The organism is Alteromonas sp. K632G (assembly GCF_017653625.1).
Classification (GTDB): domain Bacteria; phylum Pseudomonadota; class Gammaproteobacteria; order Enterobacterales; family Alteromonadaceae; genus Alteromonas; species Alteromonas naphthalenivorans.
In genome coordinates this window covers 482,946-591,249 of sequence record NZ_JAGGDM010000001.1, presented here as the reverse complement: position 1 = coordinate 591,249, position 108,304 = coordinate 482,946, and the positions used below count along the sequence as shown (strand labels likewise).

Genomic DNA, 108,304 nt, shown 5'->3' with positions numbered 1-108,304 from the left:
TTTAGCAACTGGCTGATATGCTATTTACGACAAAATCGCTCGGTAATTAGACCGACACAATCCCTTGGTAATCACACTACTACAATTTATCAGTCTGAAAGATAATAAAACTTCACTCCCTTCTTGGTATCTTTACTTCATAGCCAGATATTCACTAAGTACCTAATAACTTAGCCTTAGAATTATTAAGGTACTCATTCAGTGATAATTCACTATTGGATGAAGGTTAAGTTGTAGAGGCAACGTAGAAAGTTACAATCAGTCCCCCCTTACATTGCCTTAAACCTTCCTGATGGAGCAACAACGGTTCAGCCCCGAGAGTACACGGAACACTGGTTGATTCGCTACACAACGACTAACGTTGAAAACGTGTATCTTCGCATCATTGCATAATCTATCGCGAATGATTAGACCTACTAACACCGATCTATTCGGGTATTACCACCGCGTGGGCCCCGGTCTACACTTCTGACTTCCCAAAAAGTATGGACTCAGCTCTACACTTTTTTGGCGAGTTATTAATGAGCCCGCCTGTTACTAAGAACTTTCTCCCTAGTCATGATGATGGCGACATCTGAATTAGATTGATTAGGGATAGGGTTACTGTTCCAATATCCTATAGGGCTAGCTGAAGACCCCATATGATTCACAACCCAATGACTAACGTTGAAAACGTGTATCTTCACATTGTTGCATAATCTATCGCGAACGGTTGAACCTATTAACACCGATCTATTCTGGCGTTACCACTAAATGTGCTTCCGGTCTACACTTCCGACGTACCAAAAAGTGTAGACTCAGCTCTACACTTTTTGGCGACCTACTAACGATCCCGACGTTTACTAAGAGCTTTTGTCCCCCATCATGAGGCTTGCAACATCTGAATTGGATTGGTTAGGGATAGGGTTACTGTTCCAATATCCTATAGGGGCACCTGAAGACCCATATGATTCACAGCCCAACGACCAACTTTGAAAACGTGTATCTTCACATCGTTGCATTATCTATCGCGAACGATTGAACCTACTAGCACCGATCTATTCTGGTGTACCACCGCGAGTGCCCTCAGGCTGCACTTCCGATTACCCCAAAGTGTAGACTCAGGTCTACAGTCTCTTTTGGTAACCTAATAACGAGCCCGCCTTTTACTAAGAACTTTTTCCTTAGTCATGATGTGGCGACATCTAATTTTTTTTGGTAATCACCTTTAAAGATCAACTTCCTTTGACCACAAGCAAGAGAGAGTTTAATCTAATGCAAGCTGAACGTAAGTTAGGCTTAATGAACTTGGCAATTGAATAGCCCCTTCTCTCATTATCTAAAGTTTTAATATCACTAGACAAAGTAAACATACTCTTTAGATCTTTGAGTGTACGAATTTATCCGTTCGCTAGGTTAATTGACTCGATAGCTTTTTTATCTGAAGCAAACAGAAGCTGGACGTTACATAACGTTTCTACATCTTGCATGATGCCAATGAATGCTTTTGGTCCACTTAAAATTACTGAGCCCAATATTCTCTAAATATTATGCTAGAGCAAGTTAGGTTATTCGTGCTGGAGAGTTAGACGAACTATAGTAAAAAGCGCCTTGAAATCGGTTCTAGGAACCTCAATCGCTCGACTTAAAAAAAAGCGTTACTGGAAGTTTTTAGTTTTGGGATTTTTGGTACCCTACCATACGTTACTGGAAAAAAAATTTTTTTCCAGTAACGCTTTCGTCAAAACTTCCAGTAACGCTTTTAAAAGCTTTCCAGTAACGCTTTTGATGAGGTAGTCCTTAGCGGTAAAATTTGCAGCTGATTCAGTTTCTTTACGATGAAATGTTAATTCATCCACACCAAATATTTAGACCAATAAAACCAACAATTTTGCTTTTTTAAAACTGGTTAATCTGCTTCAAACTACATTATTAACGTCGGCTTAATGCAATGATTGCTTGTTCTTAACCTGATATACATAGGTACAAAAGACGTGTTTAGACGCCATATTATTGAGTCTTTATCATCAAACTTCGTTGCTTTTCAGGTGATATCTAAGAAGATTAAACGGTAGAAGCGTTACTCAAACTACGATAGCCAGCAACGTATCTAGAGGAAGTTATATTACTTTAGTAAGTATTTATTGTGACGTAAATGATTGCATTAAGTAAGCTGTTTTACTCATTTTGACTACAGTTGTCAGGTGTATTTACTATAGATAATCTTATATTACTACCGATGCCCCAGCCTTTAAAATACGCGAAACATTGGAAGTTAAACTGCATCGGTAACCTTCTAAATCCATCGCGATAAGCTGTCTCCAAACAGCACTTTCCAGATCGAACTTGGGCTAGAGTTCATAATAAAAGTTCTCCGCTAAAAGCGTTTCGCGGTAGAAATTTGAACGGTTACCTTCCGAATTAAACTCGGCGCCCGTAATAAACTGTCGTAACATTTCACCTAGAAAAGGTTCTATCTTGGGGAGCTCACCTAACCTACTTTTGATGAATCGTAAGATGCCGTGATCGAAACTAGTAACGTCATTCCCTTCGCTTCTTACGGCAAGGAATGGGCACTACATGCAAAATAAATAGGCTCCAGCGATGGCAATCTCTTTATCGCATCGGCTGTTGAATTGGATACTGCTACGTCGTTTAAAATCCCGTTAGAGTCACAAAAGAACAATGATTTTGCAAGGTAGAACCGTTACCCGTAAGAAGTTTATTGCTATAGTTTTGCTATTATTAGCGCTGAATACTATAAATATTTATGCTCAAGTAACCGTCTTAGCCAGCGAAACTTTATGCCCTAATAACCTAAATTTTAACCATCAGAATGATTGATTATCGCCAAGCTGTTCTTGTAATACATAACAACTTGGCAATTTTATAAGGCTATCGCACTCTATTTTTATTGCGAACGTTTCCTCAGTTTATTGGACACCCAATGTACTGCTTTGATAACAACCAGCATCGACAATACATAAAAAGCGATATGATAGTACTCATGTACCGTGGTATTTAGAAAATGATCTTCATGCGCAAATGTAGCCGAAGAGAATAGCGATGCAATAAGTAGTAACTGTTTTTTCATTGTCTTTCCTTAATTAAGATTTAGCCAACATGCCTTCAACTTCAATAAAGTTGATGATTTCAGCCAAACCTTCACCTGCTTTTAAATTAGTGAATACAAAAGGTTTATCGCCACGCATACGCTTAGTGTCCGTATCCATCACGTCTAGTGAGGCTCCCACCATGTCAGCAATGTCTATCTTATTGATGATAAGTAAATCAGACTTGGTAATACCCGGCCCACCTTTGCGGGGAATTTTATCCCCTGCTGAAACGTCAATCACATAAAGAGTTAAGTCGGAGAGTTCTGGGCTAAAGGTGGCACTGAGATTGTCACCACCACTTTCTACTAAGACAAAGTCTAAATTCTCATGCCGAGATTGCAGTTCGTCAATGGCAGCAAGGTTCATTGAGGCGTCTTCTCGAATAGCCGTATGGGGGCAACCACCGGTTTCTACACCGATAATACGATCGGCTTCTAGTGCGTCATGTTTGGTTAGAAACTGTGCATCTTCGTGAGTATAAATATCGTTGGTAACTACGGCCATGTTGTACTTTTCACGCATAGCGAGGCATAACGAACGCAGTAGCGCTGTCTTTCCAGACCCCACTGGGCCACCCACACCAACACGCAGTGTTTGTTTTTGCATAAGGTTTCCTCTAAGAACGGAATAATCTTGAATATTGTTGTTCATGCCATGCACTTGCCATGGCCAACGACGGCATAGATTGACCAATATGGTCTTGCTGCACGTGTTTGGCGCTCTCAATACATGGTGTAATTTTTGTGGTTAAGCGAAACAATAAATTTTGGCCATCGGTTTGTCCTAACGGGATGAGTTTTGTGCCCGCGGCCACCTGATTATCAATAAGGGTCCACACATAGCCGCTTAAACAGGCATCAAGTAGTAAGCCGAAAACATGGGAGGCCAAGGCAAATTGACTAATAAAACAATGGGCATTTAGCTGATTAACCCATTGAGCGGCCGTACTGTCTTCCTTATTAACTAAATTGCGCAACAGCCTGCGTAGTGCTTTTCCCATGGCTTGCTCGGCCAGTAAAATTTCTTCACTTTCTCGGGTAGCCGCAATCCAATCGTCGGTGTCTAAAAATAGTGTTTGGTCACCTTCTTCTATTGCGCTAAATTGCTGCATCAACAAAGGGACATCGGCATTGGCGACGCTGCCTTCTAGCAACACAGCTACCCAATTCTCTAGTGCATCAGATGTAGTTACCCACCCACGCTCCACCGCTTGCTCTAAACCTTGCGAAAAGGAGAATCCTCCCACCGGCAAATTCGCACTGCATAATTGCAGCAACCTTGCGCACTGAAGCATCGAAAGATCAGTCATGATGGTGGTGATGTTCGCCACTTTGATAGGCGCCACTTTCAGGGTCAAATACCGCAGGTGCGTGACTCACACTTAGATGGTAACGCTGCACTAATTCGCTAAGCACATGATCGGGTTTAAATCTTAGCCAACGTTCACCTACTTGTAAGCGAGTATGGCGGTTACCCAAGTGATAGCACACTTTTGAAAAGGTGTGCCAGTCGTCTGTACTTGCTGTGGTAACTGGTTCAAGGGCTCCTATCACCTTAATTACTTTGCCGCATTCGCTTCGCAAGTGCTCACCCACGCGTAAGGGCTTCCCTCGCTCTATAAAAATGCCGACCTGCTCGCCCTTGTCGGTTGTCACTTTGATTCGCGCCTTTTGACGCGTATCAAAATCTAGGGTTATGGTATCGTCGGCATCACCATGATAATGACCCAACCTTTCTGAAATCGTTAACATACAATTCTCTTAAAACAAACTATAGCGCTGTGCTAAAGGCAGTACTTCCATAGGTTCACAGGTAAGTAACTCACCATTAGCGCGTACTTCATAGGTTTGTGCATCCACCTCAATGTATGGCTGCCAATCGTTGAGTTTCATATCCCCTTTACCAATATTCCTTGTATTTTTACATGCCACGAGTGGCCGGCGTATCCCGTATTTTTCAGCAATGTTGTTATCGATCGATGCCTGTGAAACAAAAGTAACAGACAATGAGGCTGCGGCGCCGCCAAGGCTACCGAACATTGGCCGATAATAGACGGGTTGTGGTGTAGGAATAGAGGCGTTGGGATCGCCCATAGGCGCGGCAGCAATAAAGCCTGACTTAAGAATCAAACTTGGCTTAATTCCAAAGAAGGCGGGCTTCCACAGCACAACGTCGGCCAATTTACCTACTTCAATAGAACCCACTTCACTATCGATACCATGACTTATAGCCGGATTAATGGTGTATTTAGCCACGTAACGACGCGCACGATAATTGTCATTTCTGTCAGAGTCTTGTGGCAGCGGACCCCGTTGCACTTTCATTTTGTGGGCGGTTTGCCATGTTCGGCAAATCATTTCACCTATGCGTCCCATGGCCTGACTGTCAGAAGCAATCATACTTATTGCGCCTAGGTCTTGTAGAATATCTTCGGCCGCGATACTTTCCTTGCGAATTCGTGAGTCAGCAAACGCCACATCTTCAGGGATAGAAGGGTCGAGGTGGTGACAGACCATTAGCATGTCTAAGTGCTCGTCAACGGTATTGACAGTGTAAGGCCGTGTTGGATTTGTGGATGACGGCAAAACATTGGCTTCACCACAAGCACGAATAATATCTGGGGAATGCCCGCCACCCGCACCCTCGGTGTGATAAGTATGAATAGTTCTGCCTTTAAATGCCGCCAAGGTATCTTCCATAAATCCTGCTTCATTCAAAGTATCGGTGTGAATGGCAATTTGCACATCGTAACGGTCGGCTACGGTCAAGCAGTTATCTATCGATGCAGGGGTCGTTCCCCAATCCTCATGCAATTTAAGGCCACAGACACCCGCTTCAATTTGCTCTTCCAACGCCATCGGTAAACTCGCGTTTCCTTTACCCAAGAAGCCAAAGTTCATTGGCATGTCCTGAGTTGAAAGCATCATTTTTTCAATATTCCATGGCCCCGGGGTGCATGTGGTAGCTTTCGTCCCGGTGGCCGGGCCTGTGCCACCGCCTATCATGGTGGTTACCCCTGACATTAAGGCTTCATCTACCTGCTGAGGGCAAATGAAGTGTACGTGTGCATCGATGCCACCTGCCGTCAGTATTTGCCCTTCTCCTGCTATAATCTCCGTGCCCGCGCCAATAGGAATAGTTACGTAGTCTTGTACGTCGGGATTACCGGCTTTGCCAATGGCTTGAATACGGCCATCGTTAATCGCCACATCGGCTTTCACAATGCCCCAATAATCTAAAATGAGCGCATTGGTAATGACTAAATCTGGGGTTTCTGCGCAGCTGAGCTGCCCCTGCCCCATGCCATCGCGAATAACTTTACCTCCACCAAACTTCACTTCATCGCCATAGCAGGTACAGTCCTTTTCTACCTCGATAATAATGTCGGTGTCCGCTAAGCGAACCCTATCGCCTGTGGTTGGGCCAAACATGTGTGCATAGGCGTTACGGTCTATTTTAGTCATGCTCTTGCTCCAATTTTCCCATCACATCACCACGAAACCCATAAATGGATTTTGAGCCACCAAAAGGCACTAAACTTACCGTACGTTTCTGACCAGGTTCAAAACGCACAGCAGTGCCAGCGGTAATATTTAATCTCAAACCTTTGGTGGATGGGCGGTCAAAATGCAGCGCCGGATTCACTTCATAGAAATGATAATGGGATCCCACTTGTATTGGCCTATCGCCATGATTAACGACAACAACACTGGTTTCAGGTAAACCTTGATTGAGTTCTATATCACTTTCGTCTGTGAATATCTCGCCAGGAATCATCGCATTCTCCTAAACTATGGGGTCGTGAACTGTCACCAATTTGGTGCCATCTGCAAATGTGGCTTCTACCTGAACATCGTGGATCATCTCAGGTACACCTTCCATCACTTGCTCGGCGCTTAATACTGTACGCCCATAATCCATCAGTTCAGCGACAGACCTTCCATCTCGTGCACCTTCTAAAATGGCCATTGAAATAAATGCAATCGCTTCGGGGTAATTCAGTTTTAACCCTCTATTTAAGCGCCGCTCGGCAAGTAGTCCGGCGGTAAATAACAATAGCTTGTCTTTCTCTCTGGGTAATAGTTCCAAAAGCTGCTCCCACTTTATTTAATCAGTTATGTGTACCAAATTCGTGGTTGTACTGCTAAATGACCAGACACCTGTGGCCTTGTCTGCTTCCAAACATGCACAAAACCCTCACGACAAACTTCGCTGTCCTCGCCTAAATAACGCACCACAACAACGCCTTGCAACTGCGTGACTGACATAAAACTACACAGGTTAAGTTCATCAATACAGGTTCGAATTAAGCTACACACACTTTTTGCCCATTCGTTTGATGACGCTTCATTGCCATTGAATAACACCATGGTGCCCACCACATGGTGCCCCGCTAACCCAATGCGAGATTGATGAAGATTGTCTTTAGCGTGCAAGGCAAGACGTTCGTGAAAACGAATACCTTGGTTGTGATAAAGACTGAAGGTTTGTGTGAACTGCCCTTTGGAAAAGGGTTGGTCGATATGGGGTAAGCCCAAACACGCAACATCCCAGCCTACGTAGCTTGCGCCTTTATCTAAATACACCTGAGTATGACTAAACGCATTGGCGTTGGTATAAACCAGTGTCTCATGGGGTAGATATTCGAGGTGAGCGTTGTCTGCAACAGTAAAACGGTTGAACTGACACTGCTTACTGGCCATTTGTTTTGCCTCTCGGGCACGGTAAAACCGATTGGCCCCCGGGGTGGTTAGCAGTACTTGGCAATCTTCTTCTAAGGTGGCCGCAACATGCAATTCATCACCAGACACAATACCGGCTGGTGGATGCAATAAATATAAATGCGCCGCGCCAGTGGTTTCTGGGTAAAAAGCCCGCTGTACACTGAGCGGGCCTTCCCGCAGTGTATTCACCAGCTTTGTTTTTTGTTGCCGGTAAGCAAATGTCATTTCTAGTCGCGCCAGCCACTGTTCGTAAGCTACTGCGGGCCTTGCCGTCATTATCACTCCTTGCTAAACCGACAAATACTGCTTAACCAAATCATCGTTAAGCTCTGGCATCGCGCCATGAGACACCACTTTTCCTCGTTCCATTAAGTAGAATTGTTCGCCTACCGCGCGAGCAAAGGGCAGTTTTTGCTCAACCAGAACAATCGTCATGCTCTTTTCTTTATTTAAGCGCAATAGTACATCGCGAATCAGCTGAACAATGTTGGGCTGAATGCCTTCATTCGGCTCATCTAAAATAAGCATATTAGGATTAAGCACTAAGGCACGGGCAATAGCAAGTTGCTGCTGCTGACCACCTGATAAATCTCCGCCTCTGCGTTGCAACATTTCTTTTAACACAGGGAAGTATTCGAAAATGTCTTCTGGCAGGCTGCGTGACGTTTGGCGCTTACAATTAAGCGACACTTTTAAATTCTCTTCAACGGTAAGCTGACCGAAAATATGACGGCCTTGTGGTACATAGCCCACGCCTATATTGGCACGGCTTTCTATACTTGCGCGCGTTACGTCTTGTTGATTGATAGTAATACTGCCAGAGGCTGCGGGTAACATGCCCATGAGGCATTTTAGTAGCGTGGTTTTCCCCACTCCATTACGCCCCATAATACATGTGCGGGAACCGGCCGCTATGTCCATATTCAAATCCCACAATATTTGGCTACCACCGTAACGCTGGTTCAGTTGGGATACGTTAATCATGACCCTCCTCCCCCAAATATACCTTTTTCACTTCCGGATTACTTTGAATGGCGTCCATGGTGCCTTCTGCTAATACGCTACCTTGATGCAACACCGTGACCGTGCGTGCAATTGAACGCACAAATCCCATGTCATGTTCTACGACCACCACTGAGTGCTCTCCGGCCAACGAAGTTAAAAGCTCAGCGGTGCGCTCCGCTTCCGACACTGTCATGCCTGCGACGGGTTCATCCACCAGCAACAACTGAGGTTTGGCCGCCAGCAACATACCAATTTCCAGCCACTGTTTTTGCCCGTGGGATAACTCACTGGCCTGACGATGCTGCATGGCAAGAAGGCCGATGGTATGCAGAATTTGGTCTATATCATCTCGTTCTTCTGCACTTAATGCGTGCCATAACGATGTCCAAATGCCCTTGTCCATTTTTAGGCTGAGATATAAGTTTTCTTTTACGCTTAAGGCCTCAAATACCGTCGGTTTTTGGAATTTTCTACCTATCCCTAAACGGGCAATTTGCTCTTCGTTATGCTGTAGCAGATTAATTTGCTGCCCATAACTTACCGTCCCAGTATCGGGGCGGGTTTTACCGGTAATGACATCCATAAGGGTAGTTTTACCCGCACCATTTGCACCAATAAGACAACGCAACTCACCTTTTTTGATATACAAATTCAAATCGTTAAGTGCTTTGAAACCATCAAAACTAACACCCACATTTTCCATGTATAAAATCATACCGTGGCGCGTATCTGGCGCGGGGCTTTTCTCTGTCAGTAACGCACTTTTCATGAGGCTGCCTCCTGCTTATTCACCTTACGCTTGACAGGAAAACGATGATCAATCAGTCCAACCAAGCCCTTGGGCAACAACAAGGTGACTAAGACAAATAGACCGCCAAGTGCAAATAACCAGGCCTCAGGCATAATCCCTGTCAGCCTTGTTTTTGCAAAGCTCACCACTATGGCACCAATAATGGCTCCGTATAAGGTGCCTCTGCCCCCAATAGCCACCCAAATAACGATTTCGATGGAATTTATGGGCGAGAATTCTCCAGGATTAATGATGCCCACTTGAGGTACGTAGAGTGCGCCTGCGATGCCGGCAAGCACGGCAGAAAAGGTGAACAGAAACACCTTATAACTGGCACTGTTGTACCCCACAAAACGCACCCTATTTTCTGCATCTCGAATGGCGGTGATCACTTTACCGGCTTTCGAAGAAACAATGCGATCACTCACATAATAAGCGGCCGCCAATACGCATACAGTGATAATAAACAACACCAACCGGGTAGTATCTGATTGCAATGAAAACCCTAAAATGTCTTTGAAATCAGTCATACCGTTGTTGCCACCAAATCCCATCTCATTGCGGAAAAAGGCCAGCATGAGTGCGTACGTCATCGCTTGCGTCATAATAGAAAGGTACACGCCGCTAACTCTAGAACGAAACGCCATGGCACCAAAGACATACGCCAGTACTCCTGGGGCAAGTACCACCATTGCAATCACCCAAAAAAAGCTATCTGATCCCACCCAAAACCAAGGTAAACTTTCCCAGTTTAAGAACACCATGAAATCAGGTAAATCCGGGTTGCCATATACGCCTCTATCCCCAATTTGACGCATCAGGTACATACCCATGGCATACCCACCAAGGGCAAAGAATGCACCGTGGCCTAGGCTTAAAATGCCGCAATAGCCCCACACCAGATCTAGTGCCAACGCTAGCAAGGCGTAACACAGATATTTGCCCAATAGGTTCACTGAATAGCTGCTGACGTAAAAAAATGACTCTGGGGAAAATAACTGGTTCGCCAACACTACGTACACAGCCATGACTAACAATACGGAGACGACGCGCTGCACGCTACTTAGTTGAAAGAAAAAGTTCATCATTATTCAGCCCTCCCCTTTTGCGGGAACAGCCCCATTGGGCGCTTTTGAATAAATAAAACCAAACCGACTAATACGATAATAGTGGCCAATACCGGGCCTGTAACAGGTTCTAGGAATTTATTTAAGACGCCTAGGGTCATGGCTGACACCAGGGTGCCCCACAAATTTGCTACGCCACCAAATACCACAACCAAAAATGAATCGATAATGTACGCCTGGCCTAAATTGGGCCCCACATTGGTTAATTGACTTAACACCACCCCTGCCACGCCGGCTATTCCAGAACCTAGCCCAAAGGTAGCGGCGTCAACCCAATTGCTCTTTACACTGAGCGCCCGTGCCATCTCGCGATTTTGTGCCACGGCGCGAACATGTAAACCAAGGGAGGACTTTTTCAAAAATAGCAGCAAGGAAAAGAACACCGCCAAAGAAAATATAATGATATACAATCTGTTAAACGTGACAGAAAACACCGGATTAATTTGCCATGAACCACTCATCCATTCTGGGCTTGCTACCTGACGATTTAGTGGTGAAAACACAGTACGTACCAACTGCTGTAAAATCAGAGAAATACCAAAGGTGGCGAGTAATGTTTCAAGAGGTCGCCCTTTTAAAAACTGAATAACACTGCGCTCAATGAGTACACCCATCAAGCCAGAGACTAAGAAGGCCGCAGGCACTGCCATAAGCAACGAATACTCAATAAGATTGGGGAAAGTTTGTTGAATAACATAAGTGGTATATGCCCCCAACATAATCATTTCACCATGGGCCATGTTGATAACACCCATCACCCCAAAAGTGATGGATAGGCCAATAGCGGCTAATAAAAGCACCGACCCCATGCTGATACCGAAAAAGGCCGTTTCAGCCCAACCAAACCACTTGCGCTTCACCTCTATTCCCGCCAAGACAGCATCAACATTAGCCTTTACTGTGTCAGCAACTTCACTGTCACGTTGCAAAGATAAAAGCGCAACTCTAACTTCTGGGTATAAGTTTCCTCTCAAGGTTTCAAGCGCACCCAACTGTTCAGTCACGTCGTCATTTTGAAGTCGCTTAAGCGCCGTAATGGCGGTTAACACTTCAATAATATCGGCGTTTTCTTCCTGCTCTAACCTAGACAAAATAACCTTAGTCGATATTGAATCAACATCAGCCAAAAGGCTTTCCGACGCTTGTAAACGTACCGTGTCATCACGATGGCTCAAGTTACGTTGGGCTAAAAGTTGTCGAATATGGCTTCGTACACGGTTGTTTACACGTACCTTTCTTAGCCTAACGCCGCTAGACTCCGCAATATTCTTCTCTGTGAGTGTATCTATCCACGCCCGCTCACCTTGGGTCTTGGTTGCATACATCACTTGCTGAGTTTTCGGATGAAAGTACACATCGCCCTCCAGTAACCGTGCGAGTAGCGTAGCAACTCGTTCATCGTCAAGTGTAGCGGCTTTATCGAGAGTGGCGGGTAGTGTGCGGAAAGACGCCTCTGGCAAAGCTTTCACAATATCGTCGAAAGCGACGTCTTGGGCTCGAGCCGACTGAAAAATACTGAGATGAATAATGACAAAAAATAATGCCAACACAGATTTGAACATGACTTTATTCCCTAGTGTGTCGCAAAAAAACGTGGCGCTGCAACGATTTCGCAAACAGCGCCACTCACTGGATGGACGGCAATACCGCCCACAACACACTACTTACTGCTGGTACAAGAGCCTGTTTTAACATCGTAACTGCCGCATAGCATGGGTGCCGTCCAGTCAGACATCAAATTTTTAGAACTTGGCAGGAAATCAGACCATGCATCACCTCGCACTGTCCCTGGGGTTTCCCACACCACTTCTACTTGTCCGTCATCTTGGATTTCGCCAATAAATACTGGCTTCGACAAGTGATGATTAGGATTCATTACCGCGATTCCGCCAGTTAAATTTGGTACCGACATACCAATTAAAGCGTCTGACACTGTGTTAACATCAGTGCTTCCCGTTTGTTCCACGGCGGCAGCCCACATAGTAAAGCCGATATAAGTGGCTTCCATTGGATCGTTGGTTACTCGAGTTTCATCACCGATGAAGGACTTCCACTTATCGATAAATTCAATGTTGGCATCGGTGTAAATACTCTGAAAATAATTCCACGCGGCCAAGTGACCTACTAGAGGACCGGTATCAAACCCTGATAGCTCTTCTTCTCCCACAGAAAACGCTACAACGGGAATGTCTTCTGCTGATATACCTTGGTTACCTAACTCTTTGTAGAAAGGTACATTTGCATCGCCATTGATTGTTGAAATCACGGCGGTTTTCTTACCACTGGAACCAAACTTCTTCACATCAGATACAATGTTTTGCCAATCTGAGTGACCAAACGGTGTGTATTGAATCATGATGTCATCATCACTCACGCCATTGGCTTTTAAGTAAGCTTCTAAAATTTTATTGGTAGTACGAGGGTAAACATAATCGGTACCTAACAATACCCATCGCTCCGCACCAATGTCATTCATAAGATAATCTACAGCAGGAATGGCTTGTTGATTGGGCGCAGCTCCTGTGTAAAATACATTCTTAGACGACTCTTCACCTTCATACTGTACTGGATAAAACAGCAATCCGTTTAGCTCTTCAACTACAGGCAACACAGATTTACGGGAGACCGACGTCCAGCCACCGAAGATAACGTCTACATTCTCTTGCACAATTAATTCACGTGCTTTTTCGGCAAATAACGGCCAGTTTGAGGCGGGGTCCACCACCACTGCTTCGAGTTTCTTTCCAAGCAAACCACCTTGCTTGTTTTGCTCTTCCACCATCATTAATACGGTGTCTTTTAACGTGGTTTCACTAATGGCCATGGTACCGGTAAGCGAGTGCAACACCCCAACCTTAATCGTATCTTCCTCGGCTATTGATAAACTTGAAATCATCGACCCTGCGATCATCGAGCTAGCGACTATTAATTTACGTAACTTCATCAAACATCCTCTAGATTGTTGATTAGCCCACATTAACCTACTTGAAAAGGTTCACTGTTGACCCTGGCTAATTGGCCGTTTTCCATAATGGGGTTACAAAACTGTATGCCAGTGACACCATGCTGTAACGAATGCTTGTATAGTATTTCTATAAGCAAAATAAAAAAATGAGTTAAATTACGTAGTTTAGACTCGTCTTATTCCTATACAGGTATTGGCGAGTTAACGGTATGCTGACATTATATAAGACAGAGTAATCTGCGCTTGTTCCGTACTCATCTTTTAATAACATTCCCAGTAGGATCATCACCACCTCATGGCAGACAATTCAAAAGTCTCTTCAAGCCGCCGCTCATACAACAAGCTGGTTGCGAACGAAATGATGGAAGATTTCGCCCTTCGCTTTACCGCCAAGCGCGCTCGAAAGTGGTCATATTCACGTATTGCACATACAGCGCTTGGCATAGTGTCTTTCATGGTATTGGAGGCTATAGGCGGCGCTATTACATTGAATTATGGGTTCGTAAATTCAGCTTGGGCCATTCTTGCGTTGGTGGTGGTTATCTTTATCAGTGGTACCCCTATAAGTTTTTATGCTGCTCGGTATGGCGTTGACATTGATCTTTTAAGTAGAGGGGCTGGCTTTGGTTACTTAGGCTCCACAGTAGCCTCTCTTATCTATGCCTCTTTTACATTTATTTTCTTTGCACTTGAAGCGGCAATTATGAGTATGGCGCTTGAGCTATTGCTCGGTATTCCCCTCTATATTGGATATGCTATTAGTGCACTTATTGTCATGCCCCTAGTAACCCACGGCATTACTTATATTAGCCGCTTTCAAGTGTGGACCCAGCCAGTTTGGATTGTTTTACAGCTAATGCCACTCCTGTACGTGTTCAATCATCCCGATTCAAGTTTAAGGGAATGGACAGAGTTTACCGGTGATGCCAGTGACATGGGCAGCGGCTTTAACATTCTCTTATTTGGTTCAGCATCAGCTGTTTTGCTTTCCTTAGTCGCGCAAATTGGTGAACAAGTCGATTTTCTCCGATTTCTGCCCCCAAAACCCACTGCTTCTAGCCCGTTAAAATGGTGGGTCGCTATGATAATGGCTGGGCCAGGATGGATAATTTTTGGTGCGGGTAAATTATTTCTGGGGTCGTTTCTAGCTTACTTAGCCCTCAAACAAGGGGTATCCCGAGAGCTAGCCAGTGACCCTGCACATATGTACCAAGTGGCTTTCGGATTTCTCTTTAACAACACTACACTGACCATTGTGATTGCCACTGTGTTTGTGATTATTTCACAACTAAAAATTAATGTAGCGAACGCTTATGCCGGGTCCTTGGCGTGGTCTAACTTTTTTAGCCGTATTACCCATAACCACCCAGGTAGAGTAGTTTGGATGATCTTCAATATCCTAATTGCTATTTTGTTGATGGAGTTGGGTATCTATCAAACCATCGAAAGTATGCTTCAGATCTATTCAGTTCTGGTACTTTCATGGTTAAGTTCTGTATCGGCTGATTTGCTTATTAATAAGCCCCTCAAACTAAGCCCGCCTATAATCGAATTTAAGCGTTCCAAACTGTACGATATTAATCCTGTTGGCACAGTGTCTATGTTTGTCTCTTCAGTTGTTGGTTTTGCTGCGCATATGGGCGCGTTTGGCGACATTGGCGTCGCACTTGGTTCCTATTTAGCCTTTTTCTTACCCTTTATTGTGGTGCCTGCAATGGGTTGGGCAACCAAAGGAAAATTTTACTTGGTACCCAATACCACTGATGATCTAGATGGGGCTGAACACCAATGCTGCTTATGTGAAAATACATTTGATAACGAAGATATGAGTTTTTGTCCGGCCTACAATCATCCCATATGTTCTTTGTGCTGCAGCTTAGACGTTCGCTGTGGTGACCAATGCAGGGAAGACGCCACCTTATCGTCACAAGCATTCGCATTGTTCAACCGCTATTTTAGTTTAAAAACCTTGCGTGTACTTAGTACGCCTATTGCACAATGTTTATGGCTAACTCTGCTACTCACAGGTATTTCCGCCACCATATTGCTGCTGATTTATTGGCAAATTCCCATGGCGACCGAAGCGCTTAAAGACGTCTTTGCCGCCACGCTACTCAAAATATTTTTCTTTTTACTGATTATTATTGGTGTGGTGAGTTGGCTATTTACCCTTGCGAGGCTAAGTAATCGTTCAGCATTAGAAGAGCTTCGTGAACAAACTAAAGCTTTGGCCACCGAGGTCAATGCTCATGAAAAAACGTCACAGGCGTATCAATTAGCAAAGGAAGAGGCGGAGTCAGCCAATAAAGCAAAGAGTCGATACTTGGCAGGCTTGAGTCACGAACTTCGAACACCTTTAAATGTGCTACTTGGTTATGCGCAGTTACTTTCCAGTGATAGCAAAATTCCCAAACACGCGAAAGAACCTTTGCAAACCATGAAGCGCAATGGGGAATACCTAAGTGATTTAATTGAAGGGGTGTTAGAAGTTTCTAAAATTGAGGCGGGACGATTATCAGTTCACCGTGAAGATATCCAATTACGTCCGTTACTAGAACAACTTATTGATATGTTTCAGCAGCAAGCACTATCTAAAGGGTTAAAGTTTACCGCTGATTTCCCCCAGCACTTACCCCAATTTGTGTCTGGTGACAAACAGCGCCTACGGCAAATTCTAATAAACTTGATTTCTAATGCTCTTAAATTTACTGAACACGGCAGTGTGACATTTACCGTGCGATACCGTAATGAAGTAGGACAGTTTATTGTTGAAGACACCGGCCCGGGGATAAGCGAGCAGGATCAAGAAACCGTGTTCCATCCGTTCGAGCGTGTATCTGACAGTAACACGGCGGTTTCTGGTACGGGTTTAGGCCTCACCATCTCCCGTGCGCTTGCGGAGTTAATGGGCGGGGATATTAGTTTAGTTAGCGGCCTCGGCGAAGGCAGTAGGTTTAGCCTAAGCTTAATGCTACCCAGACTTAATCATATTCACAGAGAACCTGTAGATGAAGACAAACAGGTTGTGGGCTATGAAGGTGAATCTAAAACTCTTTTAACCATAGATGATGAAGCTAGCCAGCGGCAGTTATTGAGCGACATTCTCACTCCCCTAGGATTCACCGTGATTACCGCCAGTTCTGCTAAAGAAGGCTTAGGTAAGTTGAAAAGCCACGCTATCGACCTCATGTTTCTCGACTTAAAAATGCCTGAAATAAGCGGCTGGAAAGCGGCTGAGCTGTTTAGGCAAGAAGGATTTAAGCTACCCATTGTAGTAGTGTCAGCCAACGTGCGGGAACTAGACATGGAAGATAATGCCCGACAAAATCATAACGACTACCTTACCAAGCCTTTTGATATTTCTAACCTCATTGATAAATTGGGCCACTGGTTGAACATTCGTTGGATAAATCAAAACGATGATACCGCCCTTGAGCCAGCGGGCAAAAACGAAGGGAATAGGCCTCTCGTAGGGCGCAACCAATATCAAGCCCTTAAATCGCTGGCTGAAATTGGTTATCTGTCGGGCTTTACTGCCAAACTTGAAGACATCTCAGAGCACTATGATATTCCCCCTGAAACCAAAAAGGAGCTCAAGCAGCTTTCATCTCAAATTCAGTTTGTGAAGGTAGTTGAGAAGCTCGACAGCCTAATGCGCTGCTTTTAACCGCCCGCCATAAAAAACCGGCTGAAGAAGCCGGTCTTTTATTGCTGTAATGGCAGTAATCACTATTGGTGGCTAAGAGCCATTGGGTCGATGTAGTTGGTGTTACTAATGCCCGATTTACGCATAGCAATGCCAGTTAAACAGGCATGCATGATTTGGTTGGCACTCAATGCCGTGTTGTAGCTCAAATCTAAAAACGGTGCTACACCAAGCATCTCAAATCCCGCCACGTCAGTTTCTGCACACGCTCGACGTACTAATGTCATGGCTTGGCGAACCGAAATCCCTCCGGCCACTGGCTGTCCAGACCCACTGACAAACGCGGGATCAATAACACTCATGTCGAAAGACACAAAAGTTTTTCCTCCGCTAGCACCAAGCTCCGTCAATGCTTGCTCCATGACCACCGGCCACGAATCCCGTTCCACTTGCGCCATAGTGTGATACTTCACACTGTTCTCTCGCAGCCAAATCAAGGCATTTTTATTTTGAGACGCACCTCTAAGCCCTATTTGAACGAGTTTGTCCCCCTCAATGACGCTTTCCGCTAATAAGTTAGCAACACTTTGCTCATCAGAATAAAAGTGATCTTTGTCGCGCTCACCGCGATAATGGGCATCTAAGTGCAGTACAGACACAGGTGTATCTGAAAAATGCCCAGCCACCGCACTCACACTTGAAAACATAATGGAATGATCACCGCCCACAATGAAGGGGATTGTGCCCGCCTCCAACATGTCGGTTAGTTGCTGAGTAATATGTTCAATATTTAGCTCTGGACTCATATTATCCACGGCAATATTGCCATAATCAGCTACTTGCATAGCCAACGTTGGATCGACCCCACCTTCAACACTGTACCCACTTAAACCGTACATACCACGTAATATAGTAGGAGCGTGTTTGTCGTCTCGCCATCCTGCCCCTAGGGCCAGCGGCACACCAACAAATGCTACATCCACGGCGCCAGCGACTAAATCGGCTTTTCGTATTGCCACGGGCGCATTGGCAAATGTAGGAATCCCGCCCTCTTCATTGAGGTAACGCTTTAAACTAAAAGGGCCTGGCTCGCGTTTATAACGGTCGAACAAAGCAGGTTGCAATACACGTTGTTTGTTGTATCCACCCGCATCAGGATTAAGAGGAATAATATCGCTGTCTGCCAAATACGCTAGCGGCTCCTCAATTCCTTCTGATGGCTTCGCTTGGGAGGCGGTTTTGCTTGCCTGATAACGCCTTTGCGCACTGGTTTGCATCAGGGCTTGTACTAGCTGTTTCGCCTCTTGAGGCGATTTTTCCGCTAACTTCACCGAAAGCTTATCGGGGGTTAAGTTATACAAAACCAGTTCATCTGGCGCGTTGATGAAGGCCAACTCTTGTTCATTCAACATTTGTGTATTGGCTGATATCGACACTTCTGGCATGGGTGTGCTCTCAACCTTTGTGGTAGAAGCACAACCCGATAGCATTAGTGCTGCACCTACTGCCGCACTCAATATATTTAATTTTCTGTCAGTATAAAGGCGTTTCATTATTTCTTATCTCCATAGTAGTCGGTTTGTCCGTGCTCAGAAGATAATTCGCTAATAAAGCCTTTCTGGGTAATACCTTTTTTATGCATCGCCACACCGGTTAAGCACGCAAACATCAAGCTATTGGCGTTTAATGTACTCACGTACGTGGCATCTAGCGCAGGGGCTAATTCCACAATATCAAACCCGACTAGGTTTGTTTCGGCACACAATCGACGAACAATTGGAATGGCTTCTCGCATTGTTAAGCCTCCTGATACAGGCGTTCCCGTACCCGGTTGAAATGCTGGGTCGAGTACATCAACATCGAAGGACACATACAAAAATTCCGTATTTTCAGAGGCTTCTTGTAAAACTCGCTCCATAACTGCATCCCATCCACGCCGTTCTACTTCAGCCATGGTGTGGTAGTGCATGCCAATTTCACGCTCCCACTCGTAGTAACTTTTGCTGTAATGCGCCCGTAAGCCCACCTGAATATAGTCCTCAGGTCGCACATGCGCTTCTTTCATGAGGCGGTAAATAGGCTGGCCATGATCCAATAAATGCACCCGTCCGCGACCTGTGTCCAAATGCGCGTCAAAGTGCACTACGCCCACCTTGCCTTTTCCATAAACGTCGGCAATAGCCGCAACATTGGGATATTCGAGCGAATGGTCACCGCCTATGATAAAGGGTATCGCTCCGGCCTCGGCTATTTCGCGCACCCGATCTCGTACTTCTTGAACACTTCGCTCAGTGCTAAGTTGATCTATGGCTGCGTCGCCATAATCCACAATGTTCAATACTTTCCCCGGGTCAATCATGGTGGACACGTCTGCGCCCCCGGTTCCCCTACCTAACATACGCATTGCACGAGGGCCATGGATGGCATCTCGCCAGCCTGACCCCATGTCTAAAGGCGCACCTAAAATGGCAACATCCACTTCACCGGCAACCAAATCCTCAGGAGAAAGGGCCACTGGAGAGCGCGCAAAAGTGGGTATGCCAGAGCGGCCACCACCTAAATAGCGGCCTAGGGAAATAGGACCGGCTTCCCGCTCGGGATCAAGCTCTTTTGGCCGCTTCACTCGCCACGTATTGTAGTTTTCTGAATCGGTATTTAGGGTGATTTGGTCAGTGTCTCGGCCTTGCTTATATTGCACTTGGTCATACACAGTGAGCATAGTGTCAACGTATTGCTCAATTTCCTGCGTACTGGCTTTTCGCATTAACTCGTACATAAGGTCGGGTTTAAGTACGCTCGCGCCTTTTCCACTTAGCACAAACTCTCGCTTGGCTTCGGGCAATGCATCAAGTAACGCAAGAATATCCTCGGGTACGTCTTTTAATGGCTTAACAGGCATAAGGCCTGGCGTGGCGGAATCTATTTTTGAATGAACCTCACCGGGCAGCGAAGGAGGTGGTTGCACCTCCTCTTTCTCGGCGGTTTCTTGAAGCGCTTGCACCGAGAAAGAAGATAACGCTGCCCAACTGGTAGCGAGTAGAAGAGTTTTTAATTTCATTATTAAGGACGTTAAAAGTGAACGTAGTACCACTATAAAAGTCGCTTAAATACCAAACAATAAGTCATATCCCCCAGTTAAATACCCCATCTCTCCCTTTCTATATCAGGCTGATTAATAGTGCTTTAACCGTCTCTTGAAGACAGGTTAAATAATCCCCCCACCAAAACCATTAATGCGTTCAATAACCCAAAACATGCCCAGGGTACCTACTCCCATTAACACGCTGTAACGCATCTGGTCGGCATACGGGGTTTTGGTGAACAAAGCGCCAACCGCGTAGATAACACCAATAAACACCACCTGGCCGACTTCCACCCCAATATTAAAGAACAAGAGTGCCAATGTAATTTCATTTTGCGGCACCCCTAACTCGCCTAACGCACTGGCAAAACCCAACCCGTGGATTAAACCGAATAGGGCGACAACGCCCAAACTGGCTGTCATTGCTACCTTTCTTGCGTTTCGATTGCATAGGATTGCTTCGCGCGCCATTAAGCAAATTGACAAGGCAATTAATACTTCAACGGGCGCAATAGGAAGGGTGACAAGTTCAAAATAAGACAGAGCAAGGGTAAGAGAGTGGGCAAGCGTAAATGTACTCACTAGCCCCAATAGTTTATAACCACGGGCCAATAAACATAGGCAAAGCACAAAAGCGAGGTGGTCCCATCCAAACCAAATATGCAGCATACCTTGCCACAAATACCGTTTAATGGTTTGCCCCTTCGATAACGTCAGTGCGCCGGGCTGTACCATGGGCACCACCATGGTATTCAATGAACGCTTAAGAGTAAGACTAAAGTTGCTCGATTGCGTATTCACTCTTAAATTGGCGCCGTCTAAAAACCAAGGCGTAATAATTTCAGCGCCGTCACCGAGTTCGTCCGTACAGGCAAATTCATAACTCAGTATCGTGTTGCTGCCTAACCGTTGCTGATTTACCGTTTCTATCTGGCAGTAGCTGGGCAACTGAAGGGTTTTACTGCTGGCAAGCGAGGTAGGAAGCTGCGCAGTAAATTGGTAGGTATTTTCCATTTCACCATCGGATAATCTTAATTCTGCCGCCGAAAATACATCCGCACTTAACGGAAACACGCAAAACAATAAGCACATAAAAATGGCTGAATTTCTTAGCATGTGGCTACTCCTTAACGTTCTTAATAATGCGGTATTTGTCGCCTAAATCATCAATGTAGTCTTTCACTGCACTATCGAGCCGGTCTACCACGTAGTCGTTCGTCACCTGCATTTTTGCTTCGTCAAAAGTGAGTGGCGATCGAGGCGTTGAATGCGTAACCTTGACAAAATGCCACCCTAAAAGCGATTCCTGAGGGCCATACCATTCACTAAAGGTATGCTTATCCATGGTGTCTAAAAAAACTTTGCCGAACATGCCTCTTATCATGCTTACACCATAGGCAGGCATTAATCTGCCACGCCAAAACTCATCCCCTTTCACTTCCACACCACGGGTGAGTTTTACTAAAATTTCCTCACTGTTATCGGGAAGCTGTTCAAAAAATACATGCTGAAAGCTGTAGGTGGGTTCTACGTAGTAACGGTCTATATGCTTAAGATAATATGCCACTAATTTAGCTTCGTCTGGGTCAGGTAAATAGCCGGTTATCTGGTAACGCATTTCCTGAACCAGTTTTTCGCGAACTTCGGGGTCGATCAGGTGCATACCTGCATCAATAGCTTCACGAAAAAGTACTTCTTCGCGAATATAGTCGTCTTCAATTTTTGCTAAGTCGGCTTGCGTGGCTTGGCGACCGGTCAGTAATTCAAATTGCTCAGCAAATACGTTTCTATTCGATTCACTCAGTTCAACGGCATCACTATCATCCTCTTCGAGGCCGTAATAAAGGCCAAAAACAATGACCCCTAAGCCAAGAAACATCACTAGTGGGTCTCGAATTAATACCTTCAACATTTGTACTACACCTTCATTCTTATTCTGATAAGCAAAAAAAGCCGGTAATAAATGCATTACCGGCTTCCCATTCTCTGATTTTTACTTTTTTGGCTTGGCGTAGTTAGTGTCTATTTCTTCCCTAAGCCCTTCTTTACGCGCTTTTTCACCTGCTTGCGGTTGCATATGTTCAGTAGTCAATTCAGAAAGGAAATACGGGTCTTCAATGCCCTCCCTTCTCATTGCCACACCTGTCAAACACGCATGGAGAATAAAGTTAGAATTCAGCGCAGAGCGATACGTAGGATCTAGTAGGGGATCAAGCTCGACAATTTCAAACCCAATAATATCGTTTTGTGCGCATAAGCCTCTTACGATAGGAATTGCTTCACGCATGGTTAAACCGCCAGGTACTGGCGTACCTGTACCCGGTATAAATGCAGGGTCTATAACGTCAACGTCAAAAGAGATATAGAGTTTATCTACATTTTCACGGGCTTCTTTAAGCGCCGTATCCATCACCTGCTTCCAACCTTTTTTCTCTACTTCAGCCATGGTGTGATAACGCATACCGTTATTACGCATCCATTCGAAGCCTTCTGGACCAGGCCAAGGCCCACGCAAACCTATTTGAATGAAGTTTTCTGGTTTTACATGCCCTTCTTTTACTGCTCGATAAACAGGTTGGCCATGTGTTAACCAATGCGCTTGGTTTTTACCCGCATCATAGTGCGAGTCGAAATGAACTACGCCGAAGCTTCCCTTACCATGAACATCAGCTAACGCCGCAATATCTGGGTATTCTAAGCTGTGATCACCGCCCACAATAAAAGGCATGGTGCCAGTTTCAGCAATTTCTCTTACTCGCTCGCGCACATGCTGTACCGAAAGTTCGGTACTCATGTTATCAATGGCAATATCACCATAATCTACGATACTCAGCACCTTACTAGGATTCACCATAGTGCTCATATCAATACCACCTGCACCATACTCATTACGCATGGCTTGCGGGCCAAATTTTTGCCCGCGATAGTAAGAGCCCATATCCAAAGGAGCCCCCACTATAGCGATATCTACATTTCCTGCAATTAGGTCATCTGGATAGATAGCGAGAGGAGCGTTCGCGAAAGTTTTTACCCCCCCAGAACGGCCACTCATATAGCGGCTTAAATGAATTGGGCCAGGCTCTCTTTCAGGGGTGAGGCTTTTAGGACGCTTCGCTTTCCACGCATTAAACCCTTTTGCTTCGGTATTTAAGGGAATAGACGCCATGTCTGTTTCCGGGTTAAATTTGCCCGCTTCCGCGACTTCAATCATTCCGTCGAGGTACGCTTCAATTTCTTCAGCCGACTTTCCTTCCATCGACTTATAAAAACGCTCCATAGTACCTAGCAACATGGTAGGGAGTGGTGACTCAAGAATCTCTAGCTTTTCCTCGGGTATACCCTTAGTTTTTTCTTTAAAGCTATCGGGCATGGGCATGTCAGAATCTTCCGCATATACAGATGCACCAAGCGAACAAATAAGTAAACCGCTTAGCACTGCGCCAAGAATACAAGAACGTGTAATCACTTTATTTTCCTTACATTTATTATGTGGGCTCAGCTAAACGCTGAGCCCTATTGTTACATTCCAAAATCACTACATTCCAAACTGGTAACTAAATTTAAGACCTACTGTACGAGGCGTTAAAATATAGTGCGCATAGCTTCGCTGTAAGTCACTACCTCTGTTACCATATTCAATGTCGCCCCAATTGCGAGAGGTAGATGTGAAGGCGTATTTATTGAAAAGGTTGTTTACATAAAACGTGACACTCCACGCTTCATCAGATAACTTAGCGCTGATATTACTTAACCCGTAACCCGGCAACGCTTCACCATAGTTGCGTAAGCCCAAAGTCGAATACACATCACTTTGCGCAGTGAAGCCATAACTAAGATCTAATAAACGATTCCATAATTCAGTCGAGTAATTTAGCCCTATGGATATTTGGTGCTCTGGAGAACCAGGAAGCCTATCTCCCTCATAAACTGTGTCACCAGTGCTACCATAAATGCCCAGTGCATCATCCGTCATTTTAGTTTTCGCATAAGAGTACGCCGCGTACATAGTAAGCTCGTCACTGAGAGTCGCCCGAGAGCTAATTTCTATACCTTTTGCATTCGCGCCTTCAGCATTAGTAAGAATTCCAACCGCACCATTTTCAGTGATGCCTGATACTTGAGGATCTTCCCAATCCACATTGAAGGCAGCAACATTGAACGTAAAGCGACTCTTAAACCATGATGTTTTTACACCAGCTTCATAGTTTGTTGTTGTATCTGCGTCGTACATCGCCTCGTCAGGTAATGCACAGATAAGCTGATTGGTAATGTCATCAACGTTAGGCGGACAAGCTGCCACAGTATTTACACCGCCAATTCTAAAACCTTCGCTGACAGTGACATATCCCATAATATCTGACGAAAATGCATAGCTGGCGTTAAACTTAAATAAGTTACCATCATCATCCCCTTCCGCTGTATTAGGCTCAAAAACGATAGAATCGGGATCCCGTCCTGTAAAAACCGTGTAATAGAGAGGAAGATCAGTATCTGATTCGGTTTCGACCTCATAACTGTATTGGCGTAAGCCTATGGTGATATCAAGCTTGTCGTTAAACGCATAGCTAATTTCACCAAACAATGCCTGTTCTTTTATTTGGTCAATACCATAGGAAATGTATTCAATACTATCTGGACGAAGTGAACCTGAAGCACCCCAGGTATCAATGGCGAACTCATCAAAACCTTCAACCTCTTCCCTGTAGTTGCGGTTGAAGTCATTTTTGTTGTAATAAGCGCCCACTATCCAACTTAGAGGGCCTTCACTATTGCTAACTAAACGAATTTCTTGGGTTAAATTTTCATCTTCACTAGTACTGGTTGTTAACCCTGAAAATGCAGGGAACTCTTCATAACCATAGCTTAATCGAATCAATAAATCGGTAACGTCAGAGTTAGAATCACGGGTAGTTTTCGATGACCCTGTAGCAGAAACCAAGGTAGCAAAGCCCAAGTCGGCTTCAACTTCTAAGCTCAAAAGTTCGTTTTCACGCTCCATGGGCTCCAGGAAACGATAAGCCGCGTCGTATTTTCCAACAAGATCGCCAATTGGATTTTCATCACCTAAAGACTGATAGTGAACGGTAGAACGAGCACCGATATCATCTTTTTGGTAAAAGTATGAAAGTGTAGTATCTAGCCAGTCTGTGGGCACCCAGCGCAATTGTACTTTTGCTGCCGTTTGTTCGAATGTGTTTCCATCTTCGACACTATAAAGGTTCGCATCAACTTCTGATTGATCGGTAAAGTCTGGGTCCGGCAATGATGTGCCAGACTCACGAACTAAATAATCGTAGTCGATAAAACCGGGGTCATCTGAATAGTTAAATGCAGCACGAAAACCAAGGGTGCCTTCCATAATAGGCGCATTAAATACAAAACCTGCCTCTCCCCCCATGCTTTCGCTTTCACTAGTTTGATACAGGTCGCCATTTACCGACCCAGAAACAAAGTCTAAATCTACTTTTTTAGGAATATAACGTATTGCGCCACCGAGTGTTCCAGCTCCATACAAGGTGCCTTGTGGCCCAATCAATACCTCTACTCTGTCAATATCAAGTAAACGTAAATTCATGAACAAAGGAATTTCGCCAACGTAGGTAGCTACCGTTCCACCATTTGAACCTGGGCCAGATGAATTGGTGTTAAGGCCTCGAACGATAATAGGCGACTCTGAACGACCACCTTGATCGTTTACCGTTAAACCAGGCACCCATCGCGCAATATCTTCGAGCTCTTCTAAATCTTGTTGCTCCATTAGGTCGTTTGTAACGGCAGAAATGTTAATAGGGACTTCTTGCAATGATCCTGCGCGTCGCGTTGCCGTGACTTCTATGGTTTCTAGTGCAACAGCTTTTTCCGCCTCTTTCACTTCTTGTGCCGCTACACTAGGCACTACAATAGCAGATGCCATTGGCACTAATGCGGCGGTGATTGCTGCAGCTATGCGATTCTTTTTATTTCGTTCAATGCTTTTCATAGTGGTGTACTCGTAATTGCCTGTGAACTTTACCCTCGTTTGACATGCAGAAAACTGCTGGACGCTGCATTGGATGATCAATTTGCGATGGGTTCTTATTTTATTTGCAGGATTATTATGTGCTGGCTAGGTTGCAACGAGTACTGGCATTATTCCTATTTCGACTACGTCATTTGACGCACTTTCTCTGCCAAATCAAATAGTTAAATTATTGTTAAACAAATGTCGCAGAATTTAACTTATTGATTGAAGATAGCCTCTAAGTCATTGGTGTGGGGCTTGTAATGTTGCCAACGTCCTATCGAGTGCTGGTTGATGGGCATTTTCACCTGCATTTTACTCGCCGTTGACACAGGTGCGGTGTTCCCTTGCATGTGTAAACAACTTTCGTCCCACGATAATTCACAAAACGCGAGTAAATCGGCGATGTGTCGTGTTGGATTACATACCAAGGCCTCGTAGTTCAACAGCATAAAGTTATCATCATCTATGACGTGCCAGTGTTCTACCCAGTCCATGCATTGGCGGTAGAAAGACGCACAGGAAACTAGGCTGTGGGTGTAATAATAATGAGGGTTGTGAATACTAAATAACTGCCGAAAATTCCCCACACAGGTATCCATTGGATTTCTCTGCAAGCAAATAATCTTTGCATTGGGAAAAGCTCGACGAATGTAGGGAAGATAGAAGAAATTAAACGGGAGCTTATCGACGAAGTGAGCACTATTACCTATGTGCTGTGTTCGCGCAAGGTATGCCTGCGCAAGTTTATTGTAGTCGATACTTTCAGCTTTTTTTAACGTGTTAACGTCTAAAACGTTAACGCTTTCGCTACCCGACATCTGCTTTAAAAGGGTACTAAAATCCTGCAATTCACCACCGGAACTGACCTTCTGATGGCTACTTAAGATTCGTTCCACCAAGGTCGTGCCAGACCGCGGCATGCCTACTACAAAAATTGGTCGAGTGCTGCTTTGTGAAGAGGGTGACGAGGGCGAAATATGCGCGTTTGACGCAAAGGCCGCTTTTAAATAATCAAAGAGCAGCCTGTCGGCAAACTCGTTATAAGGTAGGTGTTTCTGCTTCTCTTGCTTCGCCTGAGTTAATACGTCAAACGATTGGGTATAATTGCGTTGTTTTTCTAATTCCCGCGCTAGGCTGTGGCTTAAATGCAGCCGCGCTTCAAGGGATTGAGTATCATTGTCTAGCTTTTGCTTTAATTGCGTTAAATGACGGCGTATTTCATCGCCCTTGGTCAATTCAGACAGCGCAAAATGCGCTTTATAATAGGTCGGATCGTAATCTAGCACTCGCCAAAGGGCTTTCTTTGCTTGTTCAAGCTCACCACAGAACTTACTTGAAACCGCATAGTTGTAAAGAAAACTTGGCGTAGGATTTAGGGCGTTAACCGCCTCGGAAAAATACACCAGCGCCCGAGCATGTTCGTTACACGTAGATAGGGCTACGCCTAGGGTATCAGCCTGAATAGGAGTTTGAATATCATCGACTTGCACTGTATTGGCTATAGCAATAACACCGTCGGTTTGCCCCAGTAGAGCATAAATCCGGCACAACAAAACACGAAATTCGACTACGTTCTTATATGCAATGGCGTGCTTACAGAGCTCTGCCGCTTTATGTAGCTGCCCTACACTGACATTGATTTGCGCCAGTAACTGATACGCTTCACCGACCCTTTCGCCCGCTTGAATTAAAGACACACACTGTTTATGTGCTTGTTTAACGTCACCCTTTTCAAAATGAGAGTACGCCTGTTGTAACGGGCTACTGGTATAAGGCTTTGACATAGTCATTTGCTAGTTCACTGACAGCGCACGGATCGCTATCCCTGCGGCTGTGGTTCTATTTTCTACCCCTAACTTAGCGAATACTTGCTCTAAATGTTTATTCACCGTTCGCGGACCAATATCGAGAATTTGTGCTATTTCTTTATTCGTCTTACCGTTGGACAACCAGTAAAGTACTTCTGATTCTCGACCGGTTAAGTTAAGTGTCGCTTTCAGCTTTTCTTCGCCCGACATGGCTTTTACAGCATGATTAACACGAAATATACTGTCTCCGTTTTCCCGTTGAGACACCAATGCCAGTTCACATTCGCCACCCTCATAGGATACCTGGTACACAACGTCATTCTGCCCAGGTGTTAGCAAAACGTGCTTCACCGCAGGAATTAAACTGTCATTAAACCAGTCATCAGCGAAGGGGATATTGGATAAAAAGTCGTGAGTTTGAGGCGTAGCCCAAAGAAGTTCTCCCGCGTGATTAACAGCGAATAAGTTTTGGCCCATAGAATCTAACGCTTGCTGTGCGCTAGATGTGATTTGCGCATTATTCGCGTGGATTTTTATACGCGCCACCAGTTCATCGGGGTTTACCGGCTTGACAATGTAGTCCACACCACCAGCATTTAACCCCTTCAACGTGCTTTCAGAGTCAGTCAAGCCTGTCATAAAGATAACGGGAATATGCTGTAACTCTCTGTTTTGCTTCAGCCTTGTACATGTTTCGAACCCATTTAATTTGGGCATCATGGCATCAAGTAAAATGATGTCTGGTTTGATTTGTTCAGCAATGGTGATAGCTTGGCTACCCTCTAATGCCACAAGTGTACTTATCCCTTCCTTTTCAAGAATATCGTTAATTAAGCTTAAGGAATCGGGTGAATCATCAACAACTAACACCGTGTACATAAACGCCATCCAACTAACTTAAACGTGCTGATTATACTAAAGGTTAATATCTCAGTATAAACATATATAGCGGTAATAAGAATGGGGTATTTTGCGTATTTTGAACCTTAAAAGTAGCGTTAGTTTAGCTTTTCCTCTGTCTTTCCTCACACCAATTAAAACAACATGAAATTACTGCAATAGAAATTCCATAAGCGGATGACCCACGGCGACAGCAATCAACGTGAGTAACATGCCAAAGACTAACAAAGAGATATAACTTACCGCATACTGTATCAACGTACTTTGGGGCTGGGTTAATAGCTGATTCAACCGCTCGCGCCTTTCACCGCTTGCGCCCTGCTCTCCTGTTTGTTGGCAAGCACATAGGGGTAAATCGGCAAGGGTAGTGTCGTGCCCCGCATTGTCTAAAGCGAACATATCACATCTAAGTTCTAGCCCATTAATTAAGGCATGACGATAGGCCGTGCGCCAGCGTTTTGGCCACAGGATCATAAAATAACGTACGCACATTAGCTTAATATTGTCTAAATGGCGTACGTGATTAAACTCATGCAACAGCACCAAGTTAAGCTGATTGTTCGTCAAATTTTCCACTAACCCCTGGGACACGTAAATTTGTGGGCGCAACAACCCCGCGCACCAAGCAGAAGGAACCTGACTGTTTACTCGCTGATAAATTTGATTCATATCAGCCTGTGGGCCTCTGGCACTGGCAAGCTGTAATAACTGGTGAAAGCGTTTATTCAGGTACAATTGGCGCGCTATCATTGCGATAGTGACACACAGCAAACCAACGGCAAAGGCTAATACTCCAGCACCTAAAGTAGATGATGTAGGTATGTATAAGTCATGAGGCCCACAATGGCTTTCATGGCAATGTTCACCCACAAAATAGCGGCTTATAGGGGGAAGTTCGTTAATAATGAGGCTAAATGCCGCACAAACAAAGGGAAGCCACACCAAAGTAAAAAGCAATTTTACTTGTACATCTGGTGAAAACGGCACACGTTGTGTGTTTGCTACCCGCCAACATCCGGCCACGCACCAAGATAAGAGTAATGACAGCAATAACCAGGAGGCAAGAAGCGCTAGAAAACTCGTATCAGTCATCCTTCTCCTCATGGGGAGGAAGGTAATCTGAGAGCTTTTCTGCCTCGTTGTCTGACGTATTCCCTTCAATATAGGACATAAAACCACTGACTATAACTTGGGATTCACCGTCACCCAACTGGTCGGCAATTTCCCCCATTAAACGACTGACCACCGTGCTTTGAGATAATGCTGGAGCATATTGGTACGAGCGCCCCTGCTTATAACGGGTAAGCATGTTTTTACGGAATAAGCGTTCAAGCGTACTTTGCATTGTACTCAGCGAGAGTTGCTCATTAGCAAAAAAGGAAAGCACCTCTTGAGCACTTAACTCTCCGTGTTGCCACAACACCTTAAGTACTTCTATTTCACGCCCACCTAATGCAGGGAGATTTTGTTGCGAAGGCTTTCCGCCTAGCCACTGACTTAATCCCCGATAAAGCTCTTTCACGAACACCGACCTCTTATAGGTTTTAGTAAAGGCATTAATAATACAAAAATGCACGTTACCAGAAAGTGCCCATTTAACGTATAGCTATTAAGGAACTATTGTGAAAAAAACGCTCATAGCACTGCTTGTTCTAGCCGCTTTACAAGCTAACGCTCAAGAAGACGACAGCCATGATATTGAAAAAGTCACAGTGTCTGGTAGACAAGTCAGCTTAATAGGAGAAGCTATTTCAGCATCACAAGGGATAGTAGGCCAGGAAGAAATTCGACTACGCCCTATTTTACGTACAGGTGAAATACTGGAATTCATTCCGGGCATGGTCGTCACGCAACACAGTGGGACGGGCAAAGCGAACCAATACTTTTTACGTGGTTTCAATTTGGATCACGGTACTGACTTTGCCACTTTTGTTGATGGCATGCCGGTGAATATGCGCACCCATGGTCATGGGCAAGGCTACACCGATCTTAACTTTGTTATCCCAGAATCGGTGCAGTCTCTGAACTATAAAAAAGGTGTGTACTACGCTGATATAAGCGATTTCAGTGGCGCGGGTAGTGCAATGTTAAATACTACCAACAGTGCCTCGACTCCATTAGTTAGCGCTACTGTTGGAAAAAATAACTTTCTAAGAATAGTAGGTTTAGGTGGTGTCACAATTAATGACACAAACCGAGTAGTTTTGGCAGGTGAACACAATACCTACGATGGCCCTTGGAGCGACATTAGCGAAGACCTAGATAAAACCAATGTGTTAGCTAAATGGGTGAATAAGCAAGATAAGGCCGAATTCAGCCTAACATTTATGGGTTATGACAATAGTTGGAACAGCGCAGATCAAATCCCCAAGCGCGCGATAGAAAGCGGGTTAATTGATGAATTAGGGTCATTAGATACCACAGTTGGCGGTCAGTCTGATCGTTATAGTCTTAGCGCGAACTGGCGATCCGAAAACCTGGTCGCAAGCGCTTATGTGATGTCGTACAGTATGAACTTGTGGTCCAATTTTACTTATTTTCTTGATGATCCTGAGAATGGCGACCAATTTGAACAAGTCGACGACCGCACAGTATATGGCGGTGAAGCCAGTTATAGGTACGAACACTCATTGTTAGGTAAGCTATCTACCACCACGTTTGGCACGCAATTTCGTATAGACGATATCGATGAAGTGGGTTTATATCACACTCAAGCCCGTCAGCGTTTGGGCGTAATTCGTAGTGACGAGGTAACAGAGTCGAGTGTGGGTGCCTATGTGAACAACGAAACCTATTGGACGCAACGCTTACGCACAGTGCTTGGCCTGCGCTACGATTATTTTGATTTTGACGTCCGAAACTTAGCCGGTGTTAATGCAAATAGCATCGATTTATCGCCAAATAGCGGTGCGTCTAGTGATGACATCACGTCGTTAAAAGCGAGTGTGGTATACACAATTTCCCCTGAATGGGAATTGTATGGAGCCGCTGGGCAAGGGCTACATTCTAATGATGCTAGAGGTACCACCATTCAAATAGATCCCAGTTCCGGCGACGCTGTTGACGCGGTAGACCCGCTGGTTCGTTCAACGGGTATTGAAGCCGGTTTGCGGGGCTTTATTGATGAAAAGCTGAATGCCTCGTTGTCAGTGTGGCAGTTGTCCTTAGACAGTGAATTGCTATTTGTAGGTGATGCAGGCAATACTGAAGCCAGCCGCGCATCTAAACGTAAGGGGGCGGAAATCGCACTTTACTATCAGCTCGACCAAAATTGGTCTATCGACCTTGAATATGCCTACACAGATGCGGCCTTTACCGATGCATCTTCTGAAGGCGCTCACATTCCAGGTGCGATCAAAAACGTGGTACAAGCTGGGGTGTCTGCTCAATTCGACAACGGCCTATTTGGTAGCCTAAGGGCCCGACATTTTGGTGAACGCCCACTTATTGAGGATAACAGTATCACTTCAGACGCAAGTACCGTATTTAATTTACGCGCAGGCTACAAAATGAATAAATGGGTTTTACAGTTAGATGTACTTAATCTCACTGACAGCGATGCTCACGACATTGATTACTATTATGCGTCTCGCCTTTCAACCGACGCCCAAGACACTGAAACCGACGATATTCACTATCACGTGATAGAACCTCGTACCCTTCGTGCTACAGTGATGTATCAGTTTTAGAATCTTACGCATTACGGCACCTTTAGCCGTAATGCGTCTCTTTTAATAATATATTACACCACCGATGCCTCAGCATCTAAAATACGAGAGACATATGAAGTTAAAAAACATTAATAATCTTCTAAGCCCATCGCGATACGCTGCCTCCAAATATGTCTTTCTTTATCAAGCGTGGGTTGAAGTACGTCGTAAAAATCCTTCACAAGTAGCGCTTCGCTGCAGAATTCAGAGAGTTTATCTTCTGGATTTAGCTCGGCGATCTTAGTGAACTGTCTTAACTTTTCACCTAGAACAGTATCCAACTTTGATAACTTATTCAACCTACCGTTGATGAATCGTAAGATATCATGATCGAAGTTAGTGACGTCACCCCCTTCACTTCTAACGGCAAAATATGAACGATACATGCAAAATAAATAGGCTCCAGCGATGGCAATATCTTTGTCGTAGCGGCTCTTGAATTGGGTACTATCTACCGCGTTTAATATACCGCTAAAGTCACAAAAGAACGATGGTTTAGCAACGCAAAACTGCCCGTCCTCAAGGAATTTATTGCAATGAGCTAGCAACTTTTGAATGTTAGCAACCATATCAAAGAGCGCCGTTGATTCTATATTGACGATAGGTTCAGCCCAAAAACGGCTGTAGCTTCCTCCAACCGTTTTGCCTGAAAATTCGTAGCCGTGGAATTCAGCTACTTGTCTCAGAGTTGGCTGACAACAATTTTTTACCTTATTCCGACTAGCCGCCTTCGATATCGCCACACCATAGTTAAACTGATAAAGCTTGTTCATTTTGATGAACCTGCGGTTCAACGCACTTCCATCAAAGTTTTTAGATCCCATGCCATCATCAAGAATAATGTTGTCTTTATTGAGCTCTGCATCTGCAAAAACCACCCGCATAAGTGCGACTCTACTATCATAATCCTTGGCAAGTTCAACGCTTGATAGATCAGAAGTTATCATGAAAAGTTCTCCAAATTTTCTAGTGTCAAGTTGCCTGGTATTAGACAACCCCAATGACTAACTGCTCTTATTTGAGTATTTTTAATCACTAGATTGATTAGATCATCTTTACTGATTAGCTGTCAAGTTTCCATTTAATCATATTTGATTATTATGTTATTGTTCGTGCAACTTAATGGGCATATATGACTATGATTAGAGTATTATTTGTAAAGCTTTTAGATGACAAGAGATTCAACGAAAATCGGAAAATTACGATCAATGAAGTGGCAGAAGAAACAGGGATTGGGCGAGCGACACTAACTCGCATAGCTAATCAACAAGGTTATGCTGTTGGCACTAATATTATTGATAAGCTCTGCGATTACTTTAATTGTGACGTAAGTGATATCTTGCAACGGGTTCCTGATAACAACGAGATTAAAAGCACATAGGAGCAGGTTGAATTGTTTTAACGTTGTCATGATCATGTCTACACCTCCTTGTGGACTAGCCGTTAAAGTATAAGCTAGGGCTAAGTTTCGAGGGGGATAAAAGAGTGTGACAGTATGACCGTCAATTGCTGCCGCTCAAGCGCCTGTGTTAGAACGGCAATAACGTCAAGCTATCAACGGCTAATACTTACTTATGGGCGTTATATACTCAAGATACTCTACAGCAATGGCACGCGGTCACCGCTCAGCTCACATGTTTTTCGGCCCGTTGGTTTTTGTGACTAAACTAGCAACGTTGGTGCCACAACGTAGATTGAATCTTACTCGTTCTCACGGGGTGTTCGCCCATAATAGTCGTGTGCGAGATGTTTGCGAATTTGAGTGCTAGGGTTGTTGCCTGAGTATCTGCTGCATCGAGCATGCTTATCTCAAATTTCGGGCACATGAAATCAATGTGTAGTAGGACATGAATTAGGACGATCAATAGATAATGCAATTAGAATACTCCGTTATTTACGGGAGGCTTCTATGCTGGCCTTCTTCACCGCTAGGACGTATATGCTTTTCGCACTTACCGGCGTTACTTTGCTATTACCCAACAAGCTAATAACTGTGCTTACTGAGCCGTCCAAACTAAAAATAGGAGCACTTACTACATTAATGTCGGGCAAGAAGTCTTCTTTAAAACAACACAAGTTGCTCTGTTTAATGTCTTTTAGTAATTCGTAAAACACTGCTTTTTTTATTGGCTTTCCCATGTGGCGAGGCATAGGTGCAGGCGAATCATAATAATGTTCAACTAGCTCCCTACAGCGCAATTTGGGTAGATGAGACAAAAATACACGCCCGGCGGCAGAAGTAAACGGTGACAACTTTGAGCCCAAACGGATATTCACTGCTAAAAAGTGGCTAGAATCTAACCATTTTATCACTAGCGGTGCATCACCATTCCAGATGGTTACAGTAATGGTTTTATCTAATTCTTGGTGAAGTTTGTCTGCATATTCAAAGGCCACTTGAACGGGGTTTGAGTGTTTCAATGCCGACATCCCCAACCGTATACTGCTGTTTGAAAGCATATATTTGAAATTGTCTAATTGCGACACATAGCCAAGCTTGGTCAAACTAACCAAGTATTTATGAAGCCTGCTGGGGCTCATTTTTGCCAGCTCAGATAACTTGGTCAGTGAGATAGGGCCGCAGTGCTCAGAAATTAACTCCAACACTTCAAGCCCTAATTCTAGGGAGCCAATGCCTTTTCGAGTTGCAATTACTTTGTCGTCATCCATTGTACTGCTACCTCTTCCAAGTGGGGGTTATGGTACCCAAGCTTCCCTACGTATTACAGCGCAATCAAACCGCAAGATTAGTTTCGATAAATGCGCGATTTTCCTCAAGAGCTTGCGAGTCACCGTTAAATTGCACTTTCCCTTTCACAATAAGAATGTGCTGATCGCACAGCGTCTGTAAGACCTTAATGTTTTTATCCACAATAATGGTCGACACACCGGTTTCTTTAATTTTTCGAATAACGTCCCAAATTTCCTTACGAATAAGCGGTGCTAACCCTTCAGTGGCTTCATCGAGTATTAGCAAATCTGGATTTGTTAAGAGCGCCCTGCCTATGGCAAGCATTTGCTGCTCACCACCAGAGAGTTGAGTCCCTTTATTGGTTATGCGCTCTTTTAAACGAGGAAACAAGTCAAGTACTTTGGTATAGGTCCAGTGCGCTTCACCTCGTGAATTTTTGCGCGCGGCCATTTGCAAGTGCTCTTTCACAGTTAAATTGTGAAACATGCCCCGCCCTTCGGGCACGTAAGCAATGTCGTTGCGCATGCGCTTCCACGTGGGTAACGCATCAATTTCATTGCCCTTGTACAGCACTACGCCACTGCGTGGTTTTACTATACCTAAGATAGATTTCAACGTAGTGGACTTACCCATGCCATTACGGCCCATAACACTTACGGTTTGCCCTTTCTTGATGGCAAAAGATACCCCGTGCAAAATATGGCTATCCCCGTACAAGGTGTGAATACCTTTTACCTCTAAAATATTGTCTGTCACGTTAAAATACCTCGTCATCGTTGCCCAAGTAGGCGTCTTGAACTAAAGGGTTTGCTCGAATGTTGTCCACCACATCGGTTATCAAATGCTTCCCATCCACCATCACTGTCATTAAGTCAGACAGCTCAAAAACCGCATCCATATCGTGTTCCACCAGCACAATGCAGTAGCGCTGTTTTAACGACTTAAGCAAATCTACAATGACCAGGGATTCTTCATGGCCCATACCCGCCATTGGCTCATCAAGTAATAACACTTGAGGGTCTGTCGCCAATACCATGGCTATTTCAAGCTGACGTTGCTCGCCGTAACTAATCGTTCTGGCTTTGGTATTGGCTTGTTTCATTAGCCCCACCTGCTCAAGGGCTTCTTTGGCAATAGAGGTTACATGATTGCTTGAATGCTTTGACTTAAACATATTAAAGCTGCTACCCACTCGTTGCTGGGCGGCGATACAACAGTTTTCCAAACATGTTGCGTCTTTGAAAATATTGGTTTTTTGAAAGCTTCGCCCTATTCCTTTACGGCAAAATTGGTGGCTCTTGAGTCCCGTGATATTTTCACCACGATACAGAATTACACCTTTAGTTGCCGGATATGTACCACACAATATGTTCAGCATAGTACTTTTGCCCGCGCCATTAGGGCCCACTATGCTATGTAGTGACTTGTCGTAGAATTTAATATTAAATTCGTTTAGCGCCTTTAACCCGCCCCAATGTTTTGAGAGGTTTTCAGCTTGTAATATGCATTCAGTCATTTACGTTTCCTCACAACCAACTGCTCAATTAGCCCAGCAATGCCGCTTTTTAGTAGCAGTACCATTAAAATAATGAGCGAACCCATCCAGAACATCCAATACTGGGTTATATGCTCAATACCGTAGTGCAAGCTTACGTAAACGAACACACCTAAGATTGCCCCATAGATAGTGCCCAGACCACCTAAAATAGCCATCACTAACGCAGAAGCGGAGACTTCCCAGCTCATCATGGTTGGATTAACAAAACCGTATTGAAGTGAGAACAAATAGCCCGCATACGCAGCTAATGAGGAAGACAATACATACGACACTAAACGGAAGTGAAAGATGTTGTAGCCCAATGCAGTGGCTCGCTCAGGATTTGCTTTTATCGCATCAATCACACGACCAAAACGAGAGTGCAAACTAACTTTACAAAATACGTAGCAATTAAATAGCGACAGCAAACACAGGTAGTAGAAATGGTTTTCGTTATCTAAATCTAAAAAATTTAAACCAAAAATGCTGGTTTCGGGTTTGAGATAAATAAATAACCCGTCTAAGCCGCCATATTCTGTTGAGTCGGCAAAGAAGTAGAAGGTCATTTGCGCCAATGCCAATGTGATCATGATCATATAAATGCCACTGGTTCTTAGCACAATAAAGCCAACAATAAGTGCAATAACACTGCTGGCGGCCATGACATAAAAGGTATACAACCAAAAGTTAACCACTTCGTATTCGGGTATCATGATGGCAAATAAGTACCCTCCCAAGCCGTAGAACATGGCATGACCAAGCGTGATGAGGCCAGCTCTTCCTACCAAGTAGTCTAAAGACATAACAAAAATAGACAAAATCAGCATAGTGGAGATTTTGTTTACGTAAAACGTGTTCTCATTAAGAAATAAGGGAATACCCAAGGCAATAAAGAAAAACGCGAAAATAAATACCTTTTCAGCTTTGCTAGAAAATACAGTCATCGTACAACCTTAACTTTTGAAAAGCCCTTGTGGTTTAAAAATAAGGATAAGTGCCATTAGCAAGTAAATTGTCATGCTCGACATGCTGGGCAACAACACAGATGCGAACGTATCAACAATGCCCACTAACAAGGCCGCCACAAAGGCCCCTTTTATTGAACCCATTCCTCCTATGACCACAACAACAAAACATGAAATCAGTACGCGCTCGCCCATTCCTGGCACTAAGCTCACCACTGGTGCAGAAACAATCCCGGCCAAGGCAGATAAGGTAACGCCAACCGCGAAAACAACGGTAAATAACGTACCGATATTTACGCCCAAATTCTCAACCATTTCACGATTAGACTCACCTGCACGTATCATCATGCCAAGTTTGGTATTGTTGATGACGTAATACATGCCAACGGCAATACCCACGCACAGTACCGAGAGAAATAAGCGATATACCGGATACTCAATAATATCGGTAATTTGAATAGACGATGACAGCAGTTCAGGTACATCAACACCTAGTGGATCGTTACCCCAAATGAAGCTTTGTGCGGCGTTAAAAATAAAGATTAAACCAACCGTTAACAGTACCTGATCGAGGTGATCGCGCTTATAAAGGTGCACTATCAAAAAGCGTTCTATAATAACGCCGATAATCATGGCAATACTGCAAGCAATGATCACCGCCAGCCAAAAACTGTCTGTAATGGCGGCAAAGTAATACACAAGATAAGCGCCAATCATATACATAGAGCCATGAGCAAGATTCAAAATACCCATAACGCCAAAAACTAATGTGAGACCTGATGCAACCAAAAAAAGTAACAGTCCATACTGTATACCGTTTAGTAATTGCACAAGGAAAAGCGACATTTCCATTTCTATACCTCTATGGGGAAGCCCAAGGGCTTCCCTACTTGAAATAACTTATAAACGACAACCACGAGCTGGATCATTTAGGTTCGCCGCGGCTGTTTTAACAACTACGTTTTCACCGTTCTCAACTTTTCTTAAATAGATATTTTGAATAGGGTTGTGCGCCTTAGAGAAATGAAAGTTGCCTCGCGGGCTATCAATTTCAACTTTTTCCATAGCCCTTATTAAGGCTGCTTTGTCAGCGGTATTACCGTTGGTTGCTTCCACTGCTTGAATAATTAACTGGCCAGCGTCATACCCTTGCACGGCATAAAGATCAGCAGGCTTCTTGTACATTGACAAATATTCCGCTCTGAACGCTTTGTTTTTAGGGTTATCCAGTGTGTCAGCGTAATGTAATGTGGTGAACAAACCCTCTGCGGCTTCACCTTGAGCTTCAATGGTACCTTCGGTTAGGAAACCTGAGCCAATAAGTGGAATTTTGCCTCTAAGCCCCATTGCGTCGTAATCTTTAACAAATTTGACAGAGCCACCACCTGCAAAGAACACAAACACAGCATCAGGTTTTATTGAAGCAATTTCGGTTAGGTAAGACTGAAACTCTGTTTTTGGAAACGGCACAAAAATTTCTTTAACCACTTCGCCGCCCGCAGATTCGAAAGATTCTGAAAACGCGGCAAGCGACTCCTTACCGAACCCGTAGTTCCAGCTGAGTGTCACTACCTTTTTATAGCCCATTTCAATTGCTTGATTACCCATAGGGTAAGCGGTTTGCCAAGACGAAAACGACGTACGAAAAACATTCGGCTGACAGAAAGCACCGGTTGCGGCATTAGCACCTGCATTGGGAATTATCATAATAGAATCTTTGTTTCTAACCGATTTTATCATTCCCATCGCTACACCTGAGTGAACCGGGCCAATAATGAAATCAGCATTGTCTTTATCTGTCATCGCAGAAGTTAACTCTGGGGCGCGAGCAGGCTTTGCCTCGGTATCACTGATAATGAATTCAACAGGACGACCAGCAATGGTATTGCCCTTTTCTTTTAGGGCTTGTTTTAGACCGTTAGTAGCTGCCTCCCCCAACCCAGCGTAAACACCACTATATGGCAGCATAACGCCAACTTTTATGGGTAATTCGTCGGCATGTGCAGATATACCTGTCAACACACTTGTCGCCATCACACTACTGGCCAAGACGACTTTTCTAAACGTTTTGTTTTTAAATATCATGGAAAGTTACTCACATTTTGGTAGGTAATTGTTAAAAAGCGTACTTCGCCATTGCTTGAACGCGGCTCATGTCGCCATCGAAACCGTCAACAGTTTCACGCTTCGCATAGGTATATTCCAAGCCAACCGATAGTGGCTTAGTAATGTTGTAGATGTAGTTAATACGCGTGCTGTAGACATCATGTGTGCGCGAACTTACCATTCCTTCAACGGTGTCTACATCTAATGAAGAGAAAATAAGGTTGGTACGAGCGCGTTCGCTCCACAAGTGGCGGTAAGCTACGGTAACGGCGGTAGCGTCGATAGCGTCGAAGTTACCTTCATCGTCAAGGAAGGCGCCATTAGCAGCATTTACGCCGACATAACGGCCTAAGCCCGAGCCACTTGCTACTTGAATGCGGATGTCATCGCCATTGCTTAAGTTAATACGCGATGAAAGCGAGAGCGCAATACCCGTGTCAGAATAATCTTCGCCTTGGGTTTCATAAGCAAGCTGACGCAAGATACCGCCCACTTTCACATGACCCCAGCTGGCTTTCATCGTATAGGTACCAATTAAATCAGGTACAGAGTTGTCATCCGTTGTAATTTGCGCGGTAGTGGTAGTCCCAACTGTTGTCTCTGGGTTTTCCAACGCCACTTCAAAGCCGTTATTTGAATAACGAATCTGCGGCTGGCGGGTAAAGGCTACACCGTCTGTTGTACCAATAAAGTCTACCGATTCAACCAAAGCGCCTAAGTCCATGATGGTTGACCAAGTTTGACCAATAAGCCAGTTGTTGTATTTTAAGTAAGCATGTCGCATACGTGGCGTATAGGAGTTGCTCACTCTCTCATCACCATCAGATGTCAATAGGAAGTCAAATTCAAGCACACCGGTAATGACGTCTTCACCGTCTAATGGCGTATTAGTAGTAAATCTGAACCGAGACTGCTTCGCGTGTGCATCAAATCGACCACCTATACCATCGTCGGTAGCTCCCGTTTGCACCAAAGATGGCACGTAGATATCACGTCCAGGGCCGACACCTTCACCATTTGAGTAGTCGCTATACATCGCGTCAACTTTAATATAACCAGAGAATTTCACTTTGGTGTCAGTTAGGTTCGCCGCCTCTGCGCCAGTAGCAAGGGCTAAACCAACCGATAGTGACAAGGCAAGTAGGCGCTTGATGAGTGTTTTTTGTTTTAAAGTATTCATTCAGTTCTCCGTTGTAAATGTGCCAAGCATGTATGTGATAAACAGAAACAACTGATGTTAAGGTAACCCCAACTTGTAAATTTAGTGTTATACAATTGTTTCCTAGTGAGCAACTTACTGTGAAGATAAATTACAAACCAATACCAAATGAGTGGCTCGCAATACTTAACGGGTATGGCTTTGAGGTATGCAAGTTGAACCTGTAAGTATTTAAAAACACATAAGCACTTGATATTAATAGATAATTTCAATAAACAAAAAAATAGCAATGAGACCGTCAGACGACAAAATTCACTTGCCATCAACAATTCATTATTTGTGAATTAATTCACTTATTATTAAAACTTCGCGAAATTAAAGATAAAAAATGCTAACTGAAAACCCGCACAGGCGGGTCAAAATTGCTTGAGAGTGGTGTAACAAAAGTAGAAATAAGCTCGCTAGATTGCGCTGTCAGAGATGGTTAATTCTAGTAGCCTCGACAATAGCAGTGGTATTGGTTTACTTTTTAAGGTAGCGCTGAATAACAATAATGCTGCCGCCAATAACTAGTCCCCAAAAAGCGGAAGAAAGCCCCAATAACGACAAATCCGACGCGGTAATAAGAAAGGTACATAACGCCGCTTCTCGGTCTGCTGGCTGGTTTAATGCTGTAGACAGTGAGCCTTCCAACGCACCTAATAGAGCAATACCGGCCACCATTGCGATAAATGCAGCGGGAAATGCTTGAATAACACTGACCAAAGCAGCACTAAACAGACCAAACATGATGTACCACAGCATAGCGACAGCAGGCCCAAAATAGCGTTTTTTAGGATCGGGGTTTGCATCTGGCCCGGTGCAAATGGCAGCAGTTATTGCTGATAAATTCACCCCATGACACGCCGTTGGGGCGAAAAGAATGCTCATAAACCCACTACCTGCAACAATGTGATTTGACGGTGGCGAATACTTGTCTTGCCGTAGTATGGCAATACCAGTGATAAATTGACCACTCACTGCAACTAACATTAGCGGTATCGAAATACTAAATAATGCGGTTAGTGAGAAGCTCGGCATGTACCAATGCGGTGTCGATATTTCCCAGTCAACTTGTTGAAATGATAAATCATAGTTAAATGCCAGTACCCCTACTCCAATGGCAACTGTAAGCATAATGGCGTAACGTGGAAGCTTGTGACGCAATAAAATATACGCGGCAAACATCACTAATCCTAATAATGGCGCTTGTGTCATCTTAGAAAATAGATCGAGAGAAAAGTTAACTAGTATTCCTGCCAACAGTGCCGCAGCGAAGGCTAGAGGCAGTCGGTTCACTAATCGTTCAAAAGTCCCGCTTAGTCCCAGTAAAAACAAAATGCCACCAGACATAATGTAGGCACCTATTACATCGCTCCATGGCATACCCGGCACTAAGGTGACTAGCAAGGCTGAACCAGGTGCGTTCCATGCAAAAAGCAACGGCATGCGATAACGCAAGCTAAACCAACCGCATAGCAAACCGCTAGCAATAGACATCCCCCAAATCCAAGAAGTGAGCACTTCATTGCTTAAATTTGCGGATTCAGCAACTTGAAACAAGATAACCAATGGACCTGCGTAGCCCATTGTCGATGCAAGGATCCCCGCTACCGCTGCAGACAGCGACCAATCTTTTAACGGTGGAAAAGAAATGAAAGTAGACTGATTTGGCATAAGTCACTCCAATGGTTGGTATGCTACCCGAAAGAAATTGCCTACGAATAGCACAGCTTGGGAACGCGGCTTACTTACCCACAATCTCCACCAGCAACAGGCAAAATTGTTCCCGTTATATAGCTGGCTTCATCTGAAGCTAAGTACAATATGGCAGATGCTTGTTCATCTAGCGTGCCGTAACGAGACATAAAACTGGTATCAATGGTCTGATCGACAATTTGCTGATACCAAATCTCTTCCTGCTCACTTTGTGTAGACTCGTTGCGCGGAATAATACGCTGAGGTGCATCTGTTCCACCTGGCGCCGTGGCGTTCACGCGAATATTGTGCTGCGCGTACTCGAAGGCAAGTGACACTGTCAGTGCATTCACACCCCCTTTTGCAGCGGCATAAGGCGCGCGATTTACACCACGAGTGGCTACCGAAGACACGTTTACAATCGCACCTTTTCCGTTGTCTAACATGGCAGGTAATACTGCGCGACAACACCACAACGTGGGGAACAACGAGCGACGAACTTCTTTTTCAATTTCGTCAGCTTGATAATGCTCGTATGGTTTGGCCCAAATGGTCCCCCCCACATTATTAATAAGCTTATCTATTCGCCCAAAATGCGCAGATGCCGTATTCATGGCGGTAAGCGCACCTTCATAGGTTTCTAAATCAGCCTCTACAGCAATAGCATCCGCACCGTTTTTATTGAGTGACTGGGCAATCTGTTGAACATGCGCTGAGCGGTCAACCAATACCAACTTTGCTCCCTCAGCAGCAGCGCGTTGTGCAACGCGAAGGCCAATGCCTTGCGCTGCGCCAGTGACTACAATGACCTGCCCATCGAAGCGCAAACTCATGCGGCTTCCTCTTTAGGCTGGCTCGGGTTGAATTTTTCGTAGTGGAACGAATACGGGTTTGTGCCAGCATCTTTAAAGTATTGACGCACGGCATCAACCATTGGCGGAGGCCCACACAAATACGTATCAGCATCAGCAAGTGCAAATGGAACACTTTCCATATGATCAGTGACAAAACCCAACTTTTCATGTGCGCTATCTGGGTTAACTACTACAGTAACGTAGCTAAAGTTGTCCAATGCATCGGCATATTCTTGCAAGGCTTCAAGCTTGACCAAATCATCCACATTAGTCACACCGTATAGTAAATATACAGGTTGACTTGTTGGGTTCTGTTTAAGCGACGCTAGCATAGAAAGAATAGGTGCAAGCCCTGTACCGCCTGCAAGCATCAGTACTGGGTGCTCTACCGCGCGCAAGTAAAAACTACCTAGTGGACCGGTTACCGGAAGCACATCACCAGTACTTGCATCTTTGCTCAAATAAGTACTCATTAGGCCATTAGGCACATTACGAATAAGGAAACTCGCATCTTTGCTTCCCGGACATGAGCTAAATGAATACGCACGAGTCTTATCAGAGTTCGGCAGCCCCAAATTAATGTACTGACCGGGCAAGAAATCAAGAGGATCAGACAGAGCGACATTTAATTCAATGGTGGTGTCTGACAATGCATTTACACTGGTAATGGTACTTGTAATGCTTTGTGGACCTGATGCGCACAGCGAAGAGGCCGCAGGAATAGCCACCACCACATCTGATTGAGGCAGCATCTGACAGGTAAGAATTAACCCATCAGCGGCTTCATCATCGGTTAACGCTTCATCGATGTATTCATCACCTAAATCGTAAGTACCTTGCTTGCAGCTACCTTTACAGGTTCCACAAACACCATCAGAGCAGTCCATTGGCAGTTTTACTTGATGGCGATAGGCAGCGTCGAGCACTGTCTCGCCATCATTACATTCGATAACGCGTGTTACGCCGTCTTCGAAATTAAGAGCTACTTTGAAAGACATAATAATTCTCCGTCTTTACAGGTGATACACATCAATAACTTGGTTGATGTAATCGTTGTTCAACATCACTGTCTTGCGCGTAATAACTGGCGTTTCGCCACTGATATCCAATGAACAAAACACAGTTCCGAAAAAGTGTGATGTCTCGCGATAGCGATGGCTAAGCGTGTTGAAATTGTAGCGAATTTCCACAGTTGTCTCGTCTTGGCTCAGCACTTCTAAATTACTGCACTGATGCGTGGTTCTCGGCTCTGGCATACTCGCGCCAGAGCGCTCAGTTTTAATGCGATATATCCTGTCTTCCAAGCCATTGCGATTAGGGTAATAAATGAGTGAGATTTCTTTTTGAGGATCGTTAGTCAACTGATCATCATCATCCCATGCTGGCATCCAGTATTCACATTTTTGGTGATAACACGTTAGCCACTCATCCCATTGACGATCGTCAAGTAAACGCGCTTCGCGAAATACAAACGTCTGAATTTCCTGATAAGTCATCACGGTCACCTCTTAATCTTTTTGCACTACAGGAATATGACTGGCTCTTTCTAGCTCAATCGCATTTAGCATTTCTTCAACCCAATGCTTGTGGTGATGAACGTATAAACCTTCATCTTCTGGTTTGATACCTGATGCCACTGTGTCCATACCAACACCTTTGGCATAATCGTCTGGGCCTTCCATCCAGTGCGCAGCGCCGCGGCTCATATCATTCCAACGCATATCACGCGCTTCGTAGCCTTGCTGACAACCTCTGAATTCTTCTAGATCATCCGGTGTTCCCATGCCAGATACGTTAAAGAAATCTTCGTACTGACGAAGGCGCTTTTGACGGTTCTCAGCAGACTCACTCTTAGGCGCAAAGCAGTAAATAGAGATTTCTGTCTTATTCACAGAAATAGGGCGGAGTACACGAATTTGCGTTGAGAATTGGTCCATCACATAAACGTTAGGGTACAAACACAAATTACGCGTTTGGTTTACAATGGTGTCAGCTCGCGCTTCACCCACTTCCTGCTGAAGGCGTTCTAGTTGGCTATAAATAGGGCGTGCAGCCGGGTTGGTTAAACGTGTCCACAACATCATGTGACCGTTTTCGAACGAGTAGAAACCGCCCTCACCCGACCAGCTTTTCGCGTCAACCGCTTCCGTACCGCCTTCTTCATAATTGCGGTGACTCATGGTTGATAAATAGTTCCAGTGCACGGTTCCAACGTGATAACCATCGGCGCCGTTCTCAGCGGTTAGCTTCCAGTTACCTTCGTAGGTATACGTTGAGGTGCCACGAATAACTTCGATACCTTCTGAATCTTGATCCACAATGTTGTCGATAACCTTGGTGGTTTCACCTAAATATTGCTTTAGCGGTAATACATCGGCATTCAAACTACCGAACAAAAACCCGCGATACGATTCAAAACGAGCAATGTGCTTAAGGTCGTGTGAGCCGTCAGTGCTGAAAGACTCAGGGTAGCCGCCTTTTTTCTGATCACGCGCTTTTAACAGTTTGCCCGAGTTGTTAAATGTCCAACCGTGGAATGGACAAGTAAAAGACGTTTTGTTACCGCGCTTACGACGACACAATGTGGCACCGCGGTGCGAACACGTATTTAAAATGGCATTTAGCTCGCCGTCTTTGTTACGCGTAATGACCACCGGCTGACGGCCAATAGTGGTAGTGTAATAATCACCGATTTCGGGAATTTGGCTTTCATGTGCCAAAAATACCCAGTTTCCTTCAAAGATGTGTTTAATTTCTAAATCAAACAAATCTTTGTCGGTAAAGATCCCACGGTCACAGCGATAATGACCCATCTCTTCGTCGGCCTCAACGGCACCACGGATCTTCTGTTCTAGTTGATTCAATGTTGCTGACATAATTTATCTCCCGAAGGTAGCAGACTTACGCATGTTCCACAGTTGCACGGGCACGAGCATGCTTGTCTTGCTTCTCATCGTTCTTCGTTGCCATTAATGTTATGTTGAATTTCACATCAAGGTAGTTGTCTTTAAAGCCCATGGCTTTAATTTGCTCTGGCTCAGTTACACTTTTTGCTTCAACAACCAATTCGTCACGCGTTGCGAAAGCGAAATCGTCATAGGTGTATTCATCACCTGCTAAGTTAATTTGCGTAGTAAGGTGCTTGAAGCCGTCTTTAGCTACAAAGTAGTGAATGTGCGCAGGGCGATTACCATGACGGCCAAGGCTTTCTAGCACTTTCATCGTTGAGCCACCTGGGGGACAACCGTAACCGCTAGGCACAATACTGCGTGCGCGATAGCAGCCTTGCTCATCAGCAATGATGCGGCGACGTAAGTTAAACGGTGTTTGAGATGAGTCAAAATGCGAGTAAGCACCTTTCACGTCGGCATGCCAGATATCAACGACTGCGCCTACAATAGGGTCTCCTTCTTCATCAACAACCTGACCGTGTAGCCACATTTCTTGGCCAGGAGACTGACCGTCATCCATTCTTGCTTCGCCCTCGCTTATTGGCGCTCCTTCAACATACAACGGACCTTCAATAGTACGTGGTGTACCGCCTAGCTCACCAATTGCAAAATCTTTGGCGTCTTCACGAACATCAAGAAAATGATCAAAACCTAAACCTGGCGCAAGCAGCACGGCTTCGCCATTAGCACCTAATTCATTTAGGTAGTTAACGCCTTGCCAAAACTCTTCTTGCGTAATGTCGAGGTCTTCAATCATCTTGAACACGTCAGTTAGCAAGCGGTGCATAATTTCTTTAGTGCGTGGGTTGCCTTTGTCGTTGTCTAGGCCAGCGGCACGCTTAAGTAACGTTTGAACATGTTCAGTTTGTAAAGTATTGATAGTAGTCATAGTCTTAGTCTCCGCGCTGCAATGCAGCGAGTTTTTTCCTGTTAGGTTTTTTATTTGATTGATGAAGGGTGCTGACACAAAGGTGTCACACTCATCGTCATAAAGGGGTACAGCGGTAAGCCCATTAAGACGACGTGTAAATGCTGGTTATCCTTCACCTCGAATATGCTGACATTGGCGTATTGACCAGCCACTCGCCAAAGGTGTACCCAAATGCCTTCTTCCTGCAGTCCTTCGGCATAGTTTTTTTCTTTCAACTTAATTGCATTAAATTCTTCTTCGCTCAGATGTGCTGGCGGTATCACAGTCATTTCAACTTTGAATAACATAATTTTTCCTTACTTCGCCTTGCGGGTGTATTGACGTAATTTGTCCTCATCGATTTCGAGCCCTAGCCCGGCTGTCGTAGGAACTTCAACGCCAAAGTTGTGATAATTTAGAGGGGATTTAACGATGTCATCGCTCTGCAGCAGTGGGCCAAACATCTCGGTGCCAAATTCAATAACGGGTAGGGTCGACCATGCGTGTAACGCGGCTGTGGTACCTACAGTGCCTTCAAGTAGCGTGCCGCCATATAGCCCAATACCTGCAGCGTTACACACAGCAGCCACATCAAGTGCAGCAAATAGTCCACCTGCTTTGCCTATCTTAAGGGCCACTGAACCGGTAAAACCTTGTTGAGCCAACAAAAGGGTATCTGTGCTATCAGCAATAGACTCATCAGCCAAAATACCAATGTTAAATTTCTTCGACAGACGCACTAGGCTGGCAAAATCTTTTGCAGGGGTCGGTTGCTCGACTAAATCAATACCTGCCTCTTGTAGTGCAGCCATACCATAAGTAGCTTGAGGCTCGCTCCACGCTTGATTAACATCAACACGAATACTTACGTCATCGCCTAACGCTGCTTTGATCTTGCCCACATGCGCAACATCGTCACGTACTGAACGAGAACCAATTTTCAGTTTGAAAATGTTATGGCGCTTCTCGGCTACCAGGCCTTTCGCTTCTTCGATGTCCTTTTCGGTATTGCCTGACGCTAATACCCAAAGGCAAGACAAATGATTGTTGCAAGCACCACCAAGTAAGGTTGAAACCGGCACACCAAGTTGTTTACCAAGTAAATCAAGCAGGGCTGTCTGCACCGCAGATTTGGCTATAGGGTTGCCTTTAAAAGCAAGGTGTAACTTGTTAATTAATGCTTTTGGGCTGGCAACTGACTGTCCAATCAAATAAGGTGCTAAGTAAGTGTCAATGTTGGTTTTGATACTTTCTGGGCTCTCAGCACCGTACGCGAGACCACCTATTGTTGTACCTTCGCCAATACCTTCAAGGCCGTTGTCGTCGGTAATTCTTACGATAACCATCGACTGAACCGCCATAGATGTCATGGACAATTTGTGTGGTCGTATCGTAGGAATATCGACAATGTAAGTTTGAATCTGTGATATCATATAAATGTTAATTTTGTGTTGCCAGTAAATGTCTACATGTAACCTACAAATATTTTTTGTTAACAACCAATATTGATTTAGTTAGTATCGATACCTAGGAGGTATGGTGGAGTTAAGGCATTTACGCTACTTTTGCGCGGTAGCGGAAGAAAAGAACATGACCAGAGCGGCCGAAAAGATATTTATGGCACAGCCACCTTTAACAAGACAAATCAAACAGTTAGAGGAAGAGGTTGGCGTTCAACTCATTCAGCGAGAAGCCCGTGGCATTACCCTAACCCCCGCTGGCGAATACTTCTGGAAACAGGCCCAACTCATACTTGAAAAGTTAGCTTCATGTGTTGAAGAAAGTCGGCGAATTGATGCAGGAAAAAAGCGTATTTTCAGAATTGGCTTTGTTCCGTCCATTTTTTACGGACAACTTCCCCAGCTAGTAAGGCGTTTAAGACAGCAGCACAAAGTGGATGTTGAACTGCACGAAATGAAAACCGGTGAACAAATTGAAGCCCTTAAGGCAGGTAAAATTGATATGGGCTTCGGTCGGGTTGTGATGCCATCACTGGAAGCCGATGTGACTCAGAAGTTGCTGTTCAGCGAGCCTATCCTTGCCGCTCTACCTGTCCATCATCCACTAGCGAATGACGATGTTGATATGGCAGAGCTCGCGGCACTGCCGTTAATTACCTACCCAGGTGGTAAGCCTCCAACGTTTGCTAACATCTGTTTGGATCTGTTTGCCAGTCGCGGGTTGAGAGTCAGAGTTGCCCAACAAGTTAATGATATAGGCACTGCACTGGGTCTAGTTGCATCAGATATGGGCTTCACCCTTGTTCCTGAACAAGTGATGCGCATGAATAGAGATGGTGTAGCGTTTGTTCGGCTTAACGACGACGGCATAAACAGCCCGGTTTTTCTCAGTAAACGCGAGGAAGCCGAAGATGACATCATGGCTGCGGCCATGGTGATATTAGATGAGTTGGTGCAAAACCGACTAGAAGGTCGCTACCCCTAAAACGGGTCAGCGCAGATCTTGTCTTATTTGCTCAGCAGCATGCTTAAGTACAGGAATACAATGCTCGGTAATGGTCTCTAAGCTCACCCTTAATGCATTGGTACTTAAGTTCATCGCCCCCAACAATTCACCGCTGCCGCTAAACACGGGGACAGCAACCGAACGCAACCCCGCTTCAAGCTCTTGATCAACAATGCTGTAGCCTTGTCGCTTAACCTTAATCAGTTCCTGCTCTAACGCCTGTGTAGCGGTAATACTCTTCTCAGTGTGTGGGTGTAACTGTGCTTCATTCACCCACGTTGTTAATTCTGAAGCGTCAAGATGTGCCGCAAGTACTCGCCCCATTGATGTATACGGTGCAGGCAGTCGAGTGCCCGTTGTTATGTTAATCGACATAAGACGATGAGATGCCGGTGAACGCGCCACGTACACCACTGACTGTCCATCTAACTTCCCAAGAGAAGCCGACTCCCCTAATTCTGCTGTAATCGATTTAAGGTAATGCTCGACCACTGCAATATAACCATTGCTGCTGGTATAAGCTTGCCCTAACGACAACACTTTAGGTGCCAAGGCGAAGAGTCGACCTTCGCGACGGATATAGCCAAGAGAATGCAATGTGAGCAAAAAACGACGCGCTTTGGCCCTATCAATACCCATTTTTTCAGCTACTTGCGATAAGGTCATTTCTTTGTTTTGACCATCAAACGCCCCTAACACCTCTAGTCCGGTAGCAAGCGCGCTTATGTAATCGCGATGGGTTGACGGTATTTTTTCTTCACTCATGCACTGTGTCTCTTGTTGGTTCTTGCGAATTATTTCTTATTGTTTAACAAAGTGCCAGTTCTCTTATGAATTCAGCAACATAAATTGGTCTGACTGATCGTCCTAGCAATTTTTTAACATTTATTACTTGACCTAAACAATCAAAATTATTAATTTGTTCGCACTATGAATCAACATTCGTATTGCGAACTTTTATTATGACACAATTTACAACACTTTCAAAAGCTATTGAAGATGGCATCAAGGACGGTGACATCGTTGCGTTAGAGGGATTCACTCACCTTATTCCTTTCGCTGCAGGGCATGAAATTATTCGCCAAGGGCGCCGCAACCTCACATTGGTAAGAATGACCCCTGATCTTATCTACGATCAGCTAGTCGGTGCAGGATGTGTTAGCAAACTTGTATTTTCATGGGGAGGAAACCCAGGTGTAGGTTCTTTACACCGCGTACGTGATGCCATTGAACACGGCTACCCCGCCCCGCTTGAAATTGAAGAGCACAGTCACGCAGCAATGGCGAATGCTTATGAAGCGGGCGCATCAGGCTTACCCATAGCGCTATTCAGAGGTTATGTAGGTAGTGATCTACAGCACGTTAACCCCAACATCAAAACCGTTACTTGCCCGTTTACTGGCGAAGCGCTTGCAGCGGTGCCATCTATTAAACCCGATGTGGGCATAGTCCATGCGCAAAAAGCAGACCGTGCAGGAAACGTACTCATTGAAGGTATTTTAGGGGTGCAAAAGGAAGTTGTGCTCTCTTCGTGCTACAGCATCGTCACCGTTGAAGAAATTGTGGACGACTTGGAAGCAGGTCCAAATAGTTGTGTGCTTCCCGCTTGGACTATCAACGCCATTGCCACCGTACCGTTTGGCGCTAAACCGTCTTATACACATGGTTACTACCCGCGCGACAACAGTTACTACAAGAAGTGGGACAGCATAAGCCGAGAGCGCGAGCCATTTTTAAAGTGGCTAGATGAAGAAGTATTCCAAGCAGGAGAATAATTATGACCGAACAATATACTTCAGACGAAATGATGACGATTACCGCGGCCCGTGCTTTGAATAACAATTCGACTTGTTTTGTGGGCATAGGCTTACCAAGTGCTGCAGCGAACTTAGCACGCCTTACTCATGCCCCTAACATAACACTTATTTATGAGTCAGGTACAATAGAAACCAAACCGCAGATTCTGCCCTTATCTATAGGTGATGGCGAACTTTGCGAGTCGGCGCTTACCACCGTTTCGGTTCCCGAAATGTTTCGTTATTGGCTGCAAGGTGGTCATATTGATGTAGGTTTCCTTGGCACCGCACAAGTAGACCGATACGGCAACATTAACACCACGGTCATCGCTGCATCACACAAAGACAGTGGCCCTGATGGCGCTCACAGTTATGCCAACCCTAAAGTGCGTCTTCCTGGCGGTGGCGGTGCACCAGAAATTTCAACCAATGCAAAAGAAGTGATCATCACCGTAAGGCATTCAAAGCGCACTTTTGTTAAAGATGTCGACTTCATTACCACATTGGGTTTTGGTCGCGACGGTCAAGGCCGCAAAGGCAAATCTACGCGGGGTAAAGGCCCAACTTTGGTGATTTCTGACCTTTGTATATTAAAGCCAGAAGATGAAACCAACGAACTTATTGTAGTGAGTTTGCACCCTGGCGTTACAAAGCAACAGGTAATTGATGCCACTGGCTGGGACATTCGCTTTGCTGACACACTTCGAACTACAGATGAACCCACCACCAGCGAAATTGATGTATTGAGAGAACTAAAGCGCGTTACTGAAGCGGCACACAGTCAAACGGAGACTGCGTAATGAACGTTTATTTATGTAACCCCAACCGCTCTGCCATTGGTCGTTATGCAGGTGGGCTAGCCAACATTCGCCCTGATGATCTGCTCGCGCAAGTTATTCGTGCAGTACTAGCGCAGTGCCCTCAATTACCAACTGAAAGTATTGATGATGCGTTTTTCGGCTGTGCCAACCAAGCCGGTGAAGACAACCGCAATGTGGCTAGAATGGCCACATTGCTTGCAGGCGTACCATTTTCGGTACCAGCCACCACAATTAATCGTTTGTGTGGTTCTGGTATGGATGCCATTGGCCTTGCCTATCGTTCAATTGCATCAGGTGAAGCAGACCTTATTCTCGCTGGTGGCGTTGAGTCTATGTCGCGAGCTCCATTTGTGATGGGTAAAGCACAAAACGGATTTGACCGTTCACAAATACTTGAAGATACCACCATGGGTTGGCGCTTCATTAATCCTGCATTAAAGCAGCAATACGGCACAGAAACCATGCCTGAGACTGCAGAAAATGTAGCAGCGAAATTCTCGATTGGCCGAGAAGCACAAGACAACTTTGCGTATCAGTCTCAGCTAAAAGCGGCTACAGCTCAAGCGTCTGGACGTTTTGCTAAAGAAATAACGCCTGTGACCTTTCAACCCAGAAAAGGCGATGCCATCGTCATCGACAAAGACGAGCACATACGTCCTCAAACTACATTAGAGGCATTGGCAAAACTAAAAGCACCGTTTCGTGAAAATGGCTCGGTTACCGCAGGTAATGCATCGGGTATTAACGATGGTGCATCGGCCATGCTTGTAGCAAGTGAAGCAGCCGTTGAACGCTATAAACTAACGCCTGTTGCTCAAATTAAAGGGATGGCTACCGCTGGCGTTGAACCCACTATCATGGGTGTAGGTCCAGTACCTGCAGTTAACAAATTGCTTGCAAAACAAAAGTTGAGCCTAGACGATATTGGCACAATTGAACTTAATGAAGCCTTTGCAGCGCAAGCATTGGCCTGTATGCAGGAGCTTGGACTTAGTGCAGATGATCCAAGAGTGAACCCTAATGGCGGTGCCATTGCACTTGGCCATCCGCTCGGTATGTCGGGGGCACGCCTACTACATACCGCCGCATTACAATTTGAACAAACCTCGGCCGATTACGCACTATGCAGTATGTGTATTGGTGTTGGCCAAGGTATAGCGACACTGCTAAAACGCATTTAGGAACTCAACATGGCGACAATATCAGAGCAAGGTATTCACTACCAGTTCATAGAAAATAAGCACAAACCCGTTTTAGTGCTAGCTCACCCATTGGGTATGAATATGCGTGTTTGGGGCTACTTGGTACAAGACTTAATGGTGAACTTCAGTATTTTGCGTTATGACCTACCTGGACACGGTGACAGTGTAGCGTTCCCCGCCAATACGAAAAGCCTTGGTGAATCACAGTTAGTTGACGACTTATTAACCCTATGTAGCTCTCTAGGTATCGATAAGTTTCATTTCATGGGTACGTCAATTGGCGGAATGTTAGGTCAACAACTGTTAATTTCCCACCCAGAACGCTTGTTAAGCACGGTGTTAACCAATACTGCTATGAAAATAGGTTCCACTAAAACATGGCTGGAGCGCCAGAAAAATGTGACCAGACAAGGGCTTGAAACCCTAGCGGCTACCTTAGTTCCAAGATGGTTTAGCCCAGTGAGTACCAAACGTGTCCCCACGTTACTGTCCCAATGGGAAGGATTACTAGCGAACGTTGACGATCACTCTTACGGTTTATTGTGTGCGTGGTTAGGCGAACGAGACACGCATACACAGCTTAAACCTAATGGAGCACCTATTTTGCTTATTGCAGGTGAAGATGATGTCGCTACACCAACCTCATTATTACAAGCACTAGGCGAAACCCTAAGCGCACCTGTGATTGAGTTAAAGCAAACTGGGCATGTACCTTCAGTTGAAGCAAGTCGCGAGTTTGCTTTGCTGATACAAGAGCATTTGGAGAAGATCATATAAAAAGCTCCTGAATCTGAAAAGCTGTTTAATAAAAGAATGGGATGCTACTAGAAATTATAAGGCTAACTCAGTAAGACAGATATTCATTCTTAACAGAACGCGTGACTCTGATGTCATAAAATATGTTAAGTAACAATTAAGCTATGATCGACGAAGTTATGTAAAACTACGGTCAACTAGCAATTACAGCATTTAACTGTCTGAAAAAGCGATTCCGAATACGGGTTATAATTAGTTACATCTATTGGCTCATAACTAATTAGAAAATTATGCCTATAGGTTTTGACTTGAACTGACAAGCAACATTAAGACTTAAGCGGAAGTTGAATATCCAGCAGATGATTTTAGCCTTCTCGCTATTTGAATTAACTGGAATTAGAAATTTTCAGCGTCTGGCTATTAGGCTCTTCCTTTCCGTTGAACACCTGTAAAATCAGACTGTCTGCTATACGCTCATTGAGCGTCTGTCAGGCTGCGGCACGACTGTGCTGAGTGCAACCTTGCTGAATGCTCTATCAAAGAATAGACGAGTTGCAGACTATTGAATTGGGTAGATTGTTTAAACTAACACTCGCTCCATAGTCAATCTTTGTAGCTGTGGCTACGATATAAATCATATTTAAGATACACGTTCAATTAAACTTGAAAGATTTGAAGATCAGACGCTAACTGATGAGGAAATTAAAGCTCACGGTTCATTAACAAGGGTAAGCGCATTGGATCCAAAGGACTTCGAATAGAGGCCTTTCAACATAACTTTGAAGGTTATCTCTACCTCTCATTCAATCTTCAAAGTTCAACCATCTCCACCCGCAGAGAGGTAATGAATATCCGATTTAGGTTAACTCAACTTGAAAGGTAGCCGCATTAATACAAATGAATGCTCTTCAAACAAAGACTCCGTGCTCAAGACGCTGAATAATTTCAATAACTGCATTTCCTCCTGCACTGGTTGAGAGTAGATCAATTGGTTTGTTGCCACCAAGGCCTTTTACCTTCGACTGAAACCAAATGGCTGCCTTTTTGTGATCCCCCTCAAAAAAGACAATAGCGGCAGAAAATACACAAATAACGCGATAGATATTGTCGCTTTCCTCGGCCGTGAAACGGCCAACTTCTTTTCGATTTTCAAAGGCCACCGGCGTTATAGACAAGCAAGTAGCCAGCTTTGTTACATCGATACACAGCAGTTTAGCTAAGCGTATAAAGGCGGCATAGGAAATTCCACTGGTGATAACAGCATGAAGCGCGAGATCTCCACTCGGGAGCCCAAGTTCATCCAAAAGCGCGTTATTAGACTTTTCGTTCAAGTTATACCTTGTCATATAAGAATTACCTTTTACGAATTAAGAGGAACCATCATTGCTGCCGGTGAACAATTCATCAGCGTTATTAGCAATAGCATCCACAATCTCATTAATCCCTAAGTTATATTTTTTTGCCCAACTATCTACTTTTTTAGTTAAGCCTACTAATGTAACAAGATCATTTATTGACTCAGCTGAGTTCATTACCTCAGGGGGCATACCTAAGCGAATGTTATCGATGTCACTATCTGATACAATTATCGAAGTATAATTGTCAGTAAGATAGACGCTATTAGCCGTGTAAAAGTGATATTTCCCATTGACGATTTTGACTTCACGAATATAACTTGACGCAAACCAGTCATCTTTAGAATACCGAGTGCTCACGTGGTCAATAACGTAACCAAACAGAAACGAAATTTCAGTGTTGTCTATGTAACATCTTCGAACATCACGTAAAGTGCCAGTTAACAAATAACTGTCATCCATATCTTTTTCCTTATATAAACCAACTTGCTATCCTAAGTTAATTTCATGCCATTTTAGATTTTTATCTATGACGCTCTTTAAAAGGTTAAGGTCAATTTTATCTACGTCAGAGTATACGCTCAACGTTATATCATCATCTATTGAATGCCCTGCTAGTCGTTTGACGAGATACTTCTCTACACCATTGTTTATACACGTCGATATGAAAGTTCGACGCGTGCAGTGAAAACAAATCAAAGTTCCTTTTTGCTCCTCCTTGTCTTTATCTATCCCTACTTTTTTAAGTACGGTACGACTGAACCAACGACTTATCGGATCTCCCCAACCTGCGCTACTGGGTTCCGCTTTTCCATGGCGAATTTGAGGGCAGAAAAATTCTTCTTTATGTTTCTTTAACATCTCTACATAGTCAAGAATCCCTTCATTCAGTAGATACTGAGCGATTGGGATAACTCGCTCAGAAGCCTCATTCTTCAAATCTAAACCACGTAGATCAAAACACCACACATCATCAATTTGCTTAATGTTTGCCACTGGAAGTGCTGACAGTTCATTGAGGCGCATACTGGAGTATAAACAAACCTTGAGGTACCATTTCGCATCATTGCGGAAGGTTTTGGCCTCACTTCCGTGTTCCGGCTTGTATCGAAGAATTTTTCGAACTTCTTCAACGGTAAACGAGCGTCGTGTGGGAGGCTTCGATTTTCCTCTTGCCTTTTGAAATGCACTGTTAGCAAAAGGGTTCTTGATATCAGCGTCGGTGTTTTCAATTATCCAGGAAAATAATGTCCGGTAGTTTGATAAGTACATATTTTTAGTAGTAATACTCATTGGTCTGTCATTGCAATTCTTACTTTGGTTTGACTTGCGCTGAGTGAGTGCCGTCTTCACTTCTTGTACTTTCTGCTTTTTCCAATCTCTTACGTCACTGTCATCGGGCCAAATCTCTTTTAACAATGAAAACGACGCTTTGTACTTGTCGATAGTTCTGTCTGCGATAGTTCCCTGCTTTTCATTCAAGAATTTATCCATTTGCCCAAACAAACTAAAGTGAGTGTTCTCAACAACATCTGTAGGAGTAGCTTTCTCAGTAGCTTTCTCAGTAGCTTTTTCCTTAATGGTTCTGAACATAGGTAACAGACTGATCATATCTACCATACCGCTTAATAGCTGCTCTTGGGTAAAGGTGGCAGAACTACTAGCTATAGGGCTATCTTCGCATTCGTAAACCTCATCAAAAGTATCGAATTTTCGGTTCTCTCTTGATAATGCAGCCATGAGCTCATTTAACATCTTAACGCCACGGACATATCTGTTATCGACCTCAGGCTTTTGAATGTTCTTAATAGGTTGATGCGGTAAAAGTATGTCAACGAGCTCGCGCCTAGTGTTTACATCACAAAAGCGGCTTAGATCTGAGGTTGCGCTATTAAGAGCATCTTCTTTCATTGAATCTAGCGCCCCCAATTGGGTCGCCACACCATGATTAATAATCTCCTTGCCAGCAGCTAATAACAAACGATACTTGTCTTTCAGTTGCTTTTTATACAGTTGCTGCGCTAGAAGATACTGAGGGGTGTACTCCTCTGGGAACGGCGTCAATTCGCCTATGCAAGCGAGAGTTTCAGCTGGATCTACCGTCGCGCCTTTGCTCAACACTCCTTGGTTATGGGTATTTCTATCTACATCTATCATGTTCACATCCTTGTCTTTTATCAAATTACACTTGATGTAAAGAGCAAGCCATCTCGCGGTGTCATAGTCGGTAGTAGCCAATGAAGCAACGAAATACTTGTCTTTTAGACAAACATGACATGTTTGATCAAAATTTCCGTATCGGATTCGAAAAAAATAATTAGACGAATTTTTGAATTTATATAGGTAAGTTGGTGAGCGGTTTTGCATGCTTCTCTGCCTTTTTGTGACAGAGTTCTGTGACAGAGTATATTCTTAACCAAGAATCAAATACAACGAAGCCCCGTAAATACAGGGCTTCAGTCGTTATTTGGCGGAGAGAGAGGGATTCGAACCCTCGTTAGGTTTAACCCTAAACACACTTTCCAGGCGTGCGCCTTCAGCCACTCAGCCACCTCTCCAAATTTTTGTGCTATTTGCGGTGAACGCAAATAACGAAATACTGCCAAAGCATTTGCCTAGAGCGCGCGTATAGTAGGTAAAGCGAGTGTCTTAATCAAGACGTTGCGCGAAAAAACACGCTAACTGCTGAATAATTACTCGTCTTTACCTTAAAAAGCGTTATAGGCCGCCTTTTGCTTTTAGTTCTTCTGAGAAAGTGAGCATACGATCGAGTGGGATTAAAGCGCCCTCACGCAGGCTGTCGTCAACGAAGATCTCATGGCCTTCATATGTAGCACCTAATGAGGCTTTTATCGCCTCAAGGCCGTTCATGGCCATCCACGGGCAATGAGCGCAGCTCTTACACGTTGCGCCGTTTCCACCAGTCGGTGCTTCAATAAATGTTTTATTGGGCGTGAGTTGCTGCATTTTATAAAAAATGCCTTTATCGGTGGCCACAATGAAGGTGTCGTTGTCCATGGTTTGCGATGCTTTAATCAGTTGACTGGTCGAGCCTACTGCGTCAGCCATGTCTACCACACTGGCAGGTGATTCAGGGTGAACCAATACTGCCGCGTTAGGATACAGTGCTTTCATGTCAGCCAGCTTCTGCGCTGAGAACTCATCATGAACAATACATTCGCCCTGCCACATCAACATTTCCGCGCCAGTTTGTTTGGCAATGTACGAGCCTAAGTGGCGATCAGGCCCCCAGATGATTTTTTTACCTTGGCTATCTAAGTGCTCAACTATCTCTAATGCAATACTTGAGGTCACTACCCAATCTGCTCGGGCTTTTACGGCAGCCGAAGTATTCGCATAAACCACGACAGTGTGATCGGGGTGTGCATCACAAAACGCACTGAATTCTTCGATGGGACAACCAATATCCAGCGAACAGGTAGCTTCCAGCGTTGGCATTAACACCGTTTTTTCTGGACTGAGTATTTTTGCTGTTTCCCCCATGAAGCGAACGCCCGCTACGATTAGCGTTTGTTCTGCTGCATCACGACCAAAGCGTGCCATTTCTAACGAATCAGCAACACAACCACCAGTTTCTTCAGCTAACGCCTGAATTTCAGGATCGGTATAGTAATGCGCAACCAGCACAGCATTTCGCTGTTTAAGCAAAGATTTAATCTCAGCTTTAAGCGATGCTCTACGGGCGTCTGATAATGACTGCGGTTTAGCGGGAAAAGGATACTCTACCTGTTCCACTCGAAAGGCTACTGACATTGACCTACATCTCGGTTGTGACAAGGGCGTGGATTATACCCAACTGTCATAAAAAATACATACTACTTAGTTAAGGATGATTGACCGATTTTCAACCACACCATTCTAAAAAAGTGAATTACACATGGAATAAGTGCTAGTAAAGGATTAACACGAGCCGGTAACCATATTTTTGTAGAATGTGTTAGCAGCAGATAGCCTAACAGCGCTACGTTTCTTTTACTTGAATATTGTGTTCTGGAGCAACTTTGGCGCAGCACACTAAAAGGTAGAATGGAATTTTTGAATATATCGCTTTGGGAGTGATATTTTTTATGTAGTAAGCTTGGTAGAAAGCACTTTATGAAATGATGGTGGGTCGTGCTGGATTCGAACCAGCGACCAATTGATTAAAAGTCAACTGCTCTACCAGCTGAGCTAACGACCCATCAAATAACACATTTACTACTCACACATTTACAAATGAAACAATGAGCATACAAGCTGTTGGTATTAGCTTGATTGTACTTCGCTTTCAAATGATGGTGGGTCGTGCTGGATTCGAACCAGCGACCAATTGATTAAAAGTCAACTGCTCTACCAGCTGAGCTAACGACCCGTCATTTGGAGCCAGGAGAAGAATTGGTGGGTCGTGCTGGATTCGAACCAGCGACCAATTGATTAAAAGTCAACTGCTCTACCAGCTGAGCTAACGACCCAATCTTTCCTGATGTTGCCTGTGTCTTGGCAACGGCGGCATATAATACTCAGATTTTTATCTGACGCAACCCAAAAGGCGTTTTTATTTTGATTTTTGTAGTAAAAAGCTTTCAACCGCTCAAAATCAACACAAATCGCGCATAATTCCTACCACAAAACCATTACAAAACTTTTTTAGACCGACAAAATGTTACCGAATTAAGTCTAAAAAAATGCGTAGTTTTTGGAATTTCCTTAAAAATATACTTATAAATATTGTGTCTGGTTCAGTACAACAGAGGTATAAAATTTCAAAGGGGTGAAAAAAAACCTCTCGTTAAGAGAGGTTTTTTTATTATAGATTATTTAATCTAGATTCCGCTAACCGCTTTGCAGAAGAATTAGGATATTCGCTAATCACTTGCTGAAAGAAGTTTCGCGCTCCACTACTGTCGCCCGTGCGTTCGGCAATGACGCCTAACTTTAATAATGCATCCGGACGTTTCACTGAATCAGAAAAACGGTTCGATACAATATTAAACTGCTCAATAGCGTCATTCCATTGCTGTTTGTTAAACAACAGCTGTCCAAGCCAGTAGTGCGCATTTGGCGCATATTCGCTATTCGGAAATCGTTGTATGAATGACTGAAAAGCAGGAATGGCTTTATCGTATTCACGAGATTTCAGAATAAGATTAACAGCACTGTCGTATGCTTCGTCCTCACCCTCTTGTGGGGATGATGAGCCTGTAGAAGGGGTAACCCCTGCAGAATTGCTTTGCGAAGCGCCAGTACCACCTACGTTTGCCAAACCGCCTTGTTTAAGTGCCTCAACACGCTTATCTATCTCAAGGTACAATTCACGCTGACGTTCAAGCACCTTTTCCAGCTCGTTGGTGTTAACTTCAACAGACCCTCGCAATTGGTCAACTTCGCTTTGCATGTTGTCCAATTGGGTTTGTAAACGGTGCTGCATTTCAGTTCGGCTTTTAACAATACGTTCTAAAACCGCAATACGCTGTTCTAGGTTGCTGCCGCCATTGGCATCTACCACTGGCGCCTGTGCGAAAGCTGAACTTGAAATAGCAAAGGCGGCACACAAGGTGACGCCAGCTTTAATAGTGTTAATTGCTGTAAAAGCCATTATCGGTAAACAACCACTCCGCGACGATTTTGCGCGAATGCATATTCAGTTGAACCCATTACCGCAGATTTTTCTTCACCGTATGAAACAACCGTAATTTGACTGCTGCTTACACCAGCGTTCATTAGGTAAGTTTCAACAGACTGAGCACGACGCTCACCTAGTGCAATGTTGTACTCAGGCGTACCACGACTATCAGTGTGACCTTCAATAGTCACTTTCGTGCTAGGGTTTTTCACCAAGAACGCCGCGTGTTTATCAAGTAAACGTTGGAATTCTGGCTTGATACTAGCGCGGTCAAAATCGAAGTAAACGGTTTGTTCGTTTTTCAGCGCTTCCATTTCTTGCTGAACCATTTCTTCTGAACGCTTCATACGCTGAGCAGCTTCTGCTTCTACGCGCTGTGCTTCAGCTTGACGAGCATCTTGCTCTGCTTGTGCTTGTTCTTGTGCAAGACGGTTACGTTCAGCGGCTAGCTCTTCTTCGCTAGGGCCAGACGAACAAGCCATCATGGTCACCACTGGCAAGGCGATAATGAAGCTCTTCATTAATTTATTCATTTGCATCCTACTAATCCTTAAATGTTATTGTTTGATATTTCAATTGTTAGAACAAAAATGGTGACCAACTTGGCGATTTCACTTGCCCATCGGCTGCAGGTAATCTGGCTTTAAAGCGCCCATCAAGAGAAACAAGTGAAAGTACTTGTGTCCCTTCATGAAGGGTACTATAAATAATCATACTACCGTTAGGCGCTACACTAGGAGACTCATCCAAAAAGGTTCTTGTTAGTACCTGTGGAGAGCCACCGTCTAATGCCTGCTTAGCAATATGGTAGTTTCCATTGGTTTGATTAACCACTACCATTTGCTTACCGTCGGGCGTTAATGTAGCACCCAAGTTCTGTTCGCCTACAAAAGTAACGCGTCTTACCTTTCTAGAATTTAAATTTACGCTATATATCTGGGGTTTACCACCCCGTTCAGAGCTAAAAATTAAACCACTACCATCAGGTAGCCATGAAGGCTCTGTATCGATAGCGCGGTTGCGCGTTACTCTAGTCAAATTTTTCGTAGCAAGATCCATAACATAGATCTCTGGGTTCCCATCTTTCGATAAAACCATTGCAAGTTGCTTGCCATCTGGTGAAAACGAGGGACTCCCATTAATACCAGGAAAATCGGTTACCGTTGTACGTTTGCTAGTATAGATGTCTTGTATGAAGATTTGAGGTCTACGGTTTTCAAAACTTACGTACGCTAGCTTTTCACCGTCTGGTGACCAAACCGGAGACATCAATGGTTCAGGTGACGACAACAAGCGTGTTTCGTTCTCGCCATCATAATCTGAAATTACTAGTTGGTATGGTTTTTCGTACGCATCTCTATCACGTACAATGACATAAGCAATACGGGTTAAGAATGCACCGCGAACACCTGTTAACTTTTCATACACGACGTCACTAATGCGATGTGCGTATTGCCTAAAGTCTCTAGGGCTAATAATAGATTGGCGCGCAGCTATTACATGTTCGTTACTTACGACTAACTCACCGTTTTTTAATACCTGAGACTGGCCACCGTCTAACTGCCCTTTAAGTACATCGACCAATTGGTAAGAAACTAAATATTTATCGGTACCTTCAGGTTCAATACTACCGACCAAAACGGTATCGACACCAAGAGACGCCCACGCTGAGTAATTAACCTCATCAGCGGTTTCAGGCATTTGTGGCATTTTACTTGTTGCAACGGGGCTAAATTTACCACTGCGCATCAGGTCTGCCATGATGACTTCAGAAATATCGCTAGGCAATGTGCCTGTACCTTTCCACTTAAACGGCACTACACCAATAGGTCGAGCGCTGTTTATGCCTTCGGTGATCACAATTTCTAATGTCGCGAACACCTTGGCACTAAATACCATCGCGATGGCGGCTATCCATAAACCTGTTTTCTTCATTGCACTACAGTTCCACTTTTAAGTTAATATCTTTTAGTTGCTCATAGACGTCGGCCGCATCTGAGACCGGCAGTTCTTCTGCGCGGCGTACGGCACTTTCTGCCGCTCTGCATAAGGCATCATGCCCGCCTAAGATACGTATGCTAGTCACATAACCTGTGGTAGCCAATTTGATATTCAATCTACATACCTTACCTTTGAAGCTGTCATCGTTGTACAAGTTCCGTTTTATCGTTTGCTGAATTAATGCGGTATAACGCTCTACTTCAGTTAGAACTTGTGCACGTCTTCGTTGCTGCTGAGCCGCTTGCTCCTGCGCAAGTTGCTCTTGCATAATTCTCTCCATCTCAGCATTTTCAGCAGCTTCTTTTTTCTTACGCTCTGCATCGGCTTTCGCTTTAGCTTCACGTTCTTTGCGCTGTTGCTCCTTTTGCGCAGCCAACTGTTCTAACTCTTTTTGACGTTTGAACTCGGCTTCTTCAGCTTGCTTCTTCTCTCTAGCCTGCTTAGCCTCTGCCGCTCGCTTACGCTTAGCTGCTGCAGCTTGCGCTTCTTTCTTCTTTCTTTGCGCTTCTGCCTCTCGTGCTTGCGCTTCTGCTTGTGCTTGTTCCCGTTTGGTATCGGCGATGGCTTGAGCATCAATAAAAGTAGCTTCAATAACCGGCGCATTTGTTGCCATTGTCGGCAAAGGAGAAGGAGAAAAGCTGACGCTAATTAGCAACACTGCTGCCACCACAAGGTGGAGTGCGATAGATTTATAAATGCCAACAGAACTTGCAGTCATCAATAAACCTACTCTGGCTCAACGGGGTCTGTCATTAAACCTACAGAAGGCACGCCCGCGCCTTGCAATAACACCATAAGTTGAATGACTTCATTATAAGCAACTTGTCCATCTCCTTTTACTACCACTGGCGTATTAGGATCTTTTTGTAGCTGAGCTTGTACTAACGCTGCTAAGTCTTCTTGTTCCAGGGGCGACTCTTGGTCGTCTCCCACATTAAGAAAATAGCGACCTTTAACGTCTACTGACGCAATAATAGGTGGATTATCTTCTTGCTCAATAGGATTCGCACTCGCTTTAGGTAAATCAACTTTAACCCCTTGCGAAATTAGCGGAGCCGTTACCATAAAGATAATCAGTAGCACCAACATTACATCGATGTAGGGCACTACGTTAATTTCAGAAACCGGCCTACGGCGCTTTCTTACATACATAATAATTCCTCTCTCACCAGTGAATTAAGCTCGCATCAATGTTCGCATTTACGCTTGCGGCTGCTGAGCTTGACCAGATACTGCCTGACGGTGAAGAATGGCAGAAAACTCTTCCATAAAGTTACCGTAGCTGTTTTCCAATTTTTCAACTTGGTGACTAAAACGGTTATACGCAATAACCGCAGGAATGGCCGCAAATAAGCCAATAGCTGTTGCAATAAGCGCTTCAGCGATACCTGGTGCAACCATGGCTAGCGTAGCTTGTTGTACTTCCCCTAGCGCGATAAAGGCGTTCATGATCCCCCAAACCGTACCAAATAGGCCGATATACGGGCTAATTGAACCAGCTGTTGCTAGAAACGGGAGTCGGCTTTCTAGTTCTTCTACTTGGCGAGACATTGTTACCCGCATTGAGCGATAAGTACCGTCTACAATAGCATTGGTGCCGGTATTTGATTTGCGTAAGCGGACAAATTCTTTGAAGCCGGCACAAAAGATAGTGCCGATACCTGATAAGTTAGGGCGAGCAGATAACTCTTGATAAAGTCGATTTAAATCAGCACCTGACCAAAACTTATCTTCAAACTGACGCATCTCTTCTCGTGCACTTGAAAGCGCCTTACTACGCTGAAAGATAAATGTCCAAGAGGCAACTGATACGCCTAATAAAAGCAACATAACAAGTTGAACAATAAAGCTGGCCTGCAAAAATAGGCCGATAAAAGTAAGATCAGATGACACGCGTTATTTCCCCTAACAATGTACGTGGTAGTCGTCTAGGCTTCATAGTATCTAGACTGACACAAGCAACTTGAATATCGGCAGATACCAAAGTTACATCTTGTTTATTTTTAATGGTTTGTTGAAACGTCATACTCGCACCTTTCAATTCTACAACCTGCGTTTCAATACTCAACAGATCATTGAATCGAGCAGGCGCATAGTTATGCATTTCAACGCGTTTGACGACAAAAGCGACCGATTGTTCCATTAATCTATCTTGTTCGAAGCCAAGGGCTCTAAGCCACTCGGTTCTTGCCCTTTCCATAAACTTGAGGTAGTTGGCATAATAAACAATGCCACCTGCATCGGTATCTTCGTAATACACTCTTACTTGGTGTAAATGCATAAATATTCTTTCACCGTCAATAAAATTCATCGATAATCAAGGTAATTGGCTGCATATCAGTAAATCTTCCCAACCTGCTCTTCACTCTCAATCTCAGCTACGTAGAGTGTTTAGCTGTCTTTAAAGATAAAATGATAAACTATTAACACCTTCGCAACACATTAGTTTTTCTAAGGCTAAAAAACAATTTTACTCAATTGCAAGAATACTAACTAAGCCTATAATACGCAGCATCAGTCCTACAGAGCGTAATGGTGTATCACACGGTTATGCAAGAGTTTTTCTCCTGTTAGACATGAGTTCCCTGGATTTATTTCCTTTAACACTTGTTGTTTTGGCCCGTTCATTGAGCGGGCTTTTTTTTGCCTGAAGAAAAGTGATGTACATAGCAGATATAAGTACATTGAGTATGAGCAAACGTAAGGTCTGCTCATACAACCATGCATACAGTGGGCAGTTAAGCTGAAGGAGTGAAGCCAAAATGAAGATACGCCCGCTGTGACACTATGCGTCCACGTGGAGTACGCTGCAGGAATCCTTGCTGAATAAGAAAGGGCTCTATTACATCTTCAATGGTTTCTTTCTCTTCACCAATTGCCGCTGCTAAGTTGTCTAGCCCTACTGGGCCGCCATCAAATTTCTCTATGATGGCACAAAGCAATTTCCGATCCATGTAATCGAAACCTTCTTTGTCTACATCTAGCATATCCAATGCCTTTGCAGCGGTTTCAACACCTACCGTACCATCAGATTTAATTTCAGCGTAATCTCGAACTCGTCGCAATAGCCTGTTGGCAATACGCGGTGTACCTCTAGAGCGACGTGCAATTTCTTGAGCGCCTTCTGAGCTCATATCCAAATTTAAGTAACTCGCACTACGAGCCACAATGGTGGTGAGATCTTTAACCGAATAAAACTCTAGGCGTTGTACTATCCCGAACCGGTCACGCAATGGCGAGGTAAGCGAACCTGCCCGCGTGGTAGCGCCCACTAAGGTGAAAGGTGGCAAGTCTAGTTTGATAGAACGGGCTGCAGGCCCCTCTCCTATCATGATGTCTAATTGATAGTCTTCCATCGCCGGATACAGTATTTCTTCCACTACAGGGCTTAAGCGATGAATTTCATCAATAAAAAGTACGTCATTGCGTTCAAGGTTAGTCAGCAATGCCGCTAAATCCCCTGCTTTCTCAAGCACGGGGCCAGAGGTGGTTTTAATGCTGACATCCATCTCGTTCGCCACAATATTTGCTAGGGTGGTTTTACCTAGCCCTGGCGGGCCAAATATTAATAGGTGATCGAGGGCATCGTCGCGCTTTCTAGCAGCTTGAATGAAGATTTCCATCTGCTCACACACATGAGGCTGGCCTGTATAATCATCAAGCATTTTAGGGCGAATAGCACGGTCGATAACTTCATCTTCAGTACTCGCATCGGGCGTAATTAATCTGTCAGCTTCTATCATCAGGGCTCTGCTTTAATATAAATAGGCAACGTAGACCTATCGTTCTGGCCTAATTTAGCATTGGCTCATTTTAGCCTTAGCTTATTCTGGCCTTGCGTAACTAGGTTCAAATAGCGGCTTTTAACGCTTCACGTATAACCGATTCGCTCTCCATACCTTCTTTATACACGCTGTCGATGAGTTTACTAGCCTGAGCTGGCTTATAGCCTAGTGCTACTAGCGCGCTCTGGGCATCTTCTCTCGTGTCGTTTACTTCTACTAGCGTATTAGTATTAAGTAAATCGCCACTTGGCGGTGGAATGGCAATGCTTTGTACTTTGCCAAACTTCGCTAACCTATCTTTCAACTCAACCACTAACCTTTCTGCGGTTTTCTTACCAATGCCCGGCAAGCTCACTAACGCAGATACGTCTGCATTTTGAACCGCTGACAAAAATTGACCTGCGGACATACCGGATAATATGGTCAAGCCTAATTTAGGGCCCACACCATTGGCTTTTATTAGCTCTCGGAATAATCCCCGCTCCATTTTATCGGCAAAACCGAACAGCAATTGCGCGTCTTCTCGCACGACGAAATGGGTATAAACAACGACTTCTTCACCCACAGCTGGTAGTTGATAGAAACTGGTCATAGGCATATGAATTTCATAGCCTACCCCGTTTGCATCTACCAAAATTTCTGGGGGCTGCTTTTCGGCCAATATACCGCGAATACGTCCAATCATGACTGCTCTCTTACATAGTATTTTCCCAATGTAGGGAAATAAACGAATAGGAAGGTTCTATTGTTTACAAACAGTGTTTACAAAAAGTGATTACAAAAACCCATGCTTTTTATAGGCGAGCAAAGCAATTAGCGTAAACGGCCTCGCACTGTTTTACGTGCTTGCCCTGCCATATTTATTAGGCTTTGCTCGGTATGGGCATGACATAGCGCCACAGCTAGAGCGTCAGCAGCATCAGCTTGCGGTGTACCGCTTAAACTCAATAAATGCTTCACCATGTGCTGCACTTGCGTTTTATCTGCACTACCCTTGCCTACGACAGCCTGTTTAATCTGCCTAGCCGAGTATTCTGCTACTGGCAATTCACCTTGAGTGGCTGCCACAATAGCGGCGCCGCGGGCTTGCCCTAACTTTAATGCAGAATCTGGATTTTTTGCCATAAACACTTGCTCAATAGCAAATTGCGCAGGGTTGTACTGACGAATAATATCGCTAATACCCGTATAGATATTAGCAAGTCTCGACGGTAAATCTGCCGTTCCTACGCGAATACAACCACTCGCCACATACAAAAGTTTACCCTGCTTACGCTCAATAACGCCGTAGCCTGTAACCCTAGAACCTGGATCTATACCCAGTATAACCATTAAGGTACGTTTGGTACAAACATTGATACCGCCTCTTTGTTTGAAGGCGACCAAAGTCGCGCTAATGCTTGTGCTTTATCTACCCACTCATACTGCAAATGTTCAGTAAGCACCAACGGCAAGGTGCTGTCTACTTGAAGAGAAAAAACGTGTTCGGTGTTAAACCGTGTTCCGGGGGGATATCGATGCAGCCAGCGGCTGCGAATTTCGTATTGGTTTTGTCTATTGTGATTAAACATTTCAATAGACAACTGTTTGGCGTCAATCCCTGTTTCTTCCGCCACTTCTCGGTACGCGGTTTCAATGGGTAATTCACCGTCTTCCATTGCGCCGGTGACCGACTGCCAAAATTCAGGGTCGTCATTGCGTTGTAGCAAAAGTACCTTGTGGTGCTGATCGTACAGCACCACAAGGACTGACTCGGGCTTTTTATAAGCCATCGTTTACGACGGCTTTTTTACCGTTGCAATCGCCAACTCTTCCAACTGCTTTGGATTCGCAGGGCTTGGCGCAGACGTTAATGGGCATGCCGCTGTGGTGGTTTTAGGGAATGCCATGACATCTCGAATAGAACTAGCACCAGTCATAAGCATAACAAGGCGATCTAAACCGAACGCTAGACCTGCATGAGGCGGCGCACCAAAGCGTAAAGCATCAAGTAAGAAGCCAAATTTATTCTTCGCTTCTTCTTCTTCTTCAATACCCAAAATCTCAAACACGGCAGATTGCATTTCTTCGTTGTGAATACGTACTGAACCACCACCAAGCTCGCAACCATTTAATACCATGTCGTAGGCATCAGACAATGCGCCAACCGGGTTGGCTTTAAGCTCTTCTGCAGTTAAGCCGCGAGGTGCAGTAAACGGATGGTGTATAGCATGAAGCTGTCCATCGAATTCTTCAAACATAGGGAAGTCGACAACCCACAACGGCTTCCACTCACCTTCTAACAGCTCGAAGTCTTCACCTAGCTTAAGGCGAAGTGCGCCCATAGCTTCGGTAACTACTGTGTTAGTGTCGGCACCGAATAACAAGATGTCGCCAGCTTGCGCGCCAGTGCGCTGCAAAATACCGTCGGTAATATCTTCGCTTAAGAATTTCAGAATAGGTGATTGTAAACCTTCTTGGCCAGGTGCCATTTCGTTTACTTTCATCCAGGCTAAGCCCTTCGCGCCATATATGCCAACAAACTTAGTGTACTCGTCAATTTGCTTACGAGACATGCTAGCACCGCCAGGTACGCGAATAGCAGCAACACGACCTTTAGGATCGTTAGCTGGGCCACTGAATACTTTAAACTCAACAGTTTCAAGTAAGTCAGCAATATCGGTAAGCTCTAACGGGTTACGTAAATCAGGCTTATCGCTACCAAAACGCTTCATTGCTTCGGCGTAGGTCATGCGTGGGAAGTCACCTAAATCTACGTTCAACATGGTGCTGAATAAATCGCGGATCATGCTTTCAGTAATCGCCATTACGCCATCGGCATCTAGAAACGTAGTTTCGATATCGATTTGAGTAAATTCTGGTTGGCGATCGGCACGTAAATCTTCATCACGGAAGCATTTTACGATTTGATAGTATCTGTCCATGCCAGACATCATCAGCAATTGCTTAAACAATTGTGGCGATTGCGGCAGTGCAAAGAACTCGCCTTTATGCGTACGGCTAGGTACTAAATAATCACGAGCACCTTCAGGTGTCGCTTTGGTCAAAATAGGGGTTTCAATATCTAGAAAGCCTTCGCCTTCTAAGAAACGACGTACAGCCCCAGTTACCTTAGCGCGAAACTGCAAGCGCTGGCTCATAACAGGGCGACGTAAATCAAGGTAGCGGTAGCGTAAACGCTGCTCTTCAGAGTTCTCTTGGTTCCAATCAAGTGGTAGCGCATCAGAACGATTGATGATTTCTAGGCCTGTGCCCAAAATTTCAATTTCGCCGGTACGCATATCTTTATTGATTTGACCTTCCGGGCGAGCACGCACCTTACCGGTAAGCTTCACGCAGAATTCACCGCGAAGTTTATTCGCTACGCTTAATACCTCTGGTAAATCAGGGTCGAATACCACTTGAACGATACCTTCGCGGTCTCGTAAGTCGATGAAGATAACGCCACCTAAATCACGGCGTTTGTTTACCCAACCACATAGGGTGATTTCTTGCCCAATGTATGATGAATCGATGTTCCCACAGTAATCTGTGCGCATGGTCGTTGACCCCTGATATTCTTATCTTGCGTTACACGATGGAAGGCAAACCCTTGAACCTGCTTGCCATTACTCTACAATGAGGCGATCGCGCCCCTTGCCATCATGCACTATGTGTTAAATTAAGGTCGCATAGTATAAACAAATGCGCAGTAAAGCCCAATGACAAATACAAACAATCCTGCAGTAACTAAATTATCAACTTCTTCGGCGCTACCCAAGGTATTTATTGGCTTGCCGCAGTGGCAGCATAGTCATTGGCCTAAAACGTGGTTTGCTAATTACCCGAAAAGTGACAATCAACTGGTTCATTACGCTAATGAGTGTAATACGGTTGAGGGAAATACGACCTTTTATTCTCTCCCCCATTCAGATGCGGTAGCACGCTGGGAGCAGTCGGTAGGAAGCGATTTTTCGTTTACCTTCAAATTTAACCAACAAATTACCCACGTTCATCAATTATTGCACTGTGAAGATGAAGTAAATGAGCAATTACAAATGCTTGCGCCACTCAAGCACAAACTCGGTGTGATGCTGCTGCAACTTCCTGCAAGCTTTGGCCCTGAAAAACTAGAAAGACTGGCTGCGTTTTTACACCATTTACCACGCCACATTACCGTTGCGGTTGAAGTCAGGCATTTGGCTTTTTTCGGTAAGGGCGATGAAGAAAAGCAATTGAATCAACTGTTAATTGAGCACAACGCTAACCGTATTATTATGGATACTCGCGCCTTGTTTACCGGCCCTGTTTCAAGGCTAGATACAGGGGCTAATACAAGGGCGAGCAACGGTGCGCTATTAAGTGAGGTACGACATAAAAAACCTAGAGTTCCGGTGAATGTGATTGCCACCGCGAACAACCCTGTCGTTCGTTTTGTTGGAAATGATACTGACGAAGATAATATCGCGTGCTTAACGCCTTGGGTAAATAAAATACATCAATGGCGGCTAGAAGGAAAAAGCCCGTATTTCTTTTGTCATCGACCCGATAACAAAGACGCCCCGTGGTTGGCGCAGCAGTTTATTGATTTGTACAACCAAAAGCATGGTGATGCGACAATTCCTAACCTTGCCATTAAACAACAGCCGAGCCAAAACGCCTTGTTTTAGCGTGCATTTGCTGCGCATCAATTTCGCCAAAAGGGCTGCTGTTTTACCTATTTAAAATAGCATAGCCGTACACCATACATTAAGAATATTAACTAGTGCTTATCCTTACCTTCCTATAAAATGAAAGCTATTGAGACAGTCTCAATAGCAACTTTTATTTAAGTGAAATAATTAATGGAATCACCAACGCTTGATCGCGAAACCTTGCGATTAAAAGCCCTAGAAAATTTAAACATTCTAGACACTAAACCCGACGCACAGCTAGATGCCGTTACCAAAGCAACCCAAGAATATTTTAAATGCAAAATTTGCTTGGTGAGCTTAATTGCCGAAGACAGACAATGGTTTAAGTCTCGCCAGTGTTTAGATGTGTCAGAAACACCTCGCAATATTTCATTTTGCACTTACGCAATAGCGGAAGAAGAATATTTGATTGTGACCGACGCAACAAAAGACAGCCGCTTTGCAGGCGGTCCTTTGGTTAAAGGTGAGCCTTACATTCGCTCTTATGCAGGCGCTATTCTTCGTTCTAACGATGGGTACGAGCTTGGTACATTATGTGTTATTCATGATGAACCGAGAGAGTTCTCTGCTGAAGAAATTCTTATGTTGAAAGAGATGGCCAAGAAAGCGGAAACCATCATTAATGAGAATCAATGGTAGATTAACCATCGCTAACAAGGCTATAGAAGCCCACTAATCTAAATGAAAAAGCTGCCACATTAGGTGGCAGCTTTTACGCTTCAAAGATACTTCCAGTGCAGATTGTACTAGCGAAAGTCTCCTGCATCTAAGTCATGCTTTTTCATTAACTTATGCATATCGGTTCGGTTACGACCGGCTAGCTCAGCTGCACGGGTCACGTTTCCATCCGTCATTTTCAAAAGCTTGTTCAAGTACTGTTGTTCGAAGGCATCGCGGGCTTCGGTCAGCGTTGGCCAACTTTGCTTAGTGGCTGATAGTGCTTGCTCTACAAGATGCAGAGGCACTACTGGAGTTTGTGTTAACGCAACACATTGCTCTACCACGTTCACCAATTGACGCACGTTTCCTGGCCAAGATGATTTCACTAACAACTGCATTGCATCGTCTGAAAACTGGCTCACGTTCACACCATGACGCTGAGCACTTTGCTGTAACAATGAACGAGCGAGTAATGGAATATCTTCGCTACGCGCTTTCAACGATGGAAGCTTTAAGTTCACCACATTTAAACGGTAATATAAGTCTTCCCTGAAAGTGCCCTCTTCCATTTCTTTGAGCAAATCTTTATGCGTTGCCGAGATAATACGAACATCGATATCTACATGCTTACTACTGCCTACAGGCCTAATTTGACGCTCTTGTAATGCACGTAATAGCTTTACTTGTAGTGTCATTGGCATATCACCAATTTCATCTAAAAATAAAGTACCGCCATCGGCTTCTCGAAATAAACCTGGGTGAGCAGCTACCGCACCAGTAAAAGCACCTTTAGCGTGTCCGAATAACTCTGATTCAAGTAAGTTTTCTGGCAGTGCGCCACAGTTAATGGCAACAAACGGCTTGTCACGTCGGTCGCTTGCCTGATGCATGGCATTGGCAAGTAATTCTTTACCTGTACCACTTGCTCCGCTAATGAGTACACTGACTTCTCGTTGTGCAATCCGGTACGCTTGATCAAGTACATTAAGCATATCTTGAGAGCGAGTAACAATACTTTTCGCCCATTCACCGGGCTGAGCCGCTTGTGACTGACTTAATGCTTTTTGTAACAAGGTACGAAGTTCATCATGATCAACAGGCTTTGGAAGAAAACCAAATACGCCACGCTGAGTAGCCGCAACCGCGTCCGAAATAGTACCGTGGGCGGTCATTAAAATAACGGGAATATCTTTTCGAATGCCCATAATTTCTTCAAATAAGCTTAACCCGTCAAGGCCAGGCATGCGCAAATCACTGAGTACCACGTCAAAAGCATCATTTTGAAGCTTTCTTAACGCCGCATTACCATCTTCAACCGCAGTAACTTGATAACCTTCACCTTCTAAACGAATGGTTAAAAGGCGAAGTAAACTTTTATCATCATCAACCAACAATAAATGGGGTTTGTTCTTGCTACTTTCACTCATTGTTAGTTGTTCCTGTTTTTATCCATAAGTGTTGCTTCAATTTGGAGTAGTTCTTCTAGTTTTTTCTGCTGAGCTTTAAGCTCAGCATACAGCTTTTGTAATTCTTGACCTCGAAGGGTGTTTTCTTTGCTTAATACACTCAACGCAGACTCAAGTTCCATTAATTGTTTGTTTGGGTTACTTACCACAACTTCAATAACCAACGCGGCAGCGTCGGTAAATTCAGGCATTAAATCATCGATAGAAAGTTGGGCTCGCAGCCTATCTTGATACGGGGTATCGCTGGATAAGGATAAAAGGTAAGCGTGAATTTTGTCTTTTTTCGATTGACCAAGCGCTGTCAATTGCGCTTTGCGTTCAATCCAAGGCGTGGCATCAGCTTCAAGCCAAACTTCCAACCAGTAAGCCATGTCGCAATTGTAATCAAAATTTTCAGGTTCTGAAGTGAACAGGCAAATATCGTCATCTACAGCCACTTCAATGATCTGGGGTGGAGAAACTTCAATTTTCTGTTCGATTGGCTGCTTAGACAACACACTGCAACCCGACATCACCGTCAGGGCCAGTATCATACAACTTATTCTCATTTTATTTTTCCTGTTGAGGAATCGTCACCCTAAAGCACACATCAGCATAATCAACATCGACAACTTGCACGTCGCCATGCATCAGTCGCGCACAATCCGCAACAATCGATAAACCTAATCCTGTGCCTATAACGTTGTCATTTCTCGGCTCTGCGCCACGGGTGAAAGGTTCAAACAGTGTTGCAACCGACTCTTTGGCAATCCGCTTGCCCCGATTTGCAACGTCCAATATAGCAAAGTTATTATCTAAATATATATGTACATTAATGGGTCGCCCTACAGCACCATGTGCTACTGCGTTAGACACCAAATTGTCGAGTATTCGTCGGAATAACTCTTCGTCAGCCCAAATATGACTGTTTTCTACCGATACCGTCACTTCACGCTCTTGTAACGCCAGTGCGTAATCACCCAAGCATGCATCAACCAACTTCTTCGCATCAGTTTTAACAATGTCGGGCTGAGCTTGCTGTAATAACAAATTATAATCGAGTAATTTTTCGATTAGTGTGTTCAATCTTTGCGTACTTGAACTAAGTAGCGACAATATTTCACGTTGTGGGTCATTTAAATCGCCCACAACATTTTCCGATAATAAACTACATCCTTCTTTAATGCTGGCTAACGGTGTTTTCAACTCGTGAGCAGCATGCCGCAACAATGCTGTGCGTATATGTTCCAATTGACCTAGGCGATCGTACAGCCAATGCAGATCTTTCTCCACATCTATTAGCTCTCGCGGCGCTTGGCGAGACAAAGGGGGAAGATCACCTTGCTGATGAGCCACTATACGTATTATTTGCTTTAGTTTATTGACCGGATTAACAATTAGTTGGCTTCCTAATAGAATAAGCAGCAAGGAAACACTTACCAACATCGCCGTAGACCACGCCTGCTTTGCTTGCATCGCGTTTAAGTCATCTTGCTGCACTTTGACCCGTTCGGAAATAGCGAGTTCCACGTCGTCTCGAAGTTGTGAAACACTGCGTGAGACGTTAGCAAGATACGCATTGAGTAGGAGTTGATCTTCAATTATGCGGTAATCAGAAAGGTCGCCTAATTGTTCTGACAACCTCTCGCAGGTTCTCTGAACAGATAAGGCTTGGCATAGATTATCAGCGGCCACGGCAAATTGGTCGAGTGCATTATCGGATAAGGTGGCAACTTTTTCGGTGCGAATAACGGCGTATTGGCGAATACTTCGCTCTAAATCAACAACAGCACCATCCAGACGCTGCATATCACCCACAACATCAACCACATAACGGGTTTCCAACGTGGTCATTTGCCCCACTTTAGCTAAGTCACTTTGACTTTGCCACAACAGCGCAATTAATGGGATTAACGCCAGCACGAAGCTACCTAGCGTTAGTTGACGTAATGAGCCTAGCTGAACCAGCCGTTCACCAAATGAAAATTTCTCAATCAGAGTGGTATTCCTTCAAACAAGTACCGGCAGGCGCATCTGCTAGGCTTTTATTTATTTTGCTCGCTGACCGCCGCTATTTACTAACGGCAGATTTTGCATTTCCCGGTGTCAGTTTACTTTTTGCTAATTCGTCTTCGGTTAATTTGCCATCTTCATTGTCGTCAATTAACCCAAAATTACGCAATAGTTCGGTGTGACGAACCGCTTCTTTTAGTGATATCAAACCGTCTTTATTAGTATCTAGCTGCTGCATCAACGTTTTCGCAGGTGAAGCGTGCGCTTCAACTACCGATATAGCTTGTATCGCCGCGATAGTCATTAAAATCAGAAAAACCTTCTCTAGTCGTTTCATCATGAATCCTCCGCATTACTGCTTGTTTATAAATCCCTTAAACTAACTTCGATAACTCTGTTAACTCTGATTGAATAAGCTAAAATTGAGCCAAAAATACAAATAAACTATATATCATACACTTACAAATTATAAACCGACTTGCCTCCTATTCGATGTCTCTAGAAACAGACACAGTTACACGAACTCCTGTAAATGTATCCAACAACCTAATAAAGCGTCAAATAGGCTGCAAAAACAGTTCGTTAGAACAGTCTATTTAACTTCCCTTAAAAAAAGCAATGCATGGGCTTTGAATGCCTACCTAGGCTTCACTATTGTCTGTATTGCCTATGTAAAACTGTTTAGGTGATTGAACAAGCTCATCCATAGGAATCGGTTTGCTAAACATAAACCCTTGAATGTAGTCACAACCGTGATCAATCAAATAATGCCACTGTGTTTCATTCTCAATACCTTCAGCACATACAGTCAGTGAAAGACGTTTGGCCAAATCGATAATAGCGCCCGTTACCAGTCGACTTCTTTCGGAGGTTTCTAGTTCATGTACAAACTGCTTATCAATTTTTAGGGTATCGATACTAATTTGGGTCAAATAACTTAGTGAAGAATACCCCGTCCCAAAGTCGTCAAGGGCAATGGCGCATCCCATGTTGCTCATGCGTTTAAAGAATTTATTTGACGACGCAAAGTTCTCTAAGTAAGCAGACTCGGTTACCTCGAATTCTACATATTCAGGGTTTACATCGTAGCGCGTAAAAATCTCATAGATATTGTCAAATAGGTTGCTATCACGCAGATCGTGCCCTGATAGATTCACTGACACTCGAAAACGATGGGGAAGCCATTCTCTTAATTTGGGCAGATCAATACAGACTTTTTCAATGACCCAACGCGTAATGGCAGATATCTTGCCGCCTTGTTCCGCGATGGGAATAAATTCATTCGGCATGACCAAGCCATATTCTGGGTGTTGCCATCTAAGAAGCCCCTCTAAGCCGATAACCTTCCCTTTGTGATCGACTTTAACTTGGTAGTATATCATAAACTCATCATTCTTTAGCCCTTGCTCTATGGCATTAGCTAAATGGAATTTACGTTTATGTGATTCCACCATATCAGGTGTAAATATGGTAAAGCTGCCACGCCCTCTAGCTTTAGAGCGGTACATGGCAAGGTCTGCATTGCTCATTAATTCGCTTAAATCGTAGTCTGCGTCTACGGCCCGCGCTACCCCCACACTAACGCCAACAGACAATGACAATCCACGTAATTCAAAAGGACTGGTAAAGGCATCAATTAATCGACCGGCCATATTTTCAAGACTGGTATCTCGCGTTTCCCTGTCAGGTAATACTAAAAATTCGTCTCCCCCTAAACGGGCGACTAAGTCTCCTTCCCGCAACAGTGCGCTCACCCTATCTGCCACTTCTATCAATATTAGGTCACCGGTCTCATGACCGAGAGAATCGTTTATTCCTTTAAACCCATCTAAATCGAAAAACAGTAGCGCTAGATCATCATCATTTCTTCGTGCTCGGGCCAACTCTAAACGCAAATTATCAAGCACAAATTGCCTATTAGGTAGCCCGGTTAGGCTGTCATAGTTAGCCAGGCGAATCATGGTTTCCTGTTGATTGACCAACGTTTGAGTTTGTTCATGATTGATGAGTAGTTCAACCTCTATCATTTCTAACAGGAGGTTGATGTTTTCTCCTAACTCTCCAATTTCATCTCTCGAAGTTAGGTTTTGTCGTAAAGCATAATCTTTTGTATCGGTGACTTGTTTGGTGAAAAAACTCAACTCACTTAAAGGGCGAAATACACGACTAATGAAAAACAATGTGCCAATAATGCTTATTACCCAAAGCACGAAGATAAGAGGAACGACATTCAGCAATAAACTTTTAACACTACCGGTGAGAGGTGCCTTAGCATCCACGAAGAGTATCAAGAAGCCGTCTGGCTTTTGCGAAGAACCTATAGCCCTTCGCGCTATAATAACGTCATTTTCCGAGGATACGCCTTCGCTTAGAACAAATGGGTCGAGCATATTGAAAAAGGGCTCATTTAACCTATCAGCAGATGGGCCTTCTTCTTCTAATAAAAGGGTAAAGTTACTGTCATAGATTCTTGCTGAAATAACATGTTCATGCTCCTTCAATAGGATCAAAACATTCGAAATAGATGGGGCTTTTTGTGTATTTAATAACATAGCTGGCGCTACGTTTTTCACCACACCATTTGCAAGAGAAACAGTATGAGAATGTGCCAACTTGAGATAAAGCGCTTTATGTTCTAATACTGCAAACCACAACACCGCGGCAGCCATAACAGACATAGACAAGGTAACGACTATACTAATTGGGGCTTTTATAGACTTAAACACACCCACTTCCTCTAACACCACCCGCGTAATAGATTGCAATCATGTTTCAAATAAATCTTACGTAGTCATCACAATCTCAAGTGTGTATGAGACCATGGAAATTCATGATTTATTTATAGCATTATTATTTACTAATTACCTGTGTAACAAGCACTTTTTTTTCAAAATTAATAGCATGTGGGTGTGTTAAGTATTGCTTTAATTTTCTGGCGAAACACGCAATTTAGCTTTAATAAAATGGGAATGCGGCACATGCAACAAATCTGATATACGCCGGATTGTATGCTCTTCAATAGGAGCAAGTTGGTTATCCGCATAAGCAATAGCCCATAAGCCTTCAAGAATGTCCCGCTTTTGGTCTGGATCACAAGTTTGATTAATTATTTTGGTAAATTGGACTAAATCGACGGCTTCTTCTGCTGATGAACGCCCTTCTTCCATAAGTAATTTTAGCGCTTCGTCAGAAAGCTCAAACTGCTTATATAAATGCGTCTTGTAAGCATTGAGCTCGCTGTCTGTAACATTATCATCTGCCCTTATTATTTCACTTAACAAAGCAGCAGTGGCAAGTTCGACTGTATGTTTCTGTTGCTCTTCTGACTCTTTCGTTTCGAAAAGCTGTAACAAAGATTTAAGCATTAGACGCTCCAAATAAACAACGAAGCTATTGCATAACACATCCACCGTTTCGAAGTGGGGATATACGGCAAATCGTTGGCATTTTTAGTTTAGTGGTAGTTATTCAACGACTGTATTGAGCAAACAGTTTATTTTTCTCCCGCCTTTTTCAAACCACACTTTACTACTTAGCGCTCTAATGAGGCCTAGTCCTCTTCCGAATGAGTCATTACTTTCGGGGCTGGCTTGTTGCTCCCACTCAAAACCATTTCCACTATCCTCTATAGAAAGGAAGACAATTTCTTTTGCAGGATCCGACTCAATATTAATAATAATCGTCCCTTTATCTAGGGCACTAAGCAGCCTTTCTCGCTGCTCATAATATAGTTGAAAGCCTTCTGGAGAGTGCTTTAAACGTGAATCCATGTTCAAAATCCCGTGCTCTAAGGCGTTGCTAAACATTTCGGAAACCACGGTAAAAAGCACTGAGCGAACATGTTCAATTCCACTACACTGAGAGGTTTGATGGAGCATGCGAGTTTGAATGTCAGGCTGCTTTAAATGTTTAGCACTTAAGGTGATGGTGATATTCAATGGGATATCATCGGTAGCTTTATAAGGCTTAATCCCTTCTAAAGCCTGACTTTTAAAAACAACGATAGACACATCGTCGTCAAAAGTAGGCGTAGCCGAAAATGCTTTAGCGTGATCGAAAATTCCTTCGGCGGTAATATCCTTGACCTCAGCACACCATTGCTTTATCCCCTCTTCGGTTAGCATATTTCCTTGTACATCAACCGCTTCTGTTAACCCATCGGAATAGATAATTAACTTGTCATTCGCCAACATCTCAAAAATTTCGCATTCACTGTCAAACTCGTGCTGCTCAAGAATACCTAGCGCCATATGTGGAGAAGAAATAGTTTTAATAAATTTCCTTTTGTCTGACACCACCAGCATCTGCGGCATGCCACCTTGCCAAAGGGTAATACGAGAACCATCAGAGCCAACCTCGCCGATAACCGCCGCCATAAACATATCGCTGGGTAAAAATCGCAGAAGTATTTTATTAAACTCTGTCGCCATTTCATTTACCGATAACCCTTTTAAAGACATCTCTTGAAATGCGCGCGTTACCGGCAATGCACCTATGGCTGAAGCAAGCCCGTGCCCAGTAAAATCTCCCACTAAAAAGTACAGGCCGCCACTTGGGCTAGCCTCACACACAAATACATCCCCATTAAATGTTTCAGCTGGCGTTAATGCGTGATCAAAATATTTAAGAATGTGGCTTTTATTAACAATGGCATGACTGAAAATATGCTCAACAATGGCATGCTCTCTTGCTACCCGTTGCTGATAAAATCTAAGCTCTTCATTTTGCTGTTCGATATGCGCGCTTAGGTTACGAATTTTTTCGTGAGCACGAATTTTAGCGGTGAGAATATGTTTGTCGAAAGGTTTGGTCGCAAAGTCATTCCCTCCTACCTCTAAACACTTAACCAGACTTTCTTTGTCATCCAGCGCGGTGATGAATAAAATAGGTAAGTATCGGCCGCCAGCTAAGGTTCTAATTTGTGGTGCAACTTCGAAACCACTCATACCCGGCATGATTACATCAAGTAACACTAAATCGGGTATCGCTTGTTCAACTATCGCTAGCGCGTCTTCACCGCATGCAGCTTCAACACAATCAGTAAACCCCGCCTCGCTTAACATGCTAACTAACATGGTGCGATTTATTGGTTCGTCATCAACGATAAGAATTTTCATTTAATGTTAGCGCCCTGTGGCTTACTTACCGCTACGTCTCAACGAATAATAAATTTTTTGTCAAAACGCGATATTTTTAGTATTCGCTCCACGGGTGGTCGGCTATTTTCAATACTGAATGTAAGCGTTCGTTGTGATAATACTTTTTGCATATTTAGCAACATACCTAAGGCTGAACTATCCATATATTCTGTTTTAGCCAAGTCTACGGTGATGTGTTTCACGTCAGAGTCTAAATCTTGATAGGCTGAGCGAAAGGCTTCCACTTTACTAAAGTCAAACTTTTCGCCCATTTCTATTATTAAAGTCTGTTGTTGATTAACTTTATCCATTGAGACATTCATTTAACGACTCCTTCTACGTGGACTACACTGTTTACTTTGTTCTCCAGAGAAAAACACAGCGTGTAATTAGGCTTTACTGAATTTATTCTAGCGCAGATATTTCAGCCTGCCATGCTACAATTGTAGATAAGCCTAAATATGGCGCTTTTAACGTACAGGAAAAGTAATCAGAGGATAAAATGCAAGATTGGCAAGATGCACTGCTGGTGTACAGTACCGATAAAGGTAAAGTTAAACCTTCGCCTAAAGAAGCAAAGCGTTCCACTTCCGACGATGGTATTGTTCGCATACATAGAGAAACAAAAGGCCGCAAAGGAAAAGGCGTGTCTATAATAAAAGGGCTCGATTTAGCCCCCGATGCGCTAAAAAAGCTAGGCACTGAATTAAAAAAGAAGTGCGGCTGTGGTGGCGCGGTTAAAGATGGACAAATTGAAGTTCAAACGGATGACCGTGAGAAGCTAAAAGCTTTGCTGCAAGATAAGGGCTTTAGCGCTAAAATTGCTGGGGGTTAATTCACCCTCCTACTTTCCTTAAAATACCAAAAAGAGAACGGAATGGAAAAGCTGTCAATTTCTGATTTACATATCATATTAGTTGAACCCTCTGATACACAGAGGAAGATTATTACTACCCTATTGTTGAAAGAAAAGGTTAGGGAAATTGATCCTGTAAGTACCCTTTCTGAAGCTATATCGGCGGTTAAAGCGCATGGTGCAGACCTGATTGTTAGCGCGATGTATTTCGAAGATGGCACAGCATTAGATTTGATCAAGTTCATCAAAGAAAATGACGAATTTAAATCTATTCCGTTCATGTTGGTTTCAAGTGAGAACAGAATAAGCAAGTTGGAAGAGTTCAAACAAGCGGGCGTTTCAGCCATCCTTCCTAAACCTTTCGAGCCCCTTCATTTGTCTCGCGCGCTCAATGCTAGCCTTGATTTAATCAATCACGACGAACTTGAACTCGAGCTATTTGATATTCACGATGTTAGGGTGCTGCTGGTTGACGACAGTAAATTAGCGCGTAATCACATTCGTCGTGTACTTGAAGGCATGGGATTGCAGCGTATAAAAGAAGCCGAGAACGGCGCAATGGCACTTACCTTTATAAAAGATGAAGCCTTTGATTTAGTCGTTACCGACTACAATATGCCAGAAATGGATGGCCGAGAGCTATCTGAGTTTATCCGTTTCAACCCCGAAACTACGCATATTCCTATCATCATGGTAACGTCTGAAGCGGCCGATAGCGCCCATATGGCCAATATTCAACAGACCGGTGTGAATGCGCTATGTGATAAGCCCTTCGAACCTACGGAGGTTCGACAAATGCTAGCGGCCTTATTAGGTAACTAACATCACGAATTCCTAAAAAAAAGCCTACTGTTAATTAAAGCAACAAACAGGCATCATGGTGCCTGTTTGTTGCTTTAAGGCAAATTCGCTATTGCCCTACCCCTTCTACTAAAATCTATCAAGCTTTCCCCACTATAAAAATTAAAACCAATGTAAAAACAGGTTGACACTGAAACGCTGTACGCATAAAGTCAGGCGTATGAAACAGAATAATATACATGCAGTAGCTATCTTTTTTGCGTTTATGCTCTTTAAATAGGGAGGCGCAGCTACATGCATAAAAACCTCCCTCAAGGGAGGTTTTTTTTTAGCTAATACGATAAGTGGAAAACTATGTCTGACAACGCCTTAGATGCTGTAAGAGAGCGCATAACATCTTTAGATAGCGAACTTTTAACCTTATTGGCAGAGCGCCGTGTGCTTACCAATGAAGTCGCTGAAACTAAAATTAAGCACCATATTCCAGTTCGGGATCAGAAGCGTGAAGAGCAACTCCTTGTTCGCCTGATTAAAGAAGGTAAGGACGCTGGCCTTGACCCTCACTACGTTACCCAAATATTTCACGTCATCATTGAAGACTCAGTATTAAATCAGCAAGCAATGCTTGCTGAACGTGCCAACCCTGGCAGTACGCTTCCTCTTAATCGCGTGGCTTTCTTGGGCGACAAAGGCTCTTACTCGTATCTTGCTACCCAGAAATACTTTTCTAGACGTCCTGGAGAATTACTGGAGATAGGTTGTCAGAGCTTTAGTGAAATTATTCAGAAAGTAGAGAATGCAGAAGCCGACTATGCGGTTCTACCTATTGAAAACACAACTTCAGGCAGTATTAATGAAGTTTATGACCAACTTCAACATACTCACTTGAGCATTATAGGCGAACTTACTCACCCTATTCGTCACACCTTGCTTGTTGGCGCAGACACTACCGTAGATAAAATAAAAACCGTGTACGCGCATCCACAAGTATTCACGCAGTGCAGTCACTTCTTAGCTGAGCTTGGCAATATTGAAGTGAAAACTATGGACAGTACGTCATCGGCCATGTTGACAGTAAGTGAGTTACAACGAGATGACATTGCGGCTATTGGCAGTGAGGCTGGTGGAAACCTTTACGGTCTTACTGCAATAAAAAGCAACTTGGCCAACCAAAAAGAAAACCACAGTCGTTTCATTGTTGTTGCTCGTAAAGCGGTAGTCGTGCCACTTCAAGTTCCGGCCAAAACCACACTGGTTATGTCAACGGTTCAAAAGCCTGGCGCATTAGTTGAAGCGCTTTTAGTGCTAAGTGAAAACAATATTAATATGACGAAACTAGAGTCTCGTCCTATTCCTGGTAACCCCTGGGAAGAAATGTTTTATATTGATGTGAAAGGCAATGTAGAAGATGGGCCAGTGCAAAAAGCAATTGAATCGCTACGCAGTATAACCCGTTATTTGAAGATACTTGGTTGTTACCCTAGCGAAGAAATTAGCCCTACCAAAGTCGCTGCGGCAAGTGCATTGGCGGAATAATATAAACCAGCTATACGAGCGGTACTGCGGGGTTAATGGCCATCGAAGTACCGTTTTTTGTTGCTAGTTTAAAGAAAACATACCTTATTATTTTTTACGCAATAGCTGGCCATCATCGGCCTTTAACAACAATTGTTTACTATCAACCAGACAGTTTTTTGCGTAACTGCCAAACCAGTTTCCTATAGTTAGAAACTGTTTGATAAACGCTTTTTTATCTCCCTTTTCCAACAAGTTTAAGGCTAGACCGAAACGGTCATAGAATCGTCGAAGCAAAGCGAAGTTATCAGGATTATTAAAAATAATATCCGCGTACAATTCGGGGGCTTGCGCGAATAACCGCCCAACCATCGCTAACTCTAACCGATAGATAGGTGAGCTAAACATAGTGAGGGATTCAAGATCAGGATCTTCTCCACGTAAATGCTCACCATACACAAAGGTATTGAAGTGGCGCATTACCTGAATATAAGCCATAGATTTATCATGCTCTTCGGCGGTGCTGTTGTGAATAGTTGCGCCCCAGATTTTCATTTGATCGATAAGCCAGCCATAAGCGCTTTTTTCGCGCCCCTCACACACCACCACGACCTGTTTAATCATACCTGGAGCATCGGGTCCAAACATAGGGTGTAAGCCAACCACGGGCCCCTTATGCACTGCCATCATGGCCTCAATGGGCTTAACCTTGATACTCGTAATATCAGCTAAAATACAGCTTTCGGGCAACATCGAGAGCTGACCTATCACCTGTTCAGTAAGGTTAATAGGCACAGCCACTACCACTAATGCAGCGGTTGAAAGCACGTTTTCAGCATGACCATTCTCCCAGTCTTCTCTCTCGACGACAGAGACTGAATAGCCGCTTCGCTCGAACAAGCTTACGAATATTTTACCCAGTGCCCCCGCCCCACCAATAACCACAATGGTACCAACGTCAGCATTTACCCCAAGGTATCGATTATTTTGCGTATGGTAAGACTCACGCATGATACGGCGTAATAAGTCTTCAGTAAGATCAGGGGAAACGCCTAACGCTTCAGCTTGCGCTCGTCGTGAAGCAATGAGTTCTTTTTCTCTGGAAGGTACATAAACAGGCATGCCAGCTTCGGCTTTTACCTGACCCACTTGTGTAGTAAGTGCGTTGCGTTTTGCGAGAAGTTCAACGAGCTGGGTATCCAGCTCGTCAATTCCTTCACGCAGCGTATTTAATTGCTGCGAAAAATCGGCCATTCAGTGTGTCCCTCAAATCAAATGGCACTGACTACCTCACCTATTAGGCAACATCGGTGCGCTTATTTTGGCGTAAGGGTAGCACAGTTATTAATTTATCTCTGGTTTGAGCAATAAGCGATTCTGTAGTTTCCCAGTCAATACAGCCGTCGGTGATAGACACACCGTATTCCATTTCGCTTAGCTTTTTCCCATCGGATTTTTGGTTACCCGCTTTTAAGTGGCTTTCTAACATCACGCCAATAATAGACTGGTTACCTTCGAGTATTTGATTTACTACGTTTTGTGCAACCAGAGGCTGACGACGGTAATCTTTTGAAGAATTCGCATGACTACAGTCCACCACTAAGCCAGCTGTTAGCCCTGCTTCTTGCATTTCAACTTCACACTCGGACACACACACTGAATCGTAGTTTGGTTGTTTACCACCACGTAGAATAATATGGCCATCTGGATTACCACTGGTGGCAATAACACTCACTTGACCTTGCTTGTTAATACCCATGAAGCGATGACCTGATGCTGCTGATTTAAGGGCATTTAGGGCAATATCTAAGCTGCCATCAGTACCATTTTTAAAGCCTACTGGCATTGATAGACCACTGGCCATTTCACGGTGAGTTTGTGATTCTGAGGTACGAGCACCAATTGCAGACCAGCTGAATAATTCGGCTAAGTACTGAGGGCTAATTGGATCTAGCGCTTCAGTCGCAACCGGAAGTTCGAGTTCAGCCAACCAAATCAATAGTTCACGGGCTTTACGCAGACCAGCTTCAATATCGAATGTATCGTCAATGTGAGGGTCGTTAATTAACCCTTTCCAACCCGTGGTGGTGCGCGGCTTTTCGAAGTATACGCGCATAACAATAAACAGCGTGTCTTTGCACGATTCATGCAGCTCTTTTAACTTCAGCGCGTACTCTTTAGCTGCTTCAACATCATGGATAGAACATGGTCCACATACCACCAACATACGATGGTCGCGACGGTGAATAATGTCAGAAACAATTTTGCGAGATTCTGAAATGGCAGCAAGCGCTTTTTCTGAGGCAGGCAACTCAGCACTTAATGCTTCTGGGGTAATAAGCACATCTTCTGCACTTACGTGGATATTATTTACAGTGTCCTTGATCATGGGGCTCTCTTAACTACTAAAAAACGGGAAAAAATAAAACGTCAAAAGAGTATATTTTCGCGTGTAAACTTATATGTACAACAGGCATTTTCTAATTTTCTTTAACGTCATTGACTTTTTAACAACAAACGAATAAGCACGCAAGCTTTTACGTATAATACTTTGCTTTAAGTCCAACAAATATGTTTTTTACATGACGATCGGTTAAGTTCATGCTTGATTAGTTTACTTTTCAATCAATGGTGAATTTAGCTTTTCGGCGTGCAGCCCTTCTTAAATATATTTGGTTTCCAGCCCCAATGTAGCGAACCTAGACGAATAAATACGGTTGTTATCAGTGAACCCAAAATACACCATGCATAGGGCGCATCTAACGTAAACAAGGCAGCATACGCCAAACCTCCAGAAAGACATGCTGTAGCATAAAGGTCACCACGCATTACTAATGGAACCTCTCGGCAAATCACATCCCTGAGTAAACCTCCAAATATCCCTGTGGTCATGCCCATAGTTAGCGCCACTATCATACCTGTACCTTCTATCAGCGCTTTTTCCATGCCCATGATGTTAAAAATGGCAAGCCCTGCGGCATCCATCAAAATAAAGTAATAGTTGGATAATGGCGGTAGATAGCGAATGGATATTACTGTGAGTATTACTGCGCCATAGGCAGAATATAAATAAGAAGGCGTTTCTACCCAAAAAATAGGTTGGGTAAGCAACAAGTCTCTGATGGTTCCACCGCCTAGTGCAGTGACCGAGGCCACTACAACCACGCCAAAACCATTAATACTTTTCTCATGCCCCATAAGTGCGCCCGATACCGCAAAGAACGCCACCCCAAATAGCCCTAAAAAAAGAAAGTAATCTGCCGTCATCCCTGTCTCACTCGCACATTGGTTATAGGTTTATTCTGAGAATAGTCGAGTACAGATCGTTAATTTACGAATTTCGTGTCAATATTATTGTCTTAAACATGCAAACCTATTTTATAGATGAAATTTATACTCATTTTATTCTTTGTTGTTACTACTGTTAACGCTCAGGCAGCGTCTAGCGAATATGCGTTTCCAAATAGTATAGACCCAGCCAAACGCTACGTGTTCTATTCACATGGCTTTATTGTAGAAGGGGAAGAGCGAACGCCCATACACCCTAGGTGGGGTGTTTATGATTTTCCTAGCGTTCTAAAAGCACTTGAAGACGAAAGCTATGTTTTAGTAGCTCACCACAGACCAGAAGGTGTGAGTCCTATCGACTACGCTAAACGTCTTGCTGGAGAAGTTAAACAACTTATCACCGCAGGTGTTCCCCCACAGAACATTACCCTTACCGGGTTTTCACGGGGCGGCGTGATTACAATACTCGCGTCAAACGAATTAAAAAACTCTCGAGTTAATGTTGTGATTTTAGCGGGCTGTGCAGGATTAATTAATCGTAAGCGCGATATTCAGCTATACGGCCGTGTGCTTTCTATTTATGAAACTTCTGACGACGTTGGCTCATGCAACCTTTTAGAAGCACGAAGCCGCAAGCTTAAAGAGTTTAAAGAGATAGCCATCACTACAGGAAAAGAACATGGTGCCTTCTATCGTCCTATGGATGAATGGGTAATACCGCTAAAACATTGGATTAGTGAATCAGGCCCCCAAAACGCACAATAGCACTCATGCTTACTGCTGCACCTTCCCATGTGGTTTGTTTGCGTAAAGCCAATCTACCCCCTGAATAGCGGTGGTAGGAAACGCAGTAGCGTGAGTGGCCTCACCAATAAGTGTGAACTTCAGATTTACCTGATTATCATTCTGCTGCGTTATTTTTTGAGCCAGTTTTTGTGCTCCTTCCACCATATCTTGCCTTTCACCATATTCGGGGCGTTCTAATTCGCCCACGGCAAGAAAGACCTTAATTGGCGTTTTAGGTTTAACAACCGGTTCAGACAAAACAGCATGGTCGCGAAACCATACCGATGGGCTACCAATAATGTAACTACTAAACATATTTGGACGAGTAAAAAGCACATAGGCACTAAACAACCCACCTAAAGAATTTCCCACTAGCGTTCTAGGCATTCCCTTCACGCGATAGTTATTCTCTATGTAGGTAAATACCGTGTCATTGATAAAGTCAGCATGTTGCCCCGCTTTGCCAGTTTCAAGCTTCCAATCTTCAGCAAGGTAAGGGGTATAGTCGCGAACGCGACTAGAGGCACCCTTAGACCCTTTCGAATAGGATATGGCCACTATGATAGCCTGCTCCATTACGCCGCTGTTCATAGGAAAACGTGTTGCCCCGGACACAACCTGAAATGCATAAGAACCATCCAACAAATAAATGACAGGATAAGATGCTTTGGTATTAGCTCGGTAGCTTTTCGGTAACTTGATAAAAATGGGGTAAGTTCGGCTAGATTTAATGTCTTGAAGCTCCACAACAGTACTTCTAGGTATTTTGAATTCAACGTTAGCATTTGCCACGGTACTAGCCAGAGCACTAAAGACAAACACCGTTATTACCCAGAAAAAACGCAATCGCATGGGCCACTCATTGTTTTAATTATCTATTTTCAACATCTTATCTCGCAAACGTGCATTGAGCAATTGTGCCAACACCAAGGAATACATTCCGGAATGCTACGTAGTTGGCAGTGACCTTCCAGCGCATGGATGCGCTGATATAGCGCCCACGGATGGGTTTATGCCGCACTACTCCATGGTACGGGTCAGCGTTTATAGGAGAGGGAGTCGCCCCATCAGAAGCCTTCCACAACATAGAGCTATTGCGAAAACGCCAAAGATGGATTCACGCCGCGTTTCACGTGGGCTTCTACTGGCGACTAGTATTAATATTCAACGGTGAGCCTTAACCGGCTGTTCAGAAGGAAGGGCTTTGTGCGCCTCGGAAACTCTCTACAGCATGGATGCTGTAGCGAAGGCCCCATGGATGGGTTTACGCCGGGTTTCAGAGGCACACAAAGCCCTTTCCCTTCACCTAACCAACTCATGCTATAAAGTGCGACCGGAGGATGCGGTGTAGGTGCCGATGGCCTTCCAGCGCAGGACGCGCTGGCAGAGCCCCCAACGATGGGTTTACGGCGAGTCATTGGCATCATCCTTCAACTCACCTATCGTGGCTACAAAGTGCGACCGAAGGGATGTGGTGTTGGGCTCGCTGACCTTCCAGCGCAGGATGCGCTGACATAGCGCCCACGGATGGGTTTACGGCGAGTCATTGGCACCATCCTTCAACTCACCTATCGTGGCTACAAAGTGCGACCGAAGGGATGTGGTGTTGGGCTCGCTGACCTTCCAGCGCAGGATGCGCTGGCAGAGCCCCCATGGATGGGTTTACGGCGAGTCAGAGAGCCCAACACCACATCCCTACCGCTTTTTTGCAGACACAAAAAAGCCCGCTAATAAGCGGGCTCTTTCGAAGTTAACAATAACGCAAGGATTAGTAATCTTAGTTAAGCTTTTCTTTGATACGTGCAGATTTACCTGAACGTTCACGAAGATAGTAAAGCTTAGCACGACGAACCGCACCGCGGCGTTTAACTTCAATTGAAGAGATAGCCGGGCTGTGTGTTTGGAACACACGCTCAACGCCTTCGCCGCTAGAAATCTTACGTACGGTAAAAGACGAGTGCAGACCACGGTTACGCTTAGCGATAACAACACCTTCATAAGCCTGAAGACGCTCTTTGTCACCTTCGGTAACGCGAACTTTAACAACTACTGTGTCACCCGGGCCGAACCCTGGAACATCAGATTTAAGCTGTGCTTGCTCAATTTTCTTGATGATATCTTGACTGACTTTGCTCATCATATCCTCTCGTCCTAGTTAACTGTCATCTCGCTGCAACTGCGTTTGGAATATTTCCAATAACCGCTGCTGCTCCTCAGTCAGAGCTAGGTGATTTAACAAATCAGGGCGACGCAGTAAGGTTCTACCCAAAGACTGCATTAATCGCCACTGCCTAATTTTTTCATGATCACCACTTAACAACACGTCAGGTACCGATTGACCATCTAGTACTTCTGGCCGCGTATAATGCGGACAATCCAGAAGACCATCGGTAAAGGAATCTTCAACTGCTGAAGCTTTATGCCCCAACACGCCGGGAACTAATCTGGCAACTGCGTCTATTAAGACCATTGCCGGCAGTTCACCGCCACTTAGAACGTAATCACCAATGGAGACTTCTTCATCTACATGGCTTTCGATTACGCGCTCATCAATTCCTTCATATCGACCACAGATTAAAATCGTACGGTCAATGCCAGCAAGACGTTGAACGCCTGCTTGGTCAAGGGGTTTCCCTTGAGGTGATAAGTAGATCACGCTACTGTTTTCGCCACCAACTTTCTTGGCAGCTTGTATAGCATCGGTAAGCGGTTTAACCATCATCAGCATGCCGGGTCCGCCACCATAGGGGCGGTCGTCAACTGTGCGATGGCGGTCATGAGTAAAGTCGCGGGGGTTAAAGGTATCAACCGATAATTTACCAGACTTAACTGCCCTGCCGATTACACCCTGCTGGGTGAATGGCGCGAACATATCTGGAAACAGGCTAACTACCCCGAACCATTTTTCCGGTGTCACTTAAAACCCCGGATCCCAGTCAACTTTAATGACCTTCGCTTCCCGATCAACCTCTTGTACAACGTCGTCGAACACAAAAGGTATTAATCTTTCTTTTTGACCAAAAGCATCGCCTACATTCGCTTTAACGTGAACCACGTCATTGGCACCTGTATTAAATACTTCTTTCACCACACCTAAGTCGTAACCTTGCGTAGTTACCACTTTCATGCCAGTGAGCTCGCGCCAATAAATACCATCGTCCCCTAAATCGGGAAGTTGCGAAGCGCTAATGTTTATATCCAAGTTTTTGATGCGTTCTGCATCATCTCGGTTATCCACACCAACAATCTTTGCTACCAGGCCTTTACCATGCGTTCGCCATTGGTCAATTTGGTATTCGTTTTCTTCGCCAAGGAACCAAGGCAAGTACTCAAAAATACCTTCTGGTGTTTGTGTATAGCTGTTGATTTTGACCCAACCTTTTACACCGTAAGGTGCACCGATTTTGCCAACAACCACAATGTCAGACGCTAAACTCATCTATACTCACCAGTTAATTGCAACTTACGCTGCAGATTTTTTAGCTTCTTTTACCAAGCTAGTTACGCGCTCAGATAAGCTCGCGCCAACACCAACCCAGTAATCAACACGTTCTAGGTCAACGCGTAAACGCTCTGCTTGACCTTGTGCTGTTGGGTTGAAGAAACCAACGTTTTCAATAAAACGACCGTTTCTTGCACGACGGCTATCAGCCACCACTAGTTGATAAAATGGACGCTTTTTCGCGCCACCACGCTGTAAACGAATAGTAACCATAAATGCCTCAAACTCGTTGTAGCGTTACCGTTAACTTAATCCTTCTTTAGACGCTTATAAATTGAGCGCCTAAGAGAAGGCCGCCGAATTATACGGATATGGGGTGTGAATGCAAGTATAAATGCGGGTTAAATAGGGATTATGCATCCCTATTTATGACTAATGTGGTATTAGCGCCTATGAAGCGGATATTTGGTGAGGTTATTGGGCGCCCTTCTCACCTAAACGATAAAGTAAAATAGCGGCTTTATGCATGTTTTGCGCAAAGGTAGACATATCGGCCACTTCATCTTTGGTGTGCCCGCCGTCCCCCATTAAACCTAAACCATCAATTGCCATGTCTACATGATCTGCAGCGAATGAAATATCAGCGGCGCCGGCGTTTCGCGGATTTACTGGCGCAACAGGGCCATAACCTAAAGATTCACTCACATCGCTATACATCTTTAATAATGCATAGTTTTTATCAGTAGGCGCCATTGGCGGATAACCATCGGCAAACGTTAAAGTTGCTGATGTGTGTAGAAGGTTATCTGCTACAATTTCTTGCATCACCGTTTTAGCTTTTGCTAGCTCATCAGGCGTTAAGGTACGAATGCCCCCTTTTACAGTCACTTCTTTGGCCACCACATTGGTTTTGCCAAAGCCTTGTACAATAGAATTCTCTGGCTGTACTTCAACTTCTGTACCACCCGCAATAAGGCCAGGGTTGAAGGTAATATTGCCTACGCCGGCTAGTTGCTCTCGGAAATCATTTAAAATACGGGCGGTTTCAAAAATAGCGCCATAGCCCACATTGTCGGTGAATATTTGTGAAGAGTGCGCAGGCTTACCTACTACATCTAGCTGCCAGCCTATAGAGCCACGACGAGCAACCACGGCCGTTTTAATATCGCCATCGGCATCTTCAAACCCCAGCGCGATATCTGCCCATATTGCCGCATCAACCAAGGCTTTCTTAGATAACGAAAGGGGGCGGCCACTACTTTCTTCATCACCCGTCATCACTACCTTAATACTGATTTTATCGAGTAAATCTAAGGCTTTCAGCGCTTGCAGTGCCGCAATAATAATCACATCGCCGCCTTTCATATCGGTGATGCCAGGCCCTGCAATATGGGTGTCATCAACGACACTGTAGTGCTGAAATGCATCATCTTTAGCAAATACTGTATCTAAATGGCCTATCATCAGAATCTTTGGCCCCGAATTGCCATAGCTGGCCACTAAGTGCCCAGCCCGATTAAATTCACTTCCATCAACCCACTGGGTATCAAACCCCATTGCATCGAACTCGGCTTGATAAATAGCCCCTACTTTTTTGACTCCGTCGAAATTCATGGTGCCACTATTGATATTCACCGTTTTTTCTAACAGCGCTTGGGATTGGGTGAGGTTATCATTAATATGCTTTGTAATTTTCTGCTCGGTGGCAGTATTAGCCATACTGGTTTGGCTAAACATGAATAGCATGCCAACGAACAAAGTGTTGAATTTGATTCTTTTGATCATGAATTTTCTCTTATTTATTATCATTTAAGGCTTGAATAGAAACAGGAAGAATAATGAGAGTAAAACGGGCGTTCTGTAATGTCTAGTGCGACGAAAAAAGGGAATGTTAGTGAATAATGTTTTATTAGAAGCCGTTAAAAATGCGTAAACAGTTTTGCGACATGGGCCCAAGTTGACCCATGTCATATGAGAGTTTTATAGCTGTAGTTTATAAACCTAACTGAGCCAACGTTACATTCGCATCGTTATAATCAAGGGCAATAAATCGATAACCTGATTCATTTTTTAAAATTAAGCTGGGAAAGCCCTGGGCGCCAATAGCTTGCCCCATGTTTATTTCTTCTATTAATGTTCGTTGAGTTTCTGCGCTGTTTAAGTCTTCTTCGAATTGCTCTGGGTTTAATCCTAACTCGCTGGCCAGTTCAATCAACGTACTGTCATTGGACGGACTCATGGCGCGAAGATAGTACCCTTGTTGAATAGCATTTATCATCGATTCTTCTTTACTGGCATCTTGATTTCTTGCAGCAATTACCGCACGGCATGACGGATAAGTTGAGCGTCGTGGCTCGCATTTTTCCCAAAAATCAAAGTTGAATGTGGTACCCGGCACCCGCTGCATAATGGTTTTCCAATATCCGCTGATGGCAGCTTGCATAGCACTTGGCATGGGTTCGTTAGAATCGGGCGCTAGCCCGCCTAATACATATCGCACCTCTATGTGATCTGGCAGGTTTTGTTTTATGGTGTTCCATACTGGTACAAACGCCCAGCACCAACTGCACATGGGGTCGTGCACGTAGTAGAGAATAGATTTACTACCTTGCTGTGTTACTTGTTGTCTGGGCTGATGCACTGGCTTTTCCAAAACACTCTCCTACATTTAATTAACAAATAAATTTTTAATACTTCACAAGTAAAGATTTTTGGATTACCTTGATCAAAAGCTTTATAGACGTCTAACCATCTAAACATCTAAACGCACAAAATATGAATTAACTTTTAAGGTATGTTCAATGAAACCAGAAACCATTGCATTACACGCAGGCTATACTAGCGAAGAAACTACAAAAGCAGCAACTACTCCTATTTATCAAACCACATCGTTTACGTTTGATAATACGCAACATGGTGCTGATTTGTTCGACCTTAAAGTGCCAGGTTATATCTACAGTAGAATTATGAACCCCACCAATGCTGTGTTAGAGCAGCGTTTAACTGAATTAGAAGGTGGTGTTGGGGCATTAGCGGTAGCCTCTGGCATGGCCGCTATTCGCTACGCCATAGAAGCTATCGCAGAAGTCGGTAGCAATATTGTAAGTGTTGGACAGTTATACGGCGGCACCTACAACCTTTTTGCGCATACTTTTCCTCGCCAAGGTATTCAAACTACCTTCGTACAAGCAAATGACTTCGACGGCCTTGCTGCTGCTATTGATGAAAATACCAAAGCGGTATTTTGCGAGTCTATTGGTAACCCTGCAGGAAACGTTGTTGATATTAAACGTTGGGCCGATATTGCACATGCCGCAGGCGTGCCGTTAATTGTTGATAACACCGTTGCCACCCCTATTCTTTGCAAGGTGTTCGATCACGGTGCAGATATAGCCATTCACTCCCTAACCAAATATATTGGCGGTCACGGCACTACCGTGGGCGGCATTATTGTTGATTCAGGTAACTTTGACTGGGCTGCTCAGCCAGAACGATTCAGTATGCTGACTACACCCGATCCTAGCTACCATGGCGTTACTTACACAGAAGCACTTGGCCCAGCTGCGTATATTGGCCGCTGCCGCGTAGTGCCTCTGCGTAATACAGGGGCTGCACTTTCAGCACAAAGTGCGTTTAATATTATGCAAGGTTTAGAAACCTTATCGTTACGGATGGAGCGCCACTGCGAAAACGCAGAAAAAGTGGCTGCGTTTCTTGAAAAGCACCCTTCAGTGAATTGGGTTAACTATGCGGCTCTGCCTGATAGTGAGCACTTCGACACCTGCCAACGCATTTGTGGCGGTAAAGCGGCCGGTATTATTAGCTTTGGGATTCAAGGTGGATTGCCAGCAGGCGCTAAGTTTATCGACGCCCTACAGCTAATTCTACGCTTAGTTAATATTGGTGATGCAAAGTCTTTAGCCTGTCACCCTGCTAGCACTACACACCGTCAATTAAATGCTGATGAGCTTGCATCGGCCGGCGTTAGTGAAGATATGGTTCGTATTTCGGTAGGTATTGAACATATTGACGATATTATAGCTGACATCGAGCAAGCCCTCATTGCTAGCCAAAGCTGAGCACTTGAAGCTGCTAAGCTAAGCGCTCAAAGCTTTTAAGCTTTGCACTTCAAAGTGCTTTATTACATTTAGGTACGTCGGGGTTCCAGGTTATAAATGGAACCCCAGACTTTTGTTTTTTACTTTGAACCCAGCCGTTTTCTACTCTTGTTTTTTCTTTTCTAAAATCTTTTCTTTTTTAGCTATTTCTTTGCGACTTCCGGCTTCTCTTACAAATTTTTAACCCGGCCCGCGTAAGTCAGGGCAAGCCAGGTTCCACCCACCTGATTTACTGCAACTGTAGTCGAATGAATAAATCAACTTTTCCTAATTCAGCGTATAGTCATAACGATTAATCGTTCTCGGCTTCTGTTCGAACGCATCAATAGCGCAAATTAGATACGGTTTTCCGTAGCGTCGCTTTATCCTGTTGAAAATTTAAAAGAGGTTATTTTGGCAACACCGTTAAATGAAGTGTCAACAAAACAAGTACTGCAGTGGATAGGTTCACACTTAAGCCAATACAAAAAACGTGTCGCTGGGGCCATTGCCGCCTTGTTTACTGCCGCTATAGCATGGTTAATGTTAGGACAAGGCATTAAATATGCTATCGATAGCGGCTTTGTAGAAAGCGCTTCTGAAACCTTAAACCAAGCCACGGTTATTGTATTGGTAATAACGCTAATTGCCTGCATTGCGACCTATGCCCGCTTTTACTTGATGACATGGTTGGGCGAGAGAGTCAGTGCCGATATTAGAAATCAGGTTTACTCTCATTTGCTCTCACTTCCTCCTTCATTTTTCGCAGAGCTTAGAACCGGTGAGGTTATTTCTCGCTTCACTAGCGACACTACGGTAATTCAAACCGTGGTGGGCATGAGCCTCTCGATGACGCTTCGCTCGGTAGTCACCTTTGTTGGCGCGTTGGTGCTAATGGGGATATCCAGCCCACTACTTACTTTTTGCGTCATTATCGCGGTCCCCGCCGTACTTGTCCCCATTAAAGTGTTGGCACCGCAAGTGCGCAAGTTCGCTAAAATAAGCCAAGACAAAGTGGCGGATTTAGGCTCTCACATAGATGAAAGCCTGCATGAAATTATGACGGTTCAAGCGTATACCGCAGAAGACAAAGAACGAGCCCACTTTTCATCTCGCGTAGAGTCTGCCATGGATGCGGCCAAGCATCGTATCCATTACCGCTCTTTATTAATCGGCTGCATTATGTGCTTAAGCATGACAGCGATAATATTTATTGCTTGGGTAGGCGCACGCCAAGTATTAGAAGGTAAAATGACCGTTGGGGAATTGTCAGCCTTTCTATTTTACGCGGTGATGGCAGGCGGCAGTATTGCGACTGTAAGTGAAGTGATTGGAGAAGTGCAACGCGGCGTTGGCGCCAGTGAACGCCTTTATCAGCTGCTGAATGCAACATCAGAAGTGACCTCGCTGTCTGAACACTCGGCTTCATCTCAAGTGCCTCAGGTAGCGCCCGCTATTGCGTTCAAAGACATGAGTTTTGGCTACCCAGGCACTAAGCCATTATTTAACAACCTAAACTTGAATATAAAAGCCGGTGAGAACCTTGCTCTAGTGGGGGCGAGTGGCGCTGGAAAATCATCACTATTCCAATTACTTATGCGTTTTTATGACCCCACTACCGGTGAAATCACGTTTGACGACACGCCCATTGTGGGCATGCCGCTAAGATGCTTGCGCCAACATATCGCCATTGTTACCCAAGAGCCTGTAGTATTCGCCAGTAGCGTAATGGAAAATATTCGCTATGGCAGCCCGAATGCAAGTGACGACGAAGTGATTAATGCAGCCAAAAAAGCCTTTGCTCATGAGTTTATCGATAATCTAGAAAACCGATATCACACTCAGTTGGGTGAGCGTGGCATCAAACTTTCTGGTGGTCAGAAACAACGTATCGCTATAGCCCGTGCAATATTAGCAAATCGCCCTATTCTTCTTTTAGATGAAGCAACAAGTGCGCTAGATGCCATGAGTGAACGTATGGTTCAACAGGCAATGAATCGTTTAATGGAAGGCAAGACCAGTATTGTTATCGCGCATCGCCTGGCCACCGTTCAGCATGCAGATCGTATCGTTGTGATGGATAAAGGCAGCATTGTAAGTATGGGCACACACGCAGAATTAATGAAAAGCGATACCCTGTATAGGGAATACGCTGAACTGCAATTGCTTAGCTAAGCCGCCTATGGTGCTATAACACTAGAATTTTGCTTGAGTAAAGTGGCAAAAAAAGAACGCGATAACAGCCACTAATTATCATCATTAAAAAAATAAAAAACTAAAAGATTTCGGAAAAAAAATGACAAATATGATCTCCCGATACGCGAGGGTATCGGCGTGCTGTGTGGTATTAGCACTAACCAGTGTGCCGGCTTACAGTCAATTTATGGGTGACAAACAGGCTAAGTTAGTCGTAACTGAGCCAGTCTCTTTCATGTATGAAACCCGAAAAGTGGAAGCTGTGGGCAGTGCCGAGGCGCTTCGCTCCATTGCACTTTACCCTGCTGTTGCCGATGAAGTCATCGAGGTCAATTTTGTTCCGGGCCAACTCGTTGAAGCTGGCAAAGTTTTAATAAAGCTAGATAACCGTCGTCAGAAGAATGCCGTTAAGCGTGCAGAGTTAACATTGAAAGATGCACAGCGTACACTTGATAGGCTTATCACTAGCCATGCGCAAGGCGCGGTGCCTATTAGTGAACTTGACCTTGCTCGCACTCAGCGTGACCTAGCCGAAGTTGCTTTAGAAGAAGCTATTGTCGACTTAGATGACCGGTTTATAAAAGCACCTTTTGATGGCGTTGTAGGCATTACTGACATTGAAGTGGGCGATCGAATAAACGAACAAACGTTAATCACTACTCTGGACCATAGAAGTAAGCTTTACATTAACTTCAAAGCCCCAGAAGCCGCTTTACCTGTGCTAATGAATGCGCCGGACGTGACGCTAGAGCCGTGGAGCGATCGCGAAGTGTCTATAAAAGCCGAAATTGCACAAATTGACTCGCGTATTAACGAAGCAGATCGTACTTTGCGTGCCCGCGCACTGTTAGATAACTCTGCAGACAAATTCCGCCCTGGTATGAGCTTTCGGGTAAATTTAAGTATTCAGGGCGACCGCTATGCAGCGATCCCTGAAGCCGCGTTATTATGGGGTGCTACCGGCGCTTACATTTGGCTGGCAGAGTCAGGAAAAGCGAAACGTGTTGATGTAGACGTTCATCAACGTTTACGCGGTGCAATATTAGTGTCTGGCGCCATTAGCGAAGGAGACAAATTAATTGCTGAGGGTGTGCAACGCCTTCGAAATGGACAAGCGATTACGACTGAATTGGTTGGGGGCCCCGCCAATGAGTAATGCGCCTGCAACCAACGACCTCCCCTCTTTATCAATTCGACGACCGGTACTCATAGTTGTTCTTAATTTACTGATTGCGATTGCTGGTTTATCGGCATTAAATGCACTAGAAGTACGAGAACTACCCGACGTAGATACGCCAAGAATTACAGTGACTGCCACCTACCCTGGTGCATCACCGGAAACTGTTGATGCCGAAGTTACCAGTCGATTAGAAGGCGCGGTAGCTCGGGTTAGCGGCGTAAAAAACATTTCCGCACAAAGCGAAGAAAACTCAGCACGGATAAGAGTAGAGTTTCGCGCTGGCGTTAACTTAGAAGATGCCGCCAACGAAACCCGAGAGTCGGTGAGCCGTGTTCAGCGACAATTACCGGATGATGTTGAAGAGCTTGCCATTATTCGCGCAGACAGTGATGCCCAAGCAGTAGTAAGCCTAGCTATTTCAAGCGACACCCTAGACATGGAAACCCTGACTGAGCGTGTTGATACCGATGTCGCTCCGCTTTTTTTGAGCATTCCTGGGGTAGCCGATGTCAGCATGAGTGGCGACCGAGAACGTGTGCTTAGGGTATCTGTAGATCCCCTTCGTTTAACCAGCTTTGGGCTATCGATGGCCGAAATTGCCAGCGCATTAGAACTCGCCCCTTTTGATGTGCCAGCAGGCAGTATTCAATCTTCCGATCAAGCCTTAATTGTGCGTGCAGACGCGACATCAGTCAGTGCTGAAGACGTAGGTAACATTGTCATTTCAGGTGATATACGAATTAGCGATGTAGCCAGTGTGTATTTTGGCCCAGCCGATTCCAGCAGTATGGTTCGACTTGATGGCCGCCCTGTTATTGGCTTAGGCGTTATCCGACAAGCCAGCTCAAACACCATTGAAATTTCAGATGAAGTGCTTTCTATGGTGAAAGACTTAGATAAACGCTTTACGGACATGAAGATTGTAGTGACATCTGACGACGCTGAATTTATTCGAGATTCAGTGAAAGAAGTCGTGGTGTCGTTAAGTCTTACCGTAGCCTTGGTTGTTCTTACTTTATTAGTGTTTATTGGCTCTTGGCGCGCCACTATTGTGCCAGCGCTGAGCATTCCGGTCTCACTTGCAGGTGCGTTAGGTATCATTTGGGCCATGGGCTTTTCGGTTAATATTTTAACTTTATTGGCGTTGGTGCTTGCCACAGGCATGATTGTTGATGATGCCATTGTGGTATCTGAAAACATTCAGCGCAGAAGAGCTATGGGGCTTGGTCCTCGTGCAGCCGCGGTTATTGGTACCCGCGAAGTATTCTTTGCGGTTATTGCTACCACCGCGGTACTAGCTTCGGTGTTTATACCCATCGCATTTTTGCCTTCTACCGCAGGGCGCTTATTTAGAGAATTCGGCGGCGTGCTAGCGGGAGCAGTTATCATCTCATCGTTTGTTGCTTTATCGTTAGTACCCGCGCTTACCGCTCGGCTTTCAAAAAAACAATCTACGAAGTCGGGCTTTTTCGATGCTACGTTTGGCCGCTTCGGTCACGCTTGTTTACGGCTATACCAAAGGTCATTAGTGTTCGCGTTAAAATACGCATGGGCGGTAGGCATACTAAGCTTACTAGCTGGCGGTGGTGCATACCTGCTGGCCAAGAATATCGATAATGAATTAATGCCAAGTGAAGATAGAGGCACCATTCGTATATTTGCTCGCGGCCCTGATGGTGCAGGTTTGAACTTCATGGACCGACAGGCCGAGAAGATGGAAGAAATGCTATTCCCTTATGTAGAAAACGGCACCATCGACTCAATTTATACGGTGGTGGGGCAATGGGATCCTAACATTGTATTTATTACTGTTCCCCTTAAGCATTGGGATGACCGCGACAAGTCGTTACAAGATATCGTGGGTGAAATTCGCCCTGGCTTGCAAGCCATTCCAGGAGCGCCGGGCAATGCCTTTGGCGGAAACAGCCTTAATTTACGGGGTCAAGGTGGTGGTTTAGAACTGGCACTCACTGGTGATACCTATGAAAATATTCATAAAGCGGCGTTAGCGTTTGCTATCGAGATAGAAAATGCGTTACCTGAAGTGGGTAGACCGCAAATTAGCTACGACCCTACTCAGCCTCAAATGCGAGTTAATATTGACAGACGTCGTGCAGAGGAATTAGGTGTTCCACTGCCTGATATTGCCAGCGCCCTTCGCGCTGCGGTAAATGGTGATGATATTGCTGATTTAAACGTGGGTGACCAAGCCATTCCCATTATGCTACAAACCAATAATAGAAATTCTATTAACCCCTCAGACCTTACTAATCTGTATGTGAAAAGCAGTACTGGTAACCTGGTGCCATTATCCAGTGTCGCATTTATTACTGAAGAAGGTGTGGCCGCTGAACTTGAACGCCAAGCGCAGCGCCGTGCAATTAATATCGAGATGGATTTGCCGGAAGACTTAGCGTTAAGTGATGTAGTAGACAGCATTCGCGAACTTGGTAACGAAACGCTACCCGATGGCATGGGATTAGTATTCTTAGGTGAAGCACAAACCTATGAAGAAACGTCTAAGCAAGTCGCCCTAACCTACGTACTCGCATTTATTATTGTACTGCTAGTGTTGGCAGCGCAGTTTGAAAGTGTGAATTCTGCCGTTGTGGTAATGTTAACGGTGCCCTTCGGTATTGCTGCGGCTATTTATGCCCTGTACCTAAACAGCACAAGCATTAACATTTACTCGCAAATTGGCTTGGTAATGCTAATAGGACTATTGGCGAAAAATGCCATCTTACTTATTGAGTTTGCCGATCAGTTACGGGATAAAGGCTATAGCGTTTACGATGCCATTATAGAAGCGGGTCGCGTTCGTCTTCGCCCAATCATGATGACATTGGTGTCCACTATACTAGGTGGCCTACCACTGATACTTTCAACAGGCGCAGGTGCCGAAGCGCGAAATGCGATTGGTTGGGTTGTCTTTGGTGGACTAGGTATTGCGGTGGTCTTCACCTTATACCTAACGCCAGTACTTTATCTTGCCCTAGCGCGATTTACTAAACCTCGCGCCGATGAAAGCCAGCGGTTAGAAGGGGAAATGCGAGAGGCTGAACTGCGCGAAGAAGCCAGTGTAAGTTAAGGCCAATACAAAAGGCGTGAATACTCACCTACTCCTTTGTACCTAAAGTATCTTCTAAAAGCCTCGTTTTTAACGGGGCTTTTTTATAACTCAGCGGCTTTTAAAAGCTGCACTATTTAAGCTTCATCATGATTATAATTGTCGCCGATTGTGTAATTGGTAAATCATTTTTTCACTCTTTTATCAGGTGATAGCGGAACATTATCAGGCTGATAGTTAAAATGTCGCATAAAATAGTTCATTCATGCCCATTTCGCTGTTTATTTCATTCCCTAGCTCTTAAAATCCGCGCGAATAAAAATTGCTGTTAGGAACTGACACCATGTTAGACGTGGCACTTATTGTCATCGCCATTCTTGCACTACTGTGCGTTATCTTTGAAGACCTCATTCATATAGACAAAGCCAAAACCACCTTGTTACTTGGCACTATCTCTTGGCTACTTCTATTTATATTTTCCCCCTCTATTTCTCAGACCGAGCACATCAACGATGCTTTGATGACTAACCTTACTGAGATTTCCACACTGTGGTTATTTTTGGTGGCAGCGATGACATTCGTGGCGTATTTAAACCGAAAAGGGTTAATTGAAAATGTGATGAATATTGTGATGCCAAAGAAAATTAGCTTGAAAGCATTACTGTTCTTTACTGCTATTTTCAGTTTTTGCTTCTCCTCATTAGCCGATAACATTACAGCAACTCTGGTTTCAATCGCATTAGTCTTGTCTTTGGGCTTACCATTAAAACAAACTATACGCTTTTCCGTTTTGGTGGTGTTCGCCGTCAATTCTGGTGGGGTGTCATTGATTACCGGCGATGTCACAACGCTGATGATTTTCCTGCAACAAAAAGTGTCTATTACCGAACTTCTCATGCTGATAGTCCCTTCTTTTGTCACCGTGATGTTGCTAGCAGCATTGCTTAGTATTGGCATTACTGGGGAAGTAAGAATTAAGAAACAGCGAAATGATATTGCGACGGTTGATTACATGATTGCCGCCATATTTCTTGCGACCATAATATTTACATTGGTCGCCAACGTCATGTTTTCCATTCCGCCCGTACTTAGCTTTTTAACCGGTATGGCGGTTATGTTTATGGTGGCAACGCTCTACGGGAAACATAACGACAACGACCCCATACTTGACTACATTCGTTACATAGAATTCGACACCCTGCTGTTTTTCTTAGGCGTACTATTGCTTGTAGGCATGCTGGAACACATTCACGCACTTAACGGCTTCATGTATTTATACGATTCATTGCCTGTAAGTGTGGCTAATTATCTGATGGGAATAATGTCTTCCATGATAGATAACGTACCTTTAACCGCAGCATTGTTAAAAGCTGAAATAGCAATGACGACGCCCGAGTGGTTATCGTTCACTTATGCGGTAGGTGTGGGTGGCTCATTATTAGTCATAGGATCTGCAGCAGGTATTGTGGCCATGAGTAAAGTGGAAGGGCTAACATTCGCTACTTTCCTACGTTACTCTGGCCTATTACTGCTTACTTATAGCGTTGGCTACACCATGGTTTTGTTGTTAGCTAATGCATTTTTCTAGTAAGACAATGTACTAGTAAGACAATGTACTAGCGAGAAAATGTACTGAAATCACTATTCAGTGACCCAGTCTTTGCTACCAATCTTTGTTACAAAGCTTGTTACCAAGCTTTGATACAAAAAAAGTAACTTGTGTGCATAACATCTAGCTAAGCGCTAGGCGTTTACCGAGCGCTAGGCAGTTAGTGCGGAGCTTGGTTGTTAAGCTGATTAGACAGCGTACTGCTGCCTGCTATCAATGCCTTGGCCAATAGTTTGTGGGTAAGTACCGATAACAGCTCTGTTTCTGCTTCACTTCGCTCTCCATCAACGCCAGTGATTGCCATGGCAACCTCTAGGGTTTTTTCCGCGTTAAAAGATAGGTCATCTTTTAACGCGCGCATGAACTCAAGTTCATCGCCAGTATCAATAGCTTGTCTGGTCTGGTAAATCGTATCGTTTAAAAAAGCTTCCCGGCAGATTGGACTTTGCCAATCTAGTTCTTCAACCATGGAATTGAGATAATCTTGTTCAGATAACGTCACCATACCGTCTACTTGATATAACAATACTGACAATTTGATAAGTGCTTGATTAAAGGTTTGTTGCTGTGAAAGTTGCATAGTTTCATCCTCTTCGTGCCATACGCATTGGCACCACTACTTGCCCGCATCCTGCTAGGCAGTTTATTGTTTTTCACGAGAGTATTAATGTTGCTCCTGCTCGTTGACAGCTATATTACGCCACCATGAACAATTAAGTTCAATGTGTGAATTAAATGTAAAATAACTGTTGCTATTATAGTCTTTTCTTTGCGAGATCCAAGTAAACTTGCGTATAAGAAGCCCGAAATAAGTGTAAAGACAAATGTAAAAACCAATATAATAAATAGAGCCGCTAGCGCAGCCCTAGGGTGATATCGTTAATGTAGAAGTTGCCTGTAAACGTTTTGTCATTTTCACCATGAGGATCGAGGGCAAAAAATTGCTTTTCTTGATCGGCAAGCGCTTGATAGCCTCCAATCACTTGATACATCCATACCTCACGATCAAACGCTAACGCTTTTTCTTCATAATAGGTTAACGCTGTTTTCGGTTGGCCCGAATCAATAACCTCACAGAAGAAGTCTTCTATGGCTAACTGTAATTCATCCTTTTCAAGAGATACCGTAGATTGTTCGGTTACATCGATATCTTGCTGTGGTTCAGCAACATCATGTTTAGTAGCACGTTGATGAATATGCGTAAGCGAGGACACAATCTCTTGGTAATCGTTTTCGTGCTCAACATTATTCACATCTGGCGCAGCGGCACTCATCACGCTGCTTGATTGATTAAACAGTACTGGCACTTGCGTCAAGTTAGTGTAGTTACCCGGCGCAAAGTCAGGGTGTTGCTCCATGTGTAGCAAGTAGCCCTTAAGCAAGCGAGTACGACCTTGGAATTCTCTGAATCGCCCGAGTAAATCTATCAAACGCGCTTGCACCACCGAGAGTTCTTGCGCAGCTTTTGAAAAACGCTGCTGCAAAGACACCACCAGCAAATGGCGAAGTTCGCGGTTTGAACCCGCTATTTCACTTAATTCATCGAAGCGGAAACATTCCAGCTGTGATAGCAAGTCAGTCACCTGCCCTTGCGCTAGTTCATTTTCACGAATTTTCGCATCTACCGACGACACATAACCAAACTCATTAGTAATGCGCCCGAACAACACACGTACGCTGTTCGATAAAGACTCTGACAGTTGATACACATGCTCGGTTAAATCGCTCATGTGCGCAGCGGATTCGTTGTATTTATTGTAATGCAGGGCTTCTTTATAATGCTCTGCTAAGGTTTTTAAACTCGCGAGCGACGCACCGATATTGGCATTAATGGTGCGGTTTCTTTCATCTTGTAAGCTACCTTCTAGTAACGTACGAACTGCACTTTTAAGTCGTAATTCACTTTGCGATTCAGGGCGCCACAGCACACCAAGCTGCACCAATTGCTCTAATACCTTAGGGCTGTGGTTTTGCTCATCAACCGTGCCGTTTATATAAACCTGCATGATAAGGTCGCTGTGCTTACCCAATGCATTTAGTAAGCGAGCACCTGTTTGAATAAGCGCTTGGCTCATAACAAACTACCCTGGGTAATAGCAGCATCAGCTTGCTCAGATAAACTTAACGCTTCGGTTTCATCAATAAAACGCAGCATTTCATACAAGTGCTCTACTTTACCGGTGGCAAGGTAAATCTGCTTTTCTGGGTTTGGCTTGGTTAAGTAACCCATTTCGGTTAAGCGTTTAAATACCTGCTTTAACTGGCCATCTAAATTCACGCTGGTAGAACCAAACATGCGGTAACGAGAAATTTTCTCTAGTTGCTCGGCATACGCAGGGGTATCTTCAATAGTAGTTTGCAGTTCGTTTAAGCGAATAGCGTTGCCCATAGTCACCGGCATATCAGACTCATTGGCTTGTTGTACTAACAACAACCATTCCACCAGCGGCACTAAGTTCGACGCAGTATCCTGAAACTGTTGGGTTAGAATTTTGCGCTCTGCCTCACCAATGGTTAAGTAACTGGCAAAAAAAACATCGCCTTCAGCTGTGCTTGAAAGTGTGCGGTTTAGCAATGCTAAATGAGGCTCTAATTGCTGAGCTTTCTCACGGTTTTTCAAAAAGCGCCATGCTTCTTCGTCAGTAACCTGACAAATAAAAGTCCCTTGCAATAGTGCGCTTAACACGCGGCCTTGTTCCGTCATCATGATAATGTCTCCTGGCTAGCGGCATTCCCTTTATCTTGTGCTTTTTTAGCCTGTAGGCGAGCAGCAATACCACTGGTTCTCGGCTGAACTACCTGCAACTGGCGGGTGACTTTGTCAATAAGGTAGCGATTCTCAAACAAAGTCAGTACTTCCGATTCAGGGTTCGGGAATGCGCCTACAACACTAATATTGTTGTTCTGACAGGCATCGAAAATTTTCTTCACGTTGCTTTGATGCAGTGTACCCAACTCATCAATGGGCCAGTGTACGGTTGCTTCTGCATCGCCTCGCAATAAACGGGTAAAGGCCAGTAAGAACTTACATAAAATAAGGTAAGCCATACCATGACTAGACGATTCATTTAACTGGCGATCGGTGCGAATAACCAAGTCGCTCTTGCCTTCACGTAAATGAAGTTCGATATCAAGCAATTTACTGATGCCGCCAGTAAGTGCAGCGCGCCCTAAAATGTCTAGCACACGACGCATACTTAGCCCGTACTCTTCATCAGGCAAGGTATTTGCGCCCTCTTCCATCCAGTGCTCGTACAGCTTTCTAAACTGCTCTAGTTCTGGCCAAAATTCTAGCTCGCTAATGCGAGATCGAATTTTCACAGCTGAATCAGACACGCCATCTAGGAACAACTCACCGTCGACTTCTTGGGTAATTCGGCGGCTTTGCGACACAATGCGCTTATCTATATCGGCAAGTACAAAGTAGTACTGAGACAAGTCGGCACCGAATATTCTGCCCTGCTCACGTAGGCCTTGCAGTTTCTGAGGTACTATCACGTTAAGCAGCTGAGATAAGTGCGATACCATACGGCGATGGTCGAAGCTCTTTACTCCATGGGCGTTAATGGTGGCGCATTCTTCGCGAGCCCGTTCCCAGGTATCAGAAAGCCCAGTTCCAGCTTGCGCTGCAATTAGCTGATCGAATCTTTCTACATAAGCACGAATATCGCTATAAAGGGTGTCTCGTTCTTGCAAATGCCCTTGTACTTCAGAAATACGCTGGTTCACACTGACATCGTCATGCTTAATTTCAGTAAACTCTTTTGCAGCTTGCAGGGTAAGCTTACTGAGTGATTTGCTTAACGAACGAACTTGTTCTAATTGATCTGTTGCAGTTTTCAGCCTAGTTTCAAGTGAAGCCTGCATCTCAAGTAGTTGTTCACGCGTCGCTTTATATTCACTTTGCTTTTGAGCCAAACCGCGCTCAGATTCCCCTAACGATTTCCGCGCTTTTGCCAGTTCGTC

98 protein-coding genes and 4 tRNA genes (1 of these 102 running past the window's edge) are annotated in these 108,304 nt (G+C 44.3%); 20 read left to right on the top strand and 82 right to left on the bottom strand.

Annotated elements, in window-relative coordinates:
• Nucleotides 1-2,890: 2,890 nt before the first annotated feature.
• The 13 genes from J5X92_RS02660 to urtA all read right to left on the bottom strand — a co-directional run bounded on the left by J5X92_RS02660 (nucleotide 2,891) and on the right by urtA (nucleotide 13,685).
• The gene (locus tag J5X92_RS02660; RefSeq protein ID WP_126871812.1) at nucleotides 2,891-3,073 is read right to left on the bottom strand and encodes a hypothetical protein; all 183 of its coding nucleotides are present in this window, start codon (nucleotides 3,071-3,073) and stop codon (nucleotides 2,891-2,893) included.
• 13 nt (nucleotides 3,074-3,086) lie between these two features.
• The gene (gene ureG, locus J5X92_RS02655) at nucleotides 3,087-3,701 is read right to left on the bottom strand and encodes an urease accessory protein UreG (RefSeq protein ID WP_126871813.1); all 615 of its coding nucleotides are present in this window, start codon (nucleotides 3,699-3,701) and stop codon (nucleotides 3,087-3,089) included.
• A 10-nt stretch (nucleotides 3,702-3,711) separates the two neighbouring features.
• Entirely contained in the window at nucleotides 3,712-4,425 is a 714-nt protein-coding gene (locus J5X92_RS02650) for an urease accessory UreF family protein (RefSeq protein ID WP_260563415.1), read from the bottom strand.
• The gene (gene ureE, locus J5X92_RS02645) at nucleotides 4,397-4,846 is read right to left on the bottom strand and encodes an urease accessory protein UreE (protein WP_126871815.1); all 450 of its coding nucleotides are present in this window, start codon (nucleotides 4,844-4,846) and stop codon (nucleotides 4,397-4,399) included. Before ureE ends, J5X92_RS02650 begins: the two co-directional genes overlap by 29 nt.
• A 9-nt stretch (nucleotides 4,847-4,855) precedes the next feature.
• Nucleotides 4,856-6,559: an urease subunit alpha gene (gene ureC / locus J5X92_RS02640; RefSeq protein ID WP_126871816.1), complete on the bottom strand. Its 1,704-nt coding sequence runs from the start codon at nucleotides 6,557-6,559 to the stop codon at nucleotides 4,856-4,858.
• Nucleotides 6,552-6,872 carry an urease subunit beta gene (locus J5X92_RS02635; protein ID WP_126871817.1) on the bottom strand — a complete coding sequence of 107 codons (321 nt, stop codon included), beginning with the start codon at nucleotides 6,870-6,872 and terminating at the stop codon, nucleotides 6,552-6,554. The genes ureC and J5X92_RS02635 overlap by 8 nt, the downstream gene beginning before the upstream one ends.
• A gap of 9 nt (nucleotides 6,873-6,881) precedes the next feature.
• Nucleotides 6,882-7,184, bottom strand: coding sequence for an urease subunit gamma (gene ureA, locus J5X92_RS02630; protein WP_126871818.1), 303 nt, complete (start codon nucleotides 7,182-7,184; stop codon nucleotides 6,882-6,884).
• 26 nt (nucleotides 7,185-7,210) lie between these two features.
• Nucleotides 7,211-8,095: an urease accessory protein UreD gene (locus J5X92_RS02625; RefSeq protein ID WP_126871819.1), complete on the bottom strand. Its 885-nt coding sequence runs from the start codon at nucleotides 8,093-8,095 to the stop codon at nucleotides 7,211-7,213.
• Nucleotides 8,096-8,107: 12 nt separating this feature from the next.
• On the bottom strand, nucleotides 8,108-8,803 hold the full coding sequence (urtE, locus tag J5X92_RS02620) for an urea ABC transporter ATP-binding subunit UrtE (RefSeq protein WP_126871820.1): 696 nt from the start codon (nucleotides 8,801-8,803) through the stop codon (nucleotides 8,108-8,110).
• Nucleotides 8,796-9,593: an urea ABC transporter ATP-binding protein UrtD gene (gene urtD / locus J5X92_RS02615; protein WP_126871821.1), complete on the bottom strand. Its 798-nt coding sequence runs from the start codon at nucleotides 9,591-9,593 to the stop codon at nucleotides 8,796-8,798. Before urtD ends, urtE begins: the two co-directional genes overlap by 8 nt.
• Nucleotides 9,590-10,642: an urea ABC transporter permease subunit UrtC gene (gene urtC, locus J5X92_RS02610; RefSeq protein ID WP_244360052.1), complete on the bottom strand. Its 1,053-nt coding sequence runs from the start codon at nucleotides 10,640-10,642 to the stop codon at nucleotides 9,590-9,592. The genes urtD and urtC overlap by 4 nt, the downstream gene beginning before the upstream one ends.
• Before the next feature lie 59 nt (nucleotides 10,643-10,701).
• Complete coding sequence (gene urtB / locus J5X92_RS02605) at nucleotides 10,702-12,303, bottom strand: urea ABC transporter permease subunit UrtB (protein ID WP_126871823.1); 1,602 nt, start codon at nucleotides 12,301-12,303, stop codon at nucleotides 10,702-10,704.
• A 98-nt stretch (nucleotides 12,304-12,401) separates the two neighbouring features.
• Nucleotides 12,402-13,685 carry an urea ABC transporter substrate-binding protein gene (gene urtA / locus J5X92_RS02600; RefSeq protein ID WP_126871824.1) on the bottom strand — a complete coding sequence of 428 codons (1,284 nt, stop codon included), beginning with the start codon at nucleotides 13,683-13,685 and terminating at the stop codon, nucleotides 12,402-12,404.
• Between the two features lie 316 nt (nucleotides 13,686-14,001).
• Between urtA and J5X92_RS02595 the strand changes: the two genes are divergently transcribed.
• On the top strand, nucleotides 14,002-17,373 hold the full coding sequence (locus J5X92_RS02595) for an ATP-binding protein (protein ID WP_244360049.1): 3,372 nt from the start codon (nucleotides 14,002-14,004) through the stop codon (nucleotides 17,371-17,373).
• Between the two features lie 62 nt (nucleotides 17,374-17,435).
• Here J5X92_RS02595 and J5X92_RS02590 read toward each other — a convergent pair whose 3' ends face one another.
• From J5X92_RS02590 to J5X92_RS02545, 10 genes are all read right to left on the bottom strand, one after another.
• The gene (locus tag J5X92_RS02590) at nucleotides 17,436-18,905 is read right to left on the bottom strand and encodes an agmatinase family protein (RefSeq protein WP_126871825.1); all 1,470 of its coding nucleotides are present in this window, start codon (nucleotides 18,903-18,905) and stop codon (nucleotides 17,436-17,438) included.
• On the bottom strand, nucleotides 18,905-20,410 hold the full coding sequence (locus J5X92_RS02585; protein ID WP_126871826.1) for an agmatinase family protein: 1,506 nt from the start codon (nucleotides 20,408-20,410) through the stop codon (nucleotides 18,905-18,907). Before J5X92_RS02585 ends, J5X92_RS02590 begins: the two co-directional genes overlap by 1 nt.
• Nucleotides 20,411-20,557: 147 nt before the next feature.
• Nucleotides 20,558-21,550, bottom strand: a complete 993-nt coding sequence (locus tag J5X92_RS02580) for a HupE/UreJ family protein (RefSeq protein ID WP_126871827.1) — start codon at nucleotides 21,548-21,550, stop codon at nucleotides 20,558-20,560.
• 4 nt (nucleotides 21,551-21,554) lie between these two features.
• Nucleotides 21,555-22,403 (bottom strand): peptidylprolyl isomerase, encoded by an 849-nt coding sequence (locus J5X92_RS02575; RefSeq protein WP_244360045.1) that lies wholly within the window; start codon nucleotides 22,401-22,403, stop codon nucleotides 21,555-21,557.
• Nucleotides 22,404-22,427: 24 nt separating this feature from the next.
• Complete coding sequence (locus tag J5X92_RS02570; RefSeq protein WP_260563416.1) at nucleotides 22,428-23,900, bottom strand: agmatinase family protein; 1,473 nt, start codon at nucleotides 23,898-23,900, stop codon at nucleotides 22,428-22,430.
• A gap of 69 nt (nucleotides 23,901-23,969) precedes the next feature.
• On the bottom strand, nucleotides 23,970-26,414 hold the full coding sequence (locus J5X92_RS02565; RefSeq protein WP_126871828.1) for a TonB-dependent receptor: 2,445 nt from the start codon (nucleotides 26,412-26,414) through the stop codon (nucleotides 23,970-23,972).
• A 239-nt stretch (nucleotides 26,415-26,653) separates the two neighbouring features.
• Nucleotides 26,654-28,222, bottom strand: coding sequence for a sulfotransferase (locus J5X92_RS02560; protein WP_126872066.1), 1,569 nt, complete (start codon nucleotides 28,220-28,222; stop codon nucleotides 26,654-26,656).
• 9 nt (nucleotides 28,223-28,231) lie between these two features.
• Nucleotides 28,232-29,125 (bottom strand): response regulator, encoded by an 894-nt coding sequence (locus J5X92_RS02555; protein WP_126871829.1) that lies wholly within the window; start codon nucleotides 29,123-29,125, stop codon nucleotides 28,232-28,234.
• 171 nt (nucleotides 29,126-29,296) lie between these two features.
• The gene (locus J5X92_RS02550; protein WP_185864133.1) at nucleotides 29,297-30,238 is read right to left on the bottom strand and encodes a M56 family metallopeptidase; all 942 of its coding nucleotides are present in this window, start codon (nucleotides 30,236-30,238) and stop codon (nucleotides 29,297-29,299) included.
• On the bottom strand, nucleotides 30,231-30,668 hold the full coding sequence (locus J5X92_RS02545) for a BlaI/MecI/CopY family transcriptional regulator (RefSeq protein WP_185864134.1): 438 nt from the start codon (nucleotides 30,666-30,668) through the stop codon (nucleotides 30,231-30,233). The genes J5X92_RS02550 and J5X92_RS02545 overlap by 8 nt, the downstream gene beginning before the upstream one ends.
• Before the next feature lie 100 nt (nucleotides 30,669-30,768).
• Between J5X92_RS02545 and J5X92_RS02540 the strand changes: the two genes are divergently transcribed.
• The gene (locus J5X92_RS02540; protein ID WP_126871832.1) at nucleotides 30,769-32,835 is read left to right on the top strand and encodes a TonB-dependent receptor; all 2,067 of its coding nucleotides are present in this window, start codon (nucleotides 30,769-30,771) and stop codon (nucleotides 32,833-32,835) included.
• A gap of 110 nt (nucleotides 32,836-32,945) precedes the next feature.
• Here the strand turns inward: J5X92_RS02540 and J5X92_RS02535 are convergent, their stop codons facing one another.
• Nucleotides 32,946-33,803, bottom strand: a complete 858-nt coding sequence (locus J5X92_RS02535; protein WP_126871833.1) for a hypothetical protein — start codon at nucleotides 33,801-33,803, stop codon at nucleotides 32,946-32,948.
• A 191-nt stretch (nucleotides 33,804-33,994) separates the two neighbouring features.
• On the opposite strand from J5X92_RS02535, the gene J5X92_RS02530 reads away from it, so the two are divergent.
• Nucleotides 33,995-34,237 (top strand): helix-turn-helix transcriptional regulator, encoded by a 243-nt coding sequence (locus tag J5X92_RS02530; RefSeq protein WP_126871834.1) that lies wholly within the window; start codon nucleotides 33,995-33,997, stop codon nucleotides 34,235-34,237.
• A gap of 193 nt (nucleotides 34,238-34,430) precedes the next feature.
• Nucleotides 34,431-34,625 (top strand): transposase, encoded by a 195-nt coding sequence (locus J5X92_RS02525; RefSeq protein ID WP_126871835.1) that lies wholly within the window; start codon nucleotides 34,431-34,433, stop codon nucleotides 34,623-34,625.
• A gap of 121 nt (nucleotides 34,626-34,746) precedes the next feature.
• On the opposite strand, the gene J5X92_RS02520 is transcribed toward J5X92_RS02525, so the two are convergent.
• The 15 genes from J5X92_RS02520 to J5X92_RS02450 form a co-directional block, all read right to left on the bottom strand.
• Nucleotides 34,747-35,526: a helix-turn-helix domain-containing protein gene (locus J5X92_RS02520; RefSeq protein WP_126871836.1), complete on the bottom strand. Its 780-nt coding sequence runs from the start codon at nucleotides 35,524-35,526 to the stop codon at nucleotides 34,747-34,749.
• Nucleotides 35,527-35,590: 64 nt separating this feature from the next.
• Nucleotides 35,591-36,304, bottom strand: coding sequence for an ABC transporter ATP-binding protein (locus J5X92_RS02515; RefSeq protein ID WP_126871837.1), 714 nt, complete (start codon nucleotides 36,302-36,304; stop codon nucleotides 35,591-35,593).
• A gap of 1 nt (nucleotide 36,305) precedes the next feature.
• Complete coding sequence (locus J5X92_RS02510) at nucleotides 36,306-37,064, bottom strand: ABC transporter ATP-binding protein (RefSeq protein WP_126871838.1); 759 nt, start codon at nucleotides 37,062-37,064, stop codon at nucleotides 36,306-36,308.
• The gene (locus J5X92_RS02505) at nucleotides 37,061-38,029 is read right to left on the bottom strand and encodes a branched-chain amino acid ABC transporter permease (protein WP_126871839.1); all 969 of its coding nucleotides are present in this window, start codon (nucleotides 38,027-38,029) and stop codon (nucleotides 37,061-37,063) included. The genes J5X92_RS02510 and J5X92_RS02505 overlap by 4 nt, the downstream gene beginning before the upstream one ends.
• Before the next feature lie 9 nt (nucleotides 38,030-38,038).
• The gene (locus J5X92_RS02500) at nucleotides 38,039-38,902 is read right to left on the bottom strand and encodes a branched-chain amino acid ABC transporter permease (RefSeq protein ID WP_126871840.1); all 864 of its coding nucleotides are present in this window, start codon (nucleotides 38,900-38,902) and stop codon (nucleotides 38,039-38,041) included.
• A gap of 48 nt (nucleotides 38,903-38,950) precedes the next feature.
• Nucleotides 38,951-40,135, bottom strand: a complete 1,185-nt coding sequence (locus J5X92_RS02495) for an ABC transporter substrate-binding protein (protein ID WP_126871841.1) — start codon at nucleotides 40,133-40,135, stop codon at nucleotides 38,951-38,953.
• A gap of 31 nt (nucleotides 40,136-40,166) precedes the next feature.
• Nucleotides 40,167-41,336, bottom strand: a complete 1,170-nt coding sequence (locus J5X92_RS02490) for a DcaP family trimeric outer membrane transporter (RefSeq protein WP_126871842.1) — start codon at nucleotides 41,334-41,336, stop codon at nucleotides 40,167-40,169.
• A 501-nt stretch (nucleotides 41,337-41,837) separates the two neighbouring features.
• Nucleotides 41,838-43,031 carry a benzoate/H(+) symporter BenE family transporter gene (locus J5X92_RS02485; protein WP_126871843.1) on the bottom strand — a complete coding sequence of 398 codons (1,194 nt, stop codon included), beginning with the start codon at nucleotides 43,029-43,031 and terminating at the stop codon, nucleotides 41,838-41,840.
• A gap of 74 nt (nucleotides 43,032-43,105) precedes the next feature.
• Nucleotides 43,106-43,885: a 1,6-dihydroxycyclohexa-2,4-diene-1-carboxylate dehydrogenase gene (locus tag J5X92_RS02480; RefSeq protein ID WP_126871844.1), complete on the bottom strand. Its 780-nt coding sequence runs from the start codon at nucleotides 43,883-43,885 to the stop codon at nucleotides 43,106-43,108.
• Nucleotides 43,882-44,904: a benzoate 1,2-dioxygenase electron transfer component BenC gene (gene benC, locus J5X92_RS02475; protein WP_126871845.1), complete on the bottom strand. Its 1,023-nt coding sequence runs from the start codon at nucleotides 44,902-44,904 to the stop codon at nucleotides 43,882-43,884. The genes J5X92_RS02480 and benC overlap by 4 nt, the downstream gene beginning before the upstream one ends.
• A gap of 15 nt (nucleotides 44,905-44,919) precedes the next feature.
• Nucleotides 44,920-45,411 (bottom strand): benzoate 1,2-dioxygenase small subunit, encoded by a 492-nt coding sequence (gene benB / locus J5X92_RS02470; RefSeq protein WP_339349788.1) that lies wholly within the window; start codon nucleotides 45,409-45,411, stop codon nucleotides 44,920-44,922.
• Nucleotides 45,412-45,414: 3 nt separating this feature from the next.
• A complete protein-coding gene (locus J5X92_RS02465) occupies nucleotides 45,415-46,782 on the bottom strand; it encodes a Rieske 2Fe-2S domain-containing protein (RefSeq protein WP_126871846.1) in 1,368 nt (455 codons plus the stop codon).
• Between the two features lie 25 nt (nucleotides 46,783-46,807).
• Nucleotides 46,808-47,746 (bottom strand): catechol 1,2-dioxygenase, encoded by a 939-nt coding sequence (gene catA / locus J5X92_RS02460; RefSeq protein ID WP_126871847.1) that lies wholly within the window; start codon nucleotides 47,744-47,746, stop codon nucleotides 46,808-46,810.
• Between the two features lie 50 nt (nucleotides 47,747-47,796).
• Nucleotides 47,797-48,075, bottom strand: coding sequence for a muconolactone Delta-isomerase family protein (locus J5X92_RS02455; RefSeq protein ID WP_126871848.1), 279 nt, complete (start codon nucleotides 48,073-48,075; stop codon nucleotides 47,797-47,799).
• Between the two features lie 9 nt (nucleotides 48,076-48,084).
• Nucleotides 48,085-49,200: a muconate/chloromuconate family cycloisomerase gene (locus J5X92_RS02450; protein ID WP_126871849.1), complete on the bottom strand. Its 1,116-nt coding sequence runs from the start codon at nucleotides 49,198-49,200 to the stop codon at nucleotides 48,085-48,087.
• 103 nt (nucleotides 49,201-49,303) lie between these two features.
• On the opposite strand from J5X92_RS02450, the gene J5X92_RS02445 reads away from it, so the two are divergent.
• Nucleotides 49,304-50,212, top strand: coding sequence for a LysR family transcriptional regulator (locus tag J5X92_RS02445; RefSeq protein ID WP_208804512.1), 909 nt, complete (start codon nucleotides 49,304-49,306; stop codon nucleotides 50,210-50,212).
• A gap of 6 nt (nucleotides 50,213-50,218) precedes the next feature.
• Here J5X92_RS02445 and J5X92_RS02440 read toward each other — a convergent pair whose 3' ends face one another.
• Complete coding sequence (locus J5X92_RS02440; protein ID WP_126871850.1) at nucleotides 50,219-50,998, bottom strand: IclR family transcriptional regulator C-terminal domain-containing protein; 780 nt, start codon at nucleotides 50,996-50,998, stop codon at nucleotides 50,219-50,221.
• A gap of 197 nt (nucleotides 50,999-51,195) precedes the next feature.
• On the opposite strand from J5X92_RS02440, the gene J5X92_RS02435 reads away from it, so the two are divergent.
• From J5X92_RS02435 to J5X92_RS02420, 4 genes are read left to right on the top strand one after another with little or no spacing between them, the layout of a single operon-like run.
• The gene (locus J5X92_RS02435) at nucleotides 51,196-52,008 is read left to right on the top strand and encodes a CoA-transferase (RefSeq protein WP_126871851.1); all 813 of its coding nucleotides are present in this window, start codon (nucleotides 51,196-51,198) and stop codon (nucleotides 52,006-52,008) included.
• 2 nt (nucleotides 52,009-52,010) lie between these two features.
• Nucleotides 52,011-52,829, top strand: a complete 819-nt coding sequence (locus J5X92_RS02430) for a CoA-transferase subunit beta (protein WP_126871852.1) — start codon at nucleotides 52,011-52,013, stop codon at nucleotides 52,827-52,829.
• On the top strand, nucleotides 52,829-54,031 hold the full coding sequence (pcaF, locus tag J5X92_RS02425) for a 3-oxoadipyl-CoA thiolase (protein WP_126871853.1): 1,203 nt from the start codon (nucleotides 52,829-52,831) through the stop codon (nucleotides 54,029-54,031). The genes J5X92_RS02430 and pcaF overlap by 1 nt, the downstream gene beginning before the upstream one ends.
• A 9-nt stretch (nucleotides 54,032-54,040) precedes the next feature.
• On the top strand, nucleotides 54,041-54,829 hold the full coding sequence (locus J5X92_RS02420) for an alpha/beta fold hydrolase (RefSeq protein ID WP_126871854.1): 789 nt from the start codon (nucleotides 54,041-54,043) through the stop codon (nucleotides 54,827-54,829).
• A gap of 887 nt (nucleotides 54,830-55,716) precedes the next feature.
• On the opposite strand, the gene J5X92_RS02415 is transcribed toward J5X92_RS02420, so the two are convergent.
• From J5X92_RS02415 to aspS, 20 genes are all read right to left on the bottom strand, one after another.
• Entirely contained in the window at nucleotides 55,717-56,154 is a 438-nt protein-coding gene (locus J5X92_RS02415; protein ID WP_208804511.1) for an antitoxin Xre/MbcA/ParS toxin-binding domain-containing protein, read from the bottom strand.
• A gap of 21 nt (nucleotides 56,155-56,175) precedes the next feature.
• Nucleotides 56,176-56,625 (bottom strand): hypothetical protein, encoded by a 450-nt coding sequence (locus J5X92_RS02410; protein WP_208804510.1) that lies wholly within the window; start codon nucleotides 56,623-56,625, stop codon nucleotides 56,176-56,178.
• 27 nt (nucleotides 56,626-56,652) lie between these two features.
• Nucleotides 56,653-58,320 (bottom strand): site-specific integrase, encoded by a 1,668-nt coding sequence (locus tag J5X92_RS02405; RefSeq protein WP_208804509.1) that lies wholly within the window; start codon nucleotides 58,318-58,320, stop codon nucleotides 56,653-56,655.
• A gap of 311 nt (nucleotides 58,321-58,631) precedes the next feature.
• Nucleotides 58,632-58,721, bottom strand: a tRNA-Ser gene (locus J5X92_RS02400).
• 160 nt (nucleotides 58,722-58,881) lie between these two features.
• A complete protein-coding gene (gene nadA, locus J5X92_RS02395; protein ID WP_208804508.1) occupies nucleotides 58,882-59,937 on the bottom strand; it encodes a quinolinate synthase NadA in 1,056 nt (351 codons plus the stop codon).
• A 351-nt stretch (nucleotides 59,938-60,288) separates the two neighbouring features.
• Nucleotides 60,289-60,364, bottom strand: a tRNA-Lys gene (locus tag J5X92_RS02390).
• A 95-nt stretch (nucleotides 60,365-60,459) separates the two neighbouring features.
• Nucleotides 60,460-60,535, bottom strand: a tRNA-Lys gene (locus J5X92_RS02385).
• A gap of 24 nt (nucleotides 60,536-60,559) precedes the next feature.
• Nucleotides 60,560-60,635, bottom strand: a tRNA-Lys gene (locus tag J5X92_RS02380).
• A gap of 335 nt (nucleotides 60,636-60,970) precedes the next feature.
• Nucleotides 60,971-61,759, bottom strand: coding sequence for a tol-pal system protein YbgF (gene ybgF / locus J5X92_RS02375; RefSeq protein WP_208804506.1), 789 nt, complete (start codon nucleotides 61,757-61,759; stop codon nucleotides 60,971-60,973).
• Nucleotides 61,759-62,325, bottom strand: a complete 567-nt coding sequence (gene pal / locus J5X92_RS02370; protein WP_126871858.1) for a peptidoglycan-associated lipoprotein Pal — start codon at nucleotides 62,323-62,325, stop codon at nucleotides 61,759-61,761. The genes ybgF and pal overlap by 1 nt, the downstream gene beginning before the upstream one ends.
• Nucleotides 62,326-62,365: 40 nt before the next feature.
• Nucleotides 62,366-63,685, bottom strand: coding sequence for a Tol-Pal system beta propeller repeat protein TolB (gene tolB / locus J5X92_RS02365; RefSeq protein ID WP_232043583.1), 1,320 nt, complete (start codon nucleotides 63,683-63,685; stop codon nucleotides 62,366-62,368).
• Nucleotides 63,686-63,725: 40 nt separating this feature from the next.
• Nucleotides 63,726-64,505 carry a cell envelope integrity protein TolA gene (gene tolA, locus J5X92_RS02360; protein ID WP_208804504.1) on the bottom strand — a complete coding sequence of 260 codons (780 nt, stop codon included), beginning with the start codon at nucleotides 64,503-64,505 and terminating at the stop codon, nucleotides 63,726-63,728.
• A gap of 8 nt (nucleotides 64,506-64,513) precedes the next feature.
• The gene (tolR, locus tag J5X92_RS02355; protein WP_126871860.1) at nucleotides 64,514-64,939 is read right to left on the bottom strand and encodes a protein TolR; all 426 of its coding nucleotides are present in this window, start codon (nucleotides 64,937-64,939) and stop codon (nucleotides 64,514-64,516) included.
• 48 nt (nucleotides 64,940-64,987) lie between these two features.
• Nucleotides 64,988-65,680, bottom strand: a complete 693-nt coding sequence (gene tolQ / locus J5X92_RS02350; RefSeq protein ID WP_013784872.1) for a protein TolQ — start codon at nucleotides 65,678-65,680, stop codon at nucleotides 64,988-64,990.
• Entirely contained in the window at nucleotides 65,670-66,068 is a 399-nt protein-coding gene (ybgC, locus tag J5X92_RS02345; RefSeq protein WP_013784873.1) for a tol-pal system-associated acyl-CoA thioesterase, read from the bottom strand. Before ybgC ends, tolQ begins: the two co-directional genes overlap by 11 nt.
• 457 nt (nucleotides 66,069-66,525) lie before the next feature.
• Complete coding sequence (ruvB, locus tag J5X92_RS02340; protein WP_013784874.1) at nucleotides 66,526-67,530, bottom strand: Holliday junction branch migration DNA helicase RuvB; 1,005 nt, start codon at nucleotides 67,528-67,530, stop codon at nucleotides 66,526-66,528.
• A gap of 106 nt (nucleotides 67,531-67,636) precedes the next feature.
• The gene (ruvA, locus tag J5X92_RS02335; RefSeq protein WP_208804502.1) at nucleotides 67,637-68,257 is read right to left on the bottom strand and encodes a Holliday junction branch migration protein RuvA; all 621 of its coding nucleotides are present in this window, start codon (nucleotides 68,255-68,257) and stop codon (nucleotides 67,637-67,639) included.
• A 128-nt stretch (nucleotides 68,258-68,385) separates the two neighbouring features.
• Nucleotides 68,386-68,904 carry a crossover junction endodeoxyribonuclease RuvC gene (gene ruvC / locus J5X92_RS02330; RefSeq protein ID WP_208804500.1) on the bottom strand — a complete coding sequence of 173 codons (519 nt, stop codon included), beginning with the start codon at nucleotides 68,902-68,904 and terminating at the stop codon, nucleotides 68,386-68,388.
• On the bottom strand, nucleotides 68,904-69,344 hold the full coding sequence (gene nudB / locus J5X92_RS02325; protein WP_013784877.1) for a dihydroneopterin triphosphate diphosphatase: 441 nt from the start codon (nucleotides 69,342-69,344) through the stop codon (nucleotides 68,904-68,906). Before nudB ends, ruvC begins: the two co-directional genes overlap by 1 nt.
• A gap of 3 nt (nucleotides 69,345-69,347) precedes the next feature.
• A complete protein-coding gene (gene aspS / locus J5X92_RS02320) occupies nucleotides 69,348-71,111 on the bottom strand; it encodes an aspartate--tRNA ligase (protein WP_208804499.1) in 1,764 nt (587 codons plus the stop codon).
• Between the two features lie 162 nt (nucleotides 71,112-71,273).
• Here aspS and J5X92_RS02315 point away from each other — a divergent pair, with 162 nt between their 5' ends.
• Nucleotides 71,274-72,221, top strand: coding sequence for a DUF72 domain-containing protein (locus J5X92_RS02315; protein WP_244360042.1), 948 nt, complete (start codon nucleotides 71,274-71,276; stop codon nucleotides 72,219-72,221).
• A gap of 174 nt (nucleotides 72,222-72,395) precedes the next feature.
• Complete coding sequence (locus J5X92_RS02310; protein WP_208804498.1) at nucleotides 72,396-72,884, top strand: GAF domain-containing protein; 489 nt, start codon at nucleotides 72,396-72,398, stop codon at nucleotides 72,882-72,884.
• A gap of 107 nt (nucleotides 72,885-72,991) precedes the next feature.
• Here J5X92_RS02310 and J5X92_RS02305 read toward each other — a convergent pair whose 3' ends face one another.
• The 8 genes from J5X92_RS02305 to J5X92_RS02270 form a co-directional block, all read right to left on the bottom strand.
• A complete protein-coding gene (locus J5X92_RS02305; RefSeq protein WP_013784881.1) occupies nucleotides 72,992-74,332 on the bottom strand; it encodes a sigma 54-interacting transcriptional regulator in 1,341 nt (446 codons plus the stop codon).
• Between the two features lie 2 nt (nucleotides 74,333-74,334).
• Nucleotides 74,335-74,919 carry a hypothetical protein gene (locus J5X92_RS02300; RefSeq protein WP_208804497.1) on the bottom strand — a complete coding sequence of 195 codons (585 nt, stop codon included), beginning with the start codon at nucleotides 74,917-74,919 and terminating at the stop codon, nucleotides 74,335-74,337.
• Between the two features lies 1 nt (nucleotide 74,920).
• Nucleotides 74,921-76,318 carry a HAMP domain-containing sensor histidine kinase gene (locus tag J5X92_RS02295; RefSeq protein WP_208804526.1) on the bottom strand — a complete coding sequence of 466 codons (1,398 nt, stop codon included), beginning with the start codon at nucleotides 76,316-76,318 and terminating at the stop codon, nucleotides 74,921-74,923.
• A 103-nt stretch (nucleotides 76,319-76,421) separates the two neighbouring features.
• Complete coding sequence (locus tag J5X92_RS02290) at nucleotides 76,422-76,703, bottom strand: EF-hand domain-containing protein (protein WP_232363138.1); 282 nt, start codon at nucleotides 76,701-76,703, stop codon at nucleotides 76,422-76,424.
• A gap of 301 nt (nucleotides 76,704-77,004) precedes the next feature.
• Nucleotides 77,005-79,089 (bottom strand): EAL domain-containing protein, encoded by a 2,085-nt coding sequence (locus J5X92_RS02285; RefSeq protein ID WP_208804496.1) that lies wholly within the window; start codon nucleotides 79,087-79,089, stop codon nucleotides 77,005-77,007.
• Nucleotides 79,090-79,287: 198 nt separating this feature from the next.
• The gene (locus J5X92_RS02280) at nucleotides 79,288-79,728 is read right to left on the bottom strand and encodes a TerB family tellurite resistance protein (RefSeq protein ID WP_208804495.1); all 441 of its coding nucleotides are present in this window, start codon (nucleotides 79,726-79,728) and stop codon (nucleotides 79,288-79,290) included.
• 99 nt (nucleotides 79,729-79,827) lie between these two features.
• Complete coding sequence (locus tag J5X92_RS02275) at nucleotides 79,828-81,480, bottom strand: fused response regulator/phosphatase (protein ID WP_126871867.1); 1,653 nt, start codon at nucleotides 81,478-81,480, stop codon at nucleotides 79,828-79,830.
• Nucleotides 81,481-81,518: 38 nt separating this feature from the next.
• The gene (locus tag J5X92_RS02270) at nucleotides 81,519-81,824 is read right to left on the bottom strand and encodes an STAS domain-containing protein (RefSeq protein ID WP_126871868.1); all 306 of its coding nucleotides are present in this window, start codon (nucleotides 81,822-81,824) and stop codon (nucleotides 81,519-81,521) included.
• A gap of 179 nt (nucleotides 81,825-82,003) precedes the next feature.
• On the opposite strand from J5X92_RS02270, the gene yciH reads away from it, so the two are divergent.
• From yciH to pheA, 3 genes are all read left to right on the top strand, one after another.
• Nucleotides 82,004-82,336 carry a stress response translation initiation inhibitor YciH gene (yciH, locus tag J5X92_RS02265; RefSeq protein ID WP_126871869.1) on the top strand — a complete coding sequence of 111 codons (333 nt, stop codon included), beginning with the start codon at nucleotides 82,004-82,006 and terminating at the stop codon, nucleotides 82,334-82,336.
• A 42-nt stretch (nucleotides 82,337-82,378) separates the two neighbouring features.
• Nucleotides 82,379-83,179, top strand: a complete 801-nt coding sequence (locus J5X92_RS02260; protein ID WP_129737342.1) for a response regulator — start codon at nucleotides 82,379-82,381, stop codon at nucleotides 83,177-83,179.
• 333 nt (nucleotides 83,180-83,512) lie between these two features.
• Nucleotides 83,513-84,694 carry a prephenate dehydratase gene (gene pheA / locus J5X92_RS02255; protein WP_126871871.1) on the top strand — a complete coding sequence of 394 codons (1,182 nt, stop codon included), beginning with the start codon at nucleotides 83,513-83,515 and terminating at the stop codon, nucleotides 84,692-84,694.
• A gap of 87 nt (nucleotides 84,695-84,781) precedes the next feature.
• Here pheA and tyrA read toward each other — a convergent pair whose 3' ends face one another.
• The 3 genes from tyrA to J5X92_RS02240 form a co-directional block, all read right to left on the bottom strand.
• Entirely contained in the window at nucleotides 84,782-85,927 is a 1,146-nt protein-coding gene (gene tyrA, locus J5X92_RS02250) for a bifunctional chorismate mutase/prephenate dehydrogenase (protein ID WP_208804494.1), read from the bottom strand.
• Nucleotides 85,928-85,970: 43 nt separating this feature from the next.
• Entirely contained in the window at nucleotides 85,971-87,062 is a 1,092-nt protein-coding gene (locus tag J5X92_RS02245) for a 3-deoxy-7-phosphoheptulonate synthase (RefSeq protein ID WP_013784893.1), read from the bottom strand.
• Nucleotides 87,063-87,310: 248 nt separating this feature from the next.
• Nucleotides 87,311-87,940: a trimeric intracellular cation channel family protein gene (locus J5X92_RS02240; protein ID WP_208804493.1), complete on the bottom strand. Its 630-nt coding sequence runs from the start codon at nucleotides 87,938-87,940 to the stop codon at nucleotides 87,311-87,313.
• A 117-nt stretch (nucleotides 87,941-88,057) separates the two neighbouring features.
• Between J5X92_RS02240 and J5X92_RS02235 the strand changes: the two genes are divergently transcribed.
• Nucleotides 88,058-88,726 (top strand): alpha/beta hydrolase, encoded by a 669-nt coding sequence (locus tag J5X92_RS02235; protein ID WP_126871874.1) that lies wholly within the window; start codon nucleotides 88,058-88,060, stop codon nucleotides 88,724-88,726.
• Between the two features lie 9 nt (nucleotides 88,727-88,735).
• Here J5X92_RS02235 and J5X92_RS02230 read toward each other — a convergent pair whose 3' ends face one another.
• The 7 genes from J5X92_RS02230 to J5X92_RS02200 form a co-directional block, all read right to left on the bottom strand.
• Nucleotides 88,736-89,599: an alpha/beta hydrolase-fold protein gene (locus J5X92_RS02230; RefSeq protein WP_126871875.1), complete on the bottom strand. Its 864-nt coding sequence runs from the start codon at nucleotides 89,597-89,599 to the stop codon at nucleotides 88,736-88,738.
• A gap of 925 nt (nucleotides 89,600-90,524) precedes the next feature.
• The gene (gene rplS / locus J5X92_RS02225; RefSeq protein ID WP_013784897.1) at nucleotides 90,525-90,884 is read right to left on the bottom strand and encodes a 50S ribosomal protein L19; all 360 of its coding nucleotides are present in this window, start codon (nucleotides 90,882-90,884) and stop codon (nucleotides 90,525-90,527) included.
• Between the two features lie 18 nt (nucleotides 90,885-90,902).
• A complete protein-coding gene (gene trmD / locus J5X92_RS02220) occupies nucleotides 90,903-91,664 on the bottom strand; it encodes a tRNA (guanosine(37)-N1)-methyltransferase TrmD (RefSeq protein ID WP_208804491.1) in 762 nt (253 codons plus the stop codon).
• Nucleotides 91,665-92,186, bottom strand: coding sequence for a ribosome maturation factor RimM (gene rimM / locus J5X92_RS02215; protein ID WP_013784899.1), 522 nt, complete (start codon nucleotides 92,184-92,186; stop codon nucleotides 91,665-91,667).
• A 24-nt stretch (nucleotides 92,187-92,210) separates the two neighbouring features.
• Nucleotides 92,211-92,462, bottom strand: coding sequence for a 30S ribosomal protein S16 (gene rpsP, locus J5X92_RS02210; RefSeq protein WP_013784900.1), 252 nt, complete (start codon nucleotides 92,460-92,462; stop codon nucleotides 92,211-92,213).
• Nucleotides 92,463-92,663: 201 nt separating this feature from the next.
• Nucleotides 92,664-93,908, bottom strand: a complete 1,245-nt coding sequence (locus J5X92_RS02205; protein WP_312847914.1) for a M20/M25/M40 family metallo-hydrolase — start codon at nucleotides 93,906-93,908, stop codon at nucleotides 92,664-92,666.
• Between the two features lie 274 nt (nucleotides 93,909-94,182).
• A complete protein-coding gene (locus tag J5X92_RS02200; protein ID WP_013784902.1) occupies nucleotides 94,183-94,842 on the bottom strand; it encodes a DsbA family protein in 660 nt (219 codons plus the stop codon).
• A 148-nt stretch (nucleotides 94,843-94,990) separates the two neighbouring features.
• Here J5X92_RS02200 and J5X92_RS02195 point away from each other — a divergent pair, with 148 nt between their 5' ends.
• The 5 genes from J5X92_RS02195 to nhaD all read left to right on the top strand — a co-directional run bounded on the left by J5X92_RS02195 (nucleotide 94,991) and on the right by nhaD (nucleotide 104,317).
• On the top strand, nucleotides 94,991-96,268 hold the full coding sequence (locus J5X92_RS02195; RefSeq protein ID WP_013784903.1) for an aminotransferase class I/II-fold pyridoxal phosphate-dependent enzyme: 1,278 nt from the start codon (nucleotides 94,991-94,993) through the stop codon (nucleotides 96,266-96,268).
• A 432-nt stretch (nucleotides 96,269-96,700) separates the two neighbouring features.
• Complete coding sequence (locus J5X92_RS02190; protein WP_208804489.1) at nucleotides 96,701-98,461, top strand: ABC transporter transmembrane domain-containing protein; 1,761 nt, start codon at nucleotides 96,701-96,703, stop codon at nucleotides 98,459-98,461.
• A gap of 121 nt (nucleotides 98,462-98,582) precedes the next feature.
• Nucleotides 98,583-99,638 carry an efflux RND transporter periplasmic adaptor subunit gene (locus J5X92_RS02185; RefSeq protein WP_232043544.1) on the top strand — a complete coding sequence of 352 codons (1,056 nt, stop codon included), beginning with the start codon at nucleotides 98,583-98,585 and terminating at the stop codon, nucleotides 99,636-99,638.
• Nucleotides 99,631-102,750: an efflux RND transporter permease subunit gene (locus tag J5X92_RS02180; RefSeq protein WP_208804487.1), complete on the top strand. Its 3,120-nt coding sequence runs from the start codon at nucleotides 99,631-99,633 to the stop codon at nucleotides 102,748-102,750. The genes J5X92_RS02185 and J5X92_RS02180 overlap by 8 nt, the downstream gene beginning before the upstream one ends.
• A 322-nt stretch (nucleotides 102,751-103,072) precedes the next feature.
• On the top strand, nucleotides 103,073-104,317 hold the full coding sequence (nhaD, locus tag J5X92_RS02175) for a sodium:proton antiporter NhaD (protein ID WP_208804485.1): 1,245 nt from the start codon (nucleotides 103,073-103,075) through the stop codon (nucleotides 104,315-104,317).
• Nucleotides 104,318-104,498: 181 nt separating this feature from the next.
• Here nhaD and J5X92_RS02170 read toward each other — a convergent pair whose 3' ends face one another.
• From J5X92_RS02170 to J5X92_RS02155, 4 genes are all read right to left on the bottom strand, one after another.
• Nucleotides 104,499-104,918 (bottom strand): TerB family tellurite resistance protein, encoded by a 420-nt coding sequence (locus tag J5X92_RS02170; RefSeq protein ID WP_013784908.1) that lies wholly within the window; start codon nucleotides 104,916-104,918, stop codon nucleotides 104,499-104,501.
• 274 nt (nucleotides 104,919-105,192) lie between these two features.
• Complete coding sequence (locus tag J5X92_RS02165) at nucleotides 105,193-106,413, bottom strand: phosphoenolpyruvate carboxylase (RefSeq protein WP_208804483.1); 1,221 nt, start codon at nucleotides 106,411-106,413, stop codon at nucleotides 105,193-105,195.
• On the bottom strand, nucleotides 106,410-107,045 hold the full coding sequence (locus J5X92_RS02160; protein ID WP_013784910.1) for a hypothetical protein: 636 nt from the start codon (nucleotides 107,043-107,045) through the stop codon (nucleotides 106,410-106,412). Before J5X92_RS02160 ends, J5X92_RS02165 begins: the two co-directional genes overlap by 4 nt.
• Nucleotides 107,042-108,304, bottom strand: the final stretch of a protein-coding gene (locus J5X92_RS02155) for an ATP-binding protein (protein ID WP_208804481.1). Its footprint extends 2,478 nt past the window's final position; 1,263 of the gene's 3,741 nt are visible here — the last part of the coding sequence; its start codon lies beyond the right edge, outside the window — the gene reads right to left on this strand; it ends in the stop codon at nucleotides 107,042-107,044. Before J5X92_RS02155 ends, J5X92_RS02160 begins: the two co-directional genes overlap by 4 nt.

Coding starts and splice junctions, on each gene's coding strand:
- ybgC (WP_013784873.1), bottom strand. CDS start 66,068: ATGCATTTACACCAAGTAAGAGTGTATTACGAAGATACCGATGCAGGT.
- J5X92_RS02495 (WP_126871841.1), bottom strand. CDS start 40,135: ATGATATTTAAAAACAAAACGTTTAGAAAAGTCGTCTTGGCCAGTAGT.
- J5X92_RS02585 (WP_126871826.1), bottom strand. CDS start 20,410: ATGAAATTAAAAACTCTTCTACTCGCTACCAGTTGGGCAGCGTTATCT.
- J5X92_RS02315 (WP_244360042.1), top strand. CDS start 71,274: ATGACAAATACAAACAATCCTGCAGTAACTAAATTATCAACTTCTTCG.
- J5X92_RS02510 (WP_126871838.1), bottom strand. CDS start 37,064: ATGACTGAATGCATATTACAAGCTGAAAACCTCTCAAAACATTGGGGC.
- J5X92_RS02555 (WP_126871829.1), bottom strand. CDS start 29,125: ATGTACACGGTGTTAGTTGTTGATGATTCACCCGATTCCTTAAGCTTA.
- J5X92_RS02275 (WP_126871867.1), bottom strand. CDS start 81,480: ATGAAAATTCTTATCGTTGATGACGAACCAATAAATCGCACCATGTTA.
- J5X92_RS02170 (WP_013784908.1), bottom strand. CDS start 104,918: ATGCAACTTTCACAGCAACAAACCTTTAATCAAGCACTTATCAAATTG.
- J5X92_RS02520 (WP_126871836.1), bottom strand. CDS start 35,526: ATGGATGACGACAAAGTAATTGCAACTCGAAAAGGCATTGGCTCCCTA.
- J5X92_RS02625 (WP_126871819.1), bottom strand. CDS start 8,095: ATGACGGCAAGGCCCGCAGTAGCTTACGAACAGTGGCTGGCGCGACTA.
- ruvB (WP_013784874.1), bottom strand. CDS start 67,530: ATGATAGAAGCTGACAGATTAATTACGCCCGATGCGAGTACTGAAGAT.
- aspS (WP_208804499.1), bottom strand. CDS start 71,111: ATGCGCACAGATTACTGTGGGAACATCGATTCATCATACATTGGGCAA.
- J5X92_RS02240 (WP_208804493.1), bottom strand. CDS start 87,940: ATGACGGCAGATTACTTTCTTTTTTTAGGGCTATTTGGGGTGGCGTTC.
- J5X92_RS02305 (WP_013784881.1), bottom strand. CDS start 74,332: ATGAGTGAAAGTAGCAAGAACAAACCCCATTTATTGTTGGTTGATGAT.
- ybgF (WP_208804506.1), bottom strand. CDS start 61,759: ATGGCTTTTACAGCAATTAACACTATTAAAGCTGGCGTCACCTTGTGT.
- rplS (WP_013784897.1), bottom strand. CDS start 90,884: ATGAGCAAAGTCAGTCAAGATATCATCAAGAAAATTGAGCAAGCACAG.
- J5X92_RS02300 (WP_208804497.1), bottom strand. CDS start 74,919: ATGAGAATAAGTTGTATGATACTGGCCCTGACGGTGATGTCGGGTTGC.
- J5X92_RS02635 (WP_126871817.1), bottom strand. CDS start 6,872: ATGATTCCTGGCGAGATATTCACAGACGAAAGTGATATAGAACTCAAT.
- J5X92_RS02500 (WP_126871840.1), bottom strand. CDS start 38,902: ATGGAAATGTCGCTTTTCCTTGTGCAATTACTAAACGGTATACAGTAT.
- ureE (WP_126871815.1), bottom strand. CDS start 4,846: ATGTTAACGATTTCAGAAAGGTTGGGTCATTATCATGGTGATGCCGAC.
- J5X92_RS02560 (WP_126872066.1), bottom strand. CDS start 28,222: ATGTCAAAGCCTTATACCAGTAGCCCGTTACAACAGGCGTACTCTCAT.
- tolR (WP_126871860.1), bottom strand. CDS start 64,939: ATGTATGTAAGAAAGCGCCGTAGGCCGGTTTCTGAAATTAACGTAGTG.
- J5X92_RS02440 (WP_126871850.1), bottom strand. CDS start 50,998: ATGAGTGAAGAAAAAATACCGTCAACCCATCGCGATTACATAAGCGCG.
- yciH (WP_126871869.1), top strand. CDS start 82,004: ATGCAAGATTGGCAAGATGCACTGCTGGTGTACAGTACCGATAAAGGT.
- J5X92_RS02530 (WP_126871834.1), top strand. CDS start 33,995: ATGATTAGAGTATTATTTGTAAAGCTTTTAGATGACAAGAGATTCAAC.
- J5X92_RS02260 (WP_129737342.1), top strand. CDS start 82,379: ATGGAAAAGCTGTCAATTTCTGATTTACATATCATATTAGTTGAACCC.
- J5X92_RS02445 (WP_208804512.1), top strand. CDS start 49,304: ATGGTGGAGTTAAGGCATTTACGCTACTTTTGCGCGGTAGCGGAAGAA.
- J5X92_RS02415 (WP_208804511.1), bottom strand. CDS start 56,154: ATGACAAGGTATAACTTGAACGAAAAGTCTAATAACGCGCTTTTGGAT.
- rpsP (WP_013784900.1), bottom strand. CDS start 92,462: ATGGTTACTATTCGTTTACAGCGTGGTGGCGCGAAAAAGCGTCCATTT.
- urtA (WP_126871824.1), bottom strand. CDS start 13,685: ATGAAGTTACGTAAATTAATAGTCGCTAGCTCGATGATCGCAGGGTCG.
- J5X92_RS02185 (WP_232043544.1), top strand. CDS start 98,583: ATGACAAATATGATCTCCCGATACGCGAGGGTATCGGCGTGCTGTGTG.
- J5X92_RS02660 (WP_126871812.1), bottom strand. CDS start 3,073: ATGAAAAAACAGTTACTACTTATTGCATCGCTATTCTCTTCGGCTACA.
- J5X92_RS02420 (WP_126871854.1), top strand. CDS start 54,041: ATGGCGACAATATCAGAGCAAGGTATTCACTACCAGTTCATAGAAAAT.
- J5X92_RS02180 (WP_208804487.1), top strand. CDS start 99,631: ATGAGTAATGCGCCTGCAACCAACGACCTCCCCTCTTTATCAATTCGA.
- urtC (WP_244360052.1), bottom strand. CDS start 10,642: ATGGCTGTGTACGTAGTGTTGGCGAACCAGTTATTTTCCCCAGAGTCA.
- ruvA (WP_208804502.1), bottom strand. CDS start 68,257: ATGATTGGACGTATTCGCGGTATATTGGCCGAAAAGCAGCCCCCAGAA.
- J5X92_RS02480 (WP_126871844.1), bottom strand. CDS start 43,885: ATGAGTTTGCGCTTCGATGGGCAGGTCATTGTAGTCACTGGCGCAGCG.
- ureG (WP_126871813.1), bottom strand. CDS start 3,701: ATGCAAAAACAAACACTGCGTGTTGGTGTGGGTGGCCCAGTGGGGTCT.
- J5X92_RS02160 (WP_013784910.1), bottom strand. CDS start 107,045: ATGATGACGGAACAAGGCCGCGTGTTAAGCGCACTATTGCAAGGGACT.
- J5X92_RS02565 (WP_126871828.1), bottom strand. CDS start 26,414: ATGAAAAGCATTGAACGAAATAAAAAGAATCGCATAGCTGCAGCAATC.
- J5X92_RS02235 (WP_126871874.1), top strand. CDS start 88,058: ATGAAATTTATACTCATTTTATTCTTTGTTGTTACTACTGTTAACGCT.
- J5X92_RS02430 (WP_126871852.1), top strand. CDS start 52,011: ATGACCGAACAATATACTTCAGACGAAATGATGACGATTACCGCGGCC.
- J5X92_RS02465 (WP_126871846.1), bottom strand. CDS start 46,782: ATGTCAGCAACATTGAATCAACTAGAACAGAAGATCCGTGGTGCCGTT.
- catA (WP_126871847.1), bottom strand. CDS start 47,746: ATGACTACTATCAATACTTTACAAACTGAACATGTTCAAACGTTACTT.
- ruvC (WP_208804500.1), bottom strand. CDS start 68,904: ATGGTTATACTGGGTATAGATCCAGGTTCTAGGGTTACAGGCTACGGC.
- J5X92_RS02550 (WP_185864133.1), bottom strand. CDS start 30,238: ATGACTGATACGAGTTTTCTAGCGCTTCTTGCCTCCTGGTTATTGCTG.
- pheA (WP_126871871.1), top strand. CDS start 83,513: ATGTCTGACAACGCCTTAGATGCTGTAAGAGAGCGCATAACATCTTTA.
- J5X92_RS02490 (WP_126871842.1), bottom strand. CDS start 41,336: ATGAATACTTTAAAACAAAAAACACTCATCAAGCGCCTACTTGCCTTG.
- J5X92_RS02575 (WP_244360045.1), bottom strand. CDS start 22,403: ATGCATTTATTACCGGCTTTTTTTGCTTATCAGAATAAGAATGAAGGT.
- J5X92_RS02270 (WP_126871868.1), bottom strand. CDS start 81,824: ATGAATGTCTCAATGGATAAAGTTAATCAACAACAGACTTTAATAATA.
- urtE (WP_126871820.1), bottom strand. CDS start 8,803: ATGATTAACGTATCCCAACTGAACCAGCGTTACGGTGGTAGCCAAATA.
- tolB (WP_232043583.1), bottom strand. CDS start 63,685: ATGGTATTTAGTGCCAAGGTGTTCGCGACATTAGAAATTGTGATCACC.
- urtD (WP_126871821.1), bottom strand. CDS start 9,593: ATGAAAAGTGCGTTACTGACAGAGAAAAGCCCCGCGCCAGATACGCGC.
- J5X92_RS02230 (WP_126871875.1), bottom strand. CDS start 89,599: ATGCGATTGCGTTTTTTCTGGGTAATAACGGTGTTTGTCTTTAGTGCT.
- J5X92_RS02245 (WP_013784893.1), bottom strand. CDS start 87,062: ATGATCAAGGACACTGTAAATAATATCCACGTAAGTGCAGAAGATGTG.
- nhaD (WP_208804485.1), top strand. CDS start 103,073: ATGTTAGACGTGGCACTTATTGTCATCGCCATTCTTGCACTACTGTGC.
- nadA (WP_208804508.1), bottom strand. CDS start 59,937: ATGTCAGTAGCCTTTCGAGTGGAACAGGTAGAGTATCCTTTTCCCGCT.
- benC (WP_126871845.1), bottom strand. CDS start 44,904: ATGTCTTTCAAAGTAGCTCTTAATTTCGAAGACGGCGTAACACGCGTT.
- urtB (WP_126871823.1), bottom strand. CDS start 12,303: ATGTTCAAATCTGTGTTGGCATTATTTTTTGTCATTATTCATCTCAGT.
- J5X92_RS02525 (WP_126871835.1), top strand. CDS start 34,431: ATGGGCGTTATATACTCAAGATACTCTACAGCAATGGCACGCGGTCAC.
- J5X92_RS02595 (WP_244360049.1), top strand. CDS start 14,002: ATGGCAGACAATTCAAAAGTCTCTTCAAGCCGCCGCTCATACAACAAG.
- J5X92_RS02195 (WP_013784903.1), top strand. CDS start 94,991: ATGAAACCAGAAACCATTGCATTACACGCAGGCTATACTAGCGAAGAA.
- J5X92_RS02435 (WP_126871851.1), top strand. CDS start 51,196: ATGACACAATTTACAACACTTTCAAAAGCTATTGAAGATGGCATCAAG.
- J5X92_RS02535 (WP_126871833.1), bottom strand. CDS start 33,803: ATGATAACTTCTGATCTATCAAGCGTTGAACTTGCCAAGGATTATGAT.
- J5X92_RS02405 (WP_208804509.1), bottom strand. CDS start 58,320: ATGATAGATGTAGATAGAAATACCCATAACCAAGGAGTGTTGAGCAAA.
- pal (WP_126871858.1), bottom strand. CDS start 62,325: ATGCAAATGAATAAATTAATGAAGAGCTTCATTATCGCCTTGCCAGTG.
- J5X92_RS02450 (WP_126871849.1), bottom strand. CDS start 49,200: ATGATATCACAGATTCAAACTTACATTGTCGATATTCCTACGATACGA.
- J5X92_RS02455 (WP_126871848.1), bottom strand. CDS start 48,075: ATGTTATTCAAAGTTGAAATGACTGTGATACCGCCAGCACATCTGAGC.
- tolA (WP_208804504.1), bottom strand. CDS start 64,505: ATGACTGCAAGTTCTGTTGGCATTTATAAATCTATCGCACTCCACCTT.
- J5X92_RS02280 (WP_208804495.1), bottom strand. CDS start 79,728: ATGCTTAAATCTTTGTTACAGCTTTTCGAAACGAAAGAGTCAGAAGAG.
- J5X92_RS02410 (WP_208804510.1), bottom strand. CDS start 56,625: ATGGATGACAGTTATTTGTTAACTGGCACTTTACGTGATGTTCGAAGA.
- J5X92_RS02205 (WP_312847914.1), bottom strand. CDS start 93,908: ATGGCTAATACTGCCACCGAGCAGAAAATTACAAAGCATATTAATGAT.
- tyrA (WP_208804494.1), bottom strand. CDS start 85,927: ATGGCCGATTTTTCGCAGCAATTAAATACGCTGCGTGAAGGAATTGAC.
- J5X92_RS02590 (WP_126871825.1), bottom strand. CDS start 18,905: ATGAAACGCCTTTATACTGACAGAAAATTAAATATATTGAGTGCGGCA.
- J5X92_RS02290 (WP_232363138.1), bottom strand. CDS start 76,703: ATGATGAAACGACTAGAGAAGGTTTTTCTGATTTTAATGACTATCGCG.
- J5X92_RS02580 (WP_126871827.1), bottom strand. CDS start 21,550: ATGCTAAGAAATTCAGCCATTTTTATGTGCTTATTGTTTTGCGTGTTT.
- ureC (WP_126871816.1), bottom strand. CDS start 6,559: ATGACTAAAATAGACCGTAACGCCTATGCACACATGTTTGGCCCAACC.
- pcaF (WP_126871853.1), top strand. CDS start 52,829: ATGAACGTTTATTTATGTAACCCCAACCGCTCTGCCATTGGTCGTTAT.
- J5X92_RS02505 (WP_126871839.1), bottom strand. CDS start 38,029: ATGACTGTATTTTCTAGCAAAGCTGAAAAGGTATTTATTTTCGCGTTT.
- J5X92_RS02165 (WP_208804483.1), bottom strand. CDS start 106,413: ATGAGCCAAGCGCTTATTCAAACAGGTGCTCGCTTACTAAATGCATTG.
- J5X92_RS02310 (WP_208804498.1), top strand. CDS start 72,396: ATGGAATCACCAACGCTTGATCGCGAAACCTTGCGATTAAAAGCCCTA.
- nudB (WP_013784877.1), bottom strand. CDS start 69,344: ATGGCTTATAAAAAGCCCGAGTCAGTCCTTGTGGTGCTGTACGATCAG.
- rimM (WP_013784899.1), bottom strand. CDS start 92,186: ATGAGTTTAGCGTCTGACATTGTGGTTGTTGGCAAAATCGGTGCACCT.
- J5X92_RS02485 (WP_126871843.1), bottom strand. CDS start 43,031: ATGCCAAATCAGTCTACTTTCATTTCTTTTCCACCGTTAAAAGATTGG.